At 69.0% G+C, this 114,738-nt stretch carries 104 protein-coding genes and 2 pseudogenes (1 of these 106 only partly in view); 59 read left to right on the forward strand and 47 right to left on the reverse strand.

Features of this window, described 5'->3' with window-relative positions:
* On the forward strand, window positions 1-1,403 hold a 1,403-nt coding region (locus EJK15_RS05360; protein ID WP_138709246.1), incomplete at its 5' end, for a PepSY-associated TM helix domain-containing protein.
* Between the two features lie 27 nt (window positions 1,404-1,430).
* Here the strand turns inward: EJK15_RS05360 and EJK15_RS05365 are convergent.
* Window positions 1,431-3,497 (reverse strand): WD40 repeat domain-containing serine/threonine protein kinase, encoded by a 2,067-nt coding sequence (locus tag EJK15_RS05365; protein ID WP_171074126.1) that lies wholly within the window; start codon window positions 3,495-3,497, stop codon window positions 1,431-1,433.
* Between the two features lie 214 nt (window positions 3,498-3,711).
* On the opposite strand from EJK15_RS05365, the gene EJK15_RS05370 reads away from it, so the two are divergent.
* Entirely contained in the window at window positions 3,712-4,125 is a 414-nt protein-coding gene (locus EJK15_RS05370) for a RidA family protein (RefSeq protein ID WP_138709248.1), read from the forward strand.
* An 8-nt stretch (window positions 4,126-4,133) separates the two neighbouring features.
* On the opposite strand, the gene EJK15_RS76175 is transcribed toward EJK15_RS05370, so the two are convergent.
* Genes EJK15_RS76175 through EJK15_RS05395 form a run of 6 tightly spaced genes read right to left on the reverse strand, consistent with a single transcriptional unit; the run spans window position 4,134 to window position 11,426 of the window.
* Window positions 4,134-4,256: a hypothetical protein gene (locus EJK15_RS76175; RefSeq protein ID WP_276615363.1), complete on the reverse strand. Its 123-nt coding sequence runs from the start codon at window positions 4,254-4,256 to the stop codon at window positions 4,134-4,136.
* A 34-nt stretch (window positions 4,257-4,290) separates the two neighbouring features.
* Entirely contained in the window at window positions 4,291-7,059 is a 2,769-nt protein-coding gene (locus EJK15_RS05375) for a DUF5682 family protein (RefSeq protein ID WP_138709249.1), read from the reverse strand.
* Window positions 7,056-8,171 (reverse strand): ATP-binding protein, encoded by a 1,116-nt coding sequence (locus EJK15_RS05380; protein WP_138709250.1) that lies wholly within the window; start codon window positions 8,169-8,171, stop codon window positions 7,056-7,058. Before EJK15_RS05380 ends, EJK15_RS05375 begins: the two co-directional genes overlap by 4 nt.
* Window positions 8,172-8,183: 12 nt before the next feature.
* A complete protein-coding gene (locus tag EJK15_RS05385) occupies window positions 8,184-9,509 on the reverse strand; it encodes a VWA domain-containing protein (protein ID WP_138709251.1) in 1,326 nt (441 codons plus the stop codon).
* Window positions 9,506-10,891, reverse strand: coding sequence for a hypothetical protein (locus tag EJK15_RS05390; protein ID WP_138709252.1), 1,386 nt, complete (start codon window positions 10,889-10,891; stop codon window positions 9,506-9,508). The genes EJK15_RS05385 and EJK15_RS05390 overlap by 4 nt, the downstream gene beginning before the upstream one ends.
* Window positions 10,892-10,934: 43 nt before the next feature.
* Window positions 10,935-11,426, reverse strand: a complete 492-nt coding sequence (locus tag EJK15_RS05395) for a hypothetical protein (RefSeq protein WP_138709253.1) — start codon at window positions 11,424-11,426, stop codon at window positions 10,935-10,937.
* Window positions 11,427-11,756: 330 nt separating this feature from the next.
* Here EJK15_RS05395 and EJK15_RS05400 point away from each other — a divergent pair, with 330 nt between their 5' ends.
* The 5 genes from EJK15_RS05400 to EJK15_RS05420 are packed head-to-tail and all read left to right on the forward strand — an operon-like array spanning window position 11,757 to window position 17,100.
* Window positions 11,757-12,758 carry a LacI family DNA-binding transcriptional regulator gene (locus tag EJK15_RS05400; RefSeq protein WP_138709254.1) on the forward strand — a complete coding sequence of 334 codons (1,002 nt, stop codon included), beginning with the start codon at window positions 11,757-11,759 and terminating at the stop codon, window positions 12,756-12,758.
* Window positions 12,759-12,772: 14 nt separating this feature from the next.
* Window positions 12,773-14,038, forward strand: coding sequence for a sugar ABC transporter substrate-binding protein (locus EJK15_RS05405; protein WP_138709255.1), 1,266 nt, complete (start codon window positions 12,773-12,775; stop codon window positions 14,036-14,038).
* Window positions 14,035-14,913: a carbohydrate ABC transporter permease gene (locus EJK15_RS05410; protein WP_138709256.1), complete on the forward strand. Its 879-nt coding sequence runs from the start codon at window positions 14,035-14,037 to the stop codon at window positions 14,911-14,913. The genes EJK15_RS05405 and EJK15_RS05410 overlap by 4 nt, the downstream gene beginning before the upstream one ends.
* Window positions 14,913-15,719: a carbohydrate ABC transporter permease gene (locus EJK15_RS05415; protein WP_138709257.1), complete on the forward strand. Its 807-nt coding sequence runs from the start codon at window positions 14,913-14,915 to the stop codon at window positions 15,717-15,719. Before EJK15_RS05410 ends, EJK15_RS05415 begins: the two co-directional genes overlap by 1 nt.
* Window positions 15,720-15,741: 22 nt before the next feature.
* Complete coding sequence (locus EJK15_RS05420) at window positions 15,742-17,100, forward strand: sulfatase family protein (protein WP_171074127.1); 1,359 nt, start codon at window positions 15,742-15,744, stop codon at window positions 17,098-17,100.
* A gap of 108 nt (window positions 17,101-17,208) precedes the next feature.
* Here the strand turns inward: EJK15_RS05420 and EJK15_RS05425 are convergent.
* Together EJK15_RS05425 and EJK15_RS05430 are read right to left on the reverse strand one after the other, a co-directional pair.
* A pseudogene (locus EJK15_RS05425) lies at window positions 17,209-17,307 on the reverse strand (IS5/IS1182 family transposase); the annotation flags it as partial.
* Between the two features lie 46 nt (window positions 17,308-17,353).
* Entirely contained in the window at window positions 17,354-18,655 is a 1,302-nt protein-coding gene (locus EJK15_RS05430; protein WP_171074128.1) for an aspartate aminotransferase family protein, read from the reverse strand.
* Between the two features lie 137 nt (window positions 18,656-18,792).
* Between EJK15_RS05430 and EJK15_RS05435 the strand changes: the two genes are divergently transcribed.
* A complete protein-coding gene (locus EJK15_RS05435) occupies window positions 18,793-19,659 on the forward strand; it encodes a fumarylacetoacetate hydrolase family protein (RefSeq protein ID WP_240776787.1) in 867 nt (288 codons plus the stop codon).
* A gap of 21 nt (window positions 19,660-19,680) precedes the next feature.
* Window positions 19,681-20,748 (forward strand): helix-turn-helix domain-containing protein, encoded by a 1,068-nt coding sequence (locus EJK15_RS05440; protein WP_138709259.1) that lies wholly within the window; start codon window positions 19,681-19,683, stop codon window positions 20,746-20,748.
* A 203-nt stretch (window positions 20,749-20,951) separates the two neighbouring features.
* On the opposite strand, the gene EJK15_RS05445 is transcribed toward EJK15_RS05440, so the two are convergent.
* The 6 genes from EJK15_RS05445 to EJK15_RS05470 are packed head-to-tail and all read right to left on the reverse strand — an operon-like array spanning window position 20,952 to window position 27,799.
* Window positions 20,952-22,262: a transcriptional regulator gene (locus EJK15_RS05445; protein ID WP_138709260.1), complete on the reverse strand. Its 1,311-nt coding sequence runs from the start codon at window positions 22,260-22,262 to the stop codon at window positions 20,952-20,954.
* A gap of 2 nt (window positions 22,263-22,264) precedes the next feature.
* Window positions 22,265-23,065 carry an amidohydrolase family protein gene (locus tag EJK15_RS05450; protein WP_138709261.1) on the reverse strand — a complete coding sequence of 267 codons (801 nt, stop codon included), beginning with the start codon at window positions 23,063-23,065 and terminating at the stop codon, window positions 22,265-22,267.
* Complete coding sequence (locus tag EJK15_RS05455; RefSeq protein ID WP_138709262.1) at window positions 23,062-23,823, reverse strand: amidohydrolase family protein; 762 nt, start codon at window positions 23,821-23,823, stop codon at window positions 23,062-23,064. The genes EJK15_RS05450 and EJK15_RS05455 overlap by 4 nt, the downstream gene beginning before the upstream one ends.
* A complete protein-coding gene (locus EJK15_RS05460; RefSeq protein WP_138709263.1) occupies window positions 23,816-25,525 on the reverse strand; it encodes a heparinase II/III family protein in 1,710 nt (569 codons plus the stop codon). Before EJK15_RS05460 ends, EJK15_RS05455 begins: the two co-directional genes overlap by 8 nt.
* Window positions 25,522-26,523, reverse strand: coding sequence for a Gfo/Idh/MocA family protein (locus EJK15_RS05465; protein ID WP_138709264.1), 1,002 nt, complete (start codon window positions 26,521-26,523; stop codon window positions 25,522-25,524). Before EJK15_RS05465 ends, EJK15_RS05460 begins: the two co-directional genes overlap by 4 nt.
* A complete protein-coding gene (locus tag EJK15_RS05470) occupies window positions 26,507-27,799 on the reverse strand; it encodes an ABC transporter substrate-binding protein (RefSeq protein ID WP_138709265.1) in 1,293 nt (430 codons plus the stop codon). The genes EJK15_RS05465 and EJK15_RS05470 overlap by 17 nt, the downstream gene beginning before the upstream one ends.
* 180 nt (window positions 27,800-27,979) lie before the next feature.
* On the opposite strand from EJK15_RS05470, the gene EJK15_RS05475 reads away from it, so the two are divergent.
* The 6 genes from EJK15_RS05475 (at window position 27,980) to EJK15_RS05500 (ending at window position 35,084) form a co-directional block, all read left to right on the forward strand.
* Entirely contained in the window at window positions 27,980-28,867 is an 888-nt protein-coding gene (locus tag EJK15_RS05475) for a carbohydrate ABC transporter permease (protein WP_138709266.1), read from the forward strand.
* Window positions 28,868-28,878: 11 nt separating this feature from the next.
* Window positions 28,879-29,673: a carbohydrate ABC transporter permease gene (locus tag EJK15_RS05480; RefSeq protein ID WP_138709356.1), complete on the forward strand. Its 795-nt coding sequence runs from the start codon at window positions 28,879-28,881 to the stop codon at window positions 29,671-29,673.
* A 30-nt stretch (window positions 29,674-29,703) separates the two neighbouring features.
* A complete protein-coding gene (locus tag EJK15_RS05485; RefSeq protein WP_138709267.1) occupies window positions 29,704-31,245 on the forward strand; it encodes a hypothetical protein in 1,542 nt (513 codons plus the stop codon).
* Between the two features lie 17 nt (window positions 31,246-31,262).
* Window positions 31,263-32,756 (forward strand): hypothetical protein, encoded by a 1,494-nt coding sequence (locus EJK15_RS05490; RefSeq protein WP_138709268.1) that lies wholly within the window; start codon window positions 31,263-31,265, stop codon window positions 32,754-32,756.
* 123 nt (window positions 32,757-32,879) lie between these two features.
* Window positions 32,880-33,089 carry a hypothetical protein gene (locus tag EJK15_RS05495; RefSeq protein ID WP_138709269.1) on the forward strand — a complete coding sequence of 70 codons (210 nt, stop codon included), beginning with the start codon at window positions 32,880-32,882 and terminating at the stop codon, window positions 33,087-33,089.
* Window positions 33,090-33,146: 57 nt separating this feature from the next.
* Window positions 33,147-35,084, forward strand: coding sequence for a ligand-binding sensor domain-containing protein (locus tag EJK15_RS05500; protein ID WP_138709270.1), 1,938 nt, complete (start codon window positions 33,147-33,149; stop codon window positions 35,082-35,084).
* A gap of 576 nt (window positions 35,085-35,660) precedes the next feature.
* On the opposite strand, the gene EJK15_RS05510 is transcribed toward EJK15_RS05500, so the two are convergent.
* The 3 genes from EJK15_RS05510 to EJK15_RS05520 all read right to left on the reverse strand — a co-directional run bounded on the left by EJK15_RS05510 (window position 35,661) and on the right by EJK15_RS05520 (window position 39,945).
* Window positions 35,661-37,610: a glycosyl hydrolase family 18 protein gene (locus EJK15_RS05510; RefSeq protein WP_138709272.1), complete on the reverse strand. Its 1,950-nt coding sequence runs from the start codon at window positions 37,608-37,610 to the stop codon at window positions 35,661-35,663.
* Window positions 37,611-37,732: 122 nt separating this feature from the next.
* The gene (locus EJK15_RS05515) at window positions 37,733-38,461 is read right to left on the reverse strand and encodes an aspartate/glutamate racemase family protein (RefSeq protein WP_138709273.1); all 729 of its coding nucleotides are present in this window, start codon (window positions 38,459-38,461) and stop codon (window positions 37,733-37,735) included.
* On the reverse strand, window positions 38,458-39,945 hold the full coding sequence (locus EJK15_RS05520; protein ID WP_138709274.1) for an NCS1 family nucleobase:cation symporter-1: 1,488 nt from the start codon (window positions 39,943-39,945) through the stop codon (window positions 38,458-38,460). The genes EJK15_RS05515 and EJK15_RS05520 overlap by 4 nt, the downstream gene beginning before the upstream one ends.
* 132 nt (window positions 39,946-40,077) lie before the next feature.
* On the opposite strand from EJK15_RS05520, the gene EJK15_RS05525 reads away from it, so the two are divergent.
* Entirely contained in the window at window positions 40,078-40,677 is a 600-nt protein-coding gene (locus EJK15_RS05525) for a helix-turn-helix domain-containing protein (protein WP_171074129.1), read from the forward strand.
* Between the two features lie 114 nt (window positions 40,678-40,791).
* On the forward strand, window positions 40,792-41,088 hold the full coding sequence (locus EJK15_RS05530) for a luciferase domain-containing protein (protein WP_138709276.1): 297 nt from the start codon (window positions 40,792-40,794) through the stop codon (window positions 41,086-41,088).
* Here the strand turns inward: EJK15_RS05530 and EJK15_RS77410 are convergent.
* A complete protein-coding gene (locus tag EJK15_RS77410; protein ID WP_138709277.1) occupies window positions 41,069-41,362 on the reverse strand; it encodes a 2-oxo acid dehydrogenase subunit E2 in 294 nt (97 codons plus the stop codon). The two genes, EJK15_RS05530 and EJK15_RS77410, sit on opposite strands and share 20 nt — an antisense overlap.
* Here EJK15_RS77410 and EJK15_RS05540 point away from each other — a divergent pair.
* From EJK15_RS05540 to EJK15_RS05565, 6 genes are all read left to right on the forward strand, one after another.
* Entirely contained in the window at window positions 41,317-42,051 is a 735-nt protein-coding gene (locus tag EJK15_RS05540) for a TetR/AcrR family transcriptional regulator (protein ID WP_138709278.1), read from the forward strand. The genes EJK15_RS77410 and EJK15_RS05540 overlap by 46 nt on opposite strands.
* 62 nt (window positions 42,052-42,113) lie before the next feature.
* Window positions 42,114-42,800: a GOLPH3/VPS74 family protein gene (locus EJK15_RS05545; RefSeq protein WP_171074130.1), complete on the forward strand. Its 687-nt coding sequence runs from the start codon at window positions 42,114-42,116 to the stop codon at window positions 42,798-42,800.
* Between the two features lie 70 nt (window positions 42,801-42,870).
* On the forward strand, window positions 42,871-44,130 hold the full coding sequence (locus EJK15_RS05550; protein WP_240776789.1) for a lamin tail domain-containing protein: 1,260 nt from the start codon (window positions 42,871-42,873) through the stop codon (window positions 44,128-44,130).
* A 294-nt stretch (window positions 44,131-44,424) separates the two neighbouring features.
* Entirely contained in the window at window positions 44,425-45,294 is an 870-nt protein-coding gene (locus tag EJK15_RS05555) for a hypothetical protein (protein ID WP_138709280.1), read from the forward strand.
* 185 nt (window positions 45,295-45,479) lie between these two features.
* Window positions 45,480-46,139, forward strand: a complete 660-nt coding sequence (locus tag EJK15_RS05560) for an SRPBCC family protein (RefSeq protein WP_138709281.1) — start codon at window positions 45,480-45,482, stop codon at window positions 46,137-46,139.
* Between the two features lie 209 nt (window positions 46,140-46,348).
* Window positions 46,349-47,680, forward strand: a complete 1,332-nt coding sequence (locus tag EJK15_RS05565; protein WP_138709282.1) for a glycoside hydrolase family 30 protein — start codon at window positions 46,349-46,351, stop codon at window positions 47,678-47,680.
* A gap of 39 nt (window positions 47,681-47,719) precedes the next feature.
* Here EJK15_RS05565 and EJK15_RS05570 read toward each other — a convergent pair whose 3' ends face one another.
* The gene (locus tag EJK15_RS05570; RefSeq protein ID WP_138709283.1) at window positions 47,720-48,856 is read right to left on the reverse strand and encodes an ROK family transcriptional regulator; all 1,137 of its coding nucleotides are present in this window, start codon (window positions 48,854-48,856) and stop codon (window positions 47,720-47,722) included.
* A gap of 77 nt (window positions 48,857-48,933) precedes the next feature.
* Between EJK15_RS05570 and EJK15_RS05575 the strand changes: the two genes are divergently transcribed.
* A complete protein-coding gene (locus EJK15_RS05575) occupies window positions 48,934-50,208 on the forward strand; it encodes a Gfo/Idh/MocA family protein (RefSeq protein ID WP_138709284.1) in 1,275 nt (424 codons plus the stop codon).
* A 54-nt stretch (window positions 50,209-50,262) separates the two neighbouring features.
* Here EJK15_RS05575 and EJK15_RS05580 read toward each other — a convergent pair whose 3' ends face one another.
* Both EJK15_RS05580 and EJK15_RS05585 read right to left on the reverse strand, forming a co-directional pair.
* Window positions 50,263-51,699: a serine/threonine-protein kinase gene (locus tag EJK15_RS05580; RefSeq protein ID WP_138709285.1), complete on the reverse strand. Its 1,437-nt coding sequence runs from the start codon at window positions 51,697-51,699 to the stop codon at window positions 50,263-50,265.
* Window positions 51,686-53,002 (reverse strand): DUF4407 domain-containing protein, encoded by a 1,317-nt coding sequence (locus EJK15_RS05585; RefSeq protein WP_171074131.1) that lies wholly within the window; start codon window positions 53,000-53,002, stop codon window positions 51,686-51,688. The genes EJK15_RS05580 and EJK15_RS05585 overlap by 14 nt, the downstream gene beginning before the upstream one ends.
* Before the next feature lie 277 nt (window positions 53,003-53,279).
* Between EJK15_RS05585 and EJK15_RS05590 the strand changes: the two genes are divergently transcribed.
* From EJK15_RS05590 to EJK15_RS05600, 3 genes are read left to right on the forward strand one after another with little or no spacing between them, the layout of a single operon-like run.
* Complete coding sequence (locus EJK15_RS05590; RefSeq protein ID WP_138709287.1) at window positions 53,280-54,728, forward strand: hypothetical protein; 1,449 nt, start codon at window positions 53,280-53,282, stop codon at window positions 54,726-54,728.
* The gene (locus tag EJK15_RS05595; protein WP_138709288.1) at window positions 54,715-55,716 is read left to right on the forward strand and encodes a hypothetical protein; all 1,002 of its coding nucleotides are present in this window, start codon (window positions 54,715-54,717) and stop codon (window positions 55,714-55,716) included. Before EJK15_RS05590 ends, EJK15_RS05595 begins: the two co-directional genes overlap by 14 nt.
* On the forward strand, window positions 55,704-57,635 hold the full coding sequence (locus EJK15_RS05600; protein ID WP_138709289.1) for a hypothetical protein: 1,932 nt from the start codon (window positions 55,704-55,706) through the stop codon (window positions 57,633-57,635). Before EJK15_RS05595 ends, EJK15_RS05600 begins: the two co-directional genes overlap by 13 nt.
* A gap of 110 nt (window positions 57,636-57,745) precedes the next feature.
* Here the strand turns inward: EJK15_RS05600 and EJK15_RS05605 are convergent, their stop codons facing one another.
* A complete protein-coding gene (locus EJK15_RS05605; RefSeq protein WP_206060665.1) occupies window positions 57,746-59,422 on the reverse strand; it encodes an IS1634 family transposase in 1,677 nt (558 codons plus the stop codon).
* Between the two features lie 108 nt (window positions 59,423-59,530).
* The gene (locus EJK15_RS05610) at window positions 59,531-59,920 is read right to left on the reverse strand and encodes a DUF1877 family protein (RefSeq protein WP_171074132.1); all 390 of its coding nucleotides are present in this window, start codon (window positions 59,918-59,920) and stop codon (window positions 59,531-59,533) included.
* Between the two features lie 275 nt (window positions 59,921-60,195).
* Between EJK15_RS05610 and EJK15_RS05615 the strand changes: the two genes are divergently transcribed.
* On the forward strand, window positions 60,196-60,387 hold the full coding sequence (locus EJK15_RS05615; protein ID WP_138709292.1) for a DinB family protein: 192 nt from the start codon (window positions 60,196-60,198) through the stop codon (window positions 60,385-60,387).
* Here the strand turns inward: EJK15_RS05615 and EJK15_RS05620 are convergent.
* The gene (locus EJK15_RS05620; protein ID WP_138709293.1) at window positions 60,362-60,568 is read right to left on the reverse strand and encodes a hypothetical protein; all 207 of its coding nucleotides are present in this window, start codon (window positions 60,566-60,568) and stop codon (window positions 60,362-60,364) included. The genes EJK15_RS05615 and EJK15_RS05620 overlap by 26 nt on opposite strands.
* Window positions 60,569-60,849: 281 nt before the next feature.
* On the opposite strand from EJK15_RS05620, the gene EJK15_RS05625 reads away from it, so the two are divergent.
* The 5 genes from EJK15_RS05625 to mhpA are packed head-to-tail and all read left to right on the forward strand — an operon-like array spanning window position 60,850 to window position 66,665.
* Window positions 60,850-61,983, forward strand: a complete 1,134-nt coding sequence (locus EJK15_RS05625; protein ID WP_138709294.1) for a VOC family protein — start codon at window positions 60,850-60,852, stop codon at window positions 61,981-61,983.
* Window positions 61,980-62,918: a fumarylacetoacetate hydrolase family protein gene (locus EJK15_RS05630; RefSeq protein WP_138709295.1), complete on the forward strand. Its 939-nt coding sequence runs from the start codon at window positions 61,980-61,982 to the stop codon at window positions 62,916-62,918. The genes EJK15_RS05625 and EJK15_RS05630 overlap by 4 nt, the downstream gene beginning before the upstream one ends.
* Window positions 62,915-64,726, forward strand: a complete 1,812-nt coding sequence (locus EJK15_RS05635) for an acyl-CoA synthetase (RefSeq protein ID WP_138709296.1) — start codon at window positions 62,915-62,917, stop codon at window positions 64,724-64,726. The genes EJK15_RS05630 and EJK15_RS05635 overlap by 4 nt, the downstream gene beginning before the upstream one ends.
* On the forward strand, window positions 64,723-65,136 hold the full coding sequence (locus EJK15_RS05640) for a PPOX class F420-dependent oxidoreductase (RefSeq protein WP_138709297.1): 414 nt from the start codon (window positions 64,723-64,725) through the stop codon (window positions 65,134-65,136). Before EJK15_RS05635 ends, EJK15_RS05640 begins: the two co-directional genes overlap by 4 nt.
* Entirely contained in the window at window positions 65,133-66,665 is a 1,533-nt protein-coding gene (mhpA, locus tag EJK15_RS05645; protein ID WP_138709298.1) for a bifunctional 3-(3-hydroxy-phenyl)propionate/3-hydroxycinnamic acid hydroxylase MhpA, read from the forward strand. The genes EJK15_RS05640 and mhpA overlap by 4 nt, the downstream gene beginning before the upstream one ends.
* 196 nt (window positions 66,666-66,861) lie before the next feature.
* Here mhpA and EJK15_RS05650 read toward each other — a convergent pair whose 3' ends face one another.
* The 5 genes from EJK15_RS05650 to EJK15_RS05670 all read right to left on the reverse strand — a co-directional run bounded on the left by EJK15_RS05650 (window position 66,862) and on the right by EJK15_RS05670 (window position 72,723).
* Window positions 66,862-67,416: an alpha/beta fold hydrolase gene (locus EJK15_RS05650; protein WP_138709299.1), complete on the reverse strand. Its 555-nt coding sequence runs from the start codon at window positions 67,414-67,416 to the stop codon at window positions 66,862-66,864.
* 85 nt (window positions 67,417-67,501) lie between these two features.
* A complete protein-coding gene (locus tag EJK15_RS05655) occupies window positions 67,502-68,557 on the reverse strand; it encodes a zinc-binding dehydrogenase (protein ID WP_240776790.1) in 1,056 nt (351 codons plus the stop codon).
* Complete coding sequence (locus EJK15_RS05660; RefSeq protein ID WP_206060666.1) at window positions 68,554-69,102, reverse strand: ATP-binding protein; 549 nt, start codon at window positions 69,100-69,102, stop codon at window positions 68,554-68,556. The genes EJK15_RS05655 and EJK15_RS05660 overlap by 4 nt, the downstream gene beginning before the upstream one ends.
* A gap of 58 nt (window positions 69,103-69,160) precedes the next feature.
* Complete coding sequence (locus tag EJK15_RS05665) at window positions 69,161-72,385, reverse strand: bifunctional cytochrome P450/NADPH--P450 reductase (protein ID WP_138709301.1); 3,225 nt, start codon at window positions 72,383-72,385, stop codon at window positions 69,161-69,163.
* A 65-nt stretch (window positions 72,386-72,450) separates the two neighbouring features.
* Window positions 72,451-72,723, reverse strand: a complete 273-nt coding sequence (locus tag EJK15_RS05670; RefSeq protein ID WP_138709302.1) for a hypothetical protein — start codon at window positions 72,721-72,723, stop codon at window positions 72,451-72,453.
* Window positions 72,724-72,874: 151 nt separating this feature from the next.
* Here EJK15_RS05670 and EJK15_RS05675 point away from each other — a divergent pair, with 151 nt between their 5' ends.
* Together EJK15_RS05675 and EJK15_RS05685 are read left to right on the forward strand one after the other, a co-directional pair.
* A complete protein-coding gene (locus EJK15_RS05675; protein WP_138709303.1) occupies window positions 72,875-73,525 on the forward strand; it encodes a TetR/AcrR family transcriptional regulator in 651 nt (216 codons plus the stop codon).
* A 770-nt stretch (window positions 73,526-74,295) separates the two neighbouring features.
* A complete protein-coding gene (locus tag EJK15_RS05685) occupies window positions 74,296-74,874 on the forward strand; it encodes a hypothetical protein (protein WP_138709304.1) in 579 nt (192 codons plus the stop codon).
* 161 nt (window positions 74,875-75,035) lie between these two features.
* On the opposite strand, the gene EJK15_RS05695 is transcribed toward EJK15_RS05685, so the two are convergent.
* From EJK15_RS05695 to EJK15_RS05710, 4 genes are read right to left on the reverse strand one after another with little or no spacing between them, the layout of a single operon-like run.
* Window positions 75,036-75,215, reverse strand: a complete 180-nt coding sequence (locus EJK15_RS05695; protein WP_138709305.1) for a hypothetical protein — start codon at window positions 75,213-75,215, stop codon at window positions 75,036-75,038.
* Entirely contained in the window at window positions 75,206-76,318 is a 1,113-nt protein-coding gene (locus EJK15_RS05700; RefSeq protein ID WP_138709306.1) for a 5-methyltetrahydropteroyltriglutamate--homocysteine S-methyltransferase, read from the reverse strand. Before EJK15_RS05700 ends, EJK15_RS05695 begins: the two co-directional genes overlap by 10 nt.
* A 6-nt stretch (window positions 76,319-76,324) precedes the next feature.
* Window positions 76,325-77,794: an acyl-CoA synthetase gene (locus EJK15_RS05705; RefSeq protein WP_138709307.1), complete on the reverse strand. Its 1,470-nt coding sequence runs from the start codon at window positions 77,792-77,794 to the stop codon at window positions 76,325-76,327.
* A gap of 51 nt (window positions 77,795-77,845) precedes the next feature.
* Window positions 77,846-78,652 carry a PaaX family transcriptional regulator gene (locus tag EJK15_RS05710; protein ID WP_138709308.1) on the reverse strand — a complete coding sequence of 269 codons (807 nt, stop codon included), beginning with the start codon at window positions 78,650-78,652 and terminating at the stop codon, window positions 77,846-77,848.
* Between the two features lie 89 nt (window positions 78,653-78,741).
* Here EJK15_RS05710 and EJK15_RS05715 point away from each other — a divergent pair, with 89 nt between their 5' ends.
* From EJK15_RS05715 to EJK15_RS74215, 9 genes and pseudogenes are all read left to right on the forward strand, one after another.
* Window positions 78,742-79,929 (forward strand): ABC transporter substrate-binding protein, encoded by a 1,188-nt coding sequence (locus EJK15_RS05715; RefSeq protein WP_138709309.1) that lies wholly within the window; start codon window positions 78,742-78,744, stop codon window positions 79,927-79,929.
* Window positions 79,930-79,932: 3 nt separating this feature from the next.
* Window positions 79,933-80,688, forward strand: a complete 756-nt coding sequence (locus tag EJK15_RS05720; protein ID WP_138709310.1) for an ABC transporter ATP-binding protein — start codon at window positions 79,933-79,935, stop codon at window positions 80,686-80,688.
* Between the two features lie 28 nt (window positions 80,689-80,716).
* The gene (locus EJK15_RS05725; RefSeq protein WP_138709311.1) at window positions 80,717-81,376 is read left to right on the forward strand and encodes an ABC transporter ATP-binding protein; all 660 of its coding nucleotides are present in this window, start codon (window positions 80,717-80,719) and stop codon (window positions 81,374-81,376) included.
* A 22-nt stretch (window positions 81,377-81,398) separates the two neighbouring features.
* Complete coding sequence (locus EJK15_RS05730) at window positions 81,399-82,259, forward strand: branched-chain amino acid ABC transporter permease (protein WP_138709312.1); 861 nt, start codon at window positions 81,399-81,401, stop codon at window positions 82,257-82,259.
* A 22-nt stretch (window positions 82,260-82,281) separates the two neighbouring features.
* The gene (locus tag EJK15_RS05735; protein WP_138709313.1) at window positions 82,282-83,259 is read left to right on the forward strand and encodes a branched-chain amino acid ABC transporter permease; all 978 of its coding nucleotides are present in this window, start codon (window positions 82,282-82,284) and stop codon (window positions 83,257-83,259) included.
* 138 nt (window positions 83,260-83,397) lie between these two features.
* Window positions 83,398-86,220, forward strand: a complete 2,823-nt coding sequence (locus EJK15_RS05740; RefSeq protein ID WP_240776792.1) for a LuxR C-terminal-related transcriptional regulator — start codon at window positions 83,398-83,400, stop codon at window positions 86,218-86,220.
* 99 nt (window positions 86,221-86,319) lie between these two features.
* Window positions 86,320-87,210, forward strand: a complete 891-nt coding sequence (locus EJK15_RS05745; RefSeq protein WP_420847020.1) for an alpha/beta hydrolase family protein — start codon at window positions 86,320-86,322, stop codon at window positions 87,208-87,210.
* 261 nt (window positions 87,211-87,471) lie between these two features.
* Window positions 87,472-87,519 (forward strand): annotated as a pseudogene (locus EJK15_RS77100) (Ada metal-binding domain-containing protein); the annotation flags it as partial.
* A gap of 15 nt (window positions 87,520-87,534) precedes the next feature.
* Window positions 87,535-87,714: a methylated-DNA--[protein]-cysteine S-methyltransferase gene (locus EJK15_RS74215; RefSeq protein ID WP_338089847.1), complete on the forward strand. Its 180-nt coding sequence runs from the start codon at window positions 87,535-87,537 to the stop codon at window positions 87,712-87,714.
* Between the two features lie 55 nt (window positions 87,715-87,769).
* Here the strand turns inward: EJK15_RS74215 and EJK15_RS05760 are convergent, their stop codons facing one another.
* Window positions 87,770-88,357, reverse strand: coding sequence for a TetR/AcrR family transcriptional regulator (locus tag EJK15_RS05760; RefSeq protein WP_338089846.1), 588 nt, complete (start codon window positions 88,355-88,357; stop codon window positions 87,770-87,772).
* 186 nt (window positions 88,358-88,543) lie between these two features.
* On the opposite strand from EJK15_RS05760, the gene EJK15_RS05765 reads away from it, so the two are divergent.
* From EJK15_RS05765 to EJK15_RS05775, 3 genes are all read left to right on the forward strand, one after another.
* A complete protein-coding gene (locus EJK15_RS05765) occupies window positions 88,544-89,305 on the forward strand; it encodes an SDR family oxidoreductase (RefSeq protein ID WP_138709317.1) in 762 nt (253 codons plus the stop codon).
* A gap of 61 nt (window positions 89,306-89,366) precedes the next feature.
* Window positions 89,367-89,837: an SRPBCC family protein gene (locus EJK15_RS05770; RefSeq protein WP_138709318.1), complete on the forward strand. Its 471-nt coding sequence runs from the start codon at window positions 89,367-89,369 to the stop codon at window positions 89,835-89,837.
* A 106-nt stretch (window positions 89,838-89,943) separates the two neighbouring features.
* Entirely contained in the window at window positions 89,944-90,810 is an 867-nt protein-coding gene (locus EJK15_RS05775) for an N-acyl homoserine lactonase family protein (protein ID WP_138709319.1), read from the forward strand.
* Between the two features lie 34 nt (window positions 90,811-90,844).
* Here EJK15_RS05775 and EJK15_RS05780 read toward each other — a convergent pair whose 3' ends face one another.
* Complete coding sequence (locus EJK15_RS05780; RefSeq protein ID WP_138709320.1) at window positions 90,845-91,066, reverse strand: DUF397 domain-containing protein; 222 nt, start codon at window positions 91,064-91,066, stop codon at window positions 90,845-90,847.
* An 11-nt stretch (window positions 91,067-91,077) separates the two neighbouring features.
* The gene (locus EJK15_RS05785) at window positions 91,078-91,902 is read right to left on the reverse strand and encodes a helix-turn-helix domain-containing protein (protein ID WP_138709321.1); all 825 of its coding nucleotides are present in this window, start codon (window positions 91,900-91,902) and stop codon (window positions 91,078-91,080) included.
* A gap of 540 nt (window positions 91,903-92,442) precedes the next feature.
* On the opposite strand from EJK15_RS05785, the gene EJK15_RS05790 reads away from it, so the two are divergent.
* From EJK15_RS05790 to EJK15_RS05800, 3 genes are all read left to right on the forward strand, one after another.
* Window positions 92,443-92,928, forward strand: a complete 486-nt coding sequence (locus EJK15_RS05790; protein ID WP_138709322.1) for an ATP-binding protein — start codon at window positions 92,443-92,445, stop codon at window positions 92,926-92,928.
* Between the two features lie 85 nt (window positions 92,929-93,013).
* Window positions 93,014-93,241: a hypothetical protein gene (locus EJK15_RS05795; RefSeq protein WP_138709323.1), complete on the forward strand. Its 228-nt coding sequence runs from the start codon at window positions 93,014-93,016 to the stop codon at window positions 93,239-93,241.
* 72 nt (window positions 93,242-93,313) lie between these two features.
* Window positions 93,314-93,739, forward strand: a complete 426-nt coding sequence (locus EJK15_RS05800; RefSeq protein ID WP_276615365.1) for a serine hydrolase — start codon at window positions 93,314-93,316, stop codon at window positions 93,737-93,739.
* Between the two features lie 278 nt (window positions 93,740-94,017).
* Here the strand turns inward: EJK15_RS05800 and EJK15_RS05805 are convergent, their stop codons facing one another.
* The 6 genes from EJK15_RS05805 to EJK15_RS05830 all read right to left on the reverse strand — a co-directional run bounded on the left by EJK15_RS05805 (window position 94,018) and on the right by EJK15_RS05830 (window position 100,005).
* Window positions 94,018-94,395: a hypothetical protein gene (locus EJK15_RS05805; RefSeq protein WP_138709325.1), complete on the reverse strand. Its 378-nt coding sequence runs from the start codon at window positions 94,393-94,395 to the stop codon at window positions 94,018-94,020.
* 67 nt (window positions 94,396-94,462) lie between these two features.
* Entirely contained in the window at window positions 94,463-94,666 is a 204-nt protein-coding gene (locus EJK15_RS05810; RefSeq protein ID WP_138709326.1) for a hypothetical protein, read from the reverse strand.
* An 806-nt stretch (window positions 94,667-95,472) separates the two neighbouring features.
* Window positions 95,473-95,661 carry a polymorphic toxin type 43 domain-containing protein gene (locus EJK15_RS77415; protein ID WP_171074133.1) on the reverse strand — a complete coding sequence of 63 codons (189 nt, stop codon included), beginning with the start codon at window positions 95,659-95,661 and terminating at the stop codon, window positions 95,473-95,475.
* Window positions 95,570-95,920: a polymorphic toxin type 43 domain-containing protein gene (locus EJK15_RS77420; protein ID WP_138709360.1), complete on the reverse strand. Its 351-nt coding sequence runs from the start codon at window positions 95,918-95,920 to the stop codon at window positions 95,570-95,572. Before EJK15_RS77420 ends, EJK15_RS77415 begins: the two co-directional genes overlap by 92 nt.
* 127 nt (window positions 95,921-96,047) lie before the next feature.
* Complete coding sequence (locus tag EJK15_RS05825; protein ID WP_138709327.1) at window positions 96,048-96,344, reverse strand: hypothetical protein; 297 nt, start codon at window positions 96,342-96,344, stop codon at window positions 96,048-96,050.
* A 10-nt stretch (window positions 96,345-96,354) separates the two neighbouring features.
* On the reverse strand, window positions 96,355-100,005 hold the full coding sequence (locus EJK15_RS05830; RefSeq protein WP_138709328.1) for a golvesin C-terminal-like domain-containing protein: 3,651 nt from the start codon (window positions 100,003-100,005) through the stop codon (window positions 96,355-96,357).
* Between the two features lie 667 nt (window positions 100,006-100,672).
* On the opposite strand from EJK15_RS05830, the gene EJK15_RS05835 reads away from it, so the two are divergent.
* From EJK15_RS05835 to EJK15_RS05850, 4 genes are all read left to right on the forward strand, one after another.
* The gene (locus tag EJK15_RS05835; RefSeq protein WP_138709329.1) at window positions 100,673-101,920 is read left to right on the forward strand and encodes an SMI1/KNR4 family protein; all 1,248 of its coding nucleotides are present in this window, start codon (window positions 100,673-100,675) and stop codon (window positions 101,918-101,920) included.
* Window positions 101,921-102,030: 110 nt separating this feature from the next.
* Window positions 102,031-102,594 carry a hypothetical protein gene (locus tag EJK15_RS05840; protein WP_138709330.1) on the forward strand — a complete coding sequence of 188 codons (564 nt, stop codon included), beginning with the start codon at window positions 102,031-102,033 and terminating at the stop codon, window positions 102,592-102,594.
* Between the two features lie 374 nt (window positions 102,595-102,968).
* Complete coding sequence (locus tag EJK15_RS05845) at window positions 102,969-104,477, forward strand: FAD-dependent monooxygenase (RefSeq protein ID WP_138709331.1); 1,509 nt, start codon at window positions 102,969-102,971, stop codon at window positions 104,475-104,477.
* A 613-nt stretch (window positions 104,478-105,090) separates the two neighbouring features.
* A complete protein-coding gene (locus tag EJK15_RS05850) occupies window positions 105,091-106,587 on the forward strand; it encodes a sulfatase family protein (protein ID WP_171074134.1) in 1,497 nt (498 codons plus the stop codon).
* A 110-nt stretch (window positions 106,588-106,697) separates the two neighbouring features.
* Here the strand turns inward: EJK15_RS05850 and EJK15_RS05855 are convergent, their stop codons facing one another.
* Window positions 106,698-107,018: a hypothetical protein gene (locus tag EJK15_RS05855; protein ID WP_138709333.1), complete on the reverse strand. Its 321-nt coding sequence runs from the start codon at window positions 107,016-107,018 to the stop codon at window positions 106,698-106,700.
* Window positions 107,019-107,149: 131 nt separating this feature from the next.
* Entirely contained in the window at window positions 107,150-107,998 is an 849-nt protein-coding gene (locus EJK15_RS05860; RefSeq protein ID WP_206060668.1) for an alpha/beta fold hydrolase, read from the reverse strand.
* Between the two features lie 49 nt (window positions 107,999-108,047).
* Here EJK15_RS05860 and EJK15_RS05865 point away from each other — a divergent pair, with 49 nt between their 5' ends.
* The gene (locus tag EJK15_RS05865; protein WP_138709334.1) at window positions 108,048-108,596 is read left to right on the forward strand and encodes a CGNR zinc finger domain-containing protein; all 549 of its coding nucleotides are present in this window, start codon (window positions 108,048-108,050) and stop codon (window positions 108,594-108,596) included.
* A gap of 109 nt (window positions 108,597-108,705) precedes the next feature.
* On the opposite strand, the gene EJK15_RS05870 is transcribed toward EJK15_RS05865, so the two are convergent.
* Window positions 108,706-108,957, reverse strand: coding sequence for a HAMP domain-containing protein (locus EJK15_RS05870; RefSeq protein WP_138709335.1), 252 nt, complete (start codon window positions 108,955-108,957; stop codon window positions 108,706-108,708).
* Between the two features lie 119 nt (window positions 108,958-109,076).
* On the opposite strand from EJK15_RS05870, the gene EJK15_RS05875 reads away from it, so the two are divergent.
* On the forward strand, window positions 109,077-109,940 hold the full coding sequence (locus EJK15_RS05875) for an endonuclease/exonuclease/phosphatase family protein (RefSeq protein WP_138709336.1): 864 nt from the start codon (window positions 109,077-109,079) through the stop codon (window positions 109,938-109,940).
* A 212-nt stretch (window positions 109,941-110,152) separates the two neighbouring features.
* Window positions 110,153-111,727 carry an alkaline phosphatase D family protein gene (locus tag EJK15_RS05880; protein WP_206060669.1) on the forward strand — a complete coding sequence of 525 codons (1,575 nt, stop codon included), beginning with the start codon at window positions 110,153-110,155 and terminating at the stop codon, window positions 111,725-111,727.
* A 205-nt stretch (window positions 111,728-111,932) separates the two neighbouring features.
* On the opposite strand, the gene EJK15_RS05885 is transcribed toward EJK15_RS05880, so the two are convergent.
* A complete protein-coding gene (locus EJK15_RS05885; protein ID WP_138709337.1) occupies window positions 111,933-112,742 on the reverse strand; it encodes an SAM-dependent methyltransferase in 810 nt (269 codons plus the stop codon).
* A gap of 376 nt (window positions 112,743-113,118) precedes the next feature.
* On the opposite strand from EJK15_RS05885, the gene EJK15_RS05890 reads away from it, so the two are divergent.
* Window positions 113,119-114,312, forward strand: a complete 1,194-nt coding sequence (locus EJK15_RS05890; protein ID WP_138709338.1) for an aminotransferase class I/II-fold pyridoxal phosphate-dependent enzyme — start codon at window positions 113,119-113,121, stop codon at window positions 114,310-114,312.
* Between the two features lie 377 nt (window positions 114,313-114,689).
* Window positions 114,690-114,738, forward strand: the beginning of a protein-coding gene (locus tag EJK15_RS05895) for an SDR family NAD(P)-dependent oxidoreductase (RefSeq protein WP_171074135.1). The gene runs 410 nt beyond the window's last position; only the first 49 of its 459 coding nucleotides appear in the window; it begins with the start codon at window positions 114,690-114,692; the stop codon falls past the right edge of the window.

Raw genomic sequence — 114,738 nt, forward strand, 5'->3', positions numbered from 1 at the left:
CCGTCACCCCCACCTCCGCCACCTCCGCCCAGCGATACCGCGCCATCTGGCGCTGGCATTTCTACGCCGGCGTGTTCGTGGCCCCCGTCCTGCTCGTCCTCGCGGTGACGGGCTCGATCTACCTGTTCAAGGAGCCGTTCGAGGCGTGGCGGTACCAGGACGTCCGCACCCTCGCCGAGCCGGTGGCCGCCGCCCGCCCACTGACTCAGCAGATCGCCGCCGCCCAGAGCGCCCGCCCGGGATCGTCAGTCATGTCCGTCATCCCGCCGGCGTCCCCCGACCTCACCACCCGAGTCATCCTCCGGGGCGCCGACGCCGGCCCGTGGGCGGAGGGCATCTCGGTGTACGTCGACCCCGGCACGGCCACCGTCGTCGGCCAGATCGACGACGGCGCCACGTTCATGCGGGTCGTCCGTACCATCCACGGCGAGCTGATGTCCGGCACCACCGGCGACCGGATCGTGGAGATCGCCGCCTGCTGGGCGCTGATCCTCGTCGCCACCGGCACCTACCTGTGGTGGAGCGGCCGCCGCACCCGCAAGAAGGCCTCGCGCTCGGGTCGCGGCCGGCTGCGCCGCCTGCACATCCTGGTCGGGGTCGGCGCGGGCGCGGCGGTCGTCTTCCTCGTCATCTCGGGACTGCCGTGGTCGGGCGTGTGGGGTGACGGTCTGCAGCGGATCCAGGACGGCACCGGCTCGACCACCCCGAGCGCCGACGACTTCCCGCACACCTCGACCCCGCCCCTGTCCGGGGACCTGTCCGCCAACCCCGACGCCAAGGTGCCGTGGGCGGCCGAACGGCTCCCCGTGCCGGAGTCCGGCGAGCACGCCGGGCACGGCGGCGGCGGGGGCGTGCTGCAGTCCGGCGCCCTCCCCGTCGAGGCCGCCCTGGCCGCCGCCCGGCCCGTGACCGAGGCGTGCGGCGAGTGCGAGGTCAAGGTCCTGCTCCCGGACGGCGCGACCGGCGTGTACACGATCGTGGCCGAGCCGCGCCGCGACCCGTCCGCCGCGCGGACGCTCCACGTCGACCAGTACAGCGGCAAGGTGCTGGTGTCGTACGGCTGGGCCGAGTACGGCACCATGGCCAAGCTCGTCGAGCAGGGCATCGCACTGCACGAGGGCCGCCGGTACGGTCCCGCCAACCTGGTCGTGATGCTCGGCGCCTGCCTGGCGCTGATCACGCTCGTGGTCACCGGCGTGTGGATGTGGTGGAAGCGCCGCCCACGCGGCCGGGTCGGCGCACCCGCCCGCCCCACCGACCGGCGGACGGCGTACGGGGTGATCGGGATCATGGCGGTGCTCGGGCTGCTGTTCCCGCTGGCGGGCGTCACGTTGGCGGTGGTGCTGCTGCTGGACCGGCTCGTGCTGCGCCGGATCCCGGCGGTCGCCCGGTTTGTCGGCTGACGCCCAGCCACCGGCCGGGGATTCGGCTCAGCTTCCCGCGGGGTAGGGCGGACCGAGGCTCCAAGCCCGGGCCGTCTGATCCCGGCTGCCGCTGACGGCGATCGGCCGGCCGTCGAGCAGGCCGATCGCCACCGACCAGACGCAGTCGGCGTGCCCGGTGAACGGCGTGCCGAGCTGCTTCCTGGAGTTCAGATCCCACACCCGCACGGTCGCGTCCTCGCTGCCGGTGACTGCTACGGGCGTGCCGTCCAGGTTGCTGATCGCCACCGACCAGATCCAGCCGGTGTGCCCGGTGAGCGGCTCGCCGAGCTGCTTCCTGGTGGTCAGGTCCCACACCCGCACGGTCATGTCCTCGCTGCCCGTGAGCGCCACCGGTGTGCCGTCCAGGTTGCCGAGCGCCACCGACCGCACCCATCCGGCGTGTCCGGTCATGGGCGCGCCGAGCTGCTTCCTGGAGTTCAGGTCCCACACCCGCACGGTCTTGTCGTCGCCGGTGGTGACCGCGATGGGAGCGCCGCCGACCTGGCCGACGGCCACCGCCCACACCCCGCCCGTGTGGCCGGCGAGGGGCGCGCCCAGCTGCTTTCCCGTCCGGAGGTCCCAGACGCGGGCTGTGCCGTCGGCGGAGGCGGTGACGGCGACGTGCGTGCCGCCGATCCGGCCGGTCGCCACCGACTTGACATCGCCGGTGTGCCCCTTCAGGGTGCGGGCCCGGCCGGTGGTGAGATCCCAGACGCGGGCGGTGTCGTCGTCGCTGGCGGTGACGGCGATGGGCGCGCCGTCGAGCTGGTCGAGCGCGGCCGACCTGATCCATTCCGTGTGCCCGGCGAGCGGCCGGCCGAGCTGCTGGGAGGTACGCAGGTTCCAGACGCGGGCGGTCTCGTCGTCCGAGCCCGTCAGCATGATCGGAACGCCGTCGCGTGTGCCCACGGCCACCGCCCGCACGTCGTTGGTGTGGCCGGCCAGAGGCTCGCCGATCCCGCCGCCGAACGGTATGACCGGCGCCGTCGTGCGTACCGGATCTGTCGTGCGCAGCGGGTCCGGCTGCCGCGGCTCCGGCCACATCGACACGGCCACCACCACGGCCGCGACGGCCACGGCGACGGCCAGCAGTGCACGCCGGGGCACCCGCCACGACGGCGGCCGCGCGGACAAGGGTGCGGAAACGGCCGCCGATGAGGGCGCAGACGCCGGTGCGGGCGTAGGCCCGGGCGCGGGTGTGGGCACAGGTCCGGGTGGCGACGCGGGACCCGGCGCGGGGGCCGTGGGCTCGGGCGCCTGGGCCACCGGGGCGGTGTCGTCGCCGGTCAGCGCGCGGACCAGGTCCTCGGCTGCGGGCCTGCGCCCGGGGTCCTTGCCCAGGCAGGCCACCACCAGCGGCCGCAGCGAGTCGGGCACGCCGGTCAGGTCCGGCTCGTCGTACAGGAGCGCGTGCAGCACCGCCGCGACCGACGCGCCCGCGAACGGCCGCCGCCCCGTGGCCGCGAACACCATCGTGGCGGCCCAGCTGAACACGTCCGCGGCCGGCCCGATCCGCTCGGCGCTCACCTGCTCGGGCGCCATGTACCCGGGCGTGCCGAACGCCCCTGACTGGGTGGCGGCGTGGTCGAGGGCCCGGGAGATGCCGAAGTCGATCACCACCGGTCCCTCGGGACCGAGGATGACGTTGCCCGGCTTGAAGTCGCGGTGCACGACCCCGGCGCGGTGGATCGCGGCCAGGGCCGTGGCGGTCGCGACCGCCAGCCGCTCCAGCCCGCCGCCGGTCCGCGGCCCGTCCTGCCGGACGACCCGATCGAGGGACGCGCCGCGTACGTACTCGCTCACGATGTACGGCCGGTCGTCGTGCATCCCCATGTCCAGCACCCTGGCGGTGCAGAACGGGGCCACCCGGCGGGCGAGCTCCACCTGTCTGAAGAACCTCCGGCGCTCCTCGGCGTCCTCCGACATCCGGGCGTGCAGCACCTTGATCGCGACCTGGTCGCCCGACGGGCTCAGGCCGCGGTACACCACTCCCTGCCCACCCTCGCCGAGAAAGCCGGTGAGCCGGTAGCCGGAGATCTGCCCGAGGTCTTCTCCGGGCCGCGGACGCGACAATGCCCACCTCTTCGAATCAGCACGGGGTCTCAGCACTGGATACTACGATTAAGAAAGAACCCGTGGATTACTCGAAAAGGCGACACAAATAGTTACATCCGAACTTTCCTGGTTGCCGTCATGAGAAAGACACCCACTATTACCCAATAATTCATGGTTCGCTAGACTCGGCGCCTCTTGTTCGCATATGCGCGTGATGACCTGAGGAGCTGCCATGACCACCGGTGTCCGATTGATCCGCAGTCCCGAGCTTGCCCAGACCGTGGAGTACGCGTACGCGGCCGTCGCCGACGTACCGGTGCGGGCCATCTGGGCGGCCGGCGCCTGCCCGCTGGACGCCGACGGCGCGACCGTCGCCGTGGGCGACGTCGCCGGCCAGACCCACCAAGTGATGCGCAACCTCGTCACGGCTCTCGCCGGCGCCGGCGCCGAGCTGACCGACGTGGTCAAGACCACCGTGTACGTGGCCTCCTCCCGGCAGGCCGACCTGGTGGAGGCGTGGCAGGTCTACCGCGAGTACATGGGCGCCCATGACGTGCCCAGCACGCTGCTCGGCGTCGCCGCGCTCGGCTACACCGACCAGCTCGTGGAGGTCGAGGCGGTCGCCCTGATCACCGCGGAGCGGTAGCCCTGGCACTACCGCAGGACGGGCCGCAGCACGATGGAGATGCGGCCGTTCCTGGGCCGGCCTGCGCCTGCCCCCGCCCGGCACCACGTGCCGCCCGGGGCGGTCATGACGACGCCCCGGGCGTTCGACACCGGCGGGAGCAGGCACACGACCGCCGAGCCCGGCTCAGATGAGCAGGCCCGCCACCGCCAGGGCGGGCTCCGGGTGCTCGGCCAGCAGCGCGGTCACCTCCCGGTGATCCGCCCCGGCCGCCGTCTCAGGGACGCGCCACTCCCCCGCGCACCCGAGCAGCTCGGCCACCGCGTCGCAGGCCGCCGGATGCCCCATGAGCAGCTCGTTCACCGGCCCCGCCGCCACCGGCGCCGGTCCTGAGGCGACAGGCTTGGGCCGGGCCGACCACGGCGGCGTCCAGGCGTCCAGGGCCGCGAGGCCCCCGGGGAAGGTCCGCCCGGCCTCGCGTACGAGGGCCGGCATCAGCTCGCCCGCCTGGTCCCGCAGCGTCGTGATCAGCTTGGGCAGCCACGGCAGCAGCACGCTGTCGGGCAGCCGCCCGAACGCCTTGGAGATCACCTCGACCACGAACCCCGACAGCGACGGCGCGGGCTCCAGGGCCTGGACGAACCCCATGATGTACTGCGGGAAGGACGGGACGACCAGCGGGTTGGCGAGCAGCTCGTCGGAGCGCGAGCGCAGCTCGGCCAGGGGCAGCAGCCCGAGCTGGTTGCGTGCGGCCCACAGCAGCGCCACCTTGGCCGGCGCCTCCGGATGCGACTGCTGCACGGCCAGCTCCAGCTGGGCCCGGTCGCAGCCGAGCGCCAGCGCGAGGCTCTCCATGGAGAACAGGAACCCCAGCATGGCGGCCACCTGCCGCACGCCGGTGTCGTCGTCCACGAACGCCGTCGGCAGCAGCGTGCAGTAGTGCGCGTATCCGGCGGTCGCGAACTCCTCGCACCAGCCCGGCAGCTCCGGCTCGCTCGCCCGGTAGTACGCCATCAGCCGCCGGATCCTGCGCAGCACCTCCGGCGCGTCGTCCACGCTCCGCTCGGCCGCGAGCAGCTCCACCGCCCGCGCCCCGAGCTCGTCGGCGAAGCGTCTGCTGCCGAGGAAGAGCACGGCGTCCTCGACCGCCGCGAGCGCGACGGCCGCGGTCGCCTTGTGGTCCCAGACCTTGCGCCGCAGCCGCTGCTCCAGCACCTGCTCGATGGTGACGCCCTCGTAGCCGAGCTCGATGATGAAGCGCTGGTGTTTGCCGAAGGCCAGGTCCCAGCTCTCCTGGATCGACCGCTCCCCCAGCCGGCGCTCGCCCATGATGGGCCGGACCGCGTCGTGCGGCAGCAGGTAGCGCAGCATCCACAGCAGGTCGGAGCAGGGCACCAGCTCAGGGCTGGCGTTGAGGTCGAGCAGCGCCCGCTGGATCGTGCGCTTCTCCAGGTCCAGGCCGAGCGGCGCGAGCCGGTCGTAGACGTTCCTGGCCAGCGGCGGCAGGGCGTCGTAGCCGACCTCGCCGACGCGGTCGCCGCCGAGCAGGATCTCGCACAGCCGGCGCACGTCGCGGCGGCCCGGCACGACGTCCTTCTCGATGCAGGTGACGGCCGCGTCCTGGAAGTCGTACGGGGTGGGCCTGGCCCGGTTGCGCATGCCGGCGAGCAGGATCGAGGTCTCGAACACGGCGATGGCGTCGGCGGTGCTGGCCAGGTAGCCGTTGCGGCGGGCCAGCCGGACGATGTCGACGCACCAGCCGAGCAGCTCGGCCTCGTCCAGCTCGTCGAGGGCGGGCGGCCTCGACAGGAACCCGGTCAGCCTGTCGGCCACCTCGCCCTTGGAAACCGGCGCGGGCAGCTTGACGGCACGCTTGCGTGCGCCCTTCTGCCCGGCCAGCTGGAACGGGGTCAGTTTGTTCCGGGTGACCGCCTTGGCCCAGGTCGCCGCCGCGATCGACACCGAGCCGGAGGCCAGGCCGAACTGGGCCTCGATGGCCGAGTGGCTGGACGGGATGAGCCCGTACAGCCAGGTGGTGGCGGTGCGCGGGGTGATCTCGTAGGGGGCGGTGGACCGCAGGCCGAACTGCTCGACGTGGCTGGCGGCGTGGAAGGCGCCGCACACGTACAGGCAGTCGGCAGGGCTGGCGCCGGAGGCGGCCAGGTGCTCGCGCATCCTGGTCCACATGTAGCGCTCGCGGTCCTCGTCCACGGTGAGCCGGTCACCGTCGGGGGTCAGGCGGCGGAACAGGCTGCCGATCAGCACCATGACCTGGCGGTAGGTGTCGTAGTCCGCGCCGGAGAGCGGCTGCTCGACGTACTGGTCCCACCACTCGGACCAGTGCCGCACCTTGCCGTGGTGCAGCAGGTGCTCCTCCAGCTCGGCGAAGCGGGGCCGCAGGTCGCCGATCTCGACGCCGACCGCGTCGCCGTGCAGGCCCGCCTCCTCCTCCTTGTGCGTCTTCTGGGGCTCCTCCTTCGGCGCCCACTGGAAGACGTGGTCGGTCGAGCGGTCCACCAGCACCAGCTCCACGCCCGGGGTCTCGAGCGCGTAGGAGATGGCCTGGTATTCGGCTGACGCCTCCGTGATGGGCGCCACCACGCTGAGCGGCGCCCATGACGCCGGGAAGCCGTCGAGGTCGGTCGCGAACGCCTGCACCGCCACCGGCAGCCGGCAGTTGCGCAGCTCGGTCAGCAGCGGCTGCAGGTCCTCGCACAGCTCCAGGTAGATGACCTTCGGCTGCTTCTCGCGCAGCCGGCGCACCATCGCCAGCGCCGAGGCCGGCGAGTGGTGGCAGACCGGGAAGATCTCCAGCTCCTCGCGCAGCGCCCGGTCGACGTCGTCCACCAGCCCCGACAGGATGTCCGACAGGGTGACAGGGCCGCCGGCGAACGCCGCGGCCGCCTCGAGGAGCTGCTCGCGGAGCGAGCCGAACGGGCTCGTCTGGCCGGTCATGAGAGCGTGGCGATGGCCTCGCGGCCGCCCTCGAGGAACTCCGGCCACTCCCCGCCGTCCTTCTTGCTGCGGGGCTCGACGACGCCGTGCCAGTATTTGTTGAGTATCGCCAGGTCCTCGGGGGTGCGCCGGGCCAGCGAGCCGACCAGCGAGCCGGCAAGGGTCTGGGCGCGCAGCGTGCGGTCGCCGAAGAAGTTGCTGTGCAGGATCGCGTCCTCCAGCACGCCGATCTGCTCGGCCGTGGACAGCGCCGACTCCAGCTTCTCGTCGTCGCTGGTGGCCGAGGCGGCGGCGGAGCGCAGGTCGGCGAAGCTCTGCAGCAGGATGTCCAGCAGTGTGGGCGGCACGTCGAGCTCGATCCGGTGCCGGCGCAGCAGCTCTTCGGTACGGAAGCGGACGATCTCCGCCTCGCTCTTCTTGTTCGTCACCACCGGGATGCGGACGAAGTTGAACCGGCGCTTCAGCGCCGACGACAGGTCGTTGACGCCCCGGTCACGGCTGTTGGCGGTGGCGATGATCGAGAAGCCGGGCTGGGCGAAGACGATGTTGTCGTCGTCGAGCTCGGGGATGGAGACGTACTTCTCGGACAGGATCGAGATCAGCGCGTCCTGCACGTCGCTGGTCGAGCGGGTCAGCTCCTCGAAGCGGCCGATCACACCCCCCTCCATCGCCGTCATGATCGGCGAAGGGATCATCGACTCGCGGGACTGCCCCTTGGCGATCACCATGGACACGTTCCACGAGTATTTGATGTGGTCCTCGGTGGTGCCGGCGGTGCCCTGGACCACCAGGGTGGAGTTGCGGCAGATGGCCGCGGACAGCAGCTCGGCCAGCCAGCTCTTGCCGGTGCCCGGGTCGCCGATCAGCAGCAGGCCCCGGTCGGACGCCAGGGTCACGATGCTGCGCTCGACGAAGCTGCGGTCGCCGAACCACTTCTGCGAGATCTCCCGGTCGAGCCCGTCGGAGCGCTCGGAGCCGAGGATGAACAGCCTGATCATGCGGGGGCTGAGCCGCCACGAGAACGGCTTGGGGCCGTCGTCGATGGACTCCAGCCAGTCGAGCTCCTCGGCGTACTTCACCTCTGCGGGGGCGCGCAGCATATCGTCACTCATTTCGCGGGTCTCCTAGGCGAGGAAGTTCTTGAGCTCGAAGACGAGCTTGCGGATGTGGCCTGAGATCACCGGGGTGCCCAGGTCCTTGAGTTTCTGGCGGAACCACGGGTCGACACTCTGGACGCCGGAGCTGTTCACCGAGCCGACGGGGATGAACCTCACCCCTGAGCGGTGGACGGCCGTAATGCCGTCGAACAGCGGCTGCGAGCGATCGAACTCGTAGAAGTCGGAAATCCACACCATCACGGTGTTACGCGGATCGGTGATCTTCGGGCGGGCCATGGCCATCGCGACCGGGCCGTCGTTGCCGCCGCCGAGATTGGTCCGCAGCAGCACCTCGAACGGGTCGTGCACCCACGGGGTCAGGTCGAGCGCCCGGGTGTCGTAGGCGATCAGGTGCACGTCCACCTTCGGCAGCCCGGCGAAGATCGAGGCCAGGATGGTGCAGTTGACCATCGAGTCCACCATCGACCCCGACTGGTCGACGACCACGATCAGCCGGGCGGGGGTGGTGCGGCGGGCGGTCTGCTTGTAGTAGAGCCGGTCCACGTAGAGCCGCTGGTCCTCGGGGCTCCAGTTGGTGAGGTTCTTCCAGATGGTGCGCTCGATGTCGAGGTTGCGGAAGACCCGCTTCGGCGGCACCGACCGGTCGATGACGCCCGCGCTGGTCTTCTCGACCTGCGTGCGCAGCACCTCGGCGACCTCGTCCACGAACCTGCGGATCAGCGCCTTGGCGTTGGCCAGCGCGACGCCCGACAGGTTGTGCTTGTCGCGCAGGAGCTGCTCGATGAGCGACATGCTGGGCGTGAGCTGTCTGGCCAGGGCCGGGTCGGCGAGCACCTCGCGCAGGTGCATGCGCTTGACCAGGTCACCCTCGATGCCCGCGAGGACCGCGGCCACCTCCTCGCCGCCCGGGCTGTGGCGCAGCCCGCCGGGCTCGCAGCCCATGCCCTTCTCGAACCAGGCCGCGTCCTGCTTCCAGCGCTCCAGCTGGCCGGCGGTGACGTTGCCGCTGCCCGTCGAGAAGACGTTGAGCAGCAGCTTGGAGACCAGGGCGGCGCGGCGCACCTCGTCGCCGGCCTCGTGCTCCTTGTCCGCCATCAGGTCCTGCAGCTCGGTGCCCAGGTCGGGGAAGCGCTGCACCAGGTTGTCGACCGAGACGCCCGGGTCGAGCAGCGCGGGCGGCAGGCCGAGGTCGTCGACGATGGCCACGCTGGCCGTCTCGAGCGCGGGCTGCTCGTCGGCGCTGAAGAGCCGGGACAGCAGCCGCCAGTAGAGCACCTGCCGCCGGTTCATGTCGGCGCTTTCCAGAGTGCCTGTTTCCGTGATGTCGGTCATTTCCGCAACAGCCGTCCTGCCCGCTCGCGCAGCACGGCGACCACGTCGCCGCTCTTGGCCTCGGCCTTGACGACCTTGGGGTCGGTGGGGCCCATGGCCCAGTCACCGGTGTGCACCGCGACGGGCTTCTTCTTGACCGCGGCCTGCACCGCGAGCGGCTGCAGCAGCCATCGCCCGCCGTCCCAGCGCAGCAGGCCGAGGCACGCGGACGACGACGCCACCAGCTCCGCCGTGAGCGGCGTGCCGGCCGGCAGCCGGTCGAGGTCCAGCGCGAGCACGTTTCCGCCCAGATCCAGCGCCTCCCCGGCGATCTTGTAGCCCTCGATCAGCACCGGCTCGGCGATGCGCACGGGATGGCGGTCGAGCGGCGAGACCGGCGGCGCTTCCGCCGCGCCCAGCAGGACCCGCGCGGTCGCGAACGGGTCGGCCTCCTCGCCCGCGCGGGCTCGGTCGTCGTGCCACACCAGGTCGCCGCCGGCCAGCAGCGGCATGTCCGTGAGCTCCAGGCCGCGGTGCTCGGCCAGCGCGCCCAGCAGCATCGGGTGGCCGCCCATCAGCCGCCACACGGCCGGGCCCGCGATCGTGTCGACCTTCGCCGCGGCCACACTCGTGCGTACCAGCCTGGCGGGTGCGCCGCCGGCGGGCTCGAGGATGCCGTGGACTTGGACGCGTACGACCGTGGCGTGCTCGTGGACGTCGGCGCCGAGGATCAGCAGCCGGCCCGACACCTGCTCGGCGCCGCCGTTCCAGGGGCCGGACTGCGCCAGCAGCAGGGCGCGCGTCCACAGGTCGGCCCATCTGCGGGCGGGCAGCCGCTCCATCGTGGCGACCGGGCTCGACGCCCGCAGCTCCGCCGCCAGGCCGTCCATCAGGACCGCCAGGCCGCGCAGCTCCGGCACGGCGAGCAGCGCCTCGATCGTCTGGTCGGAGGCGGAGACGAGGTCGTGGTCGACGCCGCGCCAGCCGACGATGGCCAGCTCGCGCAGCCAGACCCGGCACCCGGCGAGCAGGTTGTCCGGGCTTTCTGCTGTGCCCGGGGACGCCTCCCAGCGGGCTCGCGTGCGGCCCAGGGCGGTGTCGAGCCGGCCGAGCAGGGCGTCGTGCACCGCGCCGGACAGCGCGGCCCGCCCGCCGGCCAGCGCCGCCAGGTGCTCGTCGCCGATCGACCCCGCGACCACCTTCTCCACGGACTCGCCCAGGCGGTCGCCCAGCGGGCTCGCCGCCAAGGCGCCCGCCAGCGCGGCCAGCGCCGCCGCCGGCTCCTCGCCGATCCGCGCGAACCCGTGCACGAGCGCGTCGTCGAACCCGGCCACCAGGCCGAGCGCCTCGTCGACCCCGGACGGCGCGCCGCCGAGCAGCTCACCGAGCTGTACGTCGAGCATCAGCCCTCCACCTCCGCGAGCCGCCCAAGCTGAATGCCGGTCATCAGCGCACCGCCCCCATCGCCGGGAACCAGTGCAGCTCGGCCAGCGGCTCGGTGCTGTCGGGCACCTCCAGGTAGGCCAGGTGGCGCAGGAACCGGCTGAACACGACGGCCGCCGGCGTGCGCTCGACCGGCCCTTTCATGCTGTCCATCAGGTAACCGCCCTCCGGCACCTCCACCCGCAGGTAGCGGGCCACCCGGTCGAGGCCGTACTGCAGCACCGCCTCGTCGGCCAGCATGCGCACGTGCTTGCACGTGTAGCCGTGCAGCGCGCCGCACGGCCGGTTGTTGTTGGTGCTGCAGCTCATCGCGTGGGTGCCGGCGGTGATCGACGAGACGTAGACCCGCTCGATGTCGGACCCGCTCGACACGACGCCCTGGAGCCGGCCGTCGGCCAGCTCGACGAACGGCACCTTCGCCAGTTTGCGCGGCTCGACGGGCGCCATCACCCGGATCACGCTGCGTTGCTCCCACGCGGTTCTGTCCGCGTCCACGACGTCAAAACCTCCTGCTCCGGCCGCCCCGCGCCACTGCGGGCGGGAGTGCCCGCTCCGTCGAGAACGGCCGATCAATGATCCGGGAACTTACCCGACCCCACCGACAGAACGCGGCCAAACGATCAAAGCGCCTGGCGGGCGCGGTGGCCGCCGAGCACCGGGCCACGCAGGGGGTTGATCGGGGGGACATCCCGAAATATGGTGTTAATCGTTTAACACTTCAGAGAGCGTCGATGTGAGGACTGCTCGCTATGCCGCCAATCCGCAGAGATCAGGATCGAGAGATACCTTGTTTTCCTGTAGGAAATGCTAGGTTATTCGACTAACATGAGACCAACAGCGCGACAGGTGGCCGAGCTGGCGAACGTGTCGGTGGCGACCGTCTCCTACGTGCTCAGCGGCCGGGACCGCCCTGTGGCCGCCGAGACGAGGCAGCGGGTGCTCGATGCCGCCAGGCAGCTCGGCTACACCCCCAACCAGGCCGCCAGGAGCCTGCGCAAGCGCCGCACCCAGCGGGTGTGCCTGGTGCTGAGCTCGCTCGGCGGCGTCCCGACCGACGAGCGGCTGGCCACGGACCTGCACGAGATGGCCGACGCCCGCGGCTACTCCGTGGTCACGCTGGCCGTCTACTCCGAGGCCCGCGCGAACGCCGCGATCGACGTGCTGCGCGGCGGGATCGCCGACGGCGCGCTGATCAACGTGGTCGGCGACCACCTCACCCACGACCTGCTCAGCGGGCTCGCCGCCACCGGGCTGCCGATGGTGGTGCTGAGCAACGAGAGCGGGCTGGTGGGCTGCGACGTCGTCCGCACGCCGGAGACCGAGGCGTGCGTGCAGGCCGTCGAGCACCTGCTGGCGGAGGGGCGGCGGCGCATCGCGTTCATGGCGCACCGCCACGAGCTCTACCGGGACCGGCCGGTCGGCAGGCTGCTCGGCTACACCACGGCGCTCGACAGTCACGGCGTGGACCAGCGGATCGTCACCTCGGGCGCGGACGACCGCGTGGCGGCGTACCAGACGGCCACCGACCTCCTGCGCTCCGCCGACCGCCCCGACGCGATCTTCGCGGCCTCCGACCGGGCCGCGATCAGCGCGATCTGGGCGGCCAGGGACGCCGGGCTGCGCGTGCCGGACGACGTCGCGATCGTCGGCGCCGGCAACATCGACGAGGGTCTCATCACCAATCCGCAGCTCAGCACCGTCGGCCCGCTCAGGCACGACTACACCGACGTCGTCCGGCTGCTGTTCGACCGCCTCCAGGCCGAGGAGGCCCTGCCCGCCCGCGAGATCGTCCGTTCCTGGACCTTCCTGCGGCGGGGCTCTTCCTAGAAGGGAATTTCGAGATGTCCCCCACTCTCTCCCGCCGTGATCTGCTTCGCCTGGCCGGGGCGGCCGCCGCCGTACCGGTCCTGTCGTCCTGCGCGGGGGCCCCGACCGCGCCGTCCGCCGAGCCCGGGACGTTCACCGTCTACTGGAACGCCGGCCACGACTACCAGGCCTACCGCAAGGTGATCGCCGAGTTCGAGCAGGCCAACAAGGTCAAGGTCAACCTGCAGAAGTACCAGTGGCCCGACCTGCGGACCAGGCTGCTGGCCGACTTCGCCTCGGGCACCGTGCCCGACCTGGTCGAGGAGCCCGGCGGGTGGGTGCAGGAGTTCGCCATCTCGGGCAACGCCCGCTCGCTGCAGGACTACGTCGACCGCGACGGCAAGGCGATGGGCTTCCCCTCCGACTGGCAGCCGGTGACCGTCGAGCGCAACTCGTACCAGGGCAAGGTGTACGGCGTGCAGCTCCACCTGACCTGCAACACGCTCTTCTACAACAAGGGCATGCTCAGGGACGCCGGGGTGGAGCCGCCGACCACGTGGGAGGAGTTCCTCGCCGCCGCCCAGAAGCTGACCAAGGACGGCGTGTACGGCGTCGCGCTCAACCAGGACTACGGCTACATGTGGCCCTGGCTCATGCAGGCCGGCGTGACTCCCTACGACCCCCAGACCGGAAAGGTCATGACGCCGGTCGAGGACGCGGTCGCCGCGCTGCAGTTCCAGGCCGACCTGATCCACAAGCACAAGGTCGCCCCGGTGCCGGTCTCGAGCACCGACTACTCAGGACCGCAGAAGCTGTTCTCGGCCAAGCGCGCCGCCATGATCCTCACCGGCCCTTGGGACCTGGACCCGATCAGGAAGACCAGCCCCGACATCGAGCTGGGCGTCGCGCCGCCGCTGAAGAACAAGGTCCAGGCCACGCAGGCGGCCGGCGTCAGCATGTTCGTGCCCGCCAAGGCCGCGCGACCGGACCTGTCGTGGGACTTCATCAAGCGGATCACGACCATCGAGGTCGAGCAGGCCGCCACCAAGGAGACCGGCATGCTCATGCCGCGCGTCTCCTGGACCAAGCTGCCCGAAGTGCAGTCGAACGAGGTCATCAAGGTCTTCGCCGACGCGCTGCCCCAGGCCAAGGACTCCACCCAGCAGGTGCGGCTCACTGGCCAGCTCGGCAAGTGGGACGAGCAGATCAAGATCGTGTACCAGCAGATCCTGATCCAGAACCAGCCGGCCGCCGACGCGCTGAAGAAGTTCGCCGAGTCGGCGGAGGGTTTCCTGAAATGATCTTGCGGCCCCGCACCCTTTCGGGCCGCTATGCCAGGACCGCCTACCTGTTCCTGCTTCCGGCGATCCTGTTCTTCGCGGCCTTCTTCTACCTGCCCATCGGCAACGTGGTGGCCACCAGTCTGCGCACCGGGCCGCAGGCCGACCAGTGGAACGGGCTCGGCAACTACGCCCAGGCGCTGGCCGACCCGGCGGTGCGGCACTCGTTCGTGGTCACGGTGGTGTTCGCGGTGGCCGTGGTGGCCGGGTCGATCGTGCTCGGGCTGGTCCTGGCGCTGGCGCTCGACCAGCCGCTCAAGGGGCGGGTGGCCTTCCGGGTGCTGCTGCTGGTGCCGTACCTGACCTCGGTGGCGATCGTCGGGCTGCTCTGGCGCAACATCCTGGACCCGGAGCTCGGCGTGCTGAACCGGGCGCTGGCCGCGACGGGACTGCCCGAGCAGCAGTGGCTCAACACCTCGCCGCTGCTCACGATCGCCGCGGTCACGCTGTGGCAGAGCGTCGGTTACACGATGGTGCTGTTCCTGGCCGGGCTGCAGGGCATCCCCGAGACCTATCACGAGGCCGCCAAGATCGACGGGGCGGACGCGTGGCGCCGCTTCTGGCGGATCACGCTGCCACTGCTCGCGCCCACGACGCTGTTCGTGTCGGTGATGGCGGTGATCTCGGGACTGCAGGCGTTCGGGCAGGCGTACATCATCACCAACGGCGGTCCCGGCGACGCCACCGACCTGTCGGTCTTCCACATCTTCAACGTCGCCTTCCGCACCAGGGACTTCGGCTACTCCTCGGCGCAGTCGGTGCTGCTGCTGATCGTGATCGTCGCGTTCACGCTGATCCAGCTGCGGGCCGGGCGGCGCGGGGAGGTCACGTACTGATGCGCAAACCGCTGCTCTACACGCTGCTCGTGCTGGCCTCGCTGGTGACGGTCGTGCCGCTGCTCTACATGGTCTCGCTGTCGCTGCAGACCGAGGCCGAGACGCTGTCGGCGAACGCGGTGCTCGTGCCGGACACGCCCCAGTGGGGCAACTACGCCGAGCTGTTCGCCCGCGCGCCGTTCGGGAACTTCATCGTCAACAGCCTCGTCGTGGCGGGCGCCATCACGCTGGCGCACCTGCTGTTCGACCCGCTCGTCGGGTACGTGTTCGCCAAGTTCCGCTTCCCGCTGCGCAACACGCTGTTCGTGGCGCTGCTGGCGACGCTGATGGTGCCGTTCTTCGTGCGGATGATCCCGCTGTACGTGCTGATGGCCAACATGGGGTGGCTGAACACGTACCAGGGGCTGATCACGCCGTTCCTGATGGACGCGTTCGGGATCTTCCTCATGCGGCAGTTCATCCAGCCCATCCCCGACGACCTGATCAATGCCGCACGCATCGACGGCGCCTCGGAGTTGCGGATCTACCGGAGCGTCATCCTGCCGCAGGCGCGGCCTGCGCTGGCCGTGCTCGGGCTGTTCACGTTCGTCTTCCAGTGGAACGAGTTCCTCTGGCCGCTCGTCGCCACCTCGACGCCCGAGATGCGCACCATCCCGGTCGGGCTCACCCTGTTCAACCAGGAGTACTTCACGCTGTGGCACCTGACGGCCGCGGGCTCGGTGATCCTCTTCGTCCCCACCGCCGTCCTGTTCATCCTCACCCAGCGATACTTCGTGCGTGGCATCGCGCTGACCGGCCTCAGATAGTCAGTTCGTTAGGAGTCCTTCTTTGCGTCCGAACGTGATCGTCGTCTTCACCGACCAGCAACGGTGGGACACCGTCGGCCCCTTCACCCCCAACCTCGAAAGGATGGCCAGGAACGGCACGCAGGCCACGGTCGCGCTCACCCCGCAGCCGGTGTGCGCGCCCGCCCGCGCCGCCCTGCAGACGGGCCGCTACCCGACCACGACCGGCGTCTACCGCAACGCCCGCGTGCTGCCGCCCGAGGAGCGGACGCTGGCGCACCACTTCGGCGCAGCCGGCTACGCCACCGGCTACATCGGCAAGTGGCACCTGGCCGGCAGCGAGCCGGTCCCATCCGAGCAGCGTGGCGGATATCAGTCGTGGCTGGCGGCCAACGCGCTGGAGCACACCTCCGACGCCTACCGCACGATCGTGTACGACGAGGCGAACGATCCCGTCCTGCTGCCCGGCTACCGCTCCGACGCCCTCATGGACGCGGCCATCAGGTTCGTGGCCGACCACCACGAGGAGCCGTTCTACCTGTTCCTGTCGTTCCTGGAGCCGCACCACCAGAACGAGGTGGACAACTACCCGGCGCCCGACGGCTACGAGGAGCGCTACCAGGGCCGCTGGATGCCGCCCGACCTGGCCGCCCTCGGCGGCACCGCGCACCAGCACATGGGCGGCTACCTGGGGCAGGTCAAGCGCCTGGACGAGGGCCTCGGGCGGCTGCTGGACGCGCTGCGCAGCATGGACCTGCTGGACGACACGATCGTGGCCTACACCTCCGACCACGGCAACCACTTCAAGACCCGCAACGGCGAGTACAAGCGGTCCTGCCACGACGCGTCGCTGCGGGTGCCGCTGGCCCTGCGCGGGCCCGGCTTCGACGGCGGGGGCGCCGTCTCCCGCCCGGTCAGCACGATCGACCTGCCGCCGACGCTGCTGGACGCCGCGGGGTTGCCCGTGCCTGCGGAGATGCAGGGGCGCTCGTTCCTGCCGCTGCTGCGCGACGCCCGCGCGGACTGGCCGGAAGAGGTGTTCTTCCAGGTCAGCGAGTCAGAGGTGGGGCGCGGGATCCGCACGTCGCGGTGGAAGTACTACGCCGTCGCCGAGGACGCCGACCCGTGGGACGACCCGGCCGCGTCGCGCTACCGCGAGCATGCCCTGTACGACTTGGCGAATGACCCGTACGAGCTGGTCAACCTGGCGGGATTCCCGTCGCACGCCGGGACGGCGGCGGAGTTGAAGGGGCGGCTAGTGCGCAGAATCGTGGAGGCGGGCGAGGCCGAGCCCGTCATCGAACCAGCCGTCGACCGACCGGGGCACCCTCAGGCGATGCCTGACCCCGAGGTACGCCTACGCGGCCCCAAGCCGGTCCGCTTCGGCCACCAGCGCACGTGACACGGCGACTTCATCGCACCGCCATAAGCAGGCGTCCGTACCGCGCGAGTACGGGCGCCGGAGGGGTAGCTCCGCGAGCCGACTGGCTCGTACGTATGTGCGGTGCCTCCACAGCGGGAAGCCGTCGGCATCCGACAGGACTTGGATGTTGCCGCCGTGGTGTTTGTGCTTGCCGGACCACCACAGGTCGGCGCCGTTGGGGCCGGGGGTGCCGACGGCGGTCGCGCTGGTCATCACAACCGAGCGCTAGGGCTCACAGCGCGCCGAGCGCGTCAGCGAAGGCGTCGACGGTCGCGGCGATGTCCGCCTCGGTGTGCGCGGTGGACAGGAACCACAGGCCGCGCGGCACGATGTTGACTCCTCTGTCGAGTAGCGCCGCGTGCAACCCGGCCATCATGGCCCGGTCGGTCGCCGCGAAACCCCGATAGTCCCGTACGGCGGGCGCGCCGGTGAAGTAGGTTTGGAAGACCGGGCCCGGCCCGTCCACGAGCATCGGCACACCGGCCTTGTCCGCCGCCGCCCTGAGCCCCTCCATCAGCGCTGAACCACGGGCGTACAGCGTGCCGTAGACCTCCTCGCGCCGCTCGTCGAGGACGCGCAGCGTCGCCTCGGCCGCCGCGATCCCGACCGGCTGGGAGTTGAACGTCCCCGCGTGCGCGATCTTGCCCGTCGAGATGTGGTCCATGACGGCGGCCCTGCCGGCGAGCGCGGACACCTGCATGCCTCCGGCCATGGCCTTGCCGAACACCGACAGGTCGGGCATGACCCCGAGATACTCCTGGGCTCCTCCCGGCGCGAGGCGGAAGCCGGTGATGATCTCGTCGAAGATGAGCAAGATGCCGTGCTCGTCGCAGAGCCTGCGCATGGCCTCCAGATAACCGGGGTCCGGCCGGATCGCTCCGGTGTTGCAGAGCACCGGCTCGGTGATGACCGCCGCTATCTGGCCCGCGTGCCGGTCCATCAGGCGCGTGAGCGCGTCGAGGTCGTTCCACGGGCAGATGATCAGGTCGTCGGCGTGTCCCGGCTGCTGGCCCGCCGTGCCGGGGACGGCGATGGGGGAGTCGGCGGGGCCTGCGGCGTCCACGGCGGGGTGCACGCTGTACAGGACCGGGTCGAGCCAGCCGTGGTAGTGGCCCTCGAACTTGAGGATCCTGGACCGGCCGGTGTAGCCGCGGGCCAGCCTGAGGGCGGCGTGGACCGCCTCCGATCCCACGGTGTTGAACCTGACGCGTTCGGCGGACGGCACCATCGCGCAGATCCGCTCGGCCACGCGCACCTCGGCGGCGTGCTGCGCCGAGTAGACCATGCCGCGGGCGGCCTGGGCGGTGATGGCCTCGACGACCGCCGGCGGGCAGTGACCGAGCAGCGCCGGCCCCTGGCCGAGGACGTAGTCGAGATAGGAATTGCCGTCCACGTCCCACAGCCGCGCGCCCTCGGCGCGATCCACGTACAGGGGGACGCCCGCCACCCGGCGCGCGTCGCTGGAGACGCCTCCGGCCAGGTAGCGCTGCGCGTCGGAGTACAAGGCGCGGCTGACGTGCAAGCTTCGGGTCATGCCGGCCATCAAACGCCGCGGTACGGCCCGCCCACAAGCAGGAGCGCAAGCAAGGGGGCGCCATCGCAAGGACGGGTCCTTGTGACGCCTGTCCTGGTCCTGGTGAGCTGGGCATCGACCTCCAGGAAGGATTGGCCGTGTTTCTTGGGCGTATCCGGCGATCCCCCGCCGAGCGAGTCGAGGTGGTGGCCTGGCGCGAGGGCGGCGAGTTGCTCAGCCTGGCCGGGCTCGAAGGTGGCGCCGACCCGGTGGCGATGCTGAACCACTACGGGCTGGACCGGCTCACCGAGGACGTGGATCGGCTGTGGACCGGCGCCGGGGTGCTGCTTGACGAATCGTCGGTGGTGTTCGAGCCGCCCGTGGCCACGTGTACCAAGATCTGCTGCCTGGCGCTGAACTATGCCGAGCACGCTGCGGAGAGCGGGCTGGAGGTGCCGCCAGAGCCGGTGCTGTTCTTCAAGCCGCCGTCCGCGCTGACCGGCCACCGTCGCCCGGTAGTGGCGCCGGCCCGCACGAGACATCTCGAACACGAGGTGGAGCTGGCCGTCGTCATCGGCTCGGTGACGCGCGACCTGCCCGCCGAGCGCTGGCGGGAGGCGGTGGCCGGGTACACCGTGATCAACGACCTGACGGCGCGGGATCTGCAACTGGCGAACATCGCCCGCAACGTGCCGTGGGATCAGTCTAAGGGCTTCGACACCTTCGCTCCCGCCGGGCCGTACCTGGCCACGGTGGACGAGGTGCCCGACCCACAGGGGCTGGAGCTCACGCTGGAGGTCCGCGGGCAGATACGGCAGCGGGCGAACACCAAGCAGATGGTGTTCGGCATCCCGAGGCTGATCGCCGACCTGTCCGATGGGATGACGCTGCTGCCCGGCGACCTCATCGCGACCGGCACCATCGCAGGGATCGCACCGCTCCAGGACGGTGACGTCATGCGGGCCACGGTGGGCGGCGTGGGCACCCTGGTCAACCGTGTCCATTTCGGCCCGCCTAAACCATAGATATCGGCGTACGCTGGAGGTATGGACTTCGCGGTCGGCGCGCTCATCGACATCGACGACTATGTCGCCTCGACCCAGGCCCGCGGCCAGGTCTGGGCCCGCAGGCAGCTCGACCAGGCCGACCACACCGTACGAGCGGCGACGCGGGGGCGGCCGACGGCGAGCTGCACGCCGCTGCCTCCCGACGAGTGGCTCGTCACGCTGGCCGGTGATGATCCTGACACGCTCATGGGGGAGGTGACCGCGATGGCCGAGGAGATCCGCGCCCGCATCATCGGTGCCACCGTGACGGTCAGCCTGGGCACGCCCCACGCGGGGCCCGGCGGGCTGGCCCTGGCCGAGCGGGAGGCTCGCCGTACCAACTCTTACAAGCTGCTCCTGGGCGGCGACAGGGTGATCACGGCGCCGTCTGCAGGGCGCCGTGAGGCGGCACCGCCCGTGCGGATCGAAGCCGAGCTGGCCCGCCGGATCCAGGCGGGTGATCGCAACGGTGTGGCCGGGCTGCTCGCCGGGTGGGTGGACAGGTGTGCCCAGGAACGTGATCTCGCCCCGGCGACGCTGCACAACTGGCTCGTGGGCGAGCTGCTGTTCGTGGTCGACGTGGTCAACAAGGGCCGGCTCTCTGGCGGCTCGACCGACTGGGTGGACGCGTGCGCCCGGCTGCCGATCGAGGAGCTGATCTCACTGACCGAGATCCACGAGCGCTCCTACCTGCGCATCTGGATGGATGAGACGTTGAAGCGGCTGATGCCGCCGCGCACGCGGGACATCCTGTCGATGGCCGAGGCGTACATGGCCACGAACTACGCCCACCCTCGGCTGCGCCTTTCGACGGTGGCGGAGGCGGTTTCCGCCAGCCCGTTCTACATCTCGCACCTGTTCGCCGAGGAGCGTGGGACGACGTTCCTGCGTTATCTGACCGGGCTGCGGCTCCGTCACGCCCGTTCGCTGCTCAGCACCTCGGCCCTGCCGATCGAGGTGGTGGCCGGGCGTTCTGGATACCTGAGCGCGAAGGCGTTCCGGGGTGTGTTCAAGCGCCATGTCGGCTGCTCGCCCAGCGAGTACCGGCGCACGTACCGGAAGGGGTGACCCATGGACCTCGTGATGGACGGCGGGCAGTGCCCTCCGCGCCCGGCGTGTCCTGATCACCGGCGACGTGGTCAGCGCACACGCGGGCGGCGGCCTATGGATCGGCAGGCAGGGCCTGGAAGAGGCCTCGGAGGTCATGCGGCGGCTCCCCGGGGTCCGGCTCGGGCCCGCCTTCGGTGACGGGCTGCGCCTGGGTGACGCCTCTAGCGGGACACCAGCCGGTACGGCTGGCGCGGCCGCCCCGCCTGGGCCGACTTCACTGGAGGCAGCGCCCAGGCCAGCCCCTCCTCGACCAGGTTCTGCAGCACCCGGCGAGCGCTCCGCGGAGCCACGCCCAGCACGTCGGCCACGATCTCCGCGTCCACCACCATCGCCTCCGGATCGTCGCCCAGCTGCTGGATGAGCCGGTCGAGCACCTTGACCGCCTTGGAGTCGGCAGCCGGCTCTGTCACCGGTTCTGCCCGGCGTCGTTGCCTGAACGGCAGGGAGAGCATGGTGCCGTCGCTGCCGACGAGGAAGGCGGCCCTGGCGTCGGCTGCGCGCGCCTGTTCGACGGCGATCAGCGCGTTGGCGTCGGCGTCGCGGGCGGTGTGCCCGAGCCCGATGCCCACCTCGACAGCCACCCCGAGATCGGCGCGGACCCTGTCCATGAACGGCGCCGCCCTGAACCCGTCGGTGGCCTGGGACAGCGCGCCGACGGTCGCCGTGACCACGTAGCTGTTCTCCCCGCGCGGCACCACGGTCGCGCCCATCAGCCGCGCTTCGGCGAGCAGCGATCGGTGCAGCGAGAGCTTCAGCTCCTGCTGCCAGTAGTTGCCCGGCCCGGAATGGCTGGGCCTGGCCGAGGTCGCCAGCTCGACGAGCACGATGGCGATCTGCGACTCCTCCAGGCGGTTTCCGGTGCCCAGCAGTGCCGCGGTGTTGATGGCCAGCCGCAGCGTGTGCATGGTGGGCATCATCCGTAGCACTGGCACCTTGGCCGCCTCGAGCTTCTTGGCCACGGTGCGGACCGTGGTCAGGGCCGCCGTGGTGGCGCCCTCGCGGTAGAGCCTGTCGTGGAAGTCGATGAAGTCGCGCACCGAGTCGGGCTCGTGATACTCCGAGACGTGCACGCCGTCCATGGACACGCCGATCTCGCTGTACGCCTCGGTCACATCGGCGGGCGAGATGGAGTCGATGCTCACTCTGGCCGGGTCGATGCCCTGGGTCAGCACGCCACGCAGCAGGCTTGAGTACAGCCCGGCCCCGCTCACCGGCACGAACGTCGCCGGCACCGGCAGCTCTCCCGACTGCCTGGCCAGGTCGTGCTGGAGCGGGCCGGTGAACAGCACCGCGTCGATGGTCCCGATAATCTTGGCGAGCTTCTCCGGCGTCTCGCGCTCGCCCGCGTGTGGCGCGCCGATCAGCCGGAGCGACGCCGCCGACGGCATGCTCGCGCCGATGTGCACGATCTGCTCGACCAGGTCGTGCGGGCCCACGACACCAATCGCGATCTTGGATCGTAGCCGGTCCACGTCTACGCCTCTGGTTTCCCGAGCAGCGCGGTGATCGTGCCCCCGAGCACCGCTGCCCTGTCATCGTCACTGAGATCTGAGAACAGTATCCGCCCGAGCGACATCCGCAGATCGATGAAGGGGAAGTCGGATCCGTACACCACGCGATGCGCGCCCAGCCGGCGCACCATCCTGACGATGTCGGCGCCGGTATTGTACGACCCGCACACCTCCAGGATCACCCGCTCGTGCCGCTCGGCCACCTCGATCGCCTCGTCGATGCCCAGCGGCGTCACCCCCGAATGCCCCGCCAGGATCGTCGCCCTCGGATACCTGCCCGCGACCTCGCCGACCAAAGCCAGATCGTTGTACGGCGAGCCGCTGAATGTATGCGTGAGCACCGGACGCCCCGTGAGCTCGGCGAACTCCCACACCGGCGCGTACCGCGAACCGGTCAGCGGATAGTCATGCAAGTCGGGATGAATCTTCACCCCGCCGAACCGCGAATCCCCACCCCACCTGTCGAGCTCGCCACGCGGATTCTGCCACGGGTTCACGGTCACGTACCCGGTGAACCGGTCGGACGCGGACTTCACGATCGCCGCGGTGGCCGCATTCCCCTCGGCCGCGTCAAGCTGAATCGCCAGATGACTGGAGAGCACCGCATGCGCCACCCCACACCGATCCATCACCTTGATCATCGCCCCGGGATCAGGTTCAGGAATGAAGAACACACTGTACGGCCCGGCATGCGCGTGCGCGTCGACGATCCTGGTCGCCTGCTGCGGGCGGCGCGCCCACACGGCGGAGACGAGCTCGTTCATGCGACCTTGACCTCCCGCCTGAGCAGCCTGCGCAGATTCCCCGCCCCGATGGCCGCCACCTCCGCCTCGCCGAGCTCCGACCAGAGCAGCCTGGTCACCGCCTCCGCCGGATCGCGATAGGGCGCGCCGGTGCCGAACACGAGCCGGCCCGCGCCGAACCGTTCGGCCAGCCATTCCAGCCCCAGGTGAGAGGACAGGTCGGCCAGGCCGACAGACACGTAGGCGGTCCTGCCGAGGACGCCCGCGATCTGCCGCAGCATCCGATATCCCGCGCCGCCGACGACGATCCGCAGGCCGGGATGGTCGCAGGAGATCCGCTCCACCGCCGCCCAGGTGATCTGACCGGCGTCCAGGAGGAGCGGCAGGCGTACGGACTCCAGGGCGGCGAGCACCGCCGCCGTGTCGGTGCCCGCGAGGTCGTACCCGTGGTCGCGCGGGAAGGCCCGCACGGCGCGCACGCCGGACGCGACGGCGGTGTCCGCGAACCCGGCCGCACCGCCCGTCTCCCCGCACGTGTCGGGCAGCATCACCCAGCAGGGGCTGAGCCTGGGCTGCCCGTCGACCAGGGCGAGCAGCTCGCGGTTGCCGCGTGCCGGGTCGTGCAGCCAGGAGGTCGTGTTGCCCACCACCGCCTCGGCGATGCCCACCCGATCCATCGCGGCGAGCAACTCGGCCACGGTGCCGCCGCCCACGTCCCGGCGCGGGTGGCGGCCCAGCATGGCGTCGGCGTCGATCAGGACCGGACGGCCCTCACTCATCGCCGCCCCAGCGCTCCGCGAGCCCATCGCGCGTCCAACCGCGGGCGGAGAACCTGTCGACCACCCCGTCCACGACGATCTCCCGCGCGCTCACCCGAACCGCCGGCGGGCGATCGGTGAACGGGAAGATCGCCACGGTGAACCTGCCGTCGCGACGGCGCAAACCCAGCGAGTGGATCTCGCCGTACTCCGCGGTCCGGGTGACGGGGTCGGGGATCCTGGCGGGGCCATTCCGGAACAGGACTTCGTCCGGCGGCTCGGCGGGCACCACGAGCAGCCCGGGGCCCTGGCTGCTCGCGTAACCGGAACCGTGCTCAGCCCACGGCGACGTGCCGTGCAACTGCCAGACCGCCTCCGCGTCGATCTCGTCGGTGACCAGCCAGTAGGACGGCTCGCGCCGGACGAAGACGATCCTGCGGTCGTGCCTGGCCCGGTAGCCGTGGTGGTGTCCGGCGAAGACGTCCACGTGCTCACCCGCCGAGAACAGGTCGCAGCCCGCCTTACGGTCCTCGGTGTACTCCTCGCCGGGTACGAGCAGGGTGTTGTGCCCCCTGGTCGCCTGGTACCAGTCGTAGTAGCGGGGGTCGTCGTAGGATGGTGGGCCGCCTGCCTCCCAGGCCAGCGGGGTGCCCCAGCCGGACAGCACGAAGTCGACCGCCGCGTGGTGGCTGTGCGGCTCCAGCTCGTGCCCGACGTACGGCCCGTAGTTGATCACGGTGTGCAGGGTCCGGGCGCGGAAGATCGCGTACGCGCTGGCCTCCAGGAGGTGCGACCCCCGGACCGGCGCCACGGTCTCGCCCAGCAGCCGCTCTCCGCGCAGCAGCAGCTCGGCGGGCCAGACCACGCCGCTGTCCTGCAGGTGCGGGATCCAGCCGCCGGAGGTCGTGAGCGAGGCGAGCCAGTCGTGCATGGCCCGGAAGCGCGGGTGCCCGACCAGGTCGGGATCGACGGACGCGGCCCGCTGGAGCCCCGCCAGGCACATGCCGTGATAGCCGGGCGAGCGCTCGTGGTGGCCGCCGTCGTCGCGCACGTCCCGCTCCAGGTGCTCCAGGATGCGCGCCCTGGCGATCTCGGCCCACTCCTCGGACTCGGGGAGGTCGGCGAACACCCGCGCGACGTGCAGCAGCTCGCAGACGGTGGCGAACTGCCAGTTGCCATGCCGGAACTCGTCGTGCTCCTCGGCCACCCACCGGGCGCCGCCGAGGACGGTCTTCGTCATTCGCAGCCAGCACTCGTCGCTGAGCGCGGGCTCGTCAGCGAAGACGGCCAGCGCCCTGGTGACGTACATGGAGCGGGAGGCGACGCCGAGGGAGTACCAGATGACGTCCAGCCCCGGCCAGTCGCCTTCGACGAGGTCACGGCTCGCGTACCACTCGCCGAAGAGCCGGTCCCACTCGCGGGCGTAGCGCGGGTCGCCGGTTTCCGCGTACGCGGAGATCAGCGGCGTCATCCACCTCAGGTAGTGGAAGCCGTAGAGCCTGGACTTGCCGTGTCCCTTGTCCAGGAAGTCCACCTGGATCCCGAGGAGCCGGTCGGCCTGCGCCCGGGCGTCCGGCTCGGGTTCCGACCACACCGGCTCGGGCCGCCGCCACTGCCTGGCCTGCGCTACGGTTGCCGCGCCGAGCGCTTCGAGCAGCGCCTCGTCGGTGATGTGCCGCATCCGGACGGGGTCCACATGCGGTGGTTTCTCCACATAGGTCATGAGAGCTTCACCGGCTGCCCCGTCCTGGCCGACTTGTGCGCCGCGGCGAGGACCGCAGTCACGTGCCGGGAACTCTCCACGCTGACCAGCGGCTCGGCGCCGCTGCGAGCGCAGTCCACGAAGTGGTGGATGGCGTCTCGGTAGGCCCCGGCGGGCACCCCGTGCACGAGCCGCTGCAGCATGTTCCTCGGGTAGGCGTAGCCGTGCTCGGTGGCGAGCTGGATGTTCTCCTTCTGCCTGTCGAGCTGGATCACTCCCGACTCGCCGACCACGGTGACGTAGCTGTCGACCATGGTCGGGAAGGTGTTCGGGTAGATCCAGGCGGACTCGAAGGTGGCCATCGCGCCGCGTCGGAACCTGGCCTGGATCTGCATGGCGTCGGGGGTGTCGATGCCCAGGCCGCGGAGCCTGCCGTATCTGGCCGTGGCGAAGACCTCGGCGATCTCGTCGTCGTAGAGCCAGGTCAGCAGGTCGATGTCGTGGCTGGACAGGAACCAGGCACACGTCGTACGGTCCGCCCAGCCGATCATCTCGGTGGGGACGTGGATCGTGTCGTCCTTCCTCGCATAGCCCACGACGGGCTCGCCGACCAGGCCCATCTGGTCTTTGGCCTGCGCGTAGGCGGGCACCCAGCGGTGGTTGAACAGGCACATGGCCACCACGCCGGCCGACCGGATTGCGGCGACCGCCCGGTCGGCGTCGGCCACGGTCGTCGTGAACGGCTTCTCGACCAGGATGTGCTTGCCTGCTTCCGCCGCGGCCACCATCACGTCGGCGTGGAGGTGGTCGGGCGTGGTGATGGACACCGCGTCGACCGTGCCCGAATCGAGCAGCTCTTGGTAGCCGGGGTAGACGGTGGCTCCTGGCGCCTGCTCGAGAGGACGGCGGGCGACCGCGGTGATCTCGGCCTGGGGATGGGCGGCGAAGACCTCGGCGTGGCCGCGCCCCATGAGGCCGGCGCCGACGATCCCGATACGGAGCTCAGGCAAGAACGTCATTCCACCGCTTCTCTGCGGCGTCGAGCGCCTCCTTGGCGCTCTTGGTACCAGTGAGGAAGCCTCTGATCTCTTCGGCGAGATACTCGCTGATCTCAGCGTCCTTGGTGGTGCCGAGCGGGCTGTACTCCAGCTTGGACAGCCCCTTCACGATCACCCGCCGAGCTACGGCCATCGGGTCGTCACCAGCCGTCTCCGCGAAGAACGGATCCTTGGTCGAGGAGATCGTCGACGGATAGATCGGCACGATCTTGCAGAAGGCCAGCTGGTTGGCGCCGTTGGCGAAGTACTTGATGAACTCGGCGGCGGCCTTCTTGTGCTTGGAGGCCTTGGGGATCGAGAACGCTTGCTGGGCGGTCAGCAGATACCCTCCTGTGCCGGTCTGCACCGGCTCTGTGACCACGAGGTCCTTGTAGACGTCGGGGGCGTTCTTCTGGATGTTGAGCAGCGTCGCTCCGAAGGTGCCCGCGGTGAAGGCGAGCTGACCGTTCTCCAGCGTCTGCGGGTAGTTGCGCACGTCCTTGGATACCGCGCCCGGTGCGATGCCATGCGCGTCGTAGCTCTTCTTGAACTCTTCGAGGACCTTGACGGTCTCTGGCGTGTTGAAGGACGCCTTCTTCTTGTCGTCGGAGAGCAGATCGATCCCGTAATACTTCAGCACAGCGACCGCAGAGATGCCTGGGACGTCGTTGGTGCCGTAGACCTTCGTCTTGTCGTAGACCTTGCCGGCCAAGGCCAGCGCCTCGGTATAGCTCTTCGGCGGCGCCTTCTCATCGAAGCCGGCCTTGCCGACCACGGACTTGCGGTAGATGGCCACCGGGGCGCCGCCGTTGTACCACGGCACGGCGTAGAGCTTGCCATCCATCCGTAGCGGCTCGACCAGGTTGGGCTGGAAGTCGGCAAGGTCGGACTGGGTGAAGTAGTCGTCGAGCGGGGTCAGCGACGGAGTGAACCTGCCGAGCTCGAGCGAGCTGACGTTGACCGCGTCGGGCACGTCGCCGCTGGCCACGGCGGCGAGCAGCTTGGTCGCGCTCTCCTGACCGGGCACGTCGACCCAGTTGACGGTGACCTTGGGGTGTTCCTTCTGGTACTGGCTGATCAGGCCGGTGATGTAGTCGCTGTAGTTCTTCTTCAGGTTGATCGTCCAGAACTCGACCTCGCCCTCAAAGGGCTGGTCGTCGGCGGATGCCGTGGCCCCCTGTGACGAGGTGCCGGCAACGCAGCCGGTGGCGAAGAGGGACAGCGCGAGCGCGCCTGCCGATAAGACACTCCGGGTCATCACCGCGAACCTCCAGGCAGAATATGGCCGTCCTTTACCCCGACTTTCGGCACAATGACACTCTGCGACAATCTCGTCAAGAGCAGGGTCTTGACCGTCTCGATCACCCGATTATACGCTGCGTCAAAATTATGGCCAGCCCTTATCGACTCTTAGGACGTCACTAAGGATGTGGTGTCGATGGCCGCCAGCCGGATCCCGGGACAGCGATGGCATACGCCGTACCTGTTCGCGATCCCCGCCCTGATCCTGTTCGGCGTGTTCTTCGCCTGGCCCGCTGTCACCGCGATCCAGCTCTCGTTCCTGGAATACGACGTCGTGTCGCCGCCGGTCTTCGTGGGCGTGGACAACTTCGTCAGGCTCGTCGGCGATGGCAGGTTCTGGACCGCGCTGCTCAACTCGGTGCTGTTCCTGGCGGGGATGTTCCCGCTGCTGGTCGTCGTGCCGTTGCTGCTGGCCGTACTGGTCAATCAGAAGCTGCCGGGCATCAGGACGTTCCGGATGATCTACTACCTGCCGGTCGTGACGTCGATGGTCGCGGTGGGGGTCGCCTGGGAGTACGTCTTCCATCAGCAGGGCGTGCTCAACTGGATGCTCACCGGGGCGGGGCTGCTCGACGAGCCCATCCAGTACCTTCTCGATCCCTTCTGGGCGTTGCCCGCGGTCATCCTGATCGAGGGCTGGAAGAGCATGGGCTTCTACATGATGATCTATCTGGCCGGGCTGCAGACCATTCCCGCGAACCTCTATGAGGCGGCCAAGGTCGACGGCGCCATGGCCTTTCACCGGCTGCGGCACATCACGGTGCCGCTGATGGTGCCGTACATCGCGGTCGCGGTGACCGTGGAGATGCTCGACGCCATGCAGGCCTTCACCTCGATCTACGTGATGACCAGGGGTGGCCCGCAGGACGCGACGCTCACCCTGGGCTACTACATCTGGTCGGCGGCCTTCGAGCATTACGAGATGGGTTATGCCAGCGCGATGGGGATCGTGCTCTGGGTGCTGATGATCGTCATGGCCGTGCTCAACCACCGGATCACCCGGGGAAGGACGGTCGTGGCGTGAGGCGCGCGGGGATGTACATCCTGTTGTCGGCGATCGCCCTGGCCTTCATCGGCCCGTTCCTGATCCTGCTCTCCGCCGGGCTGAAGCCGCCGGGCCAGGCCGTCTTCTCCTTCCCGCCGGACATCATCCCCAGGCCACCGGTGCTGACCTGGGTGGCCGAGGCCTGGACGGCCATCCCCTTCCCGCGCTACCTGCTCAACTCGGTCATCTACGTCGGCGTGATGGTGCCGCTCTACGTGCTCGTCTCCGCCCTGTGCGCGTACCCGCTCGCGCATCTGGACTTCCGCGGCAAGAACCTCGTCTTCTTCGCGGTCCTGTCGACGATGTTCCTGCCGGGCGAGGTCATGCTCATCCCCAGGTTCCTCGTGGTCTCCCAGCTCGGGATGGCCGACTCCTTCGCCGGAGTGATCCTGCCCGGCCTGCTCTCGGCCTTCGGGATCTTCCTGCTGCGCCAGACGTTCGCGGGCGTGCCACGTGAGGTCGTGGACGCGGCCCGCACCGACGGCTGCCACGAGCTGCGGATCTTCTGGCACGTCATGCTCCCCGCCGCCCGGCCCACCCTGGCGATCCTCGCCATCTTCGGCTTCATCTCGGTCTGGAACAGCTTCATCTGGCCCCTGGTGGTGCTGAAGGACTCCTCGAAGTACCCGATCGCGCTCGGGATCGCCTACCTCGCCGGGATCACCGGCACAGATGTCCGCACGCTCGCCGCCGGGACGATCATCTCGATCATCCCGGTCGTGGTCGTCTTCATGCTCATGCAACGTCACGTCCTCGAAGGCATGCGCGGCGCGGTCAAGGGCTGACGCCGTTCTTCCACCCCCGGAGGTAGTCGAATGAAGCTGTCCCGCAGGCAATTCACCGTCGGTGCCCTGGCCTTGGGCGCCCTCGGACCCCTCTCTGGTACGGCCCGCGCCACCGCGGGTTACGACTACACCTCGCGCGAGACGTTCGACCTGTTCGACAAGGTCTTCCACGAGAGTGGCAACGGCGGCCAGCCGACCGACAACAACGAGCACGGCGGGCTGGCCTGGGGTCAGTCGTACATCATGGCGGGGTTCATCCGGATGTACGAGGCCTACCACGACACCTACTACCTCGACCGGCTCATCACCAATATCGACCTGGTGCTGGCCAACCGCGACTCAGTGCGCGGGGTCAAGGACTACCGGGGCCTGTCATCGCCCGCCTGGCGAGCCACGGCTCCCTACACGGCGGGCATCGTCACTCTGAAGGACGCGGACGGCACGCCGTTGCTGGAGGTGCGGACCGCCCTCACCTATGCGGACAACGCGGTCGCCACGGTCCGGGCAGGCAGCGTCGAGGGCCGCTTCACCCTTGAGGTGAAGAACCACCGGACGAACCTGGTCGCCACCTTCCCCGACCTGTCGATGGACCCGGCGGCCGCCGACTATGCCGTGCGCCGGATCTTCGACGCCTACCCGACGCCGACGCTGGTGACGGCGCGGGAGCTCAGGACGATGCCGTCGGGGAACGCCTCCCCTGTGCTGGGAGCGACCCCGTTCACCTCCCAGCCGGTGGTCTTCACCGTGCACACCGGGATGATCACCTACCCGATGGCGTCGTTCGCAAAGGTCGTCTTCCGTAGTCCGAAGCTGCTGGCTGTACCCAAATATCGGCAGAAGGCGGTGGAGTACCTCAAAGCGGCCAGGAACGCTGCGGCGGTCCACGATGACGAGTGGCGACAGACCGAGGACGGTCACGGCTACTTCGTGTGGAACAAGGGGACGCCGCTGGGCAACGACGGCACCGAGCAGCCCACGAACCAAAGTCTCGCGCTCGGGCAGACCTACGCCGAGCTGGCCGCGGCCACCGGGGATCCGTTCTACCGGGACCGGACGCAGCGGATGGCGCGCACGTTCGCCCGCGAGCTCACGCTGGACGCGGACGACGCCTACGTGTGGCCGTACTGGCCGAAGTTCGGCAAGGTCTACAACGGCTTCGCCAAGGCGGACAGCGTCTCCGAGTACACCCCGTCCAGCAATCCGGGGCGCGGCGTCGAGGATCTCAGCCATGGCGCGATCGACGTCGAGTTCGCCGCGGCCGTCTTCCGTAACCGGCTGTTCTACAAGGGCGAGGACATGGCCAGGTTCGCGCACACCTACAGCAGGAACCTGATCGCGCCCGTCGGCGCCGATGGGCATCCGACCGCCTACCAGCGGGTCAACGGCACCGGCAGCACCACCAGCGCCGGGCAGTACCTGCAGGCGCCCCGGTGGATGGCGGTGGCGCAGTGGGATGACACGGTGTTCAGCCACTCCCGCTCGATCTACGACGCACGCGCCGTGCAGCCGCAGCAGGGCTCCTACCTGAGCTGTGTCGCCTACCTCAACTGGCACGCCCGCAGGGGGCAGTGATGCTGGGCAAACTGATCGTGGCCGCCGCCCTGGTGCTGCCCGCTCCCGCTCCCGCTGCCGCTGCCGCCGAGAGCGTGTGGCTCACCAAGTACAAGGCGCTCGAGGCGCAGATCGGCCAGGTCGTCTACACCGATCCGAACAGCGCGAACCTGGCGTGGGGCGAGAGCTACATCATGCGGAGCTACCTCGACGTCTACGCCGCGACGCAGGACACCGCCTGGCTGGACAAGATCGTCACGCATGCGGACACGATCATCGCGAACGCCGACGATGTCGACGGCGACGGCTTCCGCGGCTGGAGCACGAGCCAGTACTCGCCGCCGGAACTGGCCAATGCGAGCTTTGAGACGGCGGCTTCCGGTGATGCCACCCTGCCCGCCAACTGGAGCAGGTTCCAGGACACCGGAAGCCATGTCTATCGGACGACGGATGTTCCCGGCAGCAGCACGGGCACCCAGTCCGTGCGAGTGGTGTCCGATCAGACGAAGTGGAAGAAGCTCCGGCAGAAGATCGGCGCAAATTACGAGGGCGGGACCAAACATGTCCTGCGAGGCTGGGGCAAGCGCACCGGCTCGGTCGTCGGACGCATCGTGCTGCGCGACGGGTCCACCACGCTGTGCATGCTGGAGTACACGACCAGCACCTGGGCGCTGAAGCAGACCACCTGCGACATTCCGGCGGGGCGGTCTCCGGAGGTCTGGCTGGAGCACGCCTCGTACACGGTCAGCGGTTCCGCCTACTTCGACGACGTCCGGCTCAGCGGAATATTCCCCTACATCGTCCACGACGGCATGATCGGTATACCGATCGCAGAATTCATCAGACTCGTCGCGAAAAATCCGACTTTATCGGGATATAGCGCTAAAGCTGCCGCCTACCAGTCGTTCCTGGAGACCGAGATCATCCCCCGCTGGGAACAGAGCACCTACCTCGGCAACACCTGGAACGGCACCTCCTATCAGCAGCCACCCAACGTCGACACCTTCAGTCACACGAGGACCTACAACGATCTTCCCTTCAACATGTCCCTGGCATTCGCCAACATGCTGACGATCCTGCACGAGATCAACGGCAACCCCACCTACCTGTCCCGAGCCACCAAGATCGCACAATGGACCAAAAGCAATCTCACCAATTCCGCCGGCGCCTACATCTGGAACTACGGCACCTACACCACCAAAAAAGAGGACCTGTCGCACGGCAACGTGGACCTGTCCGCCTTCGTGGAGTTTTACCGGCGCGGCCAAGTCTTGACGGCCACAGACATGACCGCCTTCAAAAACACCCTCAAAACCAAAATGTGGAACGGCTCCGCCACCGCCCCCGTCTTCACCTTCTACGTCGACGGCACAGGAGCGCCCAACGGCGTCGACTACTACCTGCACTCCTGGCTGGAACTCACCGAGTTCGACAGGCAGATATGGACGCTCACCGCCACCAAGTACACGAACTTCACCCCCACCAACGCCTCGCACCTCATCACACTGGCACGCCTGCTGAGATGGGAATGAGATCGTAGGCCAGCACGGCGGCCAGCGCCGTACCGGGTCAGAGGGCGTCACCCTGGAGGCCATTCGGCCCGCCGGGACGTCCTCGTCGTCCAGACTTCTTGTTCCCACAACCGGGGTGCAGCCATGAGTACGGACATCCTCTTCGAGGAGTCGCCGTGGATCGAGCAGCCCGTCGACGGTGGAACGCCCACTGCGCCGCTGCGAGTGCGAGGCTTCACCCGTTCGATCGGCTTCGCCAAGACCGGCGATCGGCTGGTGGGCACGTCGAAGGAGTTGTGCGGCTTCGTCGCCCATGCATCGCGTGGCGCAATGCCGGGCAACTCTGCGATCTAGACATTACGGCCTAGGCCGTTATAGCGTGCGCCCAGTCTTCACAAGGGAGAACCGCGAATGATCCCCCGCCGCCGCTTCCTCCAAGCCGCCGCCGCGTCCGCTGCCGTGGCGTCCCTACCGGCCATCCCCGCGGCCGCCACCACCGGCGAACCAGAGGGCACGATCACCGACCTCGGCCCGGCCAGCGTCGCCAGCCCCCTGGGCAACGGCGAGTTCGTCGGCAACGTCCTCTACATGGGCTCACGCGGCCTGTCGCCCAACGTCGTGGGCGCGTGGAACCTCGGCAAGGACACGGTCACCACCCATTTCGAGATCCCCACCGGCGTGGGCATCTGGGCCATGTGCAAGGTAGGCACCGACGTCTACGTCGGCACCCACTCCAAGTCCGACCTCTACAAGATCGACACGCTCACAGGAACGACCACCAAGCTCGCCGAGTACCCGGACCACTTCATCTGGACCATGGCCGCCTCGCCTGACGGCAAGATCTACATGGGCATGTCGGAGCCCGGGCGGGTCGTGGAGTACGACCCCGCCTCCGGTGCCAGCCGCGACCTGGGCCAGCCCGTGGCCGGCGAGCCGTACGTGCGCAGCATCCAGGTCGACGCCACCCACGTATACGCCGGCGTCGGCACCAACGCCCACCTCATCGCGATCGACAGGAAAACCGGCGAGAAGCGCGACCTGCTCCCCGCCGAGCTGGCCGACCGCGACTGGGTGTCGAGCATGTCCAGCTCCGACACGCATGTCGCGGGCGGCGTGCTGTCGCTGGCCGAGCTGGTCGTGGTGGAGAAGGCGAACCCGGCCAACTACAAAGTCGTCAAGGCCACGGCGTCAGGCGAGAAATACGTCGTCTCGGTGCTGATCCACGACGGCTGGGTCTACTTCGCCGGCCGTCCCTCCGGGACCTTCTACCGCTACCACATCGCCGACGACAAGTACGAGGTGCTCGGCGTGCCCTTCCCGGAGGCGGGCACCTGCCGGATCCTGGAGTTCGAAGGGCGGATCTACGGCCTGCAGGACAGCGGGATCTTCATCTACGACCCGGCGACCGGGAAGGTCGACTACCTCAGCCACGTGCAGCGGGGCTTCAGGTCCGCCCCCGAGGCGCCGATGTCCGTGCACTCCGACGGCGCACGCGTCTACGTCGGTGGCAAGAGCGGCGCCGACCTCCACGACCTGGCCACCGGCAAGGTCACCAGGCTCCCCATCCCCGGCGAGCCGAAGACCATGATCACCGTCAAGGACACCACCTACCTCGGCATCTACACCCAGGCCGCCCTCTACTCCCACCACGCGGGCGACCCCGAGGCCAAGCTCCTCTTCCGCACCGGCCATAACCAGGACCGCCCCAAGGACCTGTGCCACGACCCGTTGACGGGCCTCATCGCCATGCCCACCCAGCCGGAACCCGGCCACCCCAACGGCGCTCTGGACATCTACGACCCCAGAACCGGCAAGGTCGACACCTACCGCCCCGTCGTGGAGCGGCAGACCGTCTTCTCGGTGACCGCCTACCTCGGCACCCTCTATCTCGGGACCAGCACCCAGGAGGGCCTCGGCTCGCCGCCGGTGACCCCCACGGCCAAACTGGCCGCCTTCAACCTGCGCACCCGCAAGGTGACGTGGGAGCTCGAGCCGGTGCCAGGCGCGGCCGCCGTCATGGGGCTCAAGCACACGCCGCTGGCCGTTTACGGCATCACCAACACCGGCATGCTGTTCGAGTATCACCTGCTGAAGCGCAAGATCACCCGCACCCTCAAGGTGAACAACCGCGGCGGCGACCTGCACATCGCCGGCTTCACCGCCTACACCAGCGACGTGGACGCGGTCTACCGCATCGACCTGCGCGCCTGGACCGCGAAGAAGATCGTGACCGGCCTGGCCAGCGACTGGTTCGGCGGCGGCTCCAAACTCAACATCGACCCATCGCAAAAGGCCCTCTACGGCATCAAGGGCCGCAACCTCATCCGCATCGCCATCTCCCCCCGTTGACGCCTCCCTGTGCAGCTAATGTCGAGGGATCATGGATGGATCGTCCTTTCGACTGTGGGGGATCTTGACCAAGGCCGGCGTCGATCCCGCGCCAGGGCGTGCGGGGCCGACCTGGCGGCACTTCCTCACCGCCCAGGCCGAAGGGATCGTCGAGGTGCACGCGACAGCCCCCGCTCGGATGCGGTGCGCGGACAGCAGGTCAAATTTCGGCCTGTGCCGAAATTCGTCATTGATGCTCATCGGCTGATCGGTCCCGTGCCGTTCGACGACCTGCGGGGTGAGATGGACCGGCTGGGCATCGAGCGGGCCTGCGTGACTCACACGCTCAGCCTCTACTCAGACCCGGGGCAGGCAACGAGGCCCTGCTGAAGCTGGACGACCCCGGTTGATCCCGGTGCCCGTGGTGGTGCCGGGCGAACTCCCCGCGCTTGCCCGTCCGCACGCGGGGATCATATTGACATCGGATGATCTGCCCCCGAAGCTCTGGACCCATGACCCATGCGGTAGGACGGGGCGCTGCCGGCAGACTATTGCTGGTCCAGGGCCGGCCCCCGTTTCGAGGGCCGGCCCGTCAGGTCAGCCCAGGCCGTTCTTCATGGCCGTGAGCAGCTCGGCATTGGTGGTGTCGCCGCTGAGCTCCCAGAAGAACGCGCCACCGAGGCCCTGGCCTTTCGAGTAGCTCATCTTGCCGCCGATCGTGGCCGGCGTGTCGTAGCTCCACCACTGGTTGCCGCAGTGCGCATACGCCGTGCCCGCGACCGTGCCGGTGGCCGGGCAGCGGGTCTTGAGGACCTTGTAGTCCTCGATGCCCTGCTCGTACGTCCCCGGAGCCGCCCCGCCGGCCGTGCCGCCCGGCGCGGACTGCGTGACGCCGGTCCAGCCGCGGCCGTAGAAGCCGATGCCGAGCAGCAGCTTGCTCGCCGGCACGCCCTTGCTCTTGAGCTTCTGGATGGCGTTGTCGGAGTAGAAGCCGGCGATCGGGATGCCGGTGTAGGAGTTGAGCGGCGAGTGCGGGGCCGTCGGGCCCTGCGCCGCCCAGGCGCCGAAGTAGTCGTACGTCATGACGTTGTACCAGTCGAGGTACTGCGCGGCGCCGCCGTAGTCGGCCGCGTCGATCTTGCCGCCGCTGGTGCCGTCGGCGGTGATGGCCGCGGTGACCAGGTTGCCGGAGCCGAAGCGGGAGCGCAGCGCCGACATGACGTTCCTGAACGCGGCCGGGCCACTGGTGTCGCAGGTCAGGCCGCAGGCGTTCGGGTACTCCCAGTCGATGTCGATGCCGTCGAAGACGTCCGCCCAGCGCGGGTCCTCGACCAGGCGGTAGCAGGAGTCGGCGAACGCGGCCGGGTTCTGCGCGGCCTGGGTGAAGCCGCCCGACCAGGTCCAGCCGCCGAAGGAGAACAGCACCTTCAGGTGCGGGTACTTCTTCTTCAGCTTGCGCAGCTGGTTGAAGCTGCCGCGCAGCGCGCCCGCGTCCCACGTGTCGGCGACGCCGTCCACGCTCTCGCCCGCCTGGTAGAAGCGGTCGTAGTCGGCGTAGCTGTCGCCGATCGTGCACTGCCCGTTCTGTACGTTGCCGAAGGCGTAGTTGATGTGCGTCAGCTTGGCCGCCGAGCCGCTGGTGTCGATGTTCTTGACGTGGTAACCGCGCTGGTAGACGCCCCACTGGACGAAGTACCCGAGCACCTTGTTCCCGCCGCCTCCGCCGCCCGTCGTGGTGGCGGTGACGCTGTTGCTGCCGGCGGAGCGGTTCCCGGCGGCGTCGCGGGCGCGGACGGTGTAGGTGTAGGCGGTGTTCGCGCTCAGGCCGGAGTCGGTGTGGGTGGTGCCGGTGACCGTGGTGACCAGGGTGCCGCCACGGTAGACCTCGTAGCCGGTGACCGCGACGTTGTCCGTGGAGGCGTTCCAGGCCAGCGAGACGCTGGAGCCGGTCACGCCCGTCGAGCGCAGGCTGCCAGGCACCGTGGGCGGGCTCGTGTCGCTGCCGCCGCCCGTCGTGGTGGCGGTGACGGAGGTGCCGGCGGCGGAGCGGTTCCCGGCGGCGTCGCGGGCGCGGACGGTGTAGGTGTAGGCGGTGTTCGCGCTCAGGCCGGAGTCGGTGTGGGTGGTGCCGGTGACCGTGGTGACCAGGGTGCCGCCACGGTAGACCTCGTAGCCGGTGACGGCGACGTTGTCGGTGGAGGCGTTCCAGGCCAGCGAGACGCTGGTGTTCGTGACGCCGGTCGAGCGGAGGTTGCCGGGCACCGTCGGGGCGGTGGTGTCGGTGCCGCCGCCGGTCGCGGCCTTCCACAGGGCCGGTACGTTCGGGGGCTCCCAGCCGGGCTGGGAGGTGTGGGCTTGGATGCATTCGTACTCGACGCCGTTGTACGTGACGCGGGCGCCGGTCGCGTACGCCGTCCACGGCGCCCAGTCCGCGAAGGCGACCATGGCTGTGCCGTACGCGGCAGGCGGGGCGATGACCACGGCGGTAAGGGGCAGCGCTAACGCCGCCAGGCAGGCGAGGACCTTGCTCAGGATCGTGTGTCTCATGATGCTCCGACATCCGGTTGGGGGGTGTACAGGGGGTGGGATGCCAGGAAACTATTAGGAAAGTTTCCTTTTAGTTGTGAGACGACGTTAACCTCTGCCTGCGAAGGCGTCAATACATGCGATCAGGTCGTGAATTCGCGCAGCAGTCCCGAGTAGCGCTTCGGTCCCGGCCTGGCGTACTCGCCGCGCTTGCTCGTCCGCAGGCCGAGCGAGACCAGCGACTCGGCGAGCTTGGTCGCCACGGCCACCCCGTCGATCACCGGGACGCCCGTCTCGCGCGACACCTCGGCCGCGAAGTCGGCCATGCCCGCGCAGCCCAGCACGACCGAGTCGCTCCCGTCGCGCTCGACGGCGATGGCGCACAGATCCATCACCACCTTCCTGGCCGCCGGGTCGTCGAGGTCCAGGACCGGGATGTCGCAGGCGTGCACGCCGCGGCAGGCGGCGGCGAAGCCGTAGCGGTGGGCGAGGTCCCACGCCCGGCCGACGGTCCTGGACAGCGTCGTCACCACGCTGAAGCTCCGCCCGACCAGCGTGGCGGCGTGCATGGCGGCCTCGGCGATCCCGATCACGGGGCCGGCGGCCAGCTCGCGGGCCGCGTCCAGGCCGGGGTCTCCGAAGCAGGCGATGACGTACCCGTCCACGCCCTCCCGCTCGCCCGCCGCGACCTCGGCCAGCAGCCCGGGCACGGCCAGCGCCTCGTCGTAGTGGCTCTCGATCGACTCCGGGCCCATGGCCGGGCTGACGGCCGTGATCGTGGTCGTGGACGACGCCACCGCCCTGGCGCAGCGACCGATGGACTCGGTCATGGCCAGGGCGGTGTTCGGGTTGATCACCTTGAGGTGAGTCATACGGCGGTGATCCGGGGCGAGCGTCGCTCCAGGGCGATCATCGCCACGTAGCCGAGCCCGCAGCCGATGAACCAGCTGTAGTTGGCGATCCACGTCATGTCCGTCGTGGTGACGCCAAGGTCGAGCAGCATCTTCGGGACGAGCACGGAGGCGATGGCGGGGCCGCCGGAGGCGACGGTGGCCCAGATCGCGTTGGGGTTGTAGCCCTTGCTGAACCAGTAGCGCCCGGACTGGTCCATGGTGAACAGGTCGTCCACCGCCACGCGCTGCCGAGCGCAGATGTAGTAGCCGGCGATCAGAATGCCGAACAGCGGCCCGATGAGCGCGCCGAGCAGGCCCAGCGTGTAGTGGATGGCGTCCGGGTTGCCGTACCAGTTCCACGGCGTGAGCACCACCGAGCCGACCGCCGCGATCATCCCGCCGGTGCGCCAGCTGATCTTCTGCGGGCTGACGTTCGAGAAGTCGAAGGCGGGCGAGATGAAGTTGGCGACGATGTTGATGCCCACGGTCGCGATCACGAAGGTGAGGCCGCCGAGCAGGATCGCGAACGGCGTGTCGATGCGCTCCACGGTGTGGATCGGATCGGTGATGAGCTCGCCGAACACGGGCACGGTGGCCGACGCCGTGATCACCGTCAGGATGGAGAAGAAGAGGAAGTTGATCGGCAGGCCGAGGAAGTTGCCGGTCTTGACCGCCTGGAACGAGCGCCCGTACCGCGAGAAATCGCCAAAATTCAGCATCGGCCCGGAGAAGTACGACACGACCAGGGCGATCGCGCTGAGCATGACCGGGATCGACTCGGCGAACCCGAGGCTTTCGCCCTGCGACAGGTCCAGGCTGATGTTCTCCCAGCCCGCCTGGCTCACCAGGTAGACGGCCAGCACGACCATGACCACGTAGACCGCCGGCCCGGCGAAGTCCACGAACCGCCGGATCGCGTTCATGCCCCGCCAGAACACCGCCGCCTGGGCGACCCAGAGGATGGCGTAGCAGATGTACCCGAGCACGGACAGGCCGAGGAAGGTCGGCTCGTTCAGCGCGGCCGTGGCCGGCCAGAACTTGAGGAAGACGATGATGAGCGCCTGCGAGGCCAGGTACGTCTGCACGCCGTACCACGCGATCGCGATGGAGCCGCGCACGATGGCGGGGATGTTCGCGCCCAGCACGCCGAAGACGGCCCGGTTGATCACCGGATACGGCACGCCGGTGACCTGGCTCGGCTTGGCCACCAGGTTGCAGAAGACGTTGACGATGACGATGCCTGCCAGCAGCGCGAACAGCACCTGCCAGCTCGCCAGGCCGAGCGCGAACAGGCTGCCCGCCGTCACGTAGCCGCCGACGCTGTGCACGTCGGACATCCAGAAGGCGAAGATGTTGTACGACGACCAGCTCTGCTTCTTGAGCGGCGCCAGGTCCTCGTTGGTGAGCCGGGGGTCATAGGAGGGGGGTGGAGCCTGCGCGATCGACGCGGTGGGTTCGGACATTGCGGCATCCTTGGGGGGTAGGTTACGAAGCGCGTTAAGCTCCCGCTTAACAGTTGGCGTCAACCTATGCCTTGACATTGCGGGCGTCCATTGCGTCCGTGTTAATCCCCTGTGACACCTGGTATGGAGGCCATGGAGAGCCGTACGGACCTGGAAGCGGTCAGCACCGAGCATCTCGGCCAGCGGCTCCGCGAGCTCCGCACCCGGTCGGGCAAGTCGTTGCGCGCGGTGGCACGCGAGCTCGGCATCTCGGCCAGCGCCGTGTCGCAGATCGAGCGCGGCACGATGCGGCCCTCGGTGAGCAGACTGATCGCGTATGTCTCGGCCATCGGGGTGCCGCTGGCGGCGGTCTTCGACACGCCGGAGGAGCCGCGGACGGACGACGCCGTGCCGGGCTTCGCGATCAGGCGGGCGTGGGAGGTCGCGCCGATAGAGCTCAGCGGTGGGGTGACGTTCCGGAGGCTGTCGCCGGTGGCGGCGCCGGACGTGGAGTTCTTCGAGTCGACCTACCCGCCGAGCGCGATCTCCACCGCCCACGGGCAGTTCCTCAAACACGAGGGGTACGAGGTCGGCACGGTCACGGCCGGGGAGCTGACCATCGAGTTCGAGTCCGAGGTCATCACCCTGGCCAAGGGCGATTCGATCACCTTCCCGTGCAGCCGCCCGCACATCATCGGCAACCGCTCCGACACCGTGACCGCCGTCGCGACCTGGCTCATCGTGCACCGCTGACCGTTGATAACGGTTGCGGAACGGCCGGTGACGCGAAGGTCCGCCGTAGCGCAGCATGGAGGTGTGGCAGGAATTACCGTCTGGCGACGGACGGCTGAACGCCGAGGACCGTACGTGGCCCGCGCCCTGGCCGAGCTGCGGTCCTGGCCGGCGCTGGCGGTCAGCGACACTCGGCGCGGGGTGGCCTTCGCCGTACGCGGCACCGAGATCCTGCGGCTGACGGGCGGTGACGAGGTGCGGGTGCGCCTGACCGCCCCGGCGATCGACCGGCTGGAGCCGTACCTGCGGGACTGCGACCAGGTGCAGGCGTGCTCCGACCGGGCCTGGGTGGCCGTCCAGGTGGACGCCGCGCCCGATCTGGACCTGCTGCTCGCGCTGACCAGCGTGGCGATCAAGGAGCACGTGGCCTAGGGCGGTTCAGGCCAGGATGCGTACGCTCGACGTCGTACATGCCGAGATTTGTCACGGTCAGGACGCCGCCCTCCAGATCGTCCTGCCGCAGCCGGCCGGTCCTGGCGCGCCCGCCTGGTCCAGGTACTCGACCTCGGCCGGATGCCGGCGCGCCCGGGTTGCGTACAGCGTGCCCTTCTTGCGCACGTCGTGCGCAAGCGGTAAGGTGCAGGCTGACAAGGAGGCCGCATGTCAGCAGACAAGCAGCCGCTCCCCTCGGTGTGGGCACGGCCACGCAAGGAGCGGGAGCAGCCGGTGCTGAGCCGGGAGCACATCGTGGCCGAGGCCGTGCGGCTTCTCGACGAAGAGGGCGTCGACGCCCTGAGCATGCGCCGCCTGGGCGGCAGGCTCGGCGCCGGCGCCACCTCGCTCTACCGGCACGTGGCCAACAAGGACGAGCTGTTCGAGCTGGCCGTGGACGAGGTCTACGGCGAGCTGGCCCTGCCCGAGATCAGCGATCCGGCCGACTGGCGGGCCTCCCTCGCGAAGGTCGCGCACGGGTTGCGGGCGACGATCCTGCGCCATCCCTGGATCGCCGCCAAGCTCGGCGAGGTGGGGCTGGCCTACCTCGGGCCCAACGTGCTGCGGCGCTCCGAGCACCTGCTCGCCCTGTTCGAGGCGGCCGGCTTCTCGCTCGAGGAGGCCGACCGGGCCGAGCACACCGTCACCGCCTACGTGCTCGGCGTCTCCACCACCGAGGCGGCGTGGGTGTCCATGGTCGCCCGCAGCGGCCAGAGCGAGCAGGAGTGGGCCGAGCGCCTGTGGCCGGCCGCCGAGCAGGCCGTCCAGGGCTTCCCCCGGCTGCGGGCGCGCTACGCCGCACAGCGCGATGGCGACCTGTCCGGCGACAACGACGACGCCTTCGAGTACGGGCTCCAGCGCATCCTCGACGGCCTGGAGGCCCGTCTCCGCGCCACGGGCTGACCTCAGGGAGCCGTCCACCGGTCCGGGAACGGATTCCGCGCGGCGAATCACGCCGGGAGATCTTGCGACGTGGCCTCGCGCTACGGAAGGATCACCGAATCGAATCGTTCCAAGCGAACCCGCTGCCGCTCCACCATGACCTGTACCTCATCGCCCATGGCCAGTCCGGCAAGCCCTTGATCCGTCGGTCGCCGATGGCGCTCGGACTGGCCGCAGCGGCCCTGCTGGAGCTGGCCCTTGACGGTCGCGTCGCGGTGGCCCGGGGCAGGGTCGCGGTCTCCGGCCCCGCCGAGCGCACCGGCGACGCCGTCGCCGACGGTCTCCTCGCGCTCATCGCCGCCACCCCGGGGGACGTCAGCATCCCGATCAGGAAGGCGGCGGAGCACGCCTACGATCGCACCCGGGCGGCCCTGGTCTCCACCGGGGTGCTGCTGCGGGTGACCAAGCGCAGGATGGGGCTGCTGCCGTCCACCCGGTACGAGCCCGCCGGGATCGCGTCGGTCCTCCGCGCCTCCTCGGGCGTGCGTTCCGCGGTCGGGGGCTGGAAGCAGCCGGACACGCGGTGCGCCGCGATGTCCGGGCTGATGGCCGTGCTCCGGCTGGAGAAGGAGCTCTGCCTCGACGAGCCGCCGAGCCGGCTCGTCACCCAGCTCCGCGAGATCGCCGACGCCGGCTCCCGGGAGATCACCCAAGTGGTCGGTGTCGTCGAGACGCTGGTCACGAAGGCGGCCATGGCCGTCTTTCGGTGATTTGTCATGGTACGTAGACGATGCCCCGAACGCGAGTTACGCTCCGCTGGCCAACAGATGGGGGGCAACCATGAGCTACACGCTGTTACGGGGCGAATTCGTCATCCGGTACCCGGACTTACCCCGGCAGGGCCCCGAGCCCGACGGCGACACCGTCAAGTTCCTGCCCGACTCACCCGCGCTGGTCGAGGCGCTGCCGCGGCACTCCGGCCGGCCGCCGAACATCAACGGCCGCGGCGTCTCCGTACGGCTGGAGGCCATCGACGCGCTGGAGACGCACTTCGCCGAGACCCACCAGGAGCCGGCCGGGGCCATGGCGGCGCGGGACGAGCTGCTGCGCCTGCTCGGCTTCACGAACGTGGTCTTCTGGGACGATCTGCCGAACAAAGTACGCTCCGCCAACCAGGATTCGATCCGCGGCCACGTGCTCACCAACGGGATCGACGCCAACGGGCGGCTGATCGCGTTCGCCTACGCGGGGGACCACCCGGGGGCCGACGGCTCCAGCGTGTTCGTGGACGGGCCGCTCGCCGACGGCTCGGTGAACGCCGCCCTGCTCGCCGCCGGGCTGGCCTACCCTGCCTTCTACGCGACGCTGCCCGCCGAGCTGCGCACGCACCTGGCGGACGTGTCGGCCGCGGCCAGGGACAAGGCGCCGGCCACCGGCATCTGGCCGCGCTCCACCGCCGACCCCGGCGGTCCGGCAACCGTCCCGGACCTGGCCGCCGCCGAGCAGCTGGTGATGTGGCCGAAGCTGTTCCGGCGCATCGTGCCGTACCTCGCGGAGGGGTTCCCCGACTTCGACGGCTTCGACGCCTGGCTGCGCGCCGACCCGGTCCACCGGGACGACGAGCTGTTCCTGATCGACAAGCTCGAACGGGGCAACCTGCACGACGTGGTCCGGGCCTCCGGGCAGCAGATCCAGCTGACCGCGTGGCCGGAGCGGTTCATCATCAACCCGGACCCCGCGCCGCCGGGCTCCACCGTCAAGCCGCCGCTCATCGCAGTGGGCGACCTGCTGATCGTGGCCGCCCTGCCGGACCCGGTGGGCGCCGACCGCGGCAACGAGTCCGTCACGCTGCTGAACGTCACGCCGGACCCGATCGACCTGGCGGGCTGGTGGCTGTCGGACGACGCCAACGGCCGCAAGGACCTGAGCGGCGCCGTCGCGGGCGGCACCACGCTGCGGGTGGCGCTCGACGGGGCACTGCGACTCGGCAACCAGGGTGACGGCATCGTCCTCGTGGACCCGCGGGGGAACACCATCGACCAGGTGACCTACAAGGCCGACCGCGTCCACGCGGGCCGTACCGTCTGCTTCGGCCGCTGAGGCGGTAGCCGGCGAGGGCGGCGCCGGGGAATGCCGGCCGCGTCCCTTCGCAGGCGCGGCCACGTCGCCCTCGTGCTCGCCGAGCCGGGCTCAGGGCTTCAGCGCCTCTCACGCGATCCCCCACCACGACCCTCTCCCGTGGTTTCAGGTGGGTGGCGGGGCCTATGCGAAATTAGTCACAATTAGTGCTTCAAGGGAACGTTGTTATCAAATAGTCTCCTCAAGGACGAGAGTCCAGACCAGCAACTTGCAGCGTTTGTCCTGTTTATTGGGATATTCCGGGAGGGTGTATTGGTGTATGAACCGGGCTCCGACCGTCTCTGCGAGCGATGCGGCTCCCACGTCAGCGGCCTCCCCCAGTGCCCGCTCTGCGGGGTCCCGCTCGCGCAGCCGTCCGCTCCCGGATCGCCGCACGGCGACTGGGAGCTCGAGGAGCCGCTGCGACCGATGCCCGTCTGGCTGCGGCCATCAGTGCTGATCGGCCTGGTCACGGCCACCCTCGCGCTCGCCCTGATCTGGTGGCCGGCCTCCGGCCGCCCCTCCGCTCCGGGCGAAGCCGCCGAAGGGCGCCTGGGCCAGTCTCCGATCCTGGCCTCGGGCGCCCCCGAGAGCGGCACCCCGGAGACCGGTGCCCCCGAGAGCGGCACCTTGGGGGCCGAGGAGACCGGCGACGAGTGGTTGACGGACCCCGCCACCGACGACATGACCTTTTCCCGCGCATCCGCCGCCCACCAGGCCGGGAAGATGGACGAGCTGCTGTCCAGCAGCAGTTCCTCCCGCGCCGACCTCTCCGTCGCCATCGAGCGGGCGAGCCGGTGCAAGCGGGGCGGCGTGGAGGACATCCAGCACATCACCGCCAGCCGCCGCGACCAGCTCGCCGCCGCCAACGCGCTCGCCGTCAGCGCCATCCCGGGCGGGGCGGATCTGAAGGATGCCCTGGTGGACGCGCTCGACGCCTCCTATGACGCCGACGCCGCGTTCCTCTCGTGGGCCCGGCACCACGTCGGTGGCAAGTGCGCCGGCCCGGTCGCCGAGGACCGCGACTTCAAACGCGGCGTGGACAGATCGAAGGCCGCGCAGATGGCGAAGGCCCAGTTCGCGAAGGCGTGGCGCCCCCTCGCGGAAACGCACGGCCTCACCAAGTGGAAGCCGAGCACGATTTAACGACTCCCATATTTACGACATATGCGAACTTTTCACGCCAAGCGTGCGATTAACGGCGCACACCCCAAATTCACACCTGTTAGAAAAGTAGCCGTCCACGCCGGCCCTGTCCGCACCGGACCCCTATCCAAGCTCGGCGTGACGTCGGAGACTGGGCGTTCCAACCCGATGCGAAGGAGTACGCGATGTTCATGGCGCGGTACATGACGCGTTCGATGCTCAGGTTCGCGGCAGGGGCGGCGGCGGGTTACCTGCTCGCCGTACGCCCATGGCACCTGCGCTGGGGTGCCGATGACGGCGAGGTCTATGGCGAGATGGCCGGTGACGACATCGTCCACGCGCCGCAGTACCAGGCGACCCGCGCCGTCACCGTCGACGCGCCTCCGGCGGCCGTCTGGCCCTGGCTGGTTGAGTTCGGCGGTTACGCCCCCGGTGTCACCCCCGCGGCCACCGCCCAGCCCGGCGGCACCGCCCCACCCGGCGACACCGCTCAGGAAGGCGCGACCCAAGAGGGCGCCGCTCAAGAGGGCGCCACGACCGAGCAGCAAGGGCTGAAGGTCGGCGACACCCTGCACTCCACGCCGGACGGCTCCGGGTTCGTCGTGGAGCAGGTCGACCCGCCGCACACCCTCGTGCTGGCCCTGCGCGGCCCCGACGCCACCACCACCTGCTCCGTCTCCCTGCGCGAGATCGACGGCAGGACCCGGATGGTGTTCCGCGTCCGGATCCGGGCCCAGCCCGGTCTGCGCGGCACCGGTTACCTCGCCCGGATGGACCTGGCCGATTTCGTGACGATGCGCCGGCAGCTGCTGACCATCAAGGAGCGCGCCGAGTCCACCCGCTGACCGCGGGGGCTTGCCCCCGCGGGAGAACAAACGCCTCTTCCTTGCTTTGGGGGGAACGCGGGGGGCTTGCCCCCCGCGGGTGTTGCTTTTGGGGGGAACGCGGGGGGCTTGCCCCCCGCGGGTGTGTTGACGGGAGACCTTTCCGGCGTTTACGGTTCCGGAAATATGGCGAAACATATCGTCATATTTCCGAAACTTTCGGAGGCGCCATGTCACGAGTAGTTGTCGCGATCACCCTGCTCGGCCTCCCGGCAGTGACCCCGACGCATCCCGCGGACCCACCGGCCATCACCGTGAACGAGCGCGTCAGGCACCAAGAGATCGACGGCTTCGGCGTCTCCCAGGCGTTCCGGCGCAACGAGCTGCTCAAGGCGCTGTCGGAGCAGCAGCAGCGGGAGATCCTCGACCTGTGGTTCGACCGGAACAAGGGAGCCGGGCTGAGCATCCTGCGCCTGGGCATCGGCTCGTCCCCCGCGGGCAGCCCGTACGACCACATGGTGTCGATCCAGCCGGAGAACCCCGGCGGCCCGGACGCGCCGCCCAAGTACGTCTGGGACGGCGACGACAACAGCCAGGTCTGGGTGGCCAAGGAGGCGAAGGCGTACGGGGCCAGGCGCTTCTTCGCCGACGCCTGGAGCGCGCCCGGCTACATGAAGGACAACGGCGACGACAAGAACGGCGGCACCCTGCTGCCGGAGTGGCAGCGCGCGTACGCGAACTACCTGGTGGCGTACACGAAGTTCTACGCCAAGGAAGGCATCAAGATCACCGACCTGGGGTTCACGAACGAGCCCGACTGGACCGCCACGTACGCCTCCATGCGCTTCACCCCCGAGCAGGCCGCCCAGTTCGTCAAGGTGCTCGGCCCGGTCGCCGGGGACGTGAAACTGGCGTGCTGCGACTCGTTCGGCTGGACCCAGGGCAAGGCGTACACGGCCGCGATCGAGGCCGACCCCGAGGCCCGCCGCTGGGTGAAGACCCACACGGCCCACACGTACGCCAGCCCCGTGGACGGCGCGCTGCCGACCAGCAGGAAGACGTGGATGTCGGAGTGGAACCCGAACGGCAACACCTGGAACGAGGCCTGGGACGACGGCAGCGGGTACGACGGCTTCACGATCGCCCAGGCGATCCATGACTCGCTCACGCTCGGCAACGTCAGCGCCTACGTCTACTGGCTGGGCGCCTCGCGCGGCACGACCAGGGCGTTCATGCAGATCGACGACGCCGCGAAGACGTACAGCGTGTCCAAGCGCCTGTGGGCGATGGCGGCCTACAGCCGGTTCATCCGGCCGGGCGCGGTCAGGATGGACGCCTCGGCGGCCGATCCGGCGCTGAAGGTTTCGGCGTTCCGCAACTCCGACGGCTCCCGCGTGATCGTGGCGCTCAACACGGGCACGGCGCCGGTCACGTGGAAGGGCGTGCACGGGAAGGCGACCGCCTACGTGACGGACACCGCCAACTCGCTCACCCCCTCAGCGGTGACCGGCCGCACGGTGACGCTCCAGCCGCGGGCGCTCACCACCGTCGTCATCCGCTGATGAGCGCGAGAGCCCGGGCAGGGTCCGCCCGGGCTCTCGCTAGGAAGTCAAGGACGGCTCACGAGCGGGGGTGCGGCCGTCGAGTACGCGGTGCTCGACGTCGTCGAGCGCCAGCCGCACGGCGCCGAGCACCACGGCCTCGTCGCCGAGCGCGGACACGCGCACCTCGGGTGTGCGGATGCACCAGCGGTCCAGTTCGCGCCTGAGCGGCTCGATGAGCACGTCGGCCGAGCGCGAGAAGCCGCCGCCGACCACGACCATCTGCGGGTCCAGCGCCAGCACCAGCGCCGACGCGCCGAGCGCCAGGTCCCTGACGTAGCGGCGCACGGCCGTGTTCGCGGCCTTGTCGCCCGCGCGGGCGGCGGCGAACACGTCGCCGGCCTCGCCCTCGGCGGCTCGCAGATGCTCCGGGGCGCGGAGCCAGCCGAGCGCGGGCAACGCGCCGATCTCCCCCGAGGCGTTGGCGAAGCCGCGGTGCAGCTTGCCGTCGATCACCAGACCCGCGCCGGTACGCAGCCCGGCCAGCAGGAACACCATGTCCTTGGCGTAGCGGGCCACGCCGCGCCAGCACTCGGCCAGGGCGGCGAGCTTGCTGTCGTTCTCGACGAGCACGGGCGCGGGGGCCAGCCTGCGCACGTGCGCGGCCAGGTCGACGCCCGTCCACTCGGGCAGAGCCTCCGACAGCATCACCCGGCCGGCGCCGTCGACCAGGCCGGTCGTGCCGACGCCCGAGGCCCACACGTCGCCGCCGGTCAGCCCCGCCTCCTCCAGGCACTGCCCGGCCGCCAGGTCCACGGCCGCCAGCCGTTCGGCCCGGCCCATCTCGGGGGTGACGGGGACGCGGGCGCTGTTCTCCACGTTCCCGTCCAGGTCGGCTACCACCGCGCGGATCTTGTGGCCGCCGATGTCGATGCCGAGCACCCGGCCCGCGTCGGCCCTGAAGCGGTAGCGCCTGGCCGGGCGGCCCACCCCGCCCGAGGTGGCGCCCGCCTCGGCGACCCAGCCCTTCCGCAGCAGCTCACGGACCACGTCCTCGGTGGAGGCGCGCGACAGCCCGGTCCGCTTGGCGACCTCGGTGAGCGTGAGCGACGGCTGCCCCTGGAGCACCTTGATCACGGCGAGCGCGTTGAGCTGCCTCAGGCGCGACAGATCTCCGCCACTCGGTTCCCCGGCCATCGGCCCCCCTTGCTGTCAGCTTTCCAAGACCGAATAATGATGCTCTCCATGATATTTCTTCGAGAGAAAAGGGCTCCATGACCGAGGTGACTCTAGCCGTCGTGGGCGGCGGCCTGCGAGGGCTGACCTATGCGCGCCACGCGCACGCCACCGGCGCGGGCCGGGTGGTGGCGGTGGCCGACCCCGACCCGCGGCGCCGCGCCATCTTCGCGGCGGAGTTCGGGATCGCGCCCGAGGCGGCGCACCTGGGCTGGAAGGAGCTGGCGGCGGCGGGGCGGGTCGCGGACGCGGTGGTCATCGCGACGCAGGACCGGCTGCACACCGATCCCGCGGTGACGCTGGCCGATCTCGGTTACCACATTCTCCTGGAGAAGCCGATGGCGACGACGGAGCCGGAGGCGGCCATGATCGCCGAGGCCGCCCGGCGCAACGGCATCATGCTGGCCGTCTGCCATGTGCTGCGGTACACGCCGTACACGCGGGTGGTGCGGGAGCTGCTCGAAGCCGGGCGCATCGGGCGGCTCGTCAACGCCCAGCACCTGGAGCCCGTCGGGTGGTGGCACCAGGCGCACTCCTTCGTGCGCGGGCACTGGCGGCGGCAGGACACCTCCGCGCCGATGCTGCTGGCCAAGTCGTGCCACGACATCGACTGGCTGGTGCATCTCTTCGGGCGGCCGCCCGCGCGAGTCTCGTCGTTCGGGTCGTTGTCGCACTTCCGCCCCGAGGAGCGGCCCTCGGAGGCCGCCGACCGATGCCTCGACTGCACGCTCGAACCGTCGTGCCCGTACTCCGCGCCGCGGCTCTACCTGGGTTGCCTGGATGATCCGCGCCGCGAGTTCTGGCCGTTGTCGGCGGTCACGCCGGGGCGCACCGAGGAGGACGTGCTGGAGGCGCTGCGCACCGGGCCGTACGGGCGGTGCGTGTACGCGTGCGACAACGACGTCGTGGACCACCAGGACGTGATGATGGAGTTCGACGACGGGGCGACGTGCACGTTCACGATGAGCGCGTTCACGCCCATGGAGCACCGGCGCACCCGGCTGTTCGGCACGCACGGCTACATCGACGGCGACGGGCGCACGCTGCGGGTGGTCGACTTCCGTACCGGGGACGAGGAGGTCATCGCCACGGACGTGGCCGGCGGGGCTTCGGCGGCCGGGGGGCACGGCGGCGGCGACGCGGGGCTCACCGACGCCTTCCTCGCCGCCGTGTCGTCAGGGGACCCGGCCCTGCTGCGGTCGGACGCGGCCGAGAGCCTGATGACACACCGCGTCGTCTGGGCCGCCGAACAGGCCCGCCTCACCGGCTCCGTCGTCACCCTCGGCCCCCGGCCCGGCATCCCGGCCCACTGACCGCATCGGACGAACACCAGCAAGCGCCCGCCTCCAGGCGTTCGACCTCCGCGGCTAGCCCTGGGCGGCGACTCTCCGCGCGACGTCCTCGCGGGTCGCGGACGGCAACAGGGGCAGCAGGCGGTCGCGGCACGAAGGCGGGCAATGCACGAGCAACCCGGCGATCGTAGCGGACGGAAGGCGGCTCAGCGCCTGACCGGCCGGGTCCTCCGGCATCGCGGCGACGGCGAGGCCGGTCTGCCGGGTGTCGATGGCCGCCATCGCCTCGAGGGCCGCCGCGGAGTGCCGATCGTGCATGTGGCCGAGCACGCGTCCGCGGTGATGGGGGTCCATCGCCAGCACGACCCCGGCCACGAGGCTCGGGTCACGTACCTGGTCCAGCAGCCAGCCCACGCGACGCGGGAGCAGCATTTGCAGGATCTTCGCGCTCTTCGTCGCCTGGCGGCACATCTCCTCCACCGCGGCGGTCGTGAACAGCTGCCACTGCTCGGCGAGGAGCACCGCCGCCTCGGCGGCGGGCAGTGCGAGGGCCATCGAGCCTCTTTCCGCGGCGCCGGCGCCGGCGAGCGTCCGACGCACTCGTTGCGCCTCCACGCCACCACCCGTGCTCGCGCCGCCCCCTCCCGCCCCGTTCGCCGGGGGCCGGGGCGGCGGAGGCGGTTTCGTGACAGGGCCTTGCGACACCCCGGGAACGCGCGCGGCGGCCTGCTCCAGCATCCGCGCGAGTTCACCGGCCGTCATCCGGGTGTCCGGGCTCTTGGCCAGCAACCGGTTGATCGTCGGCTTGAGCCTGACCGCCCGGGTCATCGGGTCCGGGGGGAACGTGAGGATCGCGAACCTGGTGGCCTCCTCGGTGCCCCTGTGGAACGGCGGACGTCCCTCCAGGGCCGTGTAAAGCGTGGCGCCGAGCGACCACAGATCGGCCGCCTCGCCTGCCGGGGTGCCCCGCAGCCGCTCGGGGGCTATGAAGTCGGGAGTGCCGATCACATGACCGAGCATGGTGATGCGCTCGTGACCCTCGATGGCGGCGATCCCGAAGTCCACCAGCACGACCCCGCCGGCAGCGGTGATCAGGATGTTGTCCGGCTTCACATCGCGGTGGAGCACCCCCACCCCGTGCGCGGCGGCGAGCGCGTCGAGCGCCTGGGCGCCGATCCGCACCACGGCGGGCTCGGACAAGGGCCCCCTCTCGATGAGCTCGCCGAGCACGGCGCCCTCCACGTAGTCCATCACGATCCATGGACCGTCCGGGGCGTCGAGCACGTCGTGCACCCGGACGATGCCCGGGTGGTCGATCCGGGCCAGCGCCTGCGCCTCGCGTTCTGCCCGCGCCGTCAGCTCGGGCAGGCGGCCGACGTCCGCGCGCACCTGTTTGAGCGCCACCACGCGGTCGAGCTTGCGGTCGCGGCCGCGCCAGACCCGCCCCATGCCGCCGCTGCCGAGTTGCGCCTCGATGGCGAACCGGCCGGCGACGTGCTCACCAATCATCATTCGGTCCGGCGTACTCGGCCCGCGGGCGGTCGCCCGTCCCGGCCGCCCGGGTGGCGCGGTTGTCCCGGAGGTTGCGGAGCGACTCGTCCTCGAAGCTCCTGCCCTCGTGGCGCTCCTGCGGGGGCGGGGGTGACGTGCCGGTGTCGTAGAAGACTCCGGTACGCGGCTCGTCCGCGGCGTACGGCCGGGTCGTGCCGTCCCGCCAGGCCCCGCGCGGTGGCCTTCTGTCCGCCTCGTAGATCTGGTCGATGGCGGAGTTGACCTCACGCTTCTCCAACGCTGCCACGATCGTGTCGTAACTGCCGGGCCGCTGCATCAGCTTGACGATGACCGGCAGGCACTCGATGAGCAGGATGAACAGGAACAGCAAGATCCTGGCCATGTTGAGGGTCGGGTTGTCCTGCGACACCCTGCTGAGTGCCTCCAGCCGCAGCAGCAGGCCGTCGGATCCCTGGATCTCGGCGGCGAAGCCGGCTCTGAGCCGTGCCTGCCCCTCGGTCAGTTTGCCCAGCTCCGTCTGTACGCTGCGCAGGTCCTGCTCCGCCTGGGCCAGCCTGCTCGCCTTTCCGGCCTCCTGAGTGTCACTGAGCCGCTTCCTGCGCTGCTCGACCTGCCGGTCGATGTCATTCACCCGGCCACGGGCCGTCTTGTATGCCTCTTCCGCCGCCTTCGCAAGAGGCCCGGAGCCCTTCTTCGCACATTTGGGCGGCCCGACGTACAGCTGGCACTGCCATTCCTGGTAGAACGCGTCCCGCTGCTTCACCGCCCGCTCACGCGATTTGCTCAATTCCTGGATCCGGGGGTCGGCCGCCGGGTCGAGCGGACTTTCCCCGCGGGAGGCGATCACGGCCCCCAGGGCCGCCGCGGACTTCTCCAGGGCGGCTATGCGCCGGCCGGTCTCGCCGCCCTGCTGCGCGCGGGTGAACGCGTCGGCCTTCTCCTGCTGGATGTCGACGATCTCGGCATCGATCTCGGGTTTGAAGATCTGCAGCACCAGCGGCGTGGAGATGACGGCTCCCAGGAGCAACGCGAGCAGCACCCGGGGGAGGGCGAGCCCCAAGCGTCCTCCGCCTCGGGCCGGCAGGGACGTGACGAGCCAGCGGTCCAGGCTCAGAATCGCCACGCCCCAGACGAGGCCGATCAGGACGGCGAGGACCGGGAACACCTTGAGCGCCGAGGCTAACGCGAACGTCATGGAGATGGCGGCGATGCAGGCCGTGGTCAGGATGGCGCCACCCAGACCGTGGAACCTGGCGCGCTCCCCCTTGTACTCGTCCAGCACGTCCGGACGGGCACCTGACAAGACGATCAACCATCTACCGACCACGCGCGGCTCCGGGAGGAAGGGACCAGGACGCTGTACGCCCTACCCCGTGGGTAATCCACTGACTACCATAAACAATCGGCAATCCTGATTTATAACAAGAGAATCTGAGCGCCCCGCCAGGCTGCAGCTACCACAAGGGATCACAAACCACCCGGAAACGGACAAAATCTTGACAATCCACCCTTACGGCCACTTACTCCGCCTCAAGAGAGTGATTCGCACCGAATAAGGGTTCGACAACGGGTGGGGAGATTTGAGCAATTTCGCAGAGGGTGGTTTGCGAGGGGATCTCGCCGATCTGATCGCCTCGTTCAGGGAACGGCTGGTCATCGTGGAGATCGACGCCGCCGGAACACGGATCTTCGAGGTCCGCGTCGACGAGGTCGGCACGACGTACCACACGCGCAGGGCCGCCGCCAAATGGTCCACCTTGACCGCCGCCGGCGATGACGTCCACGACGCGGTGCACCGGATCGCCCGCGATCTGATCTCCGCCGACGAGGGAGACCCGGTGGTGGTGCTGCGGTCCGCCGACGGGCAGGAGCAGCAGGCGGCCGTGCGCGCGCTGCGGCAGTCGCACCCGTCGGCCCAGGTCGTCGAGGTGTCCGGGGTCAAGGTCGGAGAGCTGCTCCGTGAGCTGGTCGCCGGCGCGCCCCTGCGCCAGGCGTACGACCTGATCGTGGCGCGAGAGCGCGCGGACGACGGCAGACTCGAGCTGGTGGGACGGCGGCTGTTCGGCCCCGGCGCGAAGCCGGGGGAGGACGCCCAGGTGGCCGTCACCTGCACCGCCGCGGGAGGCATGCTGCTCGCGATCTCCGCCTGGGCGGGTCCGCTCCAGCCTTCGGAGCTGGTGTCGGTCGACCATGCGCCGCTCTCGCCCGGACGACATCTGCTGCGGGCGGTGTTGGAGCGGCCCGGCGTCGTCCGCTTTCCCGGGATCCCGGGCCTCCGGCCGGACACCCGGGCATGGGCGGACGTGGTGGCCACGCTGCCGCCGCAGCTGCAGTCCGCGTCCCGGCCCGCGCACCTGGTGTGCGCCATAGAGACGTCGGGGACCGCGAAGGAGTTCGAGGCGCGCTGCCACTGGGCCGGCTACGTCATCGACCTGCTCGCCGAACGCGGTCTCGATCTCCAGCAGCTCCAGGTGTCCGTCGTGGGATACGGCACCCACGTGTTCGGCACCCGGCACGCGGACCGTACCCGGCCGAACTTGGCCGTCTGGTCGGCGTCCGCGGCGCAGGCACGGGCCGCCCTGGAGTCTCTGCAGCCCACCACGCCGACCTACCCGAACGCCGCCCAGCTCGAGGACGTGCTCGCGGAGGTGAGCACCCGGCTGCTCCCCCAGCCGAGCAACACGCGGACGGCGCTGCTCACCATCGGGGCGCGACCACCGCATCCGCCTCGGTCCGGCCTCGACCGCGTGCCCCCCTGCCCCGCCCGATACGACTGGCTGGCGCTGCTGCGCGAGATGGAACAGCGCCACGAGCTGAGAAGCGCGGTCATCTGCGACAGTGCGCCCGCCGCCCCCTCGTCTCCCTGGCATCGGCTCGGCTCGGCCGCGTTGTTCCAGGTGGACGCGGTGAACGCGGAAGAACTCGCGCTCCGGCTCGGCCTGATGACAGCGCCTGGCGCCGCGCTCTCGCTCCCCTTCGTCTCCCAGAGTTTCGTCTCCCAGAATGAGGACATCGGTGGTCGACACTGACTCCGCCCCCGGCGATTTCGAGCGCGATCGCGAGCCTGACATCGCCATGTGGGGTGCTTCGGGCAGCGGCAAGACCGCCTTTCTGGCGGCGCTGAGCATCGCGCTGAACAAGGCGCCCGACGCGGGCTGGAGGCTCATCGGGGAGAACCCGGTGTCCCGGACGGAGCTGGCGAAGATGCGTACGACGCTGCTGCAGACGCGGACGTTCCCGGCCCCGACCGAGGCCCTCACCCACTACAGCTGGCTGGTCATCGGCCCGGCGGAGGCGCCGCGCAGACGATGGTGGTGGCCGTGGAAGACGCGTGAGGGGAAGGCGCCGAAGATCAAGCTCGACTTCCTGGACCTGCGCGGTGACCTGTACGCCGAGTCCGAGTCGAACATCGACAAGAAGGCCCTGGTCGACAGCCTGGTCAAAAGCCGCGGACTGATCTACATGTTCGACCCGGACCGCGAGGCCCGGGTGGGTGACGCCTTCAAACACCTGGACGCCGCTCTGCATGAGGTCGCCGGGCGGATGCTCGTCGGCGACGAGTACGAGGACGGCAAACTCCCCCACTTCATCGCGGTCTGCATCACCAAGTATGACGACCCGAAAGTGTTGCGAGCCGCGATCGAAGAGGGGTTCACCGAGCGGGATCCCGGCGACGAGCTGCGCATCCCCCGTGTGCCCGAGGAGCGGGTCCGCGACTTCTTCCGGCTGCTGTGCCGCGACGCCCAGGACCACAACACGGAGATGATCCTCGACCTGATCGAGGCCTTCTTCCACGCGGACCGCATCAAGTACTTCGTGACCTCGTCGGTGGGCCTGTTCATCGACGAGGACCTCGGCCGCTTCGACCCGGACGACTCCCTGAACGTCATCGACAACGCGAGCGGCGGGCTGACGATCCGGGGCGCCATCCGGCCCATGAACGTCATGGAGCCCGTGATCTGGCTCGGCCGCATGCTCCGGCCCGGCGCGATGAGGAGCAGACGATGGGACGGCTGACCGCCCACTGGGCGATCCTCGGCAAGACACCGGAGAGCCTGGACGACTACAGCGTGATCGGCTGCAGCACGGGAGCGATCACCAGCGCGGAGTTCGGCATGTGGCTCAAGGCGTTCACCTCCGGGACCATGGAGCCCAAGGCCCTCCCGCGGGTGGCGACCAGCTACTTCTCCGACGCTGACGGGGAGCCCTGGCTGGGGCTGTCCCTGCAGAAGACCGAACCGGACTCCCAGGACGGCTTCCAACGCCCGTACGCGATGACGTATTACGTCTGCGTACGCTGGGCGGACGTCGCCTCGGAGTCGACCAGGGTGACGTACCGGGCCCTGTATGAGGCGCTGCTGAAGGAGAACTTCTCCGGCGACGCGCCCTTCCGGCTCTCCCCCGCGGCGTACGACGAGCGCCATCTCGCCGGCCAGGTCAACGGCACGGCACGGCGGGCGGCGGCGCTGCTGCTCACCGGACAACCCGTCTGCCTGGTGCGGGCCGGCCATCTCTCGCTGGACCAGCGGCTGGACTTCCTGGACACCGTGGCGGCGCTGCTCCCGTACGGGTTCCGCCACACGCTGGCGGCCTCCACCTGGACCAACAGCGCTTCCCGGCACCGGATCCGCCTCTCCTTCGCCGAGGTGCCGCCCACCCACGGGGTCTGGGAGCTGCCGTGGGACGACCCGGGCGGGACGATCCCGCCCCAGGCACTGTTCTACGAGCGGGAACTGGAGCGCTATCAGGGCGATGACCTTTGTGAGCTGATGAGGTGGCTCACGACCGCGGCCGAACCGGGCGACTTCGACGACGCCTCCCACCGTGCCGCGGCGTCCAGGCTGCTCCGCGGCCGTCCCTCCCCCGGGCTGCCGGCGCAGGCCGAGCCGCACGCCGCCGCCCTGCCCTCGGTCGAGCAGCTGCTGCACCAGTGCCGTGAGAGCATCGTGCACGCCGACGGGCAGCGTCTCACCGTCCTCAACGCGCAGCTGGCGCAGCGGGCCCGAGGTCGTGTGGCGGACCACGATCGCAAGACCTACCGCGTGTTCATCAGAGCGAACCCCATCCGCCCACCCGAACGGCTGGCCGACTCGTCCGCCGTGCGGCATTTCTTCGAGATCCTGCTACGGCTGCTGTACGGATCGGCGATGCATGCGGCCGACGTCGAGGAGATGCTGGTCGACCTGGGTGGACCGTTCCGTCAGGAGCCCGCCCTTCCACCGGCGCTGCTCGCCGCGATGCGCCGGATCCTGCCCACCTGCGCCCCCTCGGGCAAGCTGCTCATCGCGAGCCTGCTGGGCCGCGAGCAACTGCACAGCATCCTCGACGGCATGTCGGAGGACGATTTGTTCCGCGTCGCCGTCCAGTCCCGCAACCGCAGGGTGCTGGACGTCGCCATGGCGGAGGCCGAGCACCGCGCCGTGCCCACCGATCCGCGGGCCATGGAGGCCGTCAAATACGCGCTGACCCGGCACCGCTACCTCATCGAGGCGATCAGCTCCATCTGCGCCGCCGAGGAGAGCATCATCTACTACCAGAACGTGCTCTGGGTGAGCTATCGCGGGCAGCTCACCTCGGCCGACATCGAGGAGATCCTCGGTGACCTGGACCGCCCTCCCCAGACGTTCCTGCTCGCGATCGTGGCCGAGAGCGCACCCGGAACGGCCGCGACGCTGCTCCACACGCTCGCGGGCAGCACGGTGCGCAGCCTGGGCCTGGCCGGGAGGCCCGTCGCCGGCCACATCACAGCCGGCCTCGACCGGATGACCGCCCCCGAGGACGACGGCGACGCCCGGAGTACGTCACCTCGCAGACGTTTCCAGAGACTCGATCCCACCTCGGGCATGCCGAAACCGGCTTCCGCCCTCGTGAAGGTCCTCATCGGCGCGTCGATCATCATCGCCCTCGCGGGCCTCGCCCTGTGGCTGTGGCTCTAACCCCCTAGCGGGAGTTTCCCCCTTTTCGTGATCGACTCTTGTGTTTGTTCTGGTAGAAGCGTGTTTGGTGAGGGCTCGGGTGTATTACCCAGGCTGGGTGGCGGTGCTGGTCAGCGGTTTGGGGCGTAGCGCTGGAGTCCGAACAGGTCGAACAGGCGACGTTGGGTGTCGCTCATGTCGGTGAGCAGGCGCTGGGCGCGGGGTCGGCCTTTGCCGCCGTCGTGGTGCAGCAGCACGGTCTCGCCGATGCCTTCGAGCTGTTCCAGCAGCTCGCGGACGGATAGGTGCAGGCCGGCCTGGGCTGCTTGGCGGCGCATGAGGTGCGCCACGGCCAGGGCGAGCACGCAGGTGAACACGTGTACGCGGATCTTCTGGTCGGTCCAGTGGTGTATGGGGCTGAACGACACGACCTGCGGGTCCTTCAACTGCCGGAACCCGAACTCGGCGTTGGACTGGGAGCGGTAGGCGGCGACTACGTCGGCGACCGGCCAGGTATCGCGGTTGGTGAACAGGATCCGCTTGCCGAACAGGCGGTCTTCCAGCTTGGCGCGGGCGCGGGTGTTGGTGCGCCATGACAGTCGAAAGGTGGCCGGATCGTCGCCGGTGAGGGTGGCGTTGATGATCTGGTCGACCCAGCGGGGCTTGAGGATGGCGGCGATGTCCGCCTCGACCTTGCCGCGGGGGCGGCGGGTGTCGCCGCGGTGCAGGCGGGCCTGCAACTCGGCCAGCTTCGTGCGGGCCTTGGCCAGGGTCTGGTCCAGGCCGCGGGACTGACCGGCGTGCAGTGTAGGTGAGTGGGTGAGCACAGCGCGGCGGGTCACGCCGAGCGCGGTGACCGTGGTGTCGACCGCGGCCAGGTCGGCGTACCGGTCGGCGTCGACGGCCTCGTAACGGCTGCGCGGGATGTCCAGCAGGTCGGGGTGGTCACTGGGCGGCAGTGACCCGACGAACCCGATCCCGGCGGCTTCGACCTGCTCATGGTTGTGGTGGGAGTTCTGCCCGGCGTCGTAGACCACGGTCAGCGACTCGATCGAGTCGACCAGGGGCCGGTATCGGGCGACCAACTCGTCCAGCACGGTGGAGAACTGGGTGACGTCGGGCCGGTCGCCGGAGTAGACGTGCGAGACGATCGGGATGCCGCCGTCGCGGGTGACGACGAGGGCCAGGCCGACCAGCCGCAGATCGGTGCGTTTCTGTTTGGCCTTGCCCCGCTGCGCGATCGGCGCCCGATCATTCGTGGAATCGATGTAGGTGGCGAAGTTCGTCATGTCCAGGGCGACGCTGGCCAGGTCGAGCCCATACCGGTCGATCATGCCGCCGTAGACCGACGTCTCGATGGTCCGAAGGTCATCCTCGCCGAGTAGGTCCATCGCGTCCCAGAACCGGCGGTGGTCCAGGGCCTGGGCGTCCAGCTTCACCCACCGCGGTCCCGAGGTGGTGGCCCACCAATCGACGAAGGCCCGCTTCGAGCACGGGTCGACTACCCGGTTGAGGGTGGCCAGGGCCAGGTAGGTGCCCACCGACGCGCCCGCGTGAGCATGGCGGGGCACGACATCATCAACGAGCCCGACCACGTCCAGGGCCTCCAGCATGGACCACACCGCAGCCACATCGCCAAACCGCTTATGCTGGCTGCGTATCAGCTGACCGCCCAGACCGCCGGCCAGTCTGGCCATCACCTCCTCAGCGCTGCCCAGGTACTGCTGCGAGACGATCCGCGGCTTGCCATCCGCCCGGGCGGACTCGACCAGGTAGTAGTAGGTCTGGTTTCCGCGACGCTTCCCCACGACCGACGGCATATATGGGTAATACGTGACCTCGGGTCGAAAGTCCAGCTCAACCCCCGATCCCCAACACGTCGACCATGAAAAGGGATCTCGGACTAGCGCGGGCCGTCAGTACCAGGACATCGTCATACCCGCGTCCGCGCGAACGGCCGCGCTGTACGTCTCCTTGAGGTCGGTGAAGTACAGCGTGAAGTACTCCTCGTCGTCGCCGTTGACGTTCTCGGTCGTCCGTAGGCCCGTCATGAACTGCTCGACAGTGACGGGAGAAAGGCGCTCCCAGAAGGCCCTGACCTGTTCGGGGGTGAGTCGGCCCACGAATCCTTCCTCCGACCCCTCGGCGTCGACGCCGTCCGGACCCCCCACCCCGTGAACGATCTCGTCGCCGTCGAGCCCCAGTGCCTCCAGCCCCACGTGGAGGTAGTACGCGCTCTTGTCGAGGTCGCAGCTACCAAGCTTTTTTCCGTCCCTGACGACGTCGATGTAGATGCAGACCCCCACGGTTGCCTCCCTCGTATACCGTGACTTGGCCTTCGGCGACCAGCATATATGTGCGTAGATCTTCGGGGTGGTCGGTACCGCGGCACGGCCGCACGATGGTTGAGCAGTTCGTCGATACCTGCCCTAAACGGCCGGATCGGGGGCAGGAGATGCTGTCGGGTGGCGGAACGTGATGCATGGCTGCGCGCCCTTCCCCACGAGCGACGGCATTTATGGGTAATACGTGACCTCGGGTCGAAAGTCCAGCTCAACCCCCGATCCCCAACACGTCGATCATGAAAAGAGGGAAACTCGGGCTAGCGCCGACCCGGCCCGCGGTGTGTGCCCGCCGCCTCGGCATGTTCGGCCCCGAACTCCCCGCCCGGCCGGCCACCCCGGCTCACCGGCGGCTCCTCGCCTTTCTCGGCGCGACCTCTCACCCCACCGGCAACCTCGGCCGGATCACTCGATGGCACCGGATCGAGTGAGGAGGTCCTGGTACCAGGTGTCATACGGGCGGTTGGTCGCCGGATAGTTGGCCAGCGGGTTGGTGGCGTTGCCCGCCGAGTCGAAATCCCAGCCGCGCACGAGCCCCAGACCCAGCGGGGTTGCGCTCCAGCCTCCGCCGGGCGACGGTCCGTTGCGATGAGCACGCCGTTCGGCGAGCACACGAGCACGAGGCCGCCTGGGTGCTCTCCAGGATCCCAACGTTCGACCTTCCTGCCGCTATGAGGCCTGAGCTGCGCGGACCGGCGCGGCGCGGCGCGGGTATGTGACTTACGTCGATCCGGGCGGCTGGGCGCCGCGCTGGCCGGTTCGGCCATGTTTGCTCACCTCTTCCGGACGCGGACCTTGACTTAGCGCCTCACGTCACTAGTGACGTAATCATCAGATATGCACGGTATAGTCATGTATGCCGATAGTGTCAGAATGGTGAAAGGAGGTGGCCTGTGATCAACCACCATGACCCTCACACCGGCCTGCACAGTGAGCAGGGCACTTTGAAGGGCGAGCACTCGGGCAGGGCGGCCAATCCGCTCATCAAGGTGCACGATCTGGCGTGGCTGGAGTTCTGCAAGCCGGATCTGCAGCGCGCGGAATCATTCGCGCACGCCTTCGGATTCACCACGGCGCTGCACACCGCGGACGAACTCCACCTGCGCGGCACCGACGCCGGTTCCCCGTGCGTGCTCATCCGCAAGGGGCCTCGGTCGAGGTTCATCGGCCCGGCGTTTCAGGCGGCCGACCCGAGCGATGTGCTGCGGCTGGCGGAGGCCATCGGACGGAAGGTCGTGCCGTTGCCGGAGAGCCTGGGCGGGCTCGCCGTCGACCTGGCCGATCCGGGCGGCAACCGGGTACGGGTCGTCTCGGGCACGCATGATCTGGCCGCGCTACCGGCGCAGGTGCCGCTCACGTTCAACTTCGGGCACGACACGGTGCGGACGAACGCCACCCAGCGGCCGCCGCGTGAACCGGCCAAGGTGCAGCGGCTCGGGCACGTGGTGCTGCAGACCACGCGCTACATCGAGACGCTGAACTGGTATCTGGAGCACCTGGGCCTGATCGTCAGCGACTTCCTGTACTACCCCGGGCAGCGCGAACGTGGGCCGGTGATGAGCTTCATTCGCTGCGACCGCGGCATGACGCCCACCGACCATCACACGCTGGCGATGACCCTCGGCCCGGTCGACCGCTACGTGCACTCCGCCTACCAAGTCGCCGACCTCGACGCGCTGGCCGCCGGCGGCCATTACCTGCTCGAGGAGGGCTACCGGCGTTCGTGGGGCATCGGCCGGCACATCCAGGGCAGCCAGATCTTCGACTACTGGCGCGACCCGGACGGCTTCCTGGTCGAGCACTTCAGCGACGGCGACCTGTTCGACTGTTCGCTCGAGCCGGGGTGGGCGCCGATGACCGCCTCCGGCCTGGCCCAGTGGGGCCCTCCGGCGAGCAAGGACTTCCTCGGCCTGGCGCCCGGCAGGGAGTCGCTGCGCGAGCTGCGCGGGATCGTCCGCGCGCTGCGCGAGGACAACGAATTCGACCTGCACCGCCTGCGCGGCCTGCTGAAAGTAGCCAGCTCATGAGCACCTCCATCCTCCGCACCGCCGACGCCTGGTGGGTGGCCACGCCCGCCGGCGCCGCCAAGGTGACCACCGAGGCCGCTACTACCGGTCAGCTGCTGGCCGACCGGCAGGCGATCGCCGCGGCCGCCACGAGCACCGACACGGTGCCCGTCGAGAGCCTGACCCTGTGGTCGCCGGTGACGGCGCCCTGCCGGGTCGTCGCCCAGATGACGAACTTCGCCTCACACGTCAAGGACGCGGGCATGGACCCCGCCTCCATCCCGCTGACCTTCTTCCGCAAGTCCTCCGGCTCGATCAGCGGGCCGTACGACGAGGTCATCCGGCCCGCCCATGTGCGGCTGCTGGATTACGAGGTGGAGATCGGGCTGGTCATCGGCCGCGAGATGCCCGTCGGCACGGCGGTCACCGCCGACGACCTGCCCGGCTGCATCGCGGGCCTGGTCGTCACCAACGACATCTCCGCGCGGGACGTGCAGTTGCCCAAGACGCAGTTCTACGAGTCCAAGTCCTATCCCACCTTCACCCCGGTCGGCCCGGCCCTGGTGCTGCTGGACGCCGACGAGCTCAAGCGGTTCACCGACCTGCGGCTGCGGCTGCAGGTCAATGGCGAGCTCCGGCAGAACATGACGGTCGCCGACATGATCTATCAGCCCCTTCAGGCGCTGCAGGCGCTGACCCGCTTCCAGCGGCTGGACGCCGGCGATCTGTTGCTGACCGGCACCCCCGTCGGCACGGCCCTGAGCGCGCCCCCGAAGCCGGTCGAGGTCCTCGCCTCGCTGTTGCCGCCCGCGGTCAAGTGGAAGCTCTTCTTCGACCGCCAGGCCAAGAACCCCAGGTACCTGAAGGACGGCGATGTCATCGAGGTCGGCGTGGCCACCGGCGACGGCGCGATCGACCTGGGCACCCAGCGCACGGTGGTGAGGTACGCACGATGACGCACCACGCTGAGGGCGACCGTCCCCTGATCCTGGTCCCGGAAGACCTGCCGCTGGTGGAGGCCGTGCCGCTGGCCGAACGCGATCTGCCTGCGTCCACCTACGAGTTGCTGCGCCGTACGGCCACCGCGACGCCGGACGCACCCGCCCTGCATCTGCTGGGCGAGGGCGAGGAGGTCACCTGGAGCTACGGCGAGTTGCTCGCCCGCGTGCACCAGGCGGCCAACCTCTACACCAGCTTCGGCCTGCGGCCCGGCGGGACAGTGGGGCTGCTGCTGCCCAACACCGGCCACACTTACGCCGCGCTGCTGGGCGCCCAGGCCGTCGGTGTGCCCAACCCGGTCAACCCGATGCTGGCCGAGCAGCACATCATCGACATCTTCATCCTCACCGAGGCCGAGATCCTGGTGGTGGCCGGCTCGTCGATGGCCCCGGGACTCTGGGAGAAGGCGGTACGCGTCGCCGAGGCATTGCCGCGCCTGCGTGCGCTGTTCGTGGTGGGCGGCAACGGTCTGTCCACCCCTCCTGGTGGCAGCTTCGAACGGCTCGCCGCCGAGCAGCCAGGTGACAGGCTGATCTCCCGGCATCGGTCCGGGCCGCGGGACCTGGCTGCCTACTTCCACACCGGCGGCACCACCGGTACCCCCAAGATCGCACCGCACACCCACGCCATGGAGGTCTACATGGCCTGGGCGCTCGGCTGCACGGGCGCCTACGCAGGGGGCGGGGTGGCCCTGGCCGGGCTGCCGCTCTTCCACGTCAACGCCCTGCACGTCACCGGGCTGGCGCCGTTCATGCACGGGGCGAGCGTGGTCAGCCTCGGCCCGCTCGGCTACCGGGACGAGACGCTCATGGGCGACTTCTGGCGCATCATCGAGCGCTACCGGGTCACCGCTTTCTCGGCTGTGCCGACCGTGTACGCGAGCCTGCCGCCGGTGCCGGACGGGGTGGACATCTCCAGCCTGCGAGCCGGCGTGGTGGGGGCCGCACCGCTGCCCGGCCGGGTCCGCGCCGGCTTCGAGCAGTCGGTCAAGGTGCCGATGCTGGAGGGCTACGGGCTGACCGAGGCCACCTGCGCCAGCGCCACCACCCCCGCCTTCGCGCTCCGGGCCGGGTCGGTCGGGCTGCGCCTGCCGTACCAGCAGATCAAGGCCGTCACCGTGGACGCCGACGACCGGCCGACCGGCGACTGCCCGCCCGGGCAGACGGGGGTGCTGGCCATCAGCGGACCGGCCGTCTTCCCCGGCTACCTCGGCCCGGACGGCCCGGACCCGACCGGCAAGATCTTCGACGGCTGGCTGGTCACCGGCGACCTCGGGCACGTGGACGAAGACGGCTATGTCTATCTGACCGGCCGGGCCAAGGACCTCATCATCCGCGGCGGCCACAACATCGACCCGCGCCCCATCGAGGAGTCGCTGCTGGAGCACCCCGCCGTGAGCGGCGCCGCCGTCGTGGGACGCCCCGACCCGCACTCCGGCGAAGTCCCCGTCGCCTACGTGACCGTCACCGGGCAGCCCGGCGAGGACGACCTGCTGGCCTGGGCCCGGGCGCACGCCATCGAGCCGGCCGCCGTCCCCAAAGCCGTGCACATCATCGCATCCCTGCCCACCACGACGGTCGGCAAGCTGTACAAACCCGAGTTGGTCGCCGACGCCGTCCGCCGCATCCTCGCCGGCCTCGACCCCCAGGCCACAGCCGAGGTCGTGTTGGAAGACGGGCGGCCGGTCGTCCTCATCGGCGCGGATGCGCAGTTGGCCGCCGCGCTCGACCGCTACCAGATCCGCTACCGCAGGGTGACCTCATGATCGACCAGAATGTCCACGACTTCCTCGCCCGGCAACCGGCGGGCGTACTCGCCACCACCCGGCCCGACGGCACCGTGCGCCAGTCGGTGGTCTACTTCGCCCTGGACGGCGACCGCGTGCTCATTTCCACCGAACCTGGCCGCGCCAAGGCCAAGGACGTGCAGCGCACCGGCCGGGCCTCGCTGTGCGTGATCGGCGGCGCGTCCCCGTACCCGTCGGTCACGCTGGAGGGCGCGGCCCGGATCCGGAGCGCCGGCATCGGGGCGGACACCGCACGGGTTTGGTCCCGCATTGGCGGCCAGAGCGTTGAGCCGCTGAGCGATGCGGAGCTGGCCGCGATGAACCGCGTCGTCCTGGAGATCACCGTCGAGCGCGTTTACGGCGCCAGCTATCTCGAGAGCACGTCATGAGCGACCACCGCGAGCCGGACGCTGTTCCGGTCGTCATCATCGGCGCGGGTCCCACCAGCCTGACCGCCGCGACACTGCTCGCGCGGTCTGGCGTCACCTGCCTCGTGCTCGAGCGGTGGGAGTCGATCCATCCGCAGCCGCGGGCCGTCCACCTGGACGACGAGGTCCACCGTATCCTGGCCCGGCTGGGGCTCAGCGAGAAGTTCGCCGCGATCTCCCGGCCCGCCTGCGGCCTGCGGCTGGTCGACCGGCGCATGCGGGTCCTGGCCGAGTTCCGCCGCGGCACCGCCATCGGTCGGAACGGCTACCCCGAAGCCAACATGTTCGACCAGCCAGAGTTGGAAGCGCTCCTGCGCGCGAACCTGCATCGGCACCCCACCGTCACGCTCCGCGGCAACGCCGAGGTCACCGCGCTGCGCCAGGACAGGCCAGGCCAGGTGAGCATCGACTTCACCGACCGGTCCACCGGTGAACACCACCGCGTCCTGGCCGACTACGTGCTGGGCTGCGACGGCGCCAACAGCCTGACCCGCGCCGCGATCGGCGCCGCCATGCTGGACCTGCGCTTCGCACAACGCTGGCTCGTCGTCGACGTGGCCACCGACGCGGATCTGGCCGCGTGGGAGGGCGTACACCAGGTCTGCGACCCGCACCGCGCCGCCACCTACATGCGCATCGGACGCACCCGCTACCGCTGGGAGTTCCGCCTACGGCACGACGAGAGCGCCGCCGACTTCCAGGCGATGGATCGACTGCATCCCCTTCTCTCACCCTGGCCCCGGGACATACCGGTCGAGGAGCTGCGCCTCCTGCGGGTGGCCGAGTACACCTTCCGCGCCCAGGTCGCCGACCGGTGGCGGGACCGCCGGATCTTCCTGCTCGGCGACGCCGCCCACCTCACCCCGCCGTTCATCGGACAGGGCATGGGCGCCGGACTGCGGGACGCGGCCAACCTCGCCTGGAAACTGGCGGGCGTTCTCGACGGAAGCCTGCCGGAGCGCATGCTCGACACCTACGAAACGGAACGAAAACCCCACGTACGCGCCCTGATCCGAATGGCCAAGCTCGTCGGGACGGCGATGACACGAGGCGGCGAGCTGGGCAACCTCGTCCGCGCCGTCCTGGCGCCGCGCCTGCATCTGATGCCCGGTTTCAAGCAGCGGATCCTGAGCAGCCAGACACCGGCGCTGCGCCGGTCCGGCCTGGTGGTACGGCCACGCCTGCGCCGCACCCTGGCGGGCCGGCTGTGCCCGAACGCGATCCTCGACGACGGTAAGCGTTTCGACGACGTGGCCGCGGGCCGGTTCGCGATCGTCACGTTCACCGAGCCGTCCACCACGCAACGAGTCGAAGTCGAGCGGCGCGGAACAGCTCTCATCGCTGCCCGGCCGGGCAGCGAACTCCACCGATGGCTGAGGAAGGGCCGCGCACACGCAGTCATTGTCCGCCCCGACGGCACAGTGCTGCGCACGGGGTGTGATCCGCTGGCGCTCAGCGCAAGCCTGCCCCGGACCTCGGCGGCCGACTGACGGCAGCTGGGCCGCTGCCCCAACGTCACACGCACACAGACGGCTGGTGGGTGGTGCGCGACCACCACGCTATCCGCGGCGAGACCAGTGCCGTTACCACCGCCGGCCCTGCCGGCACACCGCGCCACCGTGGACGAGGCCCCGACTTCGACGAGACCCGGCACACCCGTCGCCGGGCTGACGGTGTCGTCGCCGGTCACCACGCGGCCGGGTGGTCGCGCAGATGGTCAACGGGGTTAGAGTGCGGCTGCCGTTCCGGGTGTGGGCGTGGCCCGGGGCAGCTGTCCGTGGCACGCGTTCGTGTTGTGGTACGCCCCCTCGCCGCGCCGAGGACCGCCACAGCGGCGAGACTGCCACGTGATGAGGATGACCTCGTCAGCCCGTCGCCCAGCGCAGTGTTCTGAGGCGAGCGCGGCGCGCGGCACATGTGCGTCCGCCGGGCACGACCGGGCGCAATGGCCGCCGACAGGGGCGCTGCGGACCAGGTGCCTTCGTGACACCGCCAGTGCTCTTCGAGGGCACGGGCGACCTGTGCAGGCCGCTGCAGCACCGTCCAATGGCTGCAGTCGAGTTCGATCACCCGTTCCGCCCGGATGGCACGGCCCAGCTCGTCGGCGAACGCGACTTGGCAGGCGGCGTCGCGTGAGCCCCAGAACACCAGGCCCGGTGCGGTCACCTTCGCCGGATCGGGTTCCCATTCACTGCCCATCCGCACCGCGGAGCCGTAGAGCTTGAGGATGCTGTCCTTCATCAGCGCTGCGGCGCCTCCTTCTGCGCGACATCACGACCTCGCACGGTGACCGCGCCGACAACGTGTGGCCAGTAGTCCTCAGCCGCTAGGGAACGAGGATGAGGCGGATCGGGTCGCCGATCTTGTGCTCCAGCCGGTGGATCGCCTCGGCGGCGTCGGCAAGCGGGATGTGGTCGGTGATGGAGGGGGCCAGGTCGAGTCGGCCGTTGGAGACCAGCCGCACCAGCTCGGAGACGGACTCGGGGAAGCCGCCGTAGTGCCCGCGCACCTGCTTGCGCATGTAGTTGAAGGTCAGGCCTTCGCTGATGGTGAGCGGCTTGGGGGTTATGCCGACCAGGATGAGGGCTCCGTTGAGGCCGAGCACTGCGGCGGCCTGCTCGCGGACGGCGGGCACACCGGCGCAGTCGAAGGCGAAGTCCAGGCCGCGTCCGGCGGTGGCCGCACTTACCTGGTCGGCGAAGTCGTCGGCGGCCGGGTCGAGAGCGATGTCCGCTCCGAAGGCGAGGGCGCGTTCCCGGGCGCCGGGCAGCGGGTCGACGGCGATGATCGGGGCGGCGCCGACCAGGCGGGCGACGCGGACGTTGTGCGCGCCCACTCCGCCCACGCCCCACACGCCCACGGACTGCGCTGGGCGCACCCCGGCGGTGGCCACGATGGCGGCGTAGGGGGTGGAGACCGCGTCAGGGATGATCGCGGCCTGGTCGAAGGGGAGGTTGCCGGGGATGGGGATGAGGGTGTCCTCGCGGGCGATGGTGTACTGGGCCCAGCCGCCGTCGTAGTCGATGCCGCGGGTGCGGACCTGGGTGCAGGGGCGGCGGCGGGCGCAGTCATCGCACTGTTCGCAGCTCTGTCCGGCCTCCAGGGTGACGCGGGTGCCTACGGTCAGGCCCCGCTTGAGGCCGGGGCCGAGGGTGTGGATCACCCCGGAGACCTCGTGGCCGACGGTGACAGCGTCGGAGGTGGCGAACAGAGGGGGCAGGGTGCCGTCGATCAGGTGGACGTCCGACAGGCAGACGCCTGCGGCCTTGACCTCGATGAGTACCTCGCCCGGGCCGGGCGCGGGGACGGGGACCTCCTCCACGACGAACTTCTGGGTGTCCAGATGGAAGCGTCCGGCGAGCATGGTGTCCATGGTGATCATCTCTCTTTCTTTGCAGGGGGTGTCGATCGGTTCCGTACACCCGGCGCGCAGCCGGGGAATGGCGGTTTAGGGGTTGTCTGAGTGCCTGACCTCGCGCGCGAGTATGTGGTCGGAGCCGGAAAGTGGCCGTCGTCCTGCCGGCCCGAGGACAGCAGGGCCCAGGCGATGGTGCCGGCCTGTGTCGGGCACACTGCGCAGTCGACGGCATGGGCTTGGACCAGGCGCAGTCCCCAGCCGTTTTCCGGCAGGTCGGCCGAATCGGCGGCGGGATCCCGCCAGGTGCCGTCGTCGAGGACCTCGATCAGGATTCGGGACGCCGAGCGGACCAGCCGCACACTGACCTCGGAGGCTCCGCTGTGCAGCACGGCGTTGGTGACCAGTTCGGAGACCACGAGGCGGGCCGCGTCGGCCACCTCCTTGGGCAGCTGCCACCTCGCCAGCTGGGCGTCGGTGAACAGCCTGGCTCGAGCGGCCGCGCTCCGCTCTGCGCGCATGGCGCACACCGCCAGGTCTTCAAGGGGCGGCCTGTGCTCGTAGGTGAACATCACACATTCCTTGGGTGGTGGCCGCCCGCCCGGTGCCCGGGCGGGCAGCGCGGGCAGATCAGGCGAAGACGTCCTGCTGGTAGCGCTCGTCGGCCTCGAGCTGGGCGAGCCACTGCTGGGCGGCTTCGTCATCGGCGCCGGTGTGGTTGCGATACAGAGCGGCGAGCGCTTCCCGTACGGCGGGTGCCATGCGGCGTCCGTCGCCGCAGACGTAGATGTACGCGCCGTCCTGCAGGGCCTGCCACACCGTGTCGGCGGCGGCGATGAGGGCGTCCTGGACGTACCGGGCCGGATGGTCGACCATCGCGGAGAAGGCCGTGTGCACCTGGGCGATCCCGGCCTCCTCCCAGGCTTCCATCTCCTGGCGGTAGAAGTAGTCGTGCTGTGGGTGGCGGCACCCGACGAAGACCTGGGACAGGCCCACCTTCGTGCCGTTGGCGTGCTGACAGGCGCGCTCCTCCAAAAAGCCGCGCAGCGGTGCGATGCCGGTGCCGGGGCCGATGAGGATCAGCGGTGTGGCGGGGTCGGCAGGCGGGGCGAAGGTCGGGGAGGGCACGCGCACGTAGCCGTAGAAAACGTCACCGGGCTCAAGGCGGGCGATGTAGGACGAGCAGGTGCCGCGGTACTGGCCGTCGCCGGACAGGGCGGGGCCTTCGAGGAGGCCGACGGTCAGGCGCGCCTGACGCGGGTGGGCCAGCGGGGAGGAGGAGATGGAGTAGAAGCGGGGACGGATGGGCCCCATCATCTCCAGGAAGACCGCCAGCGGCAGTTCGACCGCGGGGAAGCGCTCCAGGAGGTTGAGCACCGAGACCCGTTTGCCGAGGATCTCCTTCTGGTACCGCTCGTCGGCCTCCTCGGTGTCGGCCGTGTAGGCCTCCAGTTGCGGCCGGGTCCACGGGCACGGGGTGTGCTCGGCCAGGGTACGCACCTGGGTGCGAGTGGCCACGTCCTGCAGCTCCAGGAACTCGGTGAACAGTAGTCCGGCGGTGACGGGCGTGCCCACCGGCAGGTGCGTCCTGCCGCCGGCCGGCTGGTCGAGCCGGAGTACCTGGTCGTGCTCGACGCCGAGCCGCGCCAGCGCGCGGGAGACCAGCGGCGGCTCGTTCTTGGCGAAGACGGCCAGGTGGTTGCCGGTGGCGTAGGTGACGCCCTCGGGCAGCTCGACGGTGATGGACTTCGCGGACGGGCGCGGCGGCTCGATGCTGACGTCCCACAGCCCGGTCGGGTCGCCCACGAGCTCCTCGTTGGCCACCACGGTCAGCGGGTAGGCCTGCTCGGAGAGAATCGCCGGGCGCACGTCCGCCTCGGTGAGCAGCTGCACCTGGTAGCGCGGTGCGCCGGCGTCGGAGGTGTCGGCGGCGTACTCCTCGGCCAGGGTGGTCCACAGGGTGTCCATCCAGCGGGTGGCCATGCCGTCGAAGTCGGAGGCGGCATCCGCCATACCGCGCTCGATGACCGGAGTGGCCCCGGCGGCCAGCAGGGCGGCCTCGACCCGCTTGGGGAAGGCCTGGTAGGTCGCCACCCACTGGGTGTTGCCGGCGCCCAGCAGCGCGAAGCGCACGTTGGACAGCGAGCCCTCGGGCAGGCCGGCGGCGATCAGGTCGTCGAAGCGCTGGGCGTTGTCGGGCGCCTTGCCGTTGTAGCTGGCGGCGACGACGACGAGCAGGCCCTCAGTGGGCAGGTTGTCGCCCAGCTCGTCCAGGCTCAGCAACGTGGTGTCGAACCCGGAACGCTCGCCGCGGTCGGCGATCGTGCGCGCCAGATCCTCACAGCTGCCCAGGCTGGAGCCGTAGGTGACGGTGAGGCCTACCCCGACGCCGCTGACCGCGGCCTCCTGCTGCGCATCGTCGGTCTGCGCGGCCGAGACACCGAACGCGGCCCGCTCGTGCTCCTGCCGGGTCCGCACGACCAGCTTGAAGTTGCCGGGTTTGCGCGTCAGCGCCTCCCGGACGTCCATCCGGTAGTCGCTGGTGTCGGAGAACTTGAACTTCTGCAGTACCAGCGCGAGGGCCAGGCGGGCCTCGGTGAGCGCGAACTGGCGGCCGATGCAGGCACGCCGGCCGTTGCCGAACGGCTTGTAGGCGTGCGGGTGGTGCTTGGCCCGGTTCTCCGGCAGCCAGCGGTCGATGTCGAACTCCAGCGGCCGTTCCCACGCCTTGGGGTGGGTGTGCAGCGGGAACATCAGCAGGTTCGTCTTCGTGCCCTGCTTCAGGTGGTAGCGGCCACCGATGACGGTGTCCTCAAGCGGCGCCTTCATGATCTGCGGGATGGGAGCCCACAGGCGCAGGGTCTCCTCCAGCACGCGCGGGATGACATCCAGCTTCATGATCGTGTCGTAGTCCGGGACCGTGTCGCCCGGCAGCATCCGGTCCACTTCGGTGTAGGCCTGGGCCAGCGTGTGCGGGTTGCGCAGCAGCGAGTACGTGGCGAACGACAGCAGCCCACTCGTGGTCTCGTGACCGGCGATCAGGAACGTCAGCACCTGGTCCCGGACGTTGTCGTTGTCCAGCCGTCGGCCGGTCTCCGGGTCGACGGCCTCCAGCATCAGACCCAGCAGGTCTTTTTCACTGCTGGTCTTCCTCTGGCGGCGTTCCTTGATCACCTGCTCGACCAGGTCCCGCATCGTGGCGATGCTCTCGTGGTACCTCTTGTGGTCGGCCTTGCGGAGCTTGGTCATCATCGGCAGTTCCTGGGAGCGCCGCATCGACTCGGTCAGCGCGTTCAGCAGCGCCTGGAGGAAGGGGTGCAGCTCTTCCTTGTCGAAGGAGCCGAACCGGTAGCCGAACCCCGTCACGGCGATGGTGTCCAGGGTCAGCCGGGTGTAGTCGTCGGTGATGTTGACCGGCTGCCCCTGCTTGCGGTCCCACTTGCCCACCAGGCTCTGAGCGATCTCCAGCATCTGCGGGAAGTAGCTCTTCATGGCCCGCTGGCTGAAGGCCGGCATGAGGATCCGGTGCGCCATGCCCCAGGTGTCGCCGTCGTCCTCCTCGTGGGCAGTGAACAGTCCTGCGCCGGTGTAGTCCCGGATGTGGGCCAGCGGCGGGAGGATGGGCTTGCCGAAACGGGTCTCGTCACAGACCTCCGCCATCAGGTCCGGGGCATAGACGAAGACGTTCTGCATGCCGGCGATGTCCATGCTGAAGATGCCCTCGGGGAACTGCTTGGACAGCTCGCCGAAATACTCGACCGGGTTGGTGTCGGGGATCTGCGGCGTGTGGCCGAGGATCGGGATCCCGCGCGGGGACCGAATGGGGCGAAGGCCGGTGGCGAGCTGGTCCGTCATGGGTTTCCTCCGTTGGGGAAGGGAAGCTGCGGCAGCAGGCGCATGCCGCAATGTGGCTTGTGCTCTCAGCCGAGGCCGAACTCCTCTTTGACGGCGGCAAGGGCGTTGCCGACCTTGCCGCGACGCTCGGGATGCTTGTGTTCGCGCACGTCGTGGATGAATTCCTTCCGCGCGGCGGCGGCCACGGTGACGACCTCGGTGGGATGTCGCCGAGTGCCGGGGCGAGGAAGTCCGTCGTGCACCTTGTTGATCGGGCTGCTCGCTCTGCCGGGGTGCTCGCCCCTCAGCGCGCCTTGCCGACCGTGCAAGCGGGTGCGTGGATCATGATGCACACTCATCGGATACCTGTCTCATATCTGACGATTTCTTCATTTATGAACGATACCGTCACTCATGTAATGAATCGTCAAAATAGTGGTGAGCATTCCGTCACTCTTGACGGAACCCACTACAGTGAGACAGGGAAAGCTGGGACAGGAGTGAGAACAGATGGCCGGTACCGCACCGAGCCGCCTGGATCGGCGTAAGGCGCGCACCCGCGCCGCGCTCATCCACGCGGCCCAGACCTTCATCGCCGACGGCAAGACCAACGTGGCGATCCTGGAACTCACCCAGGCCGCCGACGTGGGCATGGGCTCGTTCTACAACCACTTCTCCAGCAAGGACGAACTCTTCCAGGCCGCCGTGGAAGACGCCCTCGACCGGCACGGCGCGGCACTGGATGAGCTGACCCGCGGCATGGACGACCCCGCCGAAGTCTTCGCCTGCAGCTTCCGGCTGACCGGACGCCTGCACCGCCGCCATCCCCAGCTCAGCAAAGTCCTGCTCAACACCGGCCTGGCCCTGGTCACCTCCGAGCACGGCATTGCCCCGCGCGCCCGACGCGACATCCAAGCAGGCATCCAAGCCGAGCGCTTCACCGTAGGCGACCCGGAACTCGCACTCGTGATGGCCGCAGGCGCAACACTATGCCTCGGCCAACTGCTCCACACCCAGCCAGACCGCGACGACGCCCAGGCCACCGACCAGATCGCCGAAGACCTGCTGCGCACCTTCGGCATCCCCGCCAAAGAGGCCCACCAAATCTGCCAACACCCCCTGCCCGAGCTCGACCGCCTTCTCCCCAACGCCACCGCGTAGCAGTGCCCGTCGATGGCACGTGAACGGTCATGAACGTTTCGTTTCGTTTCAGATCGACTGAGCAGTGGTGACGGTGCCTGGCTGCTGAAATCTGTTGGAGGAATGGCAGAGAGCAACTCGAGCCTCTGGTGTTGTCCGAGTGGCCACAGCTATGGCGCCATGGCATGCCGGGTATGGCATGTGGCTCAGCCAAGGGTCCCGATGCTCAGTTGCGGCTCCGACCGGCCGTGAGAAGCCCGGCCATGGCCCGTGTACAACGTCAGCAACAGCGTGAGCGCCAGGCACGTGCTTCGTGCCTGGCGGACACCAAGTCGATCTCGTCCTCGAGTACCGTCCAGCAGGACTTTGCTGAGCTGGGGATGGCGGCGGTGCAGGCGTCCGGTCAGCCGGAAGCTGCACACGAAGACCTCGCCTGTTCTCACTCCGTCGTAGTGTTCCGCTGTCCCAGAGTAGTGCGGTCCGTCAAGAGTTACGCGATACTCACCACATTTTTGACGATTCATTGCATTTATGGCGATACTATCCATAAATGACGATATCGTCAGAATGGCACGGACGCGGGAGAATCCGGCGATAAGCGGCCAGGCGTGCAGCCCGGCGCCCCTGCCCCCGATCCACCGTGACCAATTCGGACCTTCCGGCGCTCGAGCCGGCGCCGCCTGGACACCCAGACGGGCGCGCATCACCGCGGCCAATCGACCAAGACAACCCCGCGGTGATGCGCGCCCGCGCATCCCACCAATCCACAGATCAGGGAGGCGGATCGCATCATGCCCGCAATCACCGACACCACCGCAACTCCAGAGCACGCGGTCAAGGCGCTGCTGAGCGAATACGACGCCCTGAAAGCGGAGCAGCGGCAGCGGATCGGCGTGCACGGCCAATTGCTGTACGCCATGCTCACCGCGGTCGCCGGCATCACCACCGTCATCGCAACCGTCGGCCGGCTGGAGTTGCTGTTGCTGCTGCCGCTGGCCACCACGGTGCTTGGCTGGGCCTACGTCATCAACGATCACAAGATCGCCGCCATCGGGCAGTACGTCCGCGGCCGACTGGGGCCGCACCTGGTCGGCCTCGTCGACGACGGCTCCAGTGACATCGACATGTTCAAGTGGGAGAGATACCACCGCCAGGACCCACTCCGCCCCTCCCGCAAGCGGCTACAACTGGCAGTGGACCTGGCCGCGTTCTGCGCGCCCCCGCTGGCCGCCCTCACCCTGCTCTGGCTGCTGGGCCCGTACACTCCAGTGGTCCTGATCGGCTCGGCCGCCGCGCTGGCCGCAGTGGTGGTCCTGGCGACCCAGATCATCCGCTACGCGGACGTAGCCGGTCCCGTACAGCGGACATGATCGCACGGCTGCTGCGGCCGGGAGGACGGTTGGTGTTCCACACGATCAGCGTTCTGGTCGCGCTGTGCCTGCCCGATCGCGGACACGCGAGCGAGCAGCTCGTACGGCCCCAGCGCGAGGTCCGCCGGCCGGAGCTCCCCGGCCGCCGCCCTCGCCGCCGGCTACGACCTGGTCTTCCTCATGGCGGCTGGGCTCGGCCTGGCCATCGCGGTGGTCAGCTTGCTGCTGCCGCGGCACCGGCGCGACTGACCGCCGACGACGCCGCGCCGGTGGCGCCCGGCCAACGGCGGCGGTGCCTGGCTGGGCGCGCGGGCCTGGAGACCGGGGCCGGTCAGCCCCATACCTCCTGGGCGGTTTCGACGATCAGGCGGAGCTTGGCGAACTGCTGGTCGGCGGTGAGCTGGTTGCCCTCCACCGTGGAGGAGAACCCGCACTGCGGCGACAGGCAGAGCTGGTCGAGGTCGACGAACTTGGCGGCCTCGTCGATGCGCCTTTTCAGGCTGTCCTTGGATTCCAGCTCCCCATGCTTGGTCGTGACCAGCCCGAGCACGACCATCTTGCCCTTGGGCACGTACCGCAGCGGCTCGAAGCCGCCCGACCGCTCGTCGTCGTACTCCAGGAAGAAGCCGTCCACCTTCAGCTCGCCAAACAAGGCCTCCGCCACGTAGTCGTAGCCGCCGGAGGCGGCCCAGGAGGAGCGGAAGTTGCCGCGGCACATGTGCGTCGTGATCGTCATCCCGGCCGGCTTGGTGGCGAGCGCGGCGTTGATCTGCTTGATGTAGCGCAGGTGCATGTGCTCGGCGTCGTCGCCACGCGAACTCAGCTCCGCCCGCTGGGCCGGGTCGTTCAGGTAGGCCAGGCTGGTGTCGTCGAACTGCAGATAGGTGCAGCCCAGCGCGCCGATCCTGCGGACCTGCTCGGCGTAGGCCGCGCTCAGGTCGCGCCAGAACTCCTCGACGTCCGGGTAGACCTTCGGTTCGATGGCGGCGGGCCCGCCGCGGTAGTGGACCATGCTGGGCGACGGGATGGTCAGCTTCGGCACGGCCCCGCCACCACGGCTGGTCACGGTGTCGCGCAGGAACATGAAGTCGTCGGCGAAGATCGGCTCGTTCAGCTTGATCCGGTCGTGGACCTTCAACGCCGCCGGGGTGAACTCGATGTCGCCCTGCTCGTTGTGGAAGCGGACGGTGATGCGCTCGTCGGCGGCCTGGCCGATGCCGCCGAGCCGGTAGATGAAGTCCATGTGCCAGGAGGCCCGCCGGAACTCGCCGTCCGTGGCGCTCTGCAGGCCGGTCTCCTCCTGCCTGCGTACCACCTCTCTGATGGCCTCGTCCTCGGCCTCCCGCAGCTCGTCGCCGGCGAGGCTCTCACGGGCGCGGAGCAGTGCGGGCGGGCGGAGGAGGCTGCCGACGTGATCGGCGCGGAAAGGGGGTGAGGTGCGCATGGCGGATCATCTCCCGTAGAGCTTTCTGAGGGGGGCTTTGAGCAGCTTGCCGGCCGCGTTCTTGGGGAGTTCGGGAACGAATTCCAGATATTTCGGGATTTTGAAGCGGGCCAGCCGGCCGTCCAGGTGCTTCAGCAGCTCGTCGACGCCGGCCGTGGCGTCCGGCCGCAGCACGACCAGGGCCTTGCCCACCTCGCCCCACCGGTCGTCGGGCACGCCGATCACCGCGCACTCGGCGACGGCGGGGTGGTCGTACAGGACGCTCTCGACCTCGGCGGGGTAGATGTTCTCGCCACCCGAGATGATCACGTCGGTGAGCCGGTCGGAGATGCGAACGTAGCCGTCCTCGTCGGCGACGCCGACATCGCCGGAGCGGAGCCAGCCGTCGGGCGAGAGCACCTTCGCGGTCTCTTCGGGGCGCCGCCAGTAGCCGGGCATGACGTTGGGGCCCTGGACGTACACCTCGCCCGGCTCGCCGGGGGCGGCCTCGGCGCCCTCGGGCGTGATCAGGCGGACGTCGGAGAAGAAGCACGGCACGCCCGCCGAGCCGGCCTTGTCGATCGAGTGCTCGGCCCCGAGGAAGAGGGCGCCGGGGGAGGTCTCGGTCATGCCGTACCCCTGAAGGAACGTCAGCCCGCGCTCCTGATAGGTCTGGATCAGCGGCTCGGGCACCGGCGCGCCCCCGCACAGCAGGTGGCGCAGGCTGGACAGGTCGGCGCCGGCCCAGCGCGGTGACTGGGCGAGAACGCTGAACATCGACGGCACCCCGAACATCACCGTGACCCGCTCGGCCTCGATCAGGTCGAACGTCCGATCCACGTCGAAGGACGGCTCCAGGATGGCCCGGCCGCCCTTGAGCACGGTCGGGATCAGCGTCTGCGCCAGGGCGGCGATGTGGAACAGCGGCGCGCTGATCAGCGTCACCTCGTCGTGCGCGAGCGGCACGTCGACCAGCAGATTGACGGTGTTCCAGATGAGGTTGGCGTGGGTGAGCATGGCGCCCTTGGGGCGCCCGGTGGTGCCGGACGTGTACATGATCAGGCACACGTCGTCCTGGCTCACCGGCTCGTCGATCGGCTCGGGCGAGCCCGACGCGAGCAGCTCCTCGTAGCCGGCGGCCGGAACGTGCCGGCCGGGCAGGCCGTCGCCGTCCCGCCCCTCCCCCAGCAGCAGGACGGACGCGTCCGCGTCCTCCAGGATGAAGCGCAGCTCGGGCGTGGCCAGGCGGGTGTTGAGCGGGACGAACACCGCCCCCAGCAGCCCCGCCGCGAAGAACGTCTCCACCAGCGAGGGATGGTTGGCCCCGAGGTAGGCGACCCGGTCGCCGCGCCCCACGCCCAGCGCGGAGGCCAGCCGGTACGTCCGCTCCCGCAGGTCACGGTAGGTGTGGTTGCGGTCCCCGCAGGTCAGTGCCGCCCGATCGGGCGTCATGCGGGCCCTGCGTGCCGGCCACGACCCAAGCCCCTGGTTGCGCATCGGTGCTCCTTGCCGCTCAAGCCATCAAGTTAGGCCACGATGCGATGGCTGTCACCGTTCTGCCGAACTTTCGTCGGGAAGCGTGTCGAGGAGTCGCTCCGCGACCGCCGCCGCCTCCGGCCGGAACCGCTCGTGCAGCGTGTGGCACACCCGCTGGGCCTTCTCCGCCGGCCAGTCGTGCGGCAGGTAGCGCAGCGGAAGCCGCGGGTCGGTCCTGATGATCTGCAGCCAGCCGGTGAGCAGCGTCAGCGAGCGGGCCAGGTCGTCGGGCGCGCCCGGCGCCGGATCGGCCTGGTCCCAGCGGCGCAGGAACGCCCGGTAGCGCTCGCCCAGCCCGTCCAGGTCGTAGGCGTCCCTGACCAGGGCGTGCATGTCGGTGGGGCACCTGGGCTCGGCGGCGAACACCTTCACGTTCGCGCCGAGGCCGCCGGCCACCCGCGCGGCGTCCACCTCGCCGGGGGCGATCCACAAGCCGTTCTGCAGCGGCCCGAAACCGGCCCAGATCAGCCGGGAGCGCAGCTCGTGCCGCTGCCGCTGCCACGACTCGGGCAGCGAGAAGCCGATCAGCGTCCACCGGTCCTCGTCCGCGTCGTTGACGACGCCGCTGTGCCAGATGCGCCGCTCGCCGTCCTTGAGCACCTCGGTGCTGGTGGGGGTGAGGCCGAAGTACATGCGCCGCCCCGACGGCTGACGGCGCAGCAGCCCGCGGCGGACCATCCGGGTCAGCGTGGAGCGGGTCGCCTCCTCCGAGATCCCGACCTTGGCGAACGCCTCGATGAAGCTGGCCGAGGACACGCAGATCCCGCGACCGTATACGTGATCTCCCAGAAAGGTGAGAATCACCGACTGAGGCCGCACCTGACCCTCCCCCCGGATGTTAGGCAAACTATTGACAGCCGTAATGTACCTGCCTACATTCGGGCCACATAGCGGTCCAGGAGGTCCTGATGCGCAGGCTTCTTCCATCCCTGGCGTGTATGGTGCTCGCTCTGGCCGCGTGCGGCGGGAATCCCGGAGGGTCCGGCGCCCAGGACCCGATCAAGGTGGGCCTCGTCGTCTCCCTGACCGGCAACTACACGCCGCTCGGCAGCGAGGACAAGAAGGCCGTCGAGCTGGCGGTCGAGCAGGTCAACGCGCAGGGCGGACTGCTGGGCCGCAAGGTGGAGCTGGTCACCCGCGACGACAAGACCGCCCCCGACCAGGGCATCGTGGCCTACAACCAGATCAAGGGCGAGATCGACGCGCTGATCGGGCCGGTGTTCTCCAACTCGGCGCTCGCGGTCGAGCCGCTCGCGCAGCGCGACAAGATGCCGTACCTGTCGCTGGCGCCCGCGCAGGAGCAGGTCGAGCCGATCAAGTCGTACATCTTCGTCACGCCCGCCCTGTCCAGCATGTACGCCGAGCGCTACCTGCAGTACATCCAGGCCCAGGGCATCAAGACGATCGCGGTCGGCTGGGACTCCAAGAGCGCCTATTCGGTCTCCGGGCACAAGTCCATGGTCGAGCTGGCGCCGAAGTACAGCGTGAAGATCGCGGTCGACGAGCCGTACGAGACCACGAACTCCGACTTCAGCGCGATGTTCCAGCACGTGCGCGACTCCGCCGCCGAGGCGCTGGTGTTCTGGGGCTCGGGCGCGCCCGGCGTGACGGCCGCCAAGCAGTACGTCGCCTCGGGGCTCAAGACGCCGCTGTTCCTGACCGCGTCCCAGGCCAGCAAGCTGTGGCTGGAGCCGATGGGCAGCGCCAGCGAGGGCATGACCGTGCAGAGCGCCATCGGCGTCGTCGGCGACCACCTGCCGGCCGGCAAGCAGAAGCAGATCATCGACCAGATGGCCAAGCCGTACCAGCAGAAGCACGGCTACCCGCCGCCGCAGTTCGCGCAGGACGGCTACAGCGCGAGCCTGCTGCTGTTCGAGGCGATCAGGAAGGCGAACAGCACCGACAAGACCAAGATCCAGCAGGCCCTGGAGAGCATGGACCTGATCACGCCGAACGGCCGCTTCCGCTACTCCCCCACCGACCATTCCGGGCTCTCCCCCGAGTTCATCTCGGTCAACACCGTGCAGAACGGCCAGTTCGTCCCGACGGACTGGGCCAAGGAGCAGCTCACCAAGACCGTCACCGCGTCGGGGTAGCGCGTGCTGGCGGTCACCGGGGTCTCCCGCTCCTTCGGGGGCGTCTACGCCGTCCGCGACGTCTCGCTGAGCGTCGCGGACGGCGAGGTCTGCGGCATCATCGGCCCGAACGGGGCGGGCAAGTCCACGCTGTTCAACCTGATCACGGGGCATCTGGCGGCCGACCGGGGCGAGATCTCCTTCCTCGGGCACCGGGTGGACCGGCTGCCGCCGCACCGGCGGGCCAGGCTGGGGATGTCCATCGTGTTCCAGGCGGCCAGGGTGTTCCGCGCCATGACGGTCAGGGAGAACGTCATGGTGGGGCTGCACGGGCGTACCAGCGCGGGGTTCGTGTCGGCGGCGCTGCGGCTGCCGCGGCACCGGCGCGACGAACGGCTCATCGCGGCTTCGGCGGATGCCGCTCTGGAGCGCGTGGGCCTGGCCGAGTGGGCGGATCGCCCCGCGGACCGGCTCCCGATCGGGCAGCAGCGGGCGCTGCAACTGGCCCGCGCCTTGTGCGCGCGGCCCCGGCTGCTGCTGCTCGACGAGCCCGCCTCCGGGCTGCGCGGCGAGGAGCGCGAGCGGCTCGCGGGGCTGGTGGAGGAGTTGCGCGCGAGCGGGCTGACGATCCTGCTGATCGAGCACGATGTCGCGTTCGTGACCCGGCTCGCCGACCGGATCGTGGTGCTCGACCTCGGACAGGTCATCGCCGACGGGCCGCCCGCCGAGGTGCGGGCGGATCCGCTGGTGCTCGCCGCCTACCTGGGACAGGCCTCATGACCACCGCCCTCTACCTCGGACAGGCCTCATGATCGACGTCAGGGACCTGGTGGTCTCGTACGGCACCGCGACCGCGCTCGACCACGTCACGCTCACGGCCGGGAAGGGCGAGATGGTCGCCCTGCTCGGGCCGAACGGGGCGGGCAAGTCGACGCTGGCCAACACGCTCGCAGGACTGCTGAAACCCACCTCCGGAACGGTGGAGATCGGCGGCCGGCTGGCGCTGATCCCGGAGGGCCGCCAGCTTTTTCCGGATTTGTCGGTCGCGGACAACCTGGCATTGGGCGGCTGGCGCTCCGGCGAGCGCGACCCGTCCTCCGTCTACGACCTGCTGCCCCGGCTGGCGGAGCTTTCGCAGCGGCGGGCGGGCGTGCTGTCGGGGGGCGAGCAGCAGATGGTGGCGTTCGGGCGGGCCATGATGTCGCGCCCTTCCGTGCTCGTGGTGGACGAGCTGTCCCTCGGGCTGGCCCCGAATGTGACCACCGACCTGGCCGGGCATCTCGTAGAGCTGAACCGATCGCAGGGGCTCACCGTGCTGCTCATCGAGCAGAACGCGCGGCTCGCCTTCGACCTGTGCCGGCGGGCTTATGTCCTGGAGTCAGGGCGGCTGGTGACCGAGGGCGACTGCGCGGACCTGGCCGACGACCCCCGGGTGGCCAGCGCGTACCTGGGCGGTGCGATCACATGAGCGCCGGGGAGGTGAGCACGGCATGAGCGCGTTCCTGACGTACCTGCTCAACGGGCTGGCCGTCGGGTGCGCGATCGCGCTCATCGCCAGCGGCCTGGTCGTCATCCACCGGGTCACGGGCGTGGTGAACTTCGCCCAGGGGACGTTCGCGGTCGTCGCCGGTCTTTGCACGTCGTCGCTGCTCGGGCTCGGCTTCCCGCACGGATTGAGCGAGGTGGCCGCCGTCCTGGCGGCGGCCGTCGCAGGTCTGCTGACCGGCCTGGCAGCCATCGGCAAGCCGGGTGTCACGCCGCTGTCGTCCCTGATCGTCACGCTGGGGGTGGGCGTGCTGGCGTACGCCGTGGAGATCGTATTGTGGGGCGACCAGCCCCGCTCGGCCCCTGGCCTGGCCGGGTCGATGACCGTGGCAGGGGCGCGGATCCAGACGCAGCACCTGCTGGTGATCGCGGTGACCGTGCTGACATTCGTCGTGCTCGCGCTGTTCTTCGGGCGCACCTACCTCGGCAAGGCGCTGACGGCGTGCGCGTCCAATCCGTACGCCGCCCGGGTCGTCGGCATCGACACCCGGCGCATGGGGCTGCTGGCCTTCGCGCTGGGCGGCCTGCTGGGCGGCATCGCCGGGGTGCTGGTGACCCCGCTGCGACCGATCTCGTTCGACACCGACGTCACCCTCATCGTGAACGGCTTCGCCGCCGCCGTCTTCGGCGCACTCACCCGGCCCGTGATCACGCTGATCGGGGCGCTGCTGCTGGGCGTGGCCGAGACCATGGCCGCCGGCTACGGATACGGCTCGCACCAACTGGAGGTGGCACTGGGCCTCATGCTCATCGTCATGATCGTCCAGGCCGGCCGCCGATCCGCGATCTCCCAGGAGTCGACGTGACCGGGCTGGGGCAGGAGCCGAGATGATCAAGCTCGTGGCCGGACTCCTGGCCGCCGCCATCACGCTCGCGCTGCCGGCGGTGCTCGACGACAGCGCGCTGGCCGTGTACATCCTGCTCGGCCTGGCCGCCATGGTCACGGTCGGGGTGTCGCTGCTCATGGGGTACGCCGGCCAGGTATCGCTCGGCCAGGGCGCCTTCTACGCCATCGGCGCCTACACCGCCGCACTGCTCGCACTCAACGGCGTCCCACCCCTGGCCGGCCTGATCGCCGCCCCCTTGATGGCCGCCATCTTCGCACTCGTCATCGGCACACCACTCCTGCGACTGCGCGGCCACCACCTGGCGTTCGCGACGCTGGCCATGCAGCTCATCCTGCTCTCGCTGGCCGGGCAGCTGGAGATCACCGGCGGAGACATCGGCCTGCAGGCCATTCCGCAGTTCTCGGCCGGATCGTTCGAGGCGGGCAGCGCCGCCGCGTACGCGTACATGACCTGGACGGGATTGGCGCTGGTGATGCTCGTGACCCACAACGTCATCGCCTCCCGCCCCGGCCGCGCCCTGCGCGCCCTGGCCACCAGCGAAACCGCCGCCGCGTCATCGGGGATTCCGGTCGGCCGCTACAAACTGGTCGTCTTCGCACTGTCAGCGGCCTTCGCCGGACTCGCCGGGGGCATCTACTGCTTCTACACCGGGTATGTCGCGCCGGGGTCGTTCCCGGTGCTGATCTCGATCCAGTACATCGTCATGGCCGTGGTCGGCGGGCTCGGCACGATCTGGGGAGCCGTGGTGGGAGCGGGTGCGATCACGCTGCTCGTGCAGGGGCTCGACGGCCTGGCCAACCTGCCGGGAATGCCGTCGTACGCGCCCAGCGTGCTGTCGTACGCGGTTTACGCGCTCGTGCTGATCGTGGTCGTGCTCTTCCTGCCGAACGGGCTGCTGCCCGCCATCGCAGGCCGCCTGTCGCGCAAGCGGAGCGACCCGCCGGTGGAGACCCGCTGAGTGGTGCCCGCCCCGGAACATGCCTGGCCCGGAGCGGCAGGCCGTGACGATCCGTGCTCGCGCGGGTATCGGTGAAATCACCGGCCCCTTCGGAACATGCTCTTTCGGCGGCGACATGCGCGCGTAACACTGGGGGGCGTGTCCCCGGGCTTGTACCCCGCCCGCGTACCCGTGCTGCGCGGCCGCGGCGAGGAGGAGTGCGCACTGCTGCGGCTGCTCGACGGCGCCCGCGCCGGTCGCGGCGGGGCGCTGCTGCTGGTGGGCGCGCCGGGCATGGGCAAGACGGCGCTGCTCGACCTAGCCGCCGCGCGGGCGGCTCCCGGCCTCCGCGTCCTGCGGGTCTCGGGGGTGGAGTCGGAATCGCGCCTCCCGTACGCGGGGCTGCACGGGCTGCTCCGACCGGTCGCGGCGTTCATCGCGTCGCTGCCGGACGCGCAGGCCCGCGTGCTGATGGCGGCGCTGGAGTCCGGCACGGGCGCCGGCGGGCTCGCGCTGCCCGCCGCCGTGCTCGGCCTGCTGTCCGCGGTGGCCGCCGACCAGCCGGTCCTGGCCTGCGTGGACGACGTGGACCGGCTGGATGCGGCCAGCCGCGACGCGCTCGCGTTCGCGGCCAGGCGGGTGGCGGGCGAGCCGATCGCGCTGCTGTTCGCGACGCGTGACGGGGAGCGGGGACCGGAGGGGGTGCCGGTCCGGGTGCTGGGCGGGCTCGACGCGGCGGCCGTCAGGGAGCTGGCCGGTGACCTGGCGCCCGAGCGGCCGGCGGATGACCTCTTGGCGACGCTCGACCAGATCGCCCGGGGCAACCCCCTGGCGCTGGGCGAGCTCATCACCTCCCTCACCGCCGACCAACTCGCCGGCCTGGCCCCGCCACCCACGACGCTCCACCGGACGGGCCGGCTGTGGCGCGAGCACGCGGCCCGCCTCGCCTCGCTCCCTGAGGAGGCGAGGCGCCTGCTGCTCCTGATCGCCGCCGACCCCGGCCTCGACACCGCGACCCTGATCCGGGCCGCCCGGCCCGCGTGCGCGTTGGCGGTGCTGGAGCCGGCCGAGCGCTCAGGCATCCTGCGCTCTGCCGCAGACAACTACGAGTTCCGCGACCCGGCCGTGCGGGCGGTGGCGTACCACGCCGCGTCCCTGTCCGAGCGGCGCCGCGCCCACCGCCTGCTGGCGAACCTGCTGGAGAGCGCTTCGCAGGAGGCACGCCACATGCAGCCGGACGACGGCGCTTCTCCCACGGACAACATCGACACCCGAGCCAGGACCGGCCCGAAGCGGCTGCGACGGGCCTGGCACCGGGCCTGGGCGCTCGACGGCCCCGCCGAGCGGCTGGCCGACGAGCTGGCCGCGGCGGCGGTCGAGACCCATCCGTCCGGCGGCCACCCGGAGCCGTACCTGGCCCTCGAACGCGCGGCCGAGCTCACCGAACGCACCCCGCTGAAGGCGGAACGGCTGGCCGCCGCCGCCCGCCACGCGTGGATCTCGGGACGCCCCCGGGTGGCCCGCTCTCTCCTGGCCCGGCTCCGTGCGCTCACCGCTCCGGAGGAACTGCGCGGCCACGTACAGCTCCTCCACGGCAGCCTGGAGCTCCTGGGCGGCGAGACGGGGAGCGCCCGCGAGGAACTGCTGTCGGCTGCGGGCTGGCTGCTCGACGGCCGACACCGGATGCTCGGCGTGCGCGCCCTCGTCAGAGCCGCCGACGCCAGCTATCGCGCGGGCGACAACCGGGCGTTCATCGCGATCGCCCGCCAGGCCGCTGCGCTGCGCCGCTCCGATGAGACGGTGCCCACGCAGCTCATGTTCGAGTATCTCGCCGGCATGGCCGCCACCTTCAGCGGCCTGCACCAGGAGGCGGCGGGCCCGCTCCGGCGGGTCGTCGAGCTGGCCGCGTCGGTACGCGACCCCGCCGTGCTCGTGTGGGCGTGCGTGGCCAGCATGCTGCTCGGCGAGGAGGCCACGGCGCACCGCCTGTCGGCCCGGGCCGTGGAGACCGCCCGCGCCCGCGGCGCCGTCTCCGCGATGCCTCAACTGCTCGAGTACATGATCTACCCGGAGATCTGGACGGGCCGCTACCCGTCCATCGCGGAGACCGCGGCCAAGGGGCTGCGCCTGGCCCAGGAGACGGGGCAGCTCAACACGGCGGCCCAGCACCTGGCCTGGCTCGCGATCACGGCGGCCGCGGAGGGCGACCAGGAGACCTGCCGGTTACGCGCCGACGCCGCCATCGACCTGGCCGACGCCCACGACCTCGGCATCGCGGGCGCCATCGGCAACTGGGCGCTGGCCTACCTCGACCTGGCCGCGGGACGCCCCGCCGACGCCGCCAACCGGCTGCGGGCCGAGCGGCGCAACAACCACGTCGTCATCCGGGTCATGGCCACCCCGCACCTCATCGAGGCTTCCGCCCGTACCGGCGACCACGAGCGGGCCGGCTCGGCGCTTCGGGTGTTCGAGCGCTGGGTCGGCAGCACGCGCAGCCCGGACCTGCGTGCGCTGGTGGCCCGCTGCCGCGCGCTGCTGGCCGCGCCCGGCGAGAGCGAGGAGCTGTTCCGGGAGGCGCTCGACCTGCACGGGCAGGGTTTGTGCGAGTTCGAGGCCGCACGTACCCGGCTGCTCTACGGCAGCGCGCTGCGCCGCGACCGCCGCCCGGGCGCGGCCAGGAATCATCTGCACGCCGCGCTGGAGACGTTCGAACGGTACGGCGCCCGCCTGTGGACCGAGCAGGCCAGGACCGAGCTCCGCGCGTCCGGCGAGCCGGTACGTCCCGCGCCCGCGACCACGACATCGCAGCAGCTCACCGCCCAGCAACTGCAGATCGCCCGTCTGGTGGCCGAGGGCGCCACCAACAAGGAGATCGCCGAGCAACTCTTCCTGAGCCGCCGCACCGTCGAGCACCACCTGAGGAACATCTTCAGCCGCCTCGGCGTCCGCTCCCGAGTCGAGCTGTCAAGGCTGATGTCCTGAGTGCGGAGACCGGTGATTTCACCGATGCACGGCTGACTGATCATCCCAACAATGGCGACAGACAGCAGTCACCCCCCTACGAGCAGGGAGTATGACGACGTGCAGCTCTCCACCCCCCGGCGCGGCGCGCGAACGTTGACCAAACTCGCCCTCACGGTCGCGTTACTGGCCGCCGGCATCGCGACCGCGTCCCCCGCCCAGGCGGCCGACCCGTACGAGCGCGGTCCCGCCCCCACCGACGCCATCCTCGAGGCCGGTCGCGGCCCCTTCACGACCGCCCAGCAGAGCGTCTCCTCGCTGAGCGTCAGCGGCTTCGGCGGCGGCGTGATCTACTACCCGACCGACACCAGCCAGGGCACGTTCGGCGCGATCGCCATCTCGCCCGGGTACACGGCAAGCTGGTCCACCCTGTCCTGGCTCGGCCCGCGCATCGCTTCGCACGGCTTCGTCGTGATCGGCATCGAGACCAACACGCGCTACGACCAGCCCGACAGCCGAGGCCGCCAGCTCCTGGCCGCGCTCGACTACCTGGTCGAGGACAGTCCGGCCACGGTCCGCAGCCGCATCGACGGCTCCCGGCTCGCGGTGGCCGGCCACTCGATGGGCGGCGGCGGCAGCCTGGAGGCCGCGAACAACCGCCCGTCCCTGCAGGCCGCCGTGCCGTTCGCCCCCTGGCACGCCACGAAGACGTGGTCGGGCATCCGCGTCCCGACGATGATCATCGGTGGTGAGAGCGACAGCGTCGCCCCGGTGAGCAGCCACTCGGAGCGGTTCTACGAGAGCATCCCGGCCTCGTCGGAGAAGGCGTACCTGGAGCTGAACGGCGCCAGCCACCTCTTCCCGCTGAGCACCAACACCACGATGGCCAAGTCGATGGTGGCCTGGCTGAAGCGCTGGGTCGACGACGACCTCCGCTACGAGCCGTTCCTCTGCCCGCCCCCCAGCGGCACCTCCATCGAGGAATACCGCGACACCTGCCCGCACTCCTGACCCCGACCGCTGATGGCGGCCGCCGGCGAGCGGCCGCCATTCGCGCTGTGAGCTGGGACAGGGCGAGCGGCGCCACGGTGGGCCGACCTGCGCAGGGCGCGAACGGCGCCCTCCCGGTGTCCGCAGGTTCGATCGCGGCGCGGCAGCGCGAAGGTCGCTGTCTAGAGCCAGCCGCTGTGGCGGGCGGCGCGTACCGCCTCCATGCGGTTGCGCGTACCGGTCTTGGCGATACAGGCCGACAGGTGGTTGCGGACCGGCGCGGTGATCACCACCGGGATCTACTGCAGGCCGAGCTGCCCGGTAGTGCCACCCAAGGCCGAGAACATGCGTTTGTCGACCGCGAGGGCGTGCCCGGCCCACGGCAAGAATCCGATCGGCATCATCGTTCCCTGCCACCGCGTCCTCGGCGCCACCGGCGACCTCACCGGCTACGGCGGCGGCCTGGCGACCAAGCAGCATCTTCTCGACTTCGAAGCCGGCGCCAGCGGGGCCCGCCTCTTTTGAACGGGGCTGCACCGCTCCGCTGAGCACCGTCGGCACGGCTGGCGCGGCTTTCGGCTCAGGCGTTGCCGGTCGGCGTGGGGTTCAAGCTGAGGACGGCGCTCACGACCATGTCGGCGTACTCCGGGGTGATCGGCTGGCCGCTGATCAGCAGCCGGTACCACAGCGGTGCGATGAGCATGTCTTCGAGCAGGTAGGGATCGAAGCCGGCCAATTGCCCGCTCTCCTGCGCCGCGCGGATGCGTTCGCGGTTGCGGCTCGAGAGAGGGATGTGGACCTGTTCGTAGAGGATGTTGGCGAGTTCGGGGTCATGCTGCGCTGATCCGACCACTCCGGCGAGAAGCCCACGGAGTGCGCCGTCGGTGAAGATCTTGGTAGCGGCATGGATCCAGGTGCGCAGGTCCGCTTCGAGGTCGCCGGTGTCGGGGATGAGGAAGTACGGCTCCCCTACCCGTTCGGTGAGCGCCTCCAGATACAACGCGCCCTTCGACGGCCACCAGCGATACAGCGTCGGCTTGCCGACCTGGGCCCGAGCGGCGATCGCCTCCATGGACACGGCGGCGTAGGACCGCTCCGCACACAGATCAAGGGCGGCCTGAAGAATCACCGTTCGCGATCGCGCCGCACCGCCAGCCTTTCCAATCACGAGGGCACCTTACCACGGAGAACGTAACGTTTCGTTCTTGACAGCGTCGCCGCCGCCTGCCTTAATGAGATCAACCGAACGTTACGTTACGTTTTATCCGCTTGGAGATCACGTACGTTCCGGCGCTCGGCCGAGTCCGGCCCGACCGGGAGATCGACCCCCGGATCCAACGAATCTGGAGCGACCATGACGTCATCGATCCTGCTCACCGGCGGCACCGGCACCCTGGGGCGCCTGGTACTGCCGCTCCTGCACGACGCCGGGTATGGCGTGCGGGTGCTCAGCCGCCGCGGCGGCCCCTCCTGCAACGGCGTCGAGTACGTGAGCGGCGACTTACTCAAGGGCGAGGGAATCGAGGCCGCGCTAGCCGGGGCCGAAATCGTCTTGCACCTGGCAGGCAGCACCAAGGGCGATACCGAGGCGACCGAGAACCTGGCACGGGCGGCGTCGCGAGCCCGGGTGCGGCATCTGGTGTACATCTCCGTCATCGGGGCGGACCGGATCCCGCTGAGCTGGTTCAGCTCCAAGCTGGGCGCGGAGCAAGCCGTGGCCGGCTCCGGCGTACCGTGGACGACGCTGCGTGCCGCCCAATTCCATGACCTTGCCCTGAAGACCGTGCAGGCGATGGCGAAGCTGCCGGTCATACCCGTCCCGGGCGGAATGCGGTTCCAGCCGGTCGACGCGCGCGACGTGGCGGCCCGGCTCGTGGAGCTGACGCTCGACAAGCCGGCCGGCCTGGTGCCCGACCTGGCCGGGCCCAAGGTGTACGGGATGGCCGAGTTGAGCCGCGGATACCTGCGGGTGCGCGGCAAGCGCCGGCTGATGATGCCGGTCCGGATGCCGGGCAAGGCCGGCCGCGCCTACCGGGCCGGCGAGAATCTGTCTCTCGAAGGGGCTGCTACGGGCAAGCGGACCTGGGAGGACTTCCTGACCGAGCGGCTGCGGTAGCACACCGGCCCATCGCGGTCGCGCCCTGTCCGACCTGGAAACAGCCTTAAAGGACACCTCGATGAGCGAGCCCGAGTTCGTCTACACGACCTACATCAACACCACCCCCGAGCGCCTCTGGCAGGGGCTGACCGACCCCGCCATCACCCGGCGCTGCTGGCGCGGGCTGGCCTTCGACTCGGACTGGAAGCCCGGCTCGACCGTGACCGTGCGCTACCCCGAGCACGACGTGACGATCGCCGACCCGGCCCAGGTCGTGCTCGAGTCCGATCCCGGCAAGCGGCTGTCCTACACCTGGCACACCTTCACGCCGGAATGGGCGGCGGTCAGCGGGTTCAGCGACGAACTCCTGGCCCGCTTCTCCGCCGAGCCCCGCTCCAAGGTGACCTTCGACCTCGAGGACCTCGGCGAGACGGTCAAACTGACCGTGGTCCACGACGACTTCGAGCCCGGCAGCGCCGTCCTGAAGGCCGTCACCAACGGCTGGCCGCGACTCCTGGCCGACCTCAAAACCCTCCTCGAAACAAGCTAGACCTGCTCGGTCAGGCGGGTCAGTAGTTCTCCGACGGCGTGGATGGTCCACATCAGGCCGAGGAGGCTGATGTCGCCCATTGAATTCGATCAAGGAGACGAATGTGATGAACGAAGCATGCATCAAGCGGGTGTCGATGGTCAGCACCGGATCGGTGTCGATCCACCCCGAGCACGTGTCCGCCACCCGCAAGCCGATGTACTGGTGGCTGTTCACCTCGCGTCGCTGGACCCGGCCACTGCCCATCAACGTCTACGTGATCGAGCACCGCGACAGGCTGGTGCTCTTCGACACCGGACAGGACCGCGCGTCGGTGACTGACCCCGGCTACTTCCCCGGCGGCATCACAGGGGTGATGTACAACCGGCTGGCCCGTTTCGACATCGGCCCCGAGCAGACCCTCACCGCCCAGCTGGCCGCCATCGGCTACGACATCGGCGATGTCCACACCGCGGTCATCTCCCACCTGCACCAAGACCACATCGGCGGCTTACGGGAGCTGACCGGCGCCCAGATCGTGATCAGCCGACGCGAGTGGGAGACCCTCGCCGAGCCGCAACCGGAACTGCGCGGCCTGCTGTCCTCCCACATCGACCTGCCCGGACTGCGCTGGCGCCGCATCTCTCCCGAGCCCCTTGCCGACCCTGCCCTGGCCCCCTTCACCACCGGCCATGACCTGTTCGACGATGGCAGCATGGTGCTGCTGCCCACCCCCGGCCATACTCCCGGGTCACTGTCGATGCTGGTCCGGAGCCCCGGCCGGACACCGCTGCTCATGGTCGGCGACCTGACCTACGACTCGGATCTGCTGGAGCGCGGCCAAGTGCCGGGCGTCGGTGAGAAGCGCAAGCTGGCCGGCACGACACAGATGGTCAACGAACTCCGCCTGCGGAATCCCGGCCTGGCGGTTCTGGCCGCCCACGACCCGGGCGCGGCCTCCAACCTGGCCGCCGCTGTCCACGCTCAGCTCTGAGCAAGAACAAGATCCATGCGACCGCGGAGGAACCTTAGCGCGGGTCAGGGGACTTCACTAGTTCGAACTCACCGTGACGCACACCCGCGAGGAAGGCTTCCCACTCATCGGGTCTGAAGGTGAGCGTCCCACCGGCCCGATCCTTGGTGTCCCGGACCTTGATCACAGTTTCGGTGATCGCGACCTCGACGCAGCTTGCGCCGTTCCCGCTAAAGCTGCTGGTACGCCAAGGGAGGTCGGAAACGTCAGGCTGCATCGCGACTCCTCTTAATCCAGATCTTCGCTCAGAGATGTGAGTAGTGCCGCCGTGTCCGAGGGGCTGAGCGCTACGGCGCGAAGATGCTCGAAAACCATGTTATGCCTGATTAGCTCAGCCTCCTCTTCGAGGAAAAGATCGCCGCCCATGCTGTCGATGTAGACGATGTCAGGGCCGATAGCGCCGAAGCGCAAGATGATGAAGCTGCCTGGCATGCCTGGATGCGCGCCGGCCTTGAACGGGACTACCTGGATCGTGATCTGCGGGTTACGTGCCTGGGTGGCTAGGTGGCGAAGCTGGTCGCGCATCACGGATGGCCCGCCGACACGGCGATGCAGCGCCGCCTCGTCAATGACTGCCCACAGGTGAGGGCTGTCTGGAACGGTCAGGAGCAGCTGACGATTAAGCCTGGCATCGACCCTGCGCTGTACTTGCTCCTCGGTTGCGGTGGGCAGGACTCCTGAAATGACCTCTCTGGCGTAGTCGGGCGTCTGGAGAAGGCCGGGAACGAAGATCGTCTCGAAGTTAAGGATCTCCCGTGCTTCCGCCTCGAAGTTGATGTACGCGGTGTACTGCTCGGTCAGGTCAGAGTCGGATGTGTGCAGCCAGCCTCGTTTCCCAGCGTCCTTCTGCAAGAGAACCAGTGCGTCACGATCGGCGCCCGTCACGCCGTAGGCGGTGAGGAGGGCTTGAAGGGTTCTGAGCTGGGGTTTGGTGCGACCAGTCTCGATGCGGTACAGGGTCGCGACGTTCACGCCGGTTTGGGCTGTGACGTCTTCCTGTGAGAGTCCGGCAGCCTCGCGGAGACGACGAAGCTCGGCGGCCAACCTGCGCATACGGACGGTAGGCGGCTGTCGTCTCTGCGGCACGTGGACATCATCGCGCATGTAGGGCTGGGCTTGCATCTTGGCCAACCTCTCGATTTATGCAAGGTATGCATCTAACTACCTTGCATTCGCAGGGTAGCGAGGTGCACACTGGGCGTAGTTGTAAGCCTCCCAGTCAGGCGCAAGCGATGTGGGCGGAAGCCGAGCTCTCTGGGCGAATCCGCAGCTCAGAGAGGCGGCTCCTCCGTGCCACGCATGCAGATGCGGCAAGCTTCGGGTCAGACTGGGATCGCCTTCGGAAGTAATGAATGCACGGTGGGCAGTTCCACAGCGACTGCGCACGGCAGCGAAGGGCGGAGCTGTGACGGCACTCATCCAGGTAGACGAAGAAGTCAGGCAGCCAGTACGAGCGGCGTTGGGACGGCGGATGGGGGGTTTGGAGTTGTCGGTGGTCCTCCCCTCAGGGCAAGAGCCGTTCATAGAGATCTCACGCAAGTCAGGACCCATGTGGGTGCGCGTGGCACATAGGGCGCGCAGCTGGGTCGTGACATGGGGGTGGCGGTGACCGGGCGCTTTCTCGCCGAGCTGGTGTTCCCGGGAGTGCCCAGTTCGGTGCCGATCGCTCGTCATTGCGTCAAGGGCGTTTTGAGAGCGGCGGGGCATCAAAACATGACCGGCGTGCAACTCGTGGTCAGTGAACTAGTTGCGAACGCCGTGATGCACTCGGCCTCGGGCCTGGCGGGCGGGCTGATCACCGTGGACATCCGAGCGATCGGCGACGGCCTGGCACGTATCGACGTGATGGACGACGGTGGGCTGACCGTTCCCCACGTGCGTGAGCCCAGCGAAATGGACTGCTCGGGCCGCGGCCTGCAGATCGTTGAAGAGACGGCGCTCCGCTGGGGCATCGGCGACAACGCTCTGGGCGGCAGGGTGACATGGGCGGAAGTGCTCACGACGGACGACTCCCGGTCCGGATACCGGATATGCCGGTCTATGCAGTGGAGATGTGATGGCGCCGCACGGGCAGACTGAAGGGGCCGGGTGGATCAGCCGGGGCGACCGGCCGCCTCGTTGCTTCAGTCCTCATGTAAGCCCGGCGACGTCCCACTGCGAGCCGTTGAAGTGGACCCTTCCGGACCGGTGGGCACCTGAGGGGCGTGTCCTGGAGTGGACATGCGGCTGCGACGGGGTCTTCTACGAACTGCGCCAAGCGAGCGGCCTGCAATTCATTCGCCGGATCCGCCGCGACGAGCACGGGGTTGAGGTGATCGAGGACAGCGAGCGGTGGCGCGCCGGAGTGGCAGCGGCGCAATGGAACGCCCTCCTGATGGGCCATCTCCGATGACGCGGCCCACAAGCGCGTACGGCGGATATCGTCCGCTTACGGATTGAGATCGATCAAGGTGTCACTTCATATATCGAGTACGACGAGCAAACCGGCCGCCATCTCAAAGGCACCGCCCACGACTTCTCCGCGCGACTGCTCGGCGGAGCGTGTGGAATCGCCGGTGCATTCTCCACCGTGGCCGCCCTGGCGACGTTCCTGCAGCACCTCCTCGAACCCAGCACCGGAAAGGGGTTCGGCGCCGACTGGGTCCAGGAGTCCCTTCAGGTCCGCACAGGCGACCTCCAACCGGCGCGGGGTCTGTCCTGGCACCCCGCCCCGGGCACCGATCCGACGAACGGCATCTACGTGCACTACGGCTTCACCGGCACCGGAATGTGGATCTCTCCCAAACAAGGCCGCTGGGCCGTCCTCCTGACCAACAAGCTGTACTACGGCCGCGACCGCCAACTACTGACCAACATCCGCAACGCCTTCCGCTCGCTGGCGTTCGCGTAGGCGGCATGGAAATCGATCACGGGACGAAGATGTGACCGACCCGCACCACCGATGGCCTACTTGATCTCGCGCTCGGCCGCGATAGTGAACATCTGCGGCCACTCCTCGATCCCCGGCGTCTCTTCAACACCGAAGATGGAGGCGGTGGCCGCTCTCGTACGCACAACACGCCGTGCCGCGGCGGTCGCATTCCGGTACATCCGCTACGTCGCGATAAGCCTAGATATCGAGCACTACCTGGCCTGCCCTACACCAATGCCCGAACCTGCTTATCGCAGCTAAACGAAGAGCATCGAATCTCGCATATAGATCAACGGCGTCAAGCCAACCTCGATCTTCCCGGCCAGATCATCTACTTCGAATATTATCTGCAAACAGAGTTTCTCTCCCTCCCATTGCGATCGCAGCCTCACTGCTCCTTCTCGGAAGATATCCAACTCTAACTGTCGATTATCGTTGAATATCTTAATGCGCACCGAACGACCTGGTATGTCATAGCTCAATTCGACCTGCTTTCCGCTCCCTTCCCAACTTATTACTCCGCCTATTTCGTCGCCCTCTAGAGGCTGCGGCTCTAGGCCCGCTGCCGCCAGTTCGGCCCGGTCCTCGACATCGAACTGCCGGTACGTCACCGCTACCTCCTGCAACCGCTTCACATTACCTATCGTCTTTACACGCGGACCCCACCCTACAACAAAGGCCGGACCGCAAGCTTGCCATTCGCTAGCCGGGTCGCAGCGCCATCTCCCAAGAGGTGACTTCTTCGGACGAGATGACGACTCTGGCAGCGGCCGCTCTCGGGCGCGCGCCATATGAATGGGTTTCGAAATCCGCAATGGCGAGCATCACCAGACACTGCACCCTATTTATGAGCCCCACACCCGCCTCTCCGGCTTGGATTTTTCCGGTATTGATCGCGTGAAGCATCGTTCGTTTCCTTCGCACTTCCGGCGTTTGGCGTGCCGGGCCTGGAGGCGGCTCCGGCCTCCAAAGGCCGCGAAGGTCAACAGGCAGACCTACTGTAGATGCGCGGTTAACTCGCGCTAATAGCTTCGCCCCCTCCTGTTATTCAAAGGGGGCGAAGCTTGGCCCGTCTCGTGAATTAGCTACTCAGCTGGCGGCTCATTGTTCTCGCGCGGAACGTCGACGAATCCGCGCACCAGGCGAGCAGCTCGGTGTCTTGTTTGCTGCGATAGGACATGCGAGCTAGCTATTTGCTCGAGCAGCTCGATAAATCGACGTTCTAGTACTACACCGCCCCTTGGATCATACAGTCTCTGCACCGCCTTTTCTGCCCAGTATGGGCTTTTGCCATTAAGTGCCATATATATAGCCTCCCCTAATGGTAGAGAAGAAGCTATACGACCGATTTCGCCTGTAAACCCGAGACGCCTGCTCATGTCCTCCAGCTTCTCCATCAGCTCTTGTTGGCTAATTTCCAGCAGGGTTAGCCACGTGATGGATATGCGTTGTTCCAGTGATTCCGCAGTTGTGCCTGGCCTACCGATCGCCCAGAACCCTCGGGCCGTCGTCCCTATCCATATGCCTGATTCTGTGATTTGCACGAGTGGCGCCCATGTTAGCGGTCCATGGCTGGCGCCCGGCGAGTGAACCCAGAGTTCACTCGGGACCTTCGACATAACTTCGCGAAATGGCGACCGTTGATTATTCAAGTGCTACCAATCGCCCCACGTAGAGGTGTGTTTGACTTCGTATCCATATTGCTTCATGAATTACTCGAACTGCTTAAGTATTTCAGGCGTCCATTGTCCGCCGTAGTGACCTGAGTGCTCGTTGGTATAGATGGTGTTGCCGGGCCCTCGCATCATTCTAACGCCTACTATATTCTCGCCCTTGGCTCCCAGCACTTGGCGGATGTAACTGTGCCCTAACGAGAAGCTCTTCCACTTCTTGCCTAGCACTCCGAACCTCTTCGTGACCCGGATCGAAGACGAAGTCTCGGCCTGCCACCGTCCGCAGGTTATCGAAAGCTTTAATCGAGGTCGCTCGACTACTTACCTCGATAACGCCTCTATCTGGACCGGTACCTTTGAAGGCCTTATTACCTCTAATTGGACCGCCAGGGAAGACAACCGGTGCACCCGTGTAGGGTGAATCGGGGTTACCCGCACCCGCGAAATAGCCTTCCAGATACGCTTCCGTATCGTCGCCATATCGGATGCATTTTTCGTAGTCCGACGCCTTTGCGCACGGCGCGGACGATTGCCGTCACCTCACGCAGAAGCCCCGCCAGGACAGCCGGCGGGGCTTCATTTTTTGCTGCCCCAAACAGCGCAGCAGTTACGTTCTAGTCACCCAGAAACCACAGATAGAGGTGTGATCTACTTTCTACCTCCAAACAGAGTCGTTCGATCTCTGCCACCGAATCTTCCCCGAGAATCTCGCGGACGGACTGGTTAGCGATTTCCTTACGCAGCCTTTCGGCCTGTCGCGAATTGAACATTGTGTCCGCATAGGGCAGCAAGCTACCCAAGAACGGAAACTTGTCTTCATCTATGTGCTGGAGCGTCGCTATCCAATCCATCCTGCAGGATCCGCGCAGCACGATTTCGCCACTCTCCGTGCGCACCTGGACATTGATCATAGTTACCTCGTCAGTCCGGGTGGACGCTCTCGACCTCGCCGCCCCGCACCCATACGGCGATGTTGAATAGAGCATTCCCATCCGCGTCATAGCCGATCGGGTGGCGGCTCTTGATGTAAAGGACATGTCGATGTGCGGAACCGGTGCCGAGATTCATGTTGTCCATCGGTTTTTTCATCGCCAGCCTGGCCCAGTTACGGACGTGGTCGGGTGTAACCCAATCCTCGAACTTGGACTTACCTTCCCATTTCCAGGAATCCGGGTGGTTCGGATCATGCCTCGGGAGGATGTGCTCATCCATTACCTTATCTGAGATGGCCCCATTCCCGCAGTTGTGAACGAGGACAGGAGCGGCGCCCGCGAGCACATAGTACGTGTGGAGGTCTGCGACCGTGAGGTTGTGGACGCGCTGCTGTGTGGTCCATCGCTGGATCGCCTTGACCTGGACCAGAGTGCCCGCCGAGGTGCGCAGCAACATGCCGGCTCTCAGGTTGGTCGCCGGTATCCATTGGTTGAGGTCGGCCACCCAGAAGGGGTGCATGTCCGTGGCGACGACGATCCCGTCCTGGCCTTCCTCCTCCGATTCGTCTCCGCTGTCAACGGTGATCTGGACGAGGTTCTTATCACCCTCTCCGATGATGAGAGCGATGACGGGCTTGGCCGTGGTTTCGCCAGTTTCCGGATCTGTGGCGAGCACTTCGTCGCCGACTTCGATTTCCGAGATCGGTTTGGTTGAACCGTCGGCCATCAACACTTCCGTGTCCGGCGTGAAACTGTTCTTGCAGCGCATCAGCTTGGCGATGAACTTGCCGGAGTCGCCGCCAATGGGTACGAGTCCGACCAGCCCCCATATCGCCCCTTCGGTGTCCCCCTCGTTCAGGCTCTTGATGGCGAGGGCGATGTCGGCCGGAGTACCGACGACGGGAAGATAGCTAAGGAATTCGAGTTCCTTCTCGCCGGGAGGCCGCCCGTTTCTCGTGTCTCCGTCCAGAGATATTCCGGCGCGAGCTGCCTCCCACGCATCGATTTCGCCGTCTTTGTTGTCGTCCTTCATCGCCGGGCTGTAACTCGGATGGGCGTGGGAGACGGGAATTCTCTTGCCCTCGGAGCCTGGGTTGCATTCGATGCTGGCGTTGTCCCAGCAATCAGACGGCTTGTAATCCGGGTTGTGCCATGGACGCGGCTCATGGCCGTCGACCTCGATGCCGGTGATGGGGTTGCCGCCGGTGAACGCGTAGCGGTTGCTGGTCCAGGGATCGAGGCCGAGGCTCAGGTCGTCGAGGGCGCCGTTGTAGCTGTCGAGGTTGAGGAACCTGTTGAGATTGGGGTTGTAGTCGCGGAACCCCATGTCGTACATGCCGGTGGAGTTGTCCCAGCGCTTGCCGTTGAAGCGGTAGGGGTTGTACTCCTCCTTGGCCGTCGGATCGACGGGGTCGGGCTTGTCAACGCCGGTGAAGAGCTTGTCGTCGTTCTTGCCGTAGGCGGTGTAGCCGTAGGTCGCCCGGGTGTCACCGGCGTCGCTGGTGATCTGCTCGACGTCAGAGTGGGCGTTGTAGCCGTAGTAGGAGTTCTCCTCCGTACCGTCAGCGTTGACCTTCACCTGCGACAGTCGCTCGCCCCACGGGCTGTATTGGAAGGACTTGGTGAGCTTGCCGGCCACCTCCTCGTCCAAGACCTCACCGGACAGGCCGAGGTAGGAGTAGGTGGTGGTCTTGGCGTTGGCAGTGCCTTCCTTCTCGGTCTTGCTGGTGGTGCGGTCGATCGGGTCGTAGGTGTAGCTGGTGACGGTGTTGGTGGTGCCGTCGGCGCCGAGCTTTTCGTGCCGGGTGACATGGTCGAAGCCGTCGTAGGTGTACTTCTCCCACGTCTTGCCGCCGCCCTGGATGGTGCGCAGCCGCCCGTAGGGATCGTAGGTGTACGTCGAGGTCTGGCCGCCGCTGATGGAGGTCATCAGGCGGTTGCGGTCGTAGGTGAAGGTGGTCTTCTTGCCGAGGACCTCCTCCTCCCAGACGTTGCTGTTGGGGTCGTGGGAGTAGGTCTCGGTCTCCGCGGTGCCGCCGCCGGTCGGGGTTTTGACGGTCTTGGCGATGCGGTCGCGGGGGTCGTAGGTGTAGGCGTAGGTGTGGTCGAGGTAGGCGCCGGGGTTGTCGGCGTTCTGGATCTTGGCATGGTCGCTCACGCGGTGCAGGTTGCCCTGGTAGCCGATCGTGTGCTCGGCCACGACGGTGGCGTTGGGCTTCTTCTCGATGGAGTGGCGGAGCACGCCGGACAGGAAGTAGTCGTAGGTGGCGGTGTTGCCGTTGGCCTTGGTCTCAGTCAGGCGTTCGGCGCGGGGGGTGTAGGTGTAGCGGGTGGTCTTCGGCGCGGTGTCGGTGGCCGACTTCTTGTTGACCACCTCATCCACCAGGTCGCGGACGTCGTAGCGGTAGGTGGCGACCGTCTTGTCATGCGTGCGTGTAGTGACGGCGCTGTTTTCGTTGTAGAGGTAGCCGGTGGTGTTCTTGGTCGTCCAGGTGCCGTCCTGGTCGACCTTTTCCAGGATCTGCTCGATCTGGTTGAGGTTGGTGTAGGCGATGTCCCACAGGTCGATCTTCGCGGTCGGGGAGGCGTCCTTGATCTGGGTGAGGTTGGCGTTGGCGTCGTAGGTGTAGGTGAAGTCCGTCTGTTCGATGTCGGTGTCGCCGGCGTTGTCGCGCACCAGCTTGACCGCGTCGGCCGCGACGGTGCCGTTGGCGTCGTCGGTGAGGGTGACGCTGTGGGTGGTGCCGGCGGTGAAGGTGTAGCTGCCGAGCTCGACCCAGGTGCCGGGGGTCTGGGTCTGGTCTCGGGTGACGTTCGCCTCGCCGCCCTGGTGCTTGACGGTGTACTTGGCGTTGGTGGCCGTCGCCCCGGACGGGTACTGCACCTGCACCTTGTACGTGCCATCGGTCGGGGTGGTCAGGTTCCAGGTGAAGTTGCTGCTGCCGGTCCCGGCGGGGGCGGTGGCGTAGTCGTAGCCGACGAAGCCGGTGGCCGCCTCCACCTGGGGGCCGACGATGTTCGACGCGGAGGTGCCGCCGGAGGCGAGGGTCCACGTGCCGGTGGTGGTGACCTGGCCGGTGTCGGAGTTGTCGCCGAGGACGACGTCCAGGCCGAGCGGGACGCCATCGTCGGAGTGGGTCTTGAGTTTGCCGTCGGGGTAGTAGTCCCAGTCCAGCGCCCGCTGGGAGGAGCCGCCCGCGGAGGTGACGGTGCGGTTGGTCTGCAGGCCGAGGTCGTTGTACTGGTAGGTGGTCTTGATGTCCCACGGGTCGGTGGTGGTCTTGGACCAGCCGTTGTCCCAGTACGACATGGTGGACACGTTGCGGATCGTCTGCCCGTGCGAGGGCGGGTGGGAGATCTCCTTCAGCCGGGAGACCGCGTCGTAGGCGTACAGGACGCTGTCCGGGGTGTTGTAGACCGGGTCGTCCTTGTCGAAGGGGTAAATCTGCTCAATGGGGCGGTTCAGCTTGTCGTAGCGGGTCTCGGCGATGAAGTCGCCGGGGTCGTCGGCGGTTTCCACGCCGCGCGGGGTGATGGTCTTGGTCTTGTTGCCGACCTCGTCGTAGGCGAACTGGGTGATGACGTACTTGATGACGCCGTCGGTCGCAGCGTGCGGGACCTTGGTCTGGGACTGACTCAAAAATGAGGTTGAGGCACCCCAGGTAATCCTGGGTGGACGCGGTTCACGGTCGTCTGGCCCGTTCCGGGGTCGCCTGCGCGTCCATACGCGACGCAGGCTGTGGGAAGGGGCGTCACGCGTGCCACGCTTGCGATGAAGGGGCATCGGGTCGATCTCACCGATGCTTCGGAGCGGCTTCTCGAACAAGCGTAAGTTCCGCAAGGGCAAACTCGTCGAACGCCCCGAGGACGAAGCCGGTTGAAGGCATTGCGGGTCTCCGGGCTGGCGATCCGGGTGTAGAGCTTCATGGTCACCGAGATCTGCGAGTGCCGGAGGATGCGCATCGCCACAACGCGGGTGGACACCGAGGGCCGCCGGCACTGAGACGCGGGTGTGGCGAGTGTCGCGGGCGCGGATGCGGAGCTCGGTGGTGCTTCGGCGACGACTAAGCGCCGCGTGGTGGGCCTGCCTTGATGCGCTGGACGAGCTGCTCCATGGAGCCTCGGTATCCGTGGAGGTGCTCCAGCCACCAGGTGGCGCCCGCGTCGGCGTAGGGCTTCACCGAGGAGCCGGGCTCGAAACCAGATGTGATGGCTCCGCGAGGTCACCGAGGATGGCGACGTCGATGCCGTAACGCATATCCCCACCCAAGCACTCGGCACCGACAGTTCCCGGTACTCTGCCGGACGTGCGGCGAGTGATCACGTCCCGAATGGCATGGCTGGCGTTTTCGGCCGCGGTAGTGGCAGCGACGGTCGCTATGATCATGCGTTCTCGGCGGCGGGAGTCGGCACGGCGTTCAGTCCTGCAGGACGAGGCGGATTCCTCGTTTCCCATTCAGGTCCCGGCAGAGAGCGGACCTGTATCGCAGTGGCCTCCAGCTCCGATTCTCGGCACCCCGACCGCGGAGGAACTCAAGCGCCATGCCACCGCCGGGCCTTCTGTTTTCGACCGCCTCGCGTCTTCCGCTGTCTTCCGAAGCCGCGAGCCGAGGAAACCCCTGGACAATGCCGCTCGGCGCCGCCTCACCCGCTGGGGTGGGGCCGGGCTGGCGCTTCTCCTGCTGGCTGCAGGGGCTCAAGCCCTTGAATCCGCGGTCTTCTCCAAGGGGACGGGGGTGGAGGCTGTCGGGTACCCATATGAGATCCAGCAGGAGCCATGTGACGAGACCGCCGCCGGTCTCCGCGTCACCTGCTTGTACGAGGTCTATGAGCTGAGGAATGTTCCGGACCGTGATTACGTCCCTCAACCCACTCGAGACGGGGAGACGCAAGGGGTTGCCCCGACTCATGAAGTGACCGCTGACGCGGACTGCCGACCCCAGAGTGCCGAACCACGCGTACGGGAACTCAGCGCGAAAGTGACGCGCGCCGTGAACCGGCAGTGGCGGCGGATCGAGGCGTGGCTGAAGACCAACGCCCCCAGAACTCATCGCACACTCGGCAAGCCCGGAAAGGCGGGGAGTATTGCGGCGGCCGAGGCGGAGATGGGCTTGCATTTCCCCGATGACCTGCGGGCGTCGTTGCTGCGGCACGATGGGACCGTCTTCGTGAAGGACACGTGGGGCTTCGGCTTCCTGGGCGACTCGAATTTGAGCGTCCGGCAGATCCGGGACACGTGGCGAGGGCTGTGCGAGATCGACGGAGAAGACGACGGTGGTGGAGAACTCTCCGATCCGCGAACGGAGTGGTGGGACGGGCGAATGGTGCCCTTCGGCGCCAACGGGTCGGGCGATCATCTCGTGGTCGATTCGGTGAAGCGTGACGTCGGCGACACCGATCACGAGGGCAGTATGAGCTTCACGCCCGGAGGGATACGGATCCGTTCGTACTACGCCCTGCTCAAAGCCACCGCCGACGCCCTGGAGACCGGCCGTTCCATCGGCTACTGGAAGCCCAAGGTGGTCGCTGGTGAGGTCGACTGGGAGGTCCTCTGAGCCGGAGCCGGCAGCGCGTCAACTCGGCGGCGATGGATGCACGATCGTCCGGCCAGGCACGGCAGCGCGGCTAGGGTTGGCTGGATCTTGACTGAGAGAAGGTGTTTGGCATGCGGGAAATCCTGGTCTCCCTTGCTGCCTTACTTGTCGTGAGCGGATGCTCGGCCGCGCCCGCCGCGGAGACCTTCGGCACCTCCCCGCCCGCACCATCCGCTCAACCGACGCCCGAGGATACGACGAGTCCAAGCCCGCCGCCGCGGAGCTCCGCCACGCCCGGTCCGCGACCGATATCCCGGGAACAGGCCGCGAAGCGGTACCTGGCGATCGTCAAGCCGTACAACCTCGCGCTCGAGCGGCTGGAGACGGCCATCAACAGCGGCCGGCCGGCGACGACGCTCAGGACGCTCGCGGCCAGAGTCGCCTCGGCGAATGAGACGCACATGCGCGGGCTGCGGAGCGTCCGATGGCCCTCGGCCGCACGCATGCCGATCCGGCAACTCATCGCCGAGTCCGCCAGGGCCCAGGACTCCTGGCACCGTGCCGCGCGCGCGGGCGCCCGCGATGGAGTGATCCAGCACGTGTTGCAGGCGGCAAAGCACGACGGATCGGCGGCGGCCGGAAAGATCCGCCGGCTTCTCGATCTGGGCAAGTATGACGAGCGCGACTACGCCTGACGGTGACCGCTGCAGCCCTGGCGGCTGACCAGCACCGATAGAACGACAGGGTGCCGGTATGGCGGTGCCGGCGGATCAGCAGTGTGGACTGCCCTGCCTGGTGCCCGTCGGGAGTGTCGTCGGCCAGTATCTCGATCATCGCCCAGTCGTAGTGGCGTTCGCCCTTCCGGGAGCTGGTACGGCTGCGCGTACGCCGCCGCCTGCCCGGGCAGCATCACCCGGGGAGCGTCGGCGCGCCTGGTCTCGGTGGTCATCTGGGACATCAAGCCAACATTGATGGCCAACAGGCGTTGACACAACTTGGAAGGCATTTTACGTTATGCCTACAGACGTTGACCAACACGCGTTGACCTTTGCTTCAAGGAGGCCGCCCCATGGCCGGAATATCACTCCCCGTCGCCGACCCCAACGCCACGCACACCGCCGACGTGCTGGTCGTGGGCGCCGGCCCAACCGGACTGCTGCTCGCCGGTGACCTTGCCGAAGCAGGCCTGTCCGTCACCCTCGTCGAGGCCCGCCCGCGCAAGATCAGCAATCTGTCCCGCGCCTTGGTCGTGCACGCCCGCGTGCTGGAGCAGTTCGACGCCCGCGGGATCGCGGAAGAGGTGGTCAGGATCGGGCATCCCATCAACCGGCTGGCCTTGTTCGAGCGGGGTGAACTCGACCCCTCCCGGCTGCCCAGCCGCTACCCGTTCGTCTTGTTCCTCCCGCAGTACGAGGTGGAGCGAGTGCTGGAGCGGCGGGCCCGGGAGGCCGGGGTCGTCTTCGTGTACGACACCAAGGTCGTCGGCGTGAACCAGGACGCGAACGGTGTCACGGCCAGCGCGGTCGCCGGCAGGGACGCGGATCCGGACGGCCCGTTCACCACGTTCCGCGCTTCGTACCTGGTCGGGACCGACGGCGTGCACAGCTCCATCCGGTCGGCGATCGGCCTGTCGTTTCCCGGCAAGTCGATTCTCAGCTCGTTGATCCTGGCCGACGTCAAGCTCGGTCAGGCGCCGGATCGGCCGTTCACGGTCAACGCCGTCCCGGACGGGTTCGCGCTGCTCAGCGAGATGGGGGACGGCATGTACCGGGTGACCGGTTGGAACCGGCGCCATCAACTGCCCGACGACGCGCCGCTGGACGTCGAGGAGATCAAGGAGTTGCTGCGGCTCAACTTCAACACCGACTACGGCATCACCGAGGTCCGCTGGATGTCGCGGTTCCACAGCGACGAGCGGCAGGCGCCCGCGTACCGCGTCGGCCGGGTCTTCCTGGCCGGTGACGCCGCGCACGTGCATTCCCCGGCGGGTGCGATGGGCATGAACACCGGGCTGCAGGATGCCGCCAACCTCAGCTGGAAGCTGGTGGCCGTGCTGCGTGACGGGGCCCATGACCGGCTGCTGGACACTTACCAAACCGAGCGGCACGCCGTCGGCAAGATCGTGCTGCGGATGAGCGGGATGCTGGTGCGTGCGGCGCTGCTGCACGGGTTCGTCGCCCGGACACTGCGCGCCGCAGCCGGAACAATCCTCAGCACTGTCCGCCCGCTGGCCGACAAGGCGGCCGCCATGATCTCCGGGGTCGGCATCGCCTACCGGGCTCCGCGCGGCGCGCACAAGCTGACCGGACAGCGCGCCCCCGACGTGCGGCTGGCGGAAGGACGGCTGAACGAGCTGCAGCGCGGCGGCAGGTTCGTGCTGATCACGCCCGCCGGGCAGACGACGGACGTGCCCGTTCCCAACCAAGTGGTTCGCGCGCATTGGGCCGGTGACCGCCGCACCACGGCCCTTGTCCGTCCCGACGGCTACCTTTGCTGGGCGACGGAGAAGCCGAACGACGGAGCCGCTCTCCGAGCCGCGCTGAGCGCCTGGGCGGGCCCTCTCCCCGAGGCTGCGTGAACCTCCAGCGCTCGCATAGTTCGGCGCCCATGGGACCGGCCCGCATCGCGACGATTCCCCACCCTGGACGCCACTCGATCTTCCGTACGGTCACCTCCAGACCAGCACCTGCGTCCGGAACGGAACGCCCAGGTGCTCTTCGGTGACTGCCTGGAACCCGGCGAGTTCCTTGTGCTCATCGTAGGCGTCAACGGTGACTTGTTGACGAGCGCGTCGAGGCCCGCGGAGGATCTTGTGGAAGCCTGTGAACGGACGTGAATGAGAACAGAGCGCCGGTCGTGCCTTCTTGACGACGATCGAGTCCGGAACCAGCTTCTCCAGGTCGTCACACCCCTTGTCAGCACCCCTTGGTCGGGCGCCCTTCTCCTGGTGAGGAGTCTAGGAACAGCCGATGCGCTGAGATCGCTGGACCGTCCGTGTACGCGATTGCTGCCGTCTGACTCGAAGTGTTGCAGGTATTTGCAAAGAATGTTTAGCTTTGGGTGTTCTCCGCCCCATCTGCCACGACGGTCACACAGCGCCACGACCCAAGCAGCCGCCGATGGTGTTGCCGTATGACACGAACCCGCTCGGCGACCTGCGACGCACTGCCCTCACGCCTTGGAGGAGCCGTATGTCCGCACGCCCGCGCTTACACCGGTTCGTCACGATCCTGCTCGTCCTGGCCGGGATCGCCGCGCTGACGGTGAGCACCGCCGGCGCCGCACCGGCCGGACGGCCGGCCAGTGTCCGGGCGGCTCAGCCCAACGTGGTCGTCATCATGGTCGACGACATGAACGTGTTCGCCCTGCAGTACCTGAACAACGTACGCTCGCTCCTCGCCGAGCCGGGAACGACGTTCGACAACAGCGTCGTGTCGTACTCGTTGTGCTGCCCCTCTCGCGCGACCTTCCTGACCGGCCAATACGCGCACAACCACGGAGTGCTGGACAACGCGCCGCCCGACGGCGGATACGAGAAGCTGCCCGCCGCGGAGACGCTACCGGTGTGGCTGAGCCGGGCGGGCTACGACACCGGGCACGTCGGCAAGTTCCTCAACCGCTATGGCCGGGCCGACCCCACCGAGATCCCGCCCGGCTGGGCCGAGTGGTACGGCTCGGTGGACCCGAGCACCTATCGCATGTGGGGCTACACGCTCAACGAGAACGGCGTGCTGCGCACCTACGGCACCCCCGATGTCGAGGATCCCGCGCTCTACCAGACCGATGTCTACGCTCGCAAAGCCGTCGACTTCATCCAGCGCAAGGCGCCGGCCGACAAGCCGTTCTTCCTGTCCTTCGCGCCGCTGGCGCCGCACGGCGAAGGCGGGCTGGAGTCGCCGCAGCGCAACCCCCGGCCGGCCCCCAGGCATCTCGGCGCCCTGGACGATGTGACGCTGCCCAAGCCGCCCAGCTTCGACGAGGCCGACGTCTCAGACAAGCCGGCGGCCGTCCGCAACAGGCCCCGGATCGGTCCGGCGGCCGAGCAGCGCATGCAGAATGTCACGCTCAAGGGCCGTCTGGAGTCCCTGCTGGCGGTGGACGAGGCGGTCGCCGACATCGTGGGAGCTTTGCGCGAGTCGGGCGAACTCGACGGCACCCTCATCGTGTTCACCTCGGACAACGGCTGGATGCAGGGCGAACATCGCATCCGCAGCGGCAAGGTGGTCCCATACGAGGAATCCATCCGGGTACCGTTGATCATGCGAGGGCCCGGCCTTCCGGCCGGCCGGCATGTCAAGACGATCGCGGCCAACATCGACCTCGCACCGACCATCCTCGACGCCGCAGACGCGCCCGCCGGGGTCGTCCTCGACGGCCGCTCCCTGCTGCCGATCGTCGATGACACCACTGCGATCGCCCGCGGCATCGTGATCGAGAACGGCCCCAAGACCAACGGCAGCAACTGGTACGTCGGCCTGCGGGCGGCGAGATGGAAGTACATCGAACACTCCACAGGCGAGCTGGAGCTGTACGACCTGCAACGCGACCCCTATGAGCTGACCAGCGTCCACGCCGACCCGCGCTACGCCGGCACGCGTCAGGCCCTCGCCCAGCGGCTGGCACAGCTGCGCGCCTGCGCGGGCGCCGCATGCCACCGATGGACTCCCGTCCCCGCGCCGAGGCCCTGAGGGGAAGTGCCCGTCGACAAGGCGCCGTGCCGACGCACCGCATTTCGATGACAAGCGGGGACGTGCCCACTCGCGGGTGCGCCCCTGTCATCGTCTCGCCCGGCGGGAGGTCACTGCGGTCCGTTGCCCCTGGGCATGCTGGTCACGATCACCTCACCGCTGAACCGATCGCAGCACACCGCGAATCCATCGCGGGCCAGGGCGGCATGCAACGCCAGCTGGACCGTCGCGTGGGCCTCGCGCAAGTACCGGGTCTCAGTGGCCAGCGGCTGCGCCGCCGATGCCCACGACACCACCACTCCGCGGCCGGCCTCGTGCGCGAGCACCAGCCCCTTGGTGAGGGCCGGCGGCGTCGCTTCGGCGGCGAATCCGGCCCGCAGCAGTGTCGCGCGGACGCGTTGGACCAGCAGTTCCCCATCGCGCTCTGACATGGTGTGCTTCCTCCCATCACGCCTGGCTGTTGCCCCTGCCCCTGCAGAGCGCCGTTTATCGGGGCAGATCGTCGGCCGGACCGATGCCCGCAGCCCCCCACGCGATTGAGCGGCAGAGTCGGGTGAGTCAGTCACCTGGGCAGGAAGTCACGCAGGTGCGCCAGCACCACGTCCGGGCGTTCCTCGGCCAGGAAGTGGCCGCAGTCGGGGATCTCCGCGCCGGTCACGTCACGGGCGTAGTCCCGCCAGATGTCCAGCACCGGCACCCTGCTGGGCAGCCCGGCCGAGCCCCACAGGGCGAGCACCGGCATCTCCAGCCGCCTGCCGGCCTCCCAGTCGGCGTCGTCGTGCTCGGCGTCGTGGGGGAAGGATGCCCGGTAGTCGTCGAACCCGGCGCGCAGCGCCCCCGGCCGGGAGAACGCCTTGAAGTACTCCTCGACGTCGAGTTCCGCCCGGCGTACCGTCCACTTCTCGAAGAAGTAACCCAGGTAGCCCCGCACGTCCGCGCTCGCGAGCCGTTCCGGCAGGTCGGGCTGCAGGTGGAAGACCCAGTGCCAGGTGCCGAGCGCCAGGCCGGTCGTCATGTCGAACCTGCGCCACATCTCCCTGGTCGGGATGATGTCCATGACGACCAGGCGCTCCACTTCGGCGGGATGGTCGAGTGCGTAGCGGTGCGCGACGCGGGCGCCCCTGTCGTGCCCGGCCAGGGTCAACGTCGTGTGGCCGAGCGAGCGCGCGAGGGCACGGATGTCCGCCGCCATCGTGCGCTTGTCGTAGCCAACGGTGGGCTTGTCGGTCAGGCCGTAGCCGCGCAGGTCGGGGGCGACGACCGTGAAGTGCTCGGCCAGCCCGGGGATGATCCGCCGCCAGCAGTGGCTCGTCTGGGGCCAGCCGTGCAGCAGCATCAGCAGGGGGCCGTCGCCCTCGATGAGGTAGTGCATGCGCAGGCCGTCGAGGTTCGCCGTCCGTGATTCCGCCATTGGTAACTCCATGATGTGGTTACAGGTTCTCGCATCATAGAGTGAAGGCATGAACTGGGTGTGGTACGGGGGTCGGTCGAGCCTGGACCTGGTCAACACCTACCGCGACCGCAAGACCGGGGGCCAGGAGACACTGCGGGAGCCGGTCGACCTGGCCGCGTGGCTCGCCGCGGCGGGCCACGTCGGGGCCCGCGCCGACGAAACGCTGCTGGCCGAGGCGCGCGCACTGCGTGACGCGATCAGTGGCTGCGTCGACGCCGCTCTCACTGGCTCCGCCCCAGCGCCGGGCGATCTGGAGCGGGTCAACCGCTGGGCCGCGCGGCGGCGGACGGCTGTGCTCCAGCTCGCCCCCGACCTCTCCCTGGTACGGCCGGTTCCGCCCGACATCGCCGAGGCGGCGCTGGCCGAGATCGCCCATGACGCGGTGGAGTTGCTCGGCGGCGACGAGCGCGGCCAGATCCGCGTGTGCGCCAGTCCCACCTGTGGCCTGCGTTTCACCGACCGGTCCAACGCGGGCAAGCGGCAGTGGTGCTCCATGCGCCGGTGTGGCAATCGCGAGAAGGTGCGCCTGCACCGGGCCCGCCTCAAGGACGCCTGACGTGCGCCGCCTCGCCGATCCCTCATCGGGCTCACCGTGCTGTGATACCGGTGAGTGCCGCCGCATCGTCTTCGCCGAAACCTGACACGCGCACCTTGATCCGGCGGGCCTACCCCCAAAGTGAGGGCATGGGTTGGCAACGTTTGGCGCTCAGCGAGAACAGATCCTGCGAGACCGAGTCGTGCAACTCCCTGGCGATCCTGGTGCGCTCGAGCCGCCGCGCCTGCGCCCCGGCCAATTCCCGTTCCACTCGGCCGGCCGCCACCAGACGCTCGGCCATCACGTTGAAGCCCTCCTCCAGGCGGCCGATCTCGTCACCGGCCGAAACGGGCACCCGAGACGTCAAGTCGCCGCCGGCCATGATCGCCGGCTTCCTATTGCCGTTCCTTCACTGATCGTCAAGGCACTGGTCACGGACCGGGTGCCGCGTCGTCACCGATCCGCCGCGCGGAAGTCATGGCGGACCGCCATGATCTCGGCATGTTCGTGTCACGCCTTGCCCAGTTAGCCCGCCGTACCGCCGGAATCGCCGGAATCGCCGTACTCGCGATCACCACCGCCACTACCGCGGCGAACGCCGACGCCACCGCTGCCTCGGACGTGCCAGACCGTCAAATCAGGGTCGCTTCCTTCAACATCCACCACGCCCAGGGCGTGGACGACAAGCTCGACCTGCAGCGGGTCGCCGATGTGATCCGCACCGGCGGGGCCGACATCGTCGGCCTGCAGGAGGTCGACCGGCATTGGTCGGAGCGGAGCGAGTTCGCCGACCAGGCGTCCTGGCTGGCCGAGCGGCTGCACATGCACGTGGTCTACGGTGCCAACCTCGACCTCGACCCGCTCACCCCCGGCGCGCCGCGCCGTCAATACGGCACCGCGATCCTGTCCCGGTACCCCATTCTCGACTGGGACAACACCCTGCTGCCGCGCTACGACGGACACGAGCAGCGTGGCCTGCTGCGGGCCCTGGTCCAGGTGCGCGGGGTGCGCGTGCAGGTGTTCAACACCCACCTCCAGCACAACAACGCCAACGAGCGCCTCGAGCAGGTGCGCGCCATCCAACCGCTGGTCGCCCCGCGCGAGGAGCCGGTGGTGCTCACCGGGGACCTCAACGCCAGACCCGACGCGCCGGAGATCCGCGCCCTATCCGAAAGTCTGACCGACGCCTGGCCCCGGGCGGGCGCCGGGGACGGCTACACATACCCGGTGGCGGTCCCGAGCGCGCGCATCGATTACGTGTTCACCTCAGCCGACGTCCGGGTCAAGTCGGCCACGGTCGCAACGAGCGACGCCTCTGACCATCTGCCGCTGTTCGTGGACCTGCTGGTGGGCCGCCGCGCCTGACCGATGGTCGAGCCGTCCAGTACACCGGAAACGGGTGCTGGGCGGCTCCTGTTTGGTGCGGGCCGGATAGCAGAGATCCCGGCGTGCTTGACGGAGGGCAAGGCGCCCGCACTGCGCCGACGGCGTACCATTCCTGGCCTCTTGGGGAAAGCGTCATGTTCGCGCCAACCGGGGGACGCCTGATGGTCGGCCGCGATCGCTGCGATGGCGGGGTGAACCACCTTGCTCATCCTCTGCACCGTCGCGGCTTCCTCACCGGCATCGGCACCGTCGCGGGCTTGGCCGCTCTCAGCCAGGTGCCGCTCGAAGGCACCGCGCTCGCGGCGCCCCGCCTGCGCGGCGGCGAGCACCCGTTCAAGCTCGGCATCGCCTCGGGCGACCCGACGCCCGGCGGCGTGGTGTTGTGGACCCGCCTCGCGCCCGATCCGTTCAGCCCCGACGGCGGCATGCCGAGCCGCCCAGTGCCGGTCGACTGGCAGCTCGCGCTGGACGAGAACATGCGGAAGGTCGTCAAGCGGGGCACCGTGTCGGCGCTACCCGAGCTAGCGCACTCGGTGCACGTCGAGGTGGACGGACTGCAGCCGGAGCAGCAGTACTACTACCGCTTCCGCTACCGCGACGACGTCTCCGACGTGGGCCGTACCCGCACCGCGCCCCTCGAGCACGGCCGGCCGGACTCGCTGACCTTCGCCTTCGCCTCCTGCCAGGACTGGACGCACGGCTTTTACTCTGCGTACCGGAGCATGGCCGAAGAGGATCTCGACCTGGTGATCCACCTCGGTGACTACGTGTACGAATACGGCGTGCCCGCCGACGGCGGCATGCGCAAGACCCCGACGCCGGACGCGCTGCGCGAGGGCCCCCGGGACCTCGACCGCTGGCGTATGCAGTACGCGCTCTACAAGTCGGACCCGGACCTGCAGCGTGCCCACGCCCGGTTCCCATGGCTGGTCACCTGGGACGACCACGAGGTGGCCAACGACTACGCCGGGGCGCATGGCCCGATCGACGCGAACCGCGCCGCCGCCTACAAGGCGTGGTACGAGCACCAACCCGTGGGTCGCCGGTCACTCCCTCACACGGACGGCTCGCTGAACCTCTACGGCCGATCCGGCTGGGGCCGCCTGGCGCAGATCGACCTGCTGGACACCCGGCAATACCGCAGCGCGCCGCCGTGCGGCTGGGGGGAGGCCCCTTCGTGCGAGGCCGGCAACGACCCGGCCAAGGGCACCATGCTCGGCGCGACGCAAGAGAGGTGGCTGCTGGACGGGCTGCGCGCGTCGAACGCCCGGTGGAACGTGATCGCGACGAGCGTGATGATGGCCCGGCTGGACCACGACGGCCCGACCGGCGACATCATCTGGCACGACGCCTGGGACGGCTACCCGGCCTCGCGCAAGGCCATCACCGACACGTTCGTCTCGGCCAAGGTACGCAACCCCATCCTGGTCGCTGGGGACTGGCACTCGACGTTCGTCAGCGACATCCACCAGGACTTCGACCGGTCCGACTCCCCCGTCGTAGCGACGGAGTTCGTCGGCACGTCGATCTCCACCAACGGGGATGCCGAGGTTTACGGGCCGTACTACGGACCTATGATCAAGTGGAACCCGCACATCAAGTTCTTCGACGGCGACCGCCGCGGCTACGTCACCTGCCGGGTTGACGAGCGCGAATGGCGCACCGACCTGCGCATGGTCCCCACCGTCAGCCGTGCCGACGCCGCCGCCGCCACGTTCGCCTCGTTCGTCGTGGAGGACCGCCGCCCGGGGGCCGTCAAGATCTAACGCCACGCCCGGCCGGCCCCGAGCTTGGAACTCCTCGGTTTGACGGTGAAGGCGAGTTGGTCGGCGGCGCGTGCCGTGCCGTATGTCTTGGTGAGCCGGCAGACCTCGATCATGCGCGCGGCTCCGCGGTGGCCCGCGTCCTGAGCAGGCGAAGCGTCACCAGCGGCCCCCCAGATCCAGCCGGGGGTAACCGGGCGCCCGTTGGCTATACCTTGCGGCCGATTCCTACGATCACCCAGGCCTTGTCCGGTCTCTCAGACAGGAACGGGCTGTCGGGCCGCCACTCACGGACGTACACCAGGCCGGGCTCGACCAGCTCAAGCCCGTCAAAGAAGGGCAAGACCTTCTCGCGCGTACGGGCGCCGCCCGTGTGGCTACCCAGCATCTTTCGGTAGATCTCGACGATCGGCTCCGCGGCCTCCGGACGAGCATCGAAGACGACGTGCGTGATGACGACATGACTGCCGACCGGCAACGCGTCACGGAACTCGGCCACACGCCGGAATGGGTCGCTGTCGTCAGGAATGTACTGGAGACCGCCGAACAGCAACAGCGCCACCGGCCGATCGAGGTCGATGACCCGCCGCAGATCCGGGTCGGCGAGCAGCTCGCCAGGATGCATGACGTCGCCTTCGACGACGGCCGTCCTGGGCCCTCTGGCGAGGATCGCCCTACCGTGGGTCAGCACCACCGGATCGTTGTCGACGTAGACCACGTGCGCGTCGGGGACGAGGGATCGGGCCAGTTCGTGCGTATTGAACTCGGTGGGCAGCCCCGAGCCCAGGTTGATGAACTGCCTGATGCCCTGCTCCACGAGAAACCGGATCACACGTACGTGGAACGCCTGGTGCTCCTGCGCCATGACCCGGACCTCCGGTGCGATGGCCAGCACCGCCTCCGCCGCCTCCCGATCGACGGCGAAGTTGTCTTTCCCCCCGATGAAGTAGTCGTGCATCCTGGCAAGGTTGGGTGTACTGGCATCGACACCGGCGTGCCGCCGGGCCTCGTCACTCACGCGTCCCCCTTCACGGGTCTAGTCGCTCCCTGATTATGCCCGACGACAACGGGCCACGCCGAGATTCGGTTCCACCCTTGGCCGGAAGCTGCGCAGGCTGTCAAGCCCGCAGTCTCGGCCGGCCTCGACCGCCCGCCCTGGTGTGCCTGGCCGGACGGTCGAGGATCATGGTCCTCCTCGTGGTCGATGAAGATCGGTTGATGGTCACGGTCTGTCCAACGACGAGGTGGGGCGGAGGTGACGCGCCGGGTACACGCCGCCAGGTGGGGACTTTCAGGATCTGGTGGCCGTTGCCGCCCGGCACCACGGGGGCGAATCGAGCAGACTTCTTCGCGAGAGCCGTGCACGGGGAAACCACTCAGGAGGGCGAGAAGCCATGGTCGACGTGTTCGCGAAATGCCGGCTGCCCGAGACGTACCGGTTCGTGAAGGACCTCGGCGTCTATCCGTATTATCAGGCGGTCGAGGAGCGGCCGGGCGGGGGCGAGGTCGTGATCGACGGGCAGGTGCTCGTGCAGGCGGGCTCCAACGACTATCTCGGCCTGTCGGGCGATGAACGCGTGAAGGAGGCGGCGGTCGAGGCGACACGCCGGCTGGGCGTCGGCAGCGGTGGCTCACGCCTCAGCAACGGCTCGCTCGCGTTGCACGAGGAGCTTGAAGCGCGGCTGGCGGCCTTCCTGGGACGGGCGGCGGTCATGGTGACCAGCGCGGGCTATTTGGCCAATCTGGCCCTCGGTGCGCTGATCGGGCCCGGTGACACCGTGATCGGCGACCGGCTGGTGCACGCCTGCCTGATCGACGCCGTACGCCTGAGCGGAGCGCGGTTACGCCGCTACCGGCACAACGACATGGATCATCTGGAGCGGCTGCTCGACGCCTCCGATCCCGGTGCCGGACGGCTGATCATCACCGAGGGCATGTTCTCCACCTCCGGCAGCGTGTGCGACCTGCCGGGCATCGCCAAGCTCGCCCGCGCGTACGGCGCCCGCGTCGTCATGGACAGCGCTCACGACGTCGGCCTGCTCGGTGCGACCGGGCGGGGCGCGGCAGAGCAGCACGGGCTGGAGGGCGCGGTCGATCTGCAGACCATCACCTTCTCCAAGGCACTGGGCACCCTCGGGGGCGCGGTGGCCGGCCCCGAGGAGATCATCGCCTACCTGCGCCACTACGCGCGGTCCATGGTGTTCACCGCCGCGCTGTCCCCGGCGTGCGCCGGGGCCGCGCTGGCCGCCCTGGAGATCATCGCCGCGGAGCCGGAGCGCCGCCACCGCCTGCGGGTGGCGGCCGAGCGGTTGAGCGGGGAACTGGCCGCGATGGGGTATGCGGTCGTCCCCTCCGATCGGCCGGTCATCGCGGTGCCGGTCGGCGACGACCTGCTGTGCTTCCGGCTGTGGAGGGAACTGTTCGACGAAGGCGTCTTCACCACCGCCATGATCTCGCCCGGCGTCCCGCCCGGCCAGGCGCTCATCCGGGTCAGCGTCACCGCCGCCCACACCGAGTCCCAGGTGGAACGGATCGTGTCGGCGTTCGCCGCCGCCGGACGCCGCCTGCGGCTGGTCCGCGAAGCGTAGGGACGCAACCGGCGCGGGCCGACCGTGGCTTCGTTGTCGTAGGCCCACTCGGTGCTTGTTCCCGCGTCCTGGTGGTGCTCACCGCGGACGGCGTCCGGCAGATGAACGTCAACCCTCCTACTTCTGGGCGGCGAGCTGGGGGTGCCGGGCAGCGAGGTCGGCGGAAACTCCAGCCGGACAGCAGGAACTCGAGCGGATCGGCAAGACGCTTGCGAAAAGCGCAGGAGGAACTCCGCCGTACGGCGAAGCGTGCTTCGTACCGACTCCTCGCCGGCGGCCGGGGAAGCCGCGGTGAGAAATACGGACCAGGTCCGCGTCATCGCTAGGATGGGCCCTCGCAAGTTATTGCATATGCCAGAGAAATGGAGGCACTACATATGAGCGACAAGCAGACCGCTTTGGTGACCGGGGCTGCCGGCGGGATCG

It is taken from the genome of Nonomuraea basaltis, from assembly GCF_005893125.1.
In the GTDB taxonomy this organism is placed as follows: domain Bacteria; phylum Actinomycetota; class Actinomycetes; order Streptosporangiales; family Streptosporangiaceae; genus Nonomuraea; species Nonomuraea basaltis.

Bases quoted from the DNA above. Each gene is read 5' to 3' on its own strand.
- EJK15_RS05675 (WP_138709303.1), top strand. From the start codon at position 72,875: ATGGCCGGTACCGCACCGAGCCGCCTGGATCGGCGTAAGGCGCGCACC.
- EJK15_RS05570 (WP_138709283.1), bottom strand. From the start codon at position 48,856: ATGGCCGGGGAACCGAGTGGCGGAGATCTGTCGCGCCTGAGGCAGCTC.
- EJK15_RS05660 (WP_206060666.1), bottom strand. From the start codon at position 69,102: ATGTTCACCTACGAGCACAGGCCGCCCCTTGAAGACCTGGCGGTGTGC.
- EJK15_RS05790 (WP_138709322.1), top strand. From the start codon at position 92,443: ATGGGGGTGGCGGTGACCGGGCGCTTTCTCGCCGAGCTGGTGTTCCCG.
- EJK15_RS05845 (WP_138709331.1), top strand. From the start codon at position 102,969: ATGGCCGGAATATCACTCCCCGTCGCCGACCCCAACGCCACGCACACC.
- EJK15_RS05525 (WP_171074129.1), top strand. From the start codon at position 40,078: ATGGAGAGCCGTACGGACCTGGAAGCGGTCAGCACCGAGCATCTCGGC.
- EJK15_RS05670 (WP_138709302.1), bottom strand. From the start codon at position 72,723: ATGAGTGTGCATCATGATCCACGCACCCGCTTGCACGGTCGGCAAGGC.
- EJK15_RS05730 (WP_138709312.1), top strand. From the start codon at position 81,399: ATGAGCGCGTTCCTGACGTACCTGCTCAACGGGCTGGCCGTCGGGTGC.
- EJK15_RS05850 (WP_171074134.1), top strand. From the start codon at position 105,091: ATGTCCGCACGCCCGCGCTTACACCGGTTCGTCACGATCCTGCTCGTC.
- EJK15_RS05560 (WP_138709281.1), top strand. From the start codon at position 45,480: ATGTTCATGGCGCGGTACATGACGCGTTCGATGCTCAGGTTCGCGGCA.
- EJK15_RS05635 (WP_138709296.1), top strand. From the start codon at position 62,915: ATGACGCACCACGCTGAGGGCGACCGTCCCCTGATCCTGGTCCCGGAA.
- EJK15_RS05655 (WP_240776790.1), bottom strand. From the start codon at position 68,557: ATGATCACCATGGACACCATGCTCGCCGGACGCTTCCATCTGGACACC.
- EJK15_RS05400 (WP_138709254.1), top strand. From the start codon at position 11,757: ATGAGACCAACAGCGCGACAGGTGGCCGAGCTGGCGAACGTGTCGGTG.
- EJK15_RS05765 (WP_138709317.1), top strand. From the start codon at position 88,544: ATGACGTCATCGATCCTGCTCACCGGCGGCACCGGCACCCTGGGGCGC.
- EJK15_RS05385 (WP_138709251.1), bottom strand. From the start codon at position 9,509: ATGACCGACATCACGGAAACAGGCACTCTGGAAAGCGCCGACATGAAC.
- EJK15_RS05460 (WP_138709263.1), bottom strand. From the start codon at position 25,525: ATGACCTATGTGGAGAAACCACCGCATGTGGACCCCGTCCGGATGCGG.
- EJK15_RS05380 (WP_138709250.1), bottom strand. From the start codon at position 8,171: ATGAGTGACGATATGCTGCGCGCCCCCGCAGAGGTGAAGTACGCCGAG.
- EJK15_RS05870 (WP_138709335.1), bottom strand. From the start codon at position 108,957: ATGGCCGGCGGCGACTTGACGTCTCGGGTGCCCGTTTCGGCCGGTGAC.
- EJK15_RS05410 (WP_138709256.1), top strand. From the start codon at position 14,035: ATGATCTTGCGGCCCCGCACCCTTTCGGGCCGCTATGCCAGGACCGCC.
- EJK15_RS05715 (WP_138709309.1), top strand. From the start codon at position 78,742: ATGCGCAGGCTTCTTCCATCCCTGGCGTGTATGGTGCTCGCTCTGGCC.
- EJK15_RS05500 (WP_138709270.1), top strand. From the start codon at position 33,147: ATGATCCCCCGCCGCCGCTTCCTCCAAGCCGCCGCCGCGTCCGCTGCC.
- EJK15_RS05375 (WP_138709249.1), bottom strand. From the start codon at position 7,059: ATGACCGGCCAGACGAGCCCGTTCGGCTCGCTCCGCGAGCAGCTCCTC.
- EJK15_RS05370 (WP_138709248.1), top strand. From the start codon at position 3,712: ATGACCACCGGTGTCCGATTGATCCGCAGTCCCGAGCTTGCCCAGACC.
- EJK15_RS05735 (WP_138709313.1), top strand. From the start codon at position 82,282: ATGATCAAGCTCGTGGCCGGACTCCTGGCCGCCGCCATCACGCTCGCG.
- EJK15_RS05685 (WP_138709304.1), top strand. From the start codon at position 74,296: ATGCCCGCAATCACCGACACCACCGCAACTCCAGAGCACGCGGTCAAG.
- EJK15_RS05510 (WP_138709272.1), bottom strand. From the start codon at position 37,610: ATGAGACACACGATCCTGAGCAAGGTCCTCGCCTGCCTGGCGGCGTTA.
- EJK15_RS05515 (WP_138709273.1), bottom strand. From the start codon at position 38,461: ATGACTCACCTCAAGGTGATCAACCCGAACACCGCCCTGGCCATGACC.
- EJK15_RS05775 (WP_138709319.1), top strand. From the start codon at position 89,944: ATGAACGAAGCATGCATCAAGCGGGTGTCGATGGTCAGCACCGGATCG.
- EJK15_RS05485 (WP_138709267.1), top strand. From the start codon at position 29,704: ATGAAGCTGTCCCGCAGGCAATTCACCGTCGGTGCCCTGGCCTTGGGC.
- EJK15_RS05860 (WP_206060668.1), bottom strand. From the start codon at position 107,998: ATGGCGGAATCACGGACGGCGAACCTCGACGGCCTGCGCATGCACTAC.
- EJK15_RS05405 (WP_138709255.1), top strand. From the start codon at position 12,773: ATGTCCCCCACTCTCTCCCGCCGTGATCTGCTTCGCCTGGCCGGGGCG.
- EJK15_RS05840 (WP_138709330.1), top strand. From the start codon at position 102,031: ATGCGGGAAATCCTGGTCTCCCTTGCTGCCTTACTTGTCGTGAGCGGA.
- EJK15_RS05630 (WP_138709295.1), top strand. From the start codon at position 61,980: ATGAGCACCTCCATCCTCCGCACCGCCGACGCCTGGTGGGTGGCCACG.
- EJK15_RS05480 (WP_138709356.1), top strand. From the start codon at position 28,879: ATGTACATCCTGTTGTCGGCGATCGCCCTGGCCTTCATCGGCCCGTTC.
- EJK15_RS05705 (WP_138709307.1), bottom strand. From the start codon at position 77,794: ATGCGCAACCAGGGGCTTGGGTCGTGGCCGGCACGCAGGGCCCGCATG.
- EJK15_RS05855 (WP_138709333.1), bottom strand. From the start codon at position 107,018: ATGTCAGAGCGCGATGGGGAACTGCTGGTCCAACGCGTCCGCGCGACA.
- EJK15_RS05890 (WP_138709338.1), top strand. From the start codon at position 113,119: ATGGTCGACGTGTTCGCGAAATGCCGGCTGCCCGAGACGTACCGGTTC.
- EJK15_RS05785 (WP_138709321.1), bottom strand. From the start codon at position 91,902: ATGCGCAGGTTGGCCGCCGAGCTTCGTCGTCTCCGCGAGGCTGCCGGA.
- EJK15_RS05810 (WP_138709326.1), bottom strand. From the start codon at position 94,666: ATGCTTCACGCGATCAATACCGGAAAAATCCAAGCCGGAGAGGCGGGT.
- EJK15_RS05770 (WP_138709318.1), top strand. From the start codon at position 89,367: ATGAGCGAGCCCGAGTTCGTCTACACGACCTACATCAACACCACCCCC.
- EJK15_RS05520 (WP_138709274.1), bottom strand. From the start codon at position 39,945: ATGTCCGAACCCACCGCGTCGATCGCGCAGGCTCCACCCCCCTCCTAT.
- EJK15_RS05600 (WP_138709289.1), top strand. From the start codon at position 55,704: ATGGGACGGCTGACCGCCCACTGGGCGATCCTCGGCAAGACACCGGAG.
- EJK15_RS05575 (WP_138709284.1), top strand. From the start codon at position 48,934: ATGACCGAGGTGACTCTAGCCGTCGTGGGCGGCGGCCTGCGAGGGCTG.
- EJK15_RS05440 (WP_138709259.1), top strand. From the start codon at position 19,681: ATGGACTTCGCGGTCGGCGCGCTCATCGACATCGACGACTATGTCGCC.
- EJK15_RS05780 (WP_138709320.1), bottom strand. From the start codon at position 91,066: ATGCAGCCTGACGTTTCCGACCTCCCTTGGCGTACCAGCAGCTTTAGC.
- EJK15_RS05615 (WP_138709292.1), top strand. From the start codon at position 60,196: ATGAAAAGAGGGAAACTCGGGCTAGCGCCGACCCGGCCCGCGGTGTGT.
- EJK15_RS05580 (WP_138709285.1), bottom strand. From the start codon at position 51,699: ATGATGATTGGTGAGCACGTCGCCGGCCGGTTCGCCATCGAGGCGCAA.
- EJK15_RS05430 (WP_171074128.1), bottom strand. From the start codon at position 18,655: ATGACCCGAAGCTTGCACGTCAGCCGCGCCTTGTACTCCGACGCGCAG.
- EJK15_RS05475 (WP_138709266.1), top strand. From the start codon at position 27,980: ATGGCCGCCAGCCGGATCCCGGGACAGCGATGGCATACGCCGTACCTG.
- EJK15_RS05650 (WP_138709299.1), bottom strand. From the start codon at position 67,416: ATGAAGGACAGCATCCTCAAGCTCTACGGCTCCGCGGTGCGGATGGGC.
- EJK15_RS05725 (WP_138709311.1), top strand. From the start codon at position 80,717: ATGATCGACGTCAGGGACCTGGTGGTCTCGTACGGCACCGCGACCGCG.
- EJK15_RS05565 (WP_138709282.1), top strand. From the start codon at position 46,349: ATGTCACGAGTAGTTGTCGCGATCACCCTGCTCGGCCTCCCGGCAGTG.
- EJK15_RS05665 (WP_138709301.1), bottom strand. From the start codon at position 72,385: ATGACGGACCAGCTCGCCACCGGCCTTCGCCCCATTCGGTCCCCGCGC.
- EJK15_RS05700 (WP_138709306.1), bottom strand. From the start codon at position 76,318: ATGCGCACCTCACCCCCTTTCCGCGCCGATCACGTCGGCAGCCTCCTC.
- EJK15_RS05390 (WP_138709252.1), bottom strand. From the start codon at position 10,891: ATGCTCGACGTACAGCTCGGTGAGCTGCTCGGCGGCGCGCCGTCCGGG.
- EJK15_RS05640 (WP_138709297.1), top strand. From the start codon at position 64,723: ATGATCGACCAGAATGTCCACGACTTCCTCGCCCGGCAACCGGCGGGC.
- EJK15_RS74215 (WP_338089847.1), top strand. From the start codon at position 87,535: ATGCGTTTGTCGACCGCGAGGGCGTGCCCGGCCCACGGCAAGAATCCG.
- EJK15_RS05455 (WP_138709262.1), bottom strand. From the start codon at position 23,823: ATGAGTGAGGGCCGTCCGGTCCTGATCGACGCCGACGCCATGCTGGGC.
- EJK15_RS05495 (WP_138709269.1), top strand. From the start codon at position 32,880: ATGAGTACGGACATCCTCTTCGAGGAGTCGCCGTGGATCGAGCAGCCC.
- EJK15_RS05450 (WP_138709261.1), bottom strand. From the start codon at position 23,065: ATGAACGAGCTCGTCTCCGCCGTGTGGGCGCGCCGCCCGCAGCAGGCG.
- EJK15_RS05470 (WP_138709265.1), bottom strand. From the start codon at position 27,799: ATGACCCGGAGTGTCTTATCGGCAGGCGCGCTCGCGCTGTCCCTCTTC.
- mhpA (WP_138709298.1), top strand. From the start codon at position 65,133: ATGAGCGACCACCGCGAGCCGGACGCTGTTCCGGTCGTCATCATCGGC.
- EJK15_RS05825 (WP_138709327.1), bottom strand. From the start codon at position 96,344: ATGATCAATGTCCAGGTGCGCACGGAGAGTGGCGAAATCGTGCTGCGC.
- EJK15_RS05865 (WP_138709334.1), top strand. From the start codon at position 108,048: ATGAACTGGGTGTGGTACGGGGGTCGGTCGAGCCTGGACCTGGTCAAC.
- EJK15_RS05695 (WP_138709305.1), bottom strand. From the start codon at position 75,215: ATGGGGCTGACCGGCCCCGGTCTCCAGGCCCGCGCGCCCAGCCAGGCA.
- EJK15_RS05465 (WP_138709264.1), bottom strand. From the start codon at position 26,523: ATGACGTTCTTGCCTGAGCTCCGTATCGGGATCGTCGGCGCCGGCCTC.
- EJK15_RS05415 (WP_138709257.1), top strand. From the start codon at position 14,913: ATGCGCAAACCGCTGCTCTACACGCTGCTCGTGCTGGCCTCGCTGGTG.
- EJK15_RS05875 (WP_138709336.1), top strand. From the start codon at position 109,077: ATGTTCGTGTCACGCCTTGCCCAGTTAGCCCGCCGTACCGCCGGAATC.
- EJK15_RS05540 (WP_138709278.1), top strand. From the start codon at position 41,317: ATGTCAGCAGACAAGCAGCCGCTCCCCTCGGTGTGGGCACGGCCACGC.
- EJK15_RS05550 (WP_240776789.1), top strand. From the start codon at position 42,871: ATGAGCTACACGCTGTTACGGGGCGAATTCGTCATCCGGTACCCGGAC.